Source organism: Sulfobacillus harzensis, assembly GCF_012933365.1.
In the GTDB taxonomy this organism is placed as follows: domain Bacteria; phylum Bacillota; class Sulfobacillia; order Sulfobacillales; family Sulfobacillaceae; genus Sulfobacillus_B; species Sulfobacillus_B harzensis.
Genome location: NZ_JABBVZ010000003.1, coordinates 1 through 97945 on the forward strand (window position 1 = coordinate 1; position 97945 = coordinate 97945).

General features: G+C 57.8%; 106 protein-coding genes and 2 riboswitches. Of the genes, 28 read left to right on the plus strand and 78 right to left on the minus strand.

The features are described 5' to 3' along the window. Positions 1–102: 102 nt before the first annotated feature. The 5 genes from HIJ39_RS01235 to rbsK all read right to left on the minus strand — a co-directional run bounded on the left by HIJ39_RS01235 (position 103) and on the right by rbsK (position 4480). Entirely contained in the window at positions 103–834 is a 732-nt protein-coding gene (locus HIJ39_RS01235) for an SDR family NAD(P)-dependent oxidoreductase (RefSeq protein WP_169095870.1), read from the minus strand. Positions 835–836: 2 nt separating this feature from the next. Continuing rightward, a complete protein-coding gene (locus tag HIJ39_RS01240; RefSeq protein WP_169095872.1) occupies positions 837–2234 on the minus strand; it encodes an aspartate ammonia-lyase in 1398 nt (465 codons plus the stop codon). A gap of 181 nt (positions 2235–2415) precedes the next feature. Further along, positions 2416–2589, minus strand: coding sequence for a hypothetical protein (locus tag HIJ39_RS01245; protein WP_169095874.1), 174 nt, complete (start codon positions 2587–2589; stop codon positions 2416–2418). A gap of 72 nt (positions 2590–2661) precedes the next feature. Beyond that, the gene (locus HIJ39_RS01250; protein ID WP_169095876.1) at positions 2662–3546 is read right to left on the minus strand and encodes a nucleoside hydrolase; all 885 of its coding nucleotides are present in this window, start codon (positions 3544–3546) and stop codon (positions 2662–2664) included. 22 nt (positions 3547–3568) lie between these two features. Beyond that, positions 3569–4480, minus strand: a complete 912-nt coding sequence (gene rbsK, locus HIJ39_RS01255; protein ID WP_169095878.1) for a ribokinase — start codon at positions 4478–4480, stop codon at positions 3569–3571. A gap of 101 nt (positions 4481–4581) precedes the next feature. Between rbsK and HIJ39_RS01260 the strand changes: the two genes are divergently transcribed. Then, on the plus strand, positions 4582–5361 hold the full coding sequence (locus HIJ39_RS01260; protein WP_169095880.1) for a serine hydrolase: 780 nt from the start codon (positions 4582–4584) through the stop codon (positions 5359–5361). Here the strand turns inward: HIJ39_RS01260 and HIJ39_RS01265 are convergent. Next, a complete protein-coding gene (locus HIJ39_RS01265; protein WP_169095882.1) occupies positions 5358–5816 on the minus strand; it encodes a CBS domain-containing protein in 459 nt (152 codons plus the stop codon). The two genes, HIJ39_RS01260 and HIJ39_RS01265, sit on opposite strands and share 4 nt — an antisense overlap. A gap of 114 nt (positions 5817–5930) precedes the next feature. Here HIJ39_RS01265 and HIJ39_RS01270 point away from each other — a divergent pair, with 114 nt between their 5' ends. Further along, positions 5931–7097, plus strand: coding sequence for an MDR family MFS transporter (locus HIJ39_RS01270; RefSeq protein ID WP_338055042.1), 1167 nt, complete (start codon positions 5931–5933; stop codon positions 7095–7097). A gap of 44 nt (positions 7098–7141) precedes the next feature. On the opposite strand, the gene HIJ39_RS01275 is transcribed toward HIJ39_RS01270, so the two are convergent. The 39 genes from HIJ39_RS01275 to HIJ39_RS01465 all read right to left on the minus strand — a co-directional run bounded on the left by HIJ39_RS01275 (position 7142) and on the right by HIJ39_RS01465 (position 42409). After that, positions 7142–7990 carry a YitT family protein gene (locus HIJ39_RS01275; RefSeq protein ID WP_169095884.1) on the minus strand — a complete coding sequence of 283 codons (849 nt, stop codon included), beginning with the start codon at positions 7988–7990 and terminating at the stop codon, positions 7142–7144. Positions 7991–7999: 9 nt separating this feature from the next. Further along, a complete protein-coding gene (locus HIJ39_RS01280; protein WP_169095886.1) occupies positions 8000–8668 on the minus strand; it encodes an LmeA family phospholipid-binding protein in 669 nt (222 codons plus the stop codon). Continuing rightward, positions 8665–9796 (minus strand): peptide chain release factor 2 gene (gene prfB / locus HIJ39_RS01285; RefSeq protein ID WP_169095888.1). Its coding sequence is split into 2 segments (ribosomal slippage): positions 8665–9723 and positions 9725–9796, totalling 1131 coding nucleotides; the frame shifts between segments, so codons are not numbered across the junction. The genes HIJ39_RS01280 and prfB overlap by 4 nt, the downstream gene beginning before the upstream one ends. A gap of 43 nt (positions 9797–9839) precedes the next feature. Then, complete coding sequence (secA, locus tag HIJ39_RS01290) at positions 9840–12290, minus strand: preprotein translocase subunit SecA (protein WP_169095890.1); 2451 nt, start codon at positions 12288–12290, stop codon at positions 9840–9842. 207 nt (positions 12291–12497) lie between these two features. Continuing rightward, positions 12498–13877 (minus strand): HD domain-containing phosphohydrolase, encoded by a 1380-nt coding sequence (locus HIJ39_RS24865; protein WP_338055043.1) that lies wholly within the window; start codon positions 13875–13877, stop codon positions 12498–12500. A 228-nt stretch (positions 13878–14105) separates the two neighbouring features. Beyond that, complete coding sequence (locus HIJ39_RS01300) at positions 14106–14723, minus strand: hypothetical protein (protein WP_169095892.1); 618 nt, start codon at positions 14721–14723, stop codon at positions 14106–14108. A gap of 117 nt (positions 14724–14840) precedes the next feature. After that, positions 14841–15350 carry a ribosome hibernation-promoting factor, HPF/YfiA family gene (gene hpf / locus HIJ39_RS01305; RefSeq protein ID WP_169095894.1) on the minus strand — a complete coding sequence of 170 codons (510 nt, stop codon included), beginning with the start codon at positions 15348–15350 and terminating at the stop codon, positions 14841–14843. A gap of 133 nt (positions 15351–15483) precedes the next feature. Further along, positions 15484–15681, minus strand: coding sequence for a cold shock domain-containing protein (locus tag HIJ39_RS01310; protein WP_169095896.1), 198 nt, complete (start codon positions 15679–15681; stop codon positions 15484–15486). Positions 15682–15791: 110 nt separating this feature from the next. Next, positions 15792–17015: an MFS transporter gene (locus HIJ39_RS01315; RefSeq protein WP_169095898.1), complete on the minus strand. Its 1224-nt coding sequence runs from the start codon at positions 17013–17015 to the stop codon at positions 15792–15794. A 257-nt stretch (positions 17016–17272) separates the two neighbouring features. Next, on the minus strand, positions 17273–18928 hold the full coding sequence (locus HIJ39_RS01320) for a GGDEF domain-containing protein (RefSeq protein WP_169095900.1): 1656 nt from the start codon (positions 18926–18928) through the stop codon (positions 17273–17275). Positions 18929–19032: 104 nt separating this feature from the next. Further along, positions 19033–19476 (minus strand): glycosyltransferase family protein, encoded by a 444-nt coding sequence (locus HIJ39_RS01325; protein WP_169095902.1) that lies wholly within the window; start codon positions 19474–19476, stop codon positions 19033–19035. Positions 19477–19538: 62 nt separating this feature from the next. Continuing rightward, the gene (metK, locus tag HIJ39_RS01330) at positions 19539–20735 is read right to left on the minus strand and encodes a methionine adenosyltransferase (RefSeq protein ID WP_243239256.1); all 1197 of its coding nucleotides are present in this window, start codon (positions 20733–20735) and stop codon (positions 19539–19541) included. Between the two features lie 59 nt (positions 20736–20794). After that, positions 20795–20891: riboswitch (SAM riboswitch) on the minus strand. A gap of 134 nt (positions 20892–21025) precedes the next feature. Beyond that, positions 21026–21283, minus strand: coding sequence for a sporulation transcriptional regulator SpoIIID (spoIIID, locus tag HIJ39_RS01335; RefSeq protein WP_169095906.1), 258 nt, complete (start codon positions 21281–21283; stop codon positions 21026–21028). Between the two features lie 101 nt (positions 21284–21384). Then, positions 21385–21966, minus strand: coding sequence for a M23 family metallopeptidase (locus tag HIJ39_RS01340; protein WP_169095908.1), 582 nt, complete (start codon positions 21964–21966; stop codon positions 21385–21387). A 76-nt stretch (positions 21967–22042) separates the two neighbouring features. Then, positions 22043–22744, minus strand: a complete 702-nt coding sequence (locus HIJ39_RS01345; protein WP_169095910.1) for a YwmB family TATA-box binding protein — start codon at positions 22742–22744, stop codon at positions 22043–22045. A gap of 463 nt (positions 22745–23207) precedes the next feature. After that, the gene (atpC, locus tag HIJ39_RS01350; protein WP_169095911.1) at positions 23208–23651 is read right to left on the minus strand and encodes an ATP synthase F1 subunit epsilon; all 444 of its coding nucleotides are present in this window, start codon (positions 23649–23651) and stop codon (positions 23208–23210) included. Positions 23652–23663: 12 nt separating this feature from the next. Beyond that, the gene (gene atpD / locus HIJ39_RS01355) at positions 23664–25097 is read right to left on the minus strand and encodes a F0F1 ATP synthase subunit beta (protein ID WP_169096058.1); all 1434 of its coding nucleotides are present in this window, start codon (positions 25095–25097) and stop codon (positions 23664–23666) included. Between the two features lie 17 nt (positions 25098–25114). Next, positions 25115–25981, minus strand: coding sequence for an ATP synthase F1 subunit gamma (gene atpG, locus HIJ39_RS01360; protein WP_169095913.1), 867 nt, complete (start codon positions 25979–25981; stop codon positions 25115–25117). Continuing rightward, positions 25982–27490, minus strand: coding sequence for a F0F1 ATP synthase subunit alpha (atpA, locus tag HIJ39_RS01365; RefSeq protein WP_169095915.1), 1509 nt, complete (start codon positions 27488–27490; stop codon positions 25982–25984). Beyond that, positions 27480–28043, minus strand: a complete 564-nt coding sequence (gene atpH / locus HIJ39_RS01370; protein ID WP_169095917.1) for an ATP synthase F1 subunit delta — start codon at positions 28041–28043, stop codon at positions 27480–27482. The genes atpA and atpH overlap by 11 nt, the downstream gene beginning before the upstream one ends. Beyond that, positions 28040–28534: a F0F1 ATP synthase subunit B gene (gene atpF / locus HIJ39_RS01375; RefSeq protein ID WP_169095919.1), complete on the minus strand. Its 495-nt coding sequence runs from the start codon at positions 28532–28534 to the stop codon at positions 28040–28042. Before atpF ends, atpH begins: the two co-directional genes overlap by 4 nt. A 29-nt stretch (positions 28535–28563) precedes the next feature. Further along, positions 28564–28794, minus strand: a complete 231-nt coding sequence (gene atpE, locus HIJ39_RS01380; protein ID WP_169095921.1) for an ATP synthase F0 subunit C — start codon at positions 28792–28794, stop codon at positions 28564–28566. 28 nt (positions 28795–28822) lie between these two features. After that, positions 28823–29515 (minus strand): F0F1 ATP synthase subunit A, encoded by a 693-nt coding sequence (gene atpB, locus HIJ39_RS01385; protein WP_169095923.1) that lies wholly within the window; start codon positions 29513–29515, stop codon positions 28823–28825. Further along, a complete protein-coding gene (locus tag HIJ39_RS01390; protein WP_169095925.1) occupies positions 29512–29889 on the minus strand; it encodes a hypothetical protein in 378 nt (125 codons plus the stop codon). Before HIJ39_RS01390 ends, atpB begins: the two co-directional genes overlap by 4 nt. Beyond that, a complete protein-coding gene (locus HIJ39_RS01395) occupies positions 29886–30110 on the minus strand; it encodes an AtpZ/AtpI family protein (protein WP_338055046.1) in 225 nt (74 codons plus the stop codon). The genes HIJ39_RS01390 and HIJ39_RS01395 overlap by 4 nt, the downstream gene beginning before the upstream one ends. 213 nt (positions 30111–30323) lie before the next feature. Further along, the gene (upp, locus tag HIJ39_RS01400) at positions 30324–30941 is read right to left on the minus strand and encodes a uracil phosphoribosyltransferase (protein ID WP_169095927.1); all 618 of its coding nucleotides are present in this window, start codon (positions 30939–30941) and stop codon (positions 30324–30326) included. A gap of 22 nt (positions 30942–30963) precedes the next feature. Beyond that, entirely contained in the window at positions 30964–31416 is a 453-nt protein-coding gene (rpiB, locus tag HIJ39_RS01405) for a ribose 5-phosphate isomerase B (RefSeq protein WP_169095929.1), read from the minus strand. Positions 31417–31441: 25 nt separating this feature from the next. Beyond that, a complete protein-coding gene (locus HIJ39_RS01410) occupies positions 31442–31888 on the minus strand; it encodes an arsenate reductase/protein-tyrosine-phosphatase family protein (RefSeq protein ID WP_169095931.1) in 447 nt (148 codons plus the stop codon). Further along, positions 31885–32877 carry an L-threonylcarbamoyladenylate synthase gene (locus HIJ39_RS01415; protein WP_169095933.1) on the minus strand — a complete coding sequence of 331 codons (993 nt, stop codon included), beginning with the start codon at positions 32875–32877 and terminating at the stop codon, positions 31885–31887. The genes HIJ39_RS01410 and HIJ39_RS01415 overlap by 4 nt, the downstream gene beginning before the upstream one ends. A gap of 8 nt (positions 32878–32885) precedes the next feature. Next, complete coding sequence (locus HIJ39_RS01420) at positions 32886–34136, minus strand: ArsB/NhaD family transporter (RefSeq protein WP_169095935.1); 1251 nt, start codon at positions 34134–34136, stop codon at positions 32886–32888. Between the two features lie 23 nt (positions 34137–34159). Then, the gene (locus tag HIJ39_RS01425; protein ID WP_169095937.1) at positions 34160–34483 is read right to left on the minus strand and encodes a rhodanese-like domain-containing protein; all 324 of its coding nucleotides are present in this window, start codon (positions 34481–34483) and stop codon (positions 34160–34162) included. A gap of 2 nt (positions 34484–34485) precedes the next feature. Next, complete coding sequence (gene prmC / locus HIJ39_RS01430; RefSeq protein WP_169095939.1) at positions 34486–35319, minus strand: peptide chain release factor N(5)-glutamine methyltransferase; 834 nt, start codon at positions 35317–35319, stop codon at positions 34486–34488. Next, positions 35319–36392 (minus strand): peptide chain release factor 1, encoded by a 1074-nt coding sequence (gene prfA / locus HIJ39_RS01435; protein ID WP_207711397.1) that lies wholly within the window; start codon positions 36390–36392, stop codon positions 35319–35321. Before prfA ends, prmC begins: the two co-directional genes overlap by 1 nt. A 61-nt stretch (positions 36393–36453) precedes the next feature. Beyond that, entirely contained in the window at positions 36454–36654 is a 201-nt protein-coding gene (gene rpmE / locus HIJ39_RS01440) for a 50S ribosomal protein L31 (RefSeq protein WP_169095941.1), read from the minus strand. A gap of 87 nt (positions 36655–36741) precedes the next feature. Continuing rightward, positions 36742–38190, minus strand: coding sequence for a sensor histidine kinase (locus HIJ39_RS01445; protein ID WP_169095943.1), 1449 nt, complete (start codon positions 38188–38190; stop codon positions 36742–36744). Then, entirely contained in the window at positions 38190–38894 is a 705-nt protein-coding gene (locus HIJ39_RS01450; protein WP_169095945.1) for a response regulator transcription factor, read from the minus strand. The genes HIJ39_RS01445 and HIJ39_RS01450 overlap by 1 nt, the downstream gene beginning before the upstream one ends. Further along, positions 38895–40901, minus strand: a complete 2007-nt coding sequence (rho, locus tag HIJ39_RS01455; RefSeq protein WP_169095947.1) for a transcription termination factor Rho — start codon at positions 40899–40901, stop codon at positions 38895–38897. A gap of 4 nt (positions 40902–40905) precedes the next feature. Then, the gene (gene glpX / locus HIJ39_RS01460; RefSeq protein WP_169095949.1) at positions 40906–41895 is read right to left on the minus strand and encodes a class II fructose-bisphosphatase; all 990 of its coding nucleotides are present in this window, start codon (positions 41893–41895) and stop codon (positions 40906–40908) included. A gap of 181 nt (positions 41896–42076) precedes the next feature. After that, on the minus strand, positions 42077–42409 hold the full coding sequence (locus HIJ39_RS01465) for a DNA-binding transcriptional response regulator (protein ID WP_169095951.1): 333 nt from the start codon (positions 42407–42409) through the stop codon (positions 42077–42079). Between the two features lie 127 nt (positions 42410–42536). On the opposite strand from HIJ39_RS01465, the gene HIJ39_RS01470 reads away from it, so the two are divergent. Together HIJ39_RS01470 and HIJ39_RS01475 are read left to right on the plus strand one after the other, a co-directional pair. Then, positions 42537–43745 (plus strand): S1C family serine protease, encoded by a 1209-nt coding sequence (locus HIJ39_RS01470; protein WP_169095953.1) that lies wholly within the window; start codon positions 42537–42539, stop codon positions 43743–43745. A gap of 136 nt (positions 43746–43881) precedes the next feature. Continuing rightward, the gene (locus tag HIJ39_RS01475; RefSeq protein WP_169095955.1) at positions 43882–44460 is read left to right on the plus strand and encodes a GNAT family N-acetyltransferase; all 579 of its coding nucleotides are present in this window, start codon (positions 43882–43884) and stop codon (positions 44458–44460) included. Here HIJ39_RS01475 and HIJ39_RS01480 read toward each other — a convergent pair. Beyond that, complete coding sequence (locus HIJ39_RS01480; RefSeq protein WP_169095957.1) at positions 44429–44878, minus strand: GNAT family N-acetyltransferase; 450 nt, start codon at positions 44876–44878, stop codon at positions 44429–44431. The two genes, HIJ39_RS01475 and HIJ39_RS01480, sit on opposite strands and share 32 nt — an antisense overlap. A gap of 104 nt (positions 44879–44982) precedes the next feature. Beyond that, complete coding sequence (locus HIJ39_RS01485; protein WP_169095959.1) at positions 44983–46359, minus strand: purine-cytosine permease family protein; 1377 nt, start codon at positions 46357–46359, stop codon at positions 44983–44985. 183 nt (positions 46360–46542) lie between these two features. On the opposite strand from HIJ39_RS01485, the gene HIJ39_RS01490 reads away from it, so the two are divergent. The 4 genes from HIJ39_RS01490 to HIJ39_RS01505 all read left to right on the plus strand — a co-directional run bounded on the left by HIJ39_RS01490 (position 46543) and on the right by HIJ39_RS01505 (position 50154). Continuing rightward, entirely contained in the window at positions 46543–47931 is a 1389-nt protein-coding gene (locus HIJ39_RS01490; protein WP_169095961.1) for a phosphohexomutase domain-containing protein, read from the plus strand. A gap of 403 nt (positions 47932–48334) precedes the next feature. Next, complete coding sequence (locus HIJ39_RS01495; protein WP_169095963.1) at positions 48335–48943, plus strand: cytochrome b N-terminal domain-containing protein; 609 nt, start codon at positions 48335–48337, stop codon at positions 48941–48943. Positions 48944–48947: 4 nt separating this feature from the next. Further along, positions 48948–49916, plus strand: a complete 969-nt coding sequence (locus HIJ39_RS01500) for a cytochrome B6 (RefSeq protein WP_169095965.1) — start codon at positions 48948–48950, stop codon at positions 49914–49916. Next, positions 49906–50154 (plus strand): hypothetical protein, encoded by a 249-nt coding sequence (locus HIJ39_RS01505; RefSeq protein WP_207711398.1) that lies wholly within the window; start codon positions 49906–49908, stop codon positions 50152–50154. The genes HIJ39_RS01500 and HIJ39_RS01505 overlap by 11 nt, the downstream gene beginning before the upstream one ends. A gap of 114 nt (positions 50155–50268) precedes the next feature. Here the strand turns inward: HIJ39_RS01505 and HIJ39_RS01510 are convergent, their stop codons facing one another. Next, positions 50269–51648 carry a purine-cytosine permease family protein gene (locus HIJ39_RS01510; RefSeq protein WP_169095967.1) on the minus strand — a complete coding sequence of 460 codons (1380 nt, stop codon included), beginning with the start codon at positions 51646–51648 and terminating at the stop codon, positions 50269–50271. Between the two features lie 144 nt (positions 51649–51792). Between HIJ39_RS01510 and HIJ39_RS01515 the strand changes: the two genes are divergently transcribed. Beyond that, a complete protein-coding gene (locus HIJ39_RS01515; protein WP_169095969.1) occupies positions 51793–53259 on the plus strand; it encodes a type IV secretory system conjugative DNA transfer family protein in 1467 nt (488 codons plus the stop codon). After that, complete coding sequence (locus tag HIJ39_RS01520) at positions 53252–54004, plus strand: replication-relaxation family protein (protein WP_169095971.1); 753 nt, start codon at positions 53252–53254, stop codon at positions 54002–54004. The genes HIJ39_RS01515 and HIJ39_RS01520 overlap by 8 nt, the downstream gene beginning before the upstream one ends. On the opposite strand, the gene HIJ39_RS01525 is transcribed toward HIJ39_RS01520, so the two are convergent. Then, positions 54001–54906, minus strand: coding sequence for a 3D domain-containing protein (locus HIJ39_RS01525; protein WP_338055047.1), 906 nt, complete (start codon positions 54904–54906; stop codon positions 54001–54003). The two genes, HIJ39_RS01520 and HIJ39_RS01525, sit on opposite strands and share 4 nt — an antisense overlap. An 11-nt stretch (positions 54907–54917) precedes the next feature. Next, positions 54918–55050: riboswitch (cyclic di-AMP (ydaO/yuaA leader) on the minus strand. A gap of 440 nt (positions 55051–55490) precedes the next feature. On the opposite strand from HIJ39_RS01525, the gene HIJ39_RS01530 reads away from it, so the two are divergent. After that, complete coding sequence (locus tag HIJ39_RS01530; protein WP_169095973.1) at positions 55491–56168, plus strand: septum site-determining protein MinC; 678 nt, start codon at positions 55491–55493, stop codon at positions 56166–56168. Here HIJ39_RS01530 and HIJ39_RS01535 read toward each other — a convergent pair. Then, positions 56113–56637, minus strand: a complete 525-nt coding sequence (locus tag HIJ39_RS01535) for an NUDIX domain-containing protein (protein ID WP_169095975.1) — start codon at positions 56635–56637, stop codon at positions 56113–56115. The genes HIJ39_RS01530 and HIJ39_RS01535 overlap by 56 nt on opposite strands. 58 nt (positions 56638–56695) lie before the next feature. On the opposite strand from HIJ39_RS01535, the gene HIJ39_RS01540 reads away from it, so the two are divergent. Further along, on the plus strand, positions 56696–57037 hold the full coding sequence (locus tag HIJ39_RS01540; protein WP_169095977.1) for a DUF2103 domain-containing protein: 342 nt from the start codon (positions 56696–56698) through the stop codon (positions 57035–57037). A 184-nt stretch (positions 57038–57221) separates the two neighbouring features. Here the strand turns inward: HIJ39_RS01540 and HIJ39_RS01545 are convergent, their stop codons facing one another. The 7 genes from HIJ39_RS01545 to HIJ39_RS01575 form a co-directional block, all read right to left on the minus strand. Continuing rightward, the gene (locus HIJ39_RS01545) at positions 57222–57650 is read right to left on the minus strand and encodes a threonine/serine exporter family protein (protein WP_207711399.1); all 429 of its coding nucleotides are present in this window, start codon (positions 57648–57650) and stop codon (positions 57222–57224) included. After that, positions 57647–58432: a threonine/serine exporter family protein gene (locus HIJ39_RS01550; RefSeq protein WP_169095979.1), complete on the minus strand. Its 786-nt coding sequence runs from the start codon at positions 58430–58432 to the stop codon at positions 57647–57649. Before HIJ39_RS01550 ends, HIJ39_RS01545 begins: the two co-directional genes overlap by 4 nt. Continuing rightward, entirely contained in the window at positions 58371–58814 is a 444-nt protein-coding gene (locus HIJ39_RS01555) for a GtrA family protein (RefSeq protein WP_169095981.1), read from the minus strand. The genes HIJ39_RS01550 and HIJ39_RS01555 overlap by 62 nt, the downstream gene beginning before the upstream one ends. Beyond that, the gene (locus tag HIJ39_RS01560; protein ID WP_169095983.1) at positions 58815–59564 is read right to left on the minus strand and encodes a glycosyltransferase; all 750 of its coding nucleotides are present in this window, start codon (positions 59562–59564) and stop codon (positions 58815–58817) included. It abuts the gene before it with no gap. A gap of 372 nt (positions 59565–59936) precedes the next feature. Beyond that, positions 59937–60809, minus strand: coding sequence for a GNAT family N-acetyltransferase (locus tag HIJ39_RS01565; protein WP_169095985.1), 873 nt, complete (start codon positions 60807–60809; stop codon positions 59937–59939). A 41-nt stretch (positions 60810–60850) separates the two neighbouring features. Then, on the minus strand, positions 60851–61240 hold the full coding sequence (locus HIJ39_RS01570; RefSeq protein ID WP_169095987.1) for a c-type cytochrome: 390 nt from the start codon (positions 61238–61240) through the stop codon (positions 60851–60853). Beyond that, a complete protein-coding gene (locus HIJ39_RS01575; RefSeq protein ID WP_169095989.1) occupies positions 61240–62943 on the minus strand; it encodes an outer membrane protein assembly factor BamB family protein in 1704 nt (567 codons plus the stop codon). Before HIJ39_RS01575 ends, HIJ39_RS01570 begins: the two co-directional genes overlap by 1 nt. A gap of 142 nt (positions 62944–63085) precedes the next feature. Here HIJ39_RS01575 and HIJ39_RS01580 point away from each other — a divergent pair, with 142 nt between their 5' ends. Then, on the plus strand, positions 63086–63544 hold the full coding sequence (locus HIJ39_RS01580) for a hypothetical protein (protein ID WP_169095991.1): 459 nt from the start codon (positions 63086–63088) through the stop codon (positions 63542–63544). A 2-nt stretch (positions 63545–63546) separates the two neighbouring features. On the opposite strand, the gene HIJ39_RS01585 is transcribed toward HIJ39_RS01580, so the two are convergent. Continuing rightward, positions 63547–63945: a hypothetical protein gene (locus tag HIJ39_RS01585; protein ID WP_169095993.1), complete on the minus strand. Its 399-nt coding sequence runs from the start codon at positions 63943–63945 to the stop codon at positions 63547–63549. A gap of 253 nt (positions 63946–64198) precedes the next feature. On the opposite strand from HIJ39_RS01585, the gene HIJ39_RS01590 reads away from it, so the two are divergent. Together HIJ39_RS01590 and HIJ39_RS01595 are read left to right on the plus strand one after the other, a co-directional pair. Continuing rightward, entirely contained in the window at positions 64199–64498 is a 300-nt protein-coding gene (locus HIJ39_RS01590; protein ID WP_169095995.1) for a metal-sulfur cluster assembly factor, read from the plus strand. A gap of 19 nt (positions 64499–64517) precedes the next feature. Further along, on the plus strand, positions 64518–65639 hold the full coding sequence (locus tag HIJ39_RS01595; protein WP_169095997.1) for a P-loop NTPase: 1122 nt from the start codon (positions 64518–64520) through the stop codon (positions 65637–65639). A gap of 18 nt (positions 65640–65657) precedes the next feature. Here the strand turns inward: HIJ39_RS01595 and HIJ39_RS01600 are convergent, their stop codons facing one another. Further along, positions 65658–65999 (minus strand): cupin domain-containing protein, encoded by a 342-nt coding sequence (locus tag HIJ39_RS01600; RefSeq protein WP_169095999.1) that lies wholly within the window; start codon positions 65997–65999, stop codon positions 65658–65660. A 117-nt stretch (positions 66000–66116) separates the two neighbouring features. Here HIJ39_RS01600 and HIJ39_RS01610 point away from each other — a divergent pair, with 117 nt between their 5' ends. Further along, positions 66117–66590 (plus strand): peroxiredoxin, encoded by a 474-nt coding sequence (locus HIJ39_RS01610; RefSeq protein ID WP_243239257.1) that lies wholly within the window; start codon positions 66117–66119, stop codon positions 66588–66590. A gap of 415 nt (positions 66591–67005) precedes the next feature. Here HIJ39_RS01610 and HIJ39_RS01615 read toward each other — a convergent pair whose 3' ends face one another. Then, the gene (locus HIJ39_RS01615) at positions 67006–68199 is read right to left on the minus strand and encodes an NAD-dependent epimerase/dehydratase family protein (protein ID WP_169096005.1); all 1194 of its coding nucleotides are present in this window, start codon (positions 68197–68199) and stop codon (positions 67006–67008) included. Positions 68200–68497: 298 nt separating this feature from the next. On the opposite strand from HIJ39_RS01615, the gene HIJ39_RS01620 reads away from it, so the two are divergent. Together HIJ39_RS01620 and HIJ39_RS01625 are read left to right on the plus strand one after the other, a co-directional pair. Further along, entirely contained in the window at positions 68498–69388 is an 891-nt protein-coding gene (locus HIJ39_RS01620; protein ID WP_169096007.1) for a cation diffusion facilitator family transporter, read from the plus strand. A 75-nt stretch (positions 69389–69463) separates the two neighbouring features. Continuing rightward, complete coding sequence (locus HIJ39_RS01625) at positions 69464–70432, plus strand: D-alanyl-D-alanine carboxypeptidase family protein (RefSeq protein ID WP_338055048.1); 969 nt, start codon at positions 69464–69466, stop codon at positions 70430–70432. Here HIJ39_RS01625 and HIJ39_RS01630 read toward each other — a convergent pair. Then, positions 70404–71588, minus strand: a complete 1185-nt coding sequence (locus tag HIJ39_RS01630) for a D-alanyl-D-alanine carboxypeptidase family protein (RefSeq protein ID WP_169096009.1) — start codon at positions 71586–71588, stop codon at positions 70404–70406. The two genes, HIJ39_RS01625 and HIJ39_RS01630, sit on opposite strands and share 29 nt — an antisense overlap. A gap of 97 nt (positions 71589–71685) precedes the next feature. Here HIJ39_RS01630 and HIJ39_RS01635 point away from each other — a divergent pair, with 97 nt between their 5' ends. Beyond that, positions 71686–72408 (plus strand): phosphoadenylyl-sulfate reductase, encoded by a 723-nt coding sequence (locus tag HIJ39_RS01635; RefSeq protein ID WP_338055050.1) that lies wholly within the window; start codon positions 71686–71688, stop codon positions 72406–72408. Next, a complete protein-coding gene (gene sat / locus HIJ39_RS01640) occupies positions 72390–73550 on the plus strand; it encodes a sulfate adenylyltransferase (protein ID WP_169096013.1) in 1161 nt (386 codons plus the stop codon). Before HIJ39_RS01635 ends, sat begins: the two co-directional genes overlap by 19 nt. Before the next feature lie 48 nt (positions 73551–73598). Here sat and HIJ39_RS01645 read toward each other — a convergent pair whose 3' ends face one another. Both HIJ39_RS01645 and HIJ39_RS01650 read right to left on the minus strand, forming a co-directional pair. Beyond that, positions 73599–73781: a Spo0E family sporulation regulatory protein-aspartic acid phosphatase gene (locus HIJ39_RS01645; RefSeq protein ID WP_169096015.1), complete on the minus strand. Its 183-nt coding sequence runs from the start codon at positions 73779–73781 to the stop codon at positions 73599–73601. 55 nt (positions 73782–73836) lie between these two features. Further along, complete coding sequence (locus HIJ39_RS01650) at positions 73837–74448, minus strand: alpha/beta hydrolase (RefSeq protein WP_169096017.1); 612 nt, start codon at positions 74446–74448, stop codon at positions 73837–73839. A 120-nt stretch (positions 74449–74568) separates the two neighbouring features. Between HIJ39_RS01650 and HIJ39_RS01655 the strand changes: the two genes are divergently transcribed. The 3 genes from HIJ39_RS01655 (at position 74569) to folE (ending at position 77855) form a co-directional block, all read left to right on the plus strand. Continuing rightward, on the plus strand, positions 74569–76098 hold the full coding sequence (locus HIJ39_RS01655) for a class I adenylate-forming enzyme family protein (protein ID WP_169096019.1): 1530 nt from the start codon (positions 74569–74571) through the stop codon (positions 76096–76098). A 64-nt stretch (positions 76099–76162) separates the two neighbouring features. Further along, positions 76163–77179, plus strand: a complete 1017-nt coding sequence (moaA, locus tag HIJ39_RS01660; protein ID WP_169096021.1) for a GTP 3',8-cyclase MoaA — start codon at positions 76163–76165, stop codon at positions 77177–77179. 88 nt (positions 77180–77267) lie between these two features. Beyond that, the gene (folE, locus tag HIJ39_RS01665) at positions 77268–77855 is read left to right on the plus strand and encodes a GTP cyclohydrolase I FolE (RefSeq protein WP_207711416.1); all 588 of its coding nucleotides are present in this window, start codon (positions 77268–77270) and stop codon (positions 77853–77855) included. A gap of 4 nt (positions 77856–77859) precedes the next feature. Here the strand turns inward: folE and HIJ39_RS01670 are convergent, their stop codons facing one another. Next, positions 77860–78372, minus strand: coding sequence for a tetratricopeptide repeat protein (locus tag HIJ39_RS01670; protein WP_243239258.1), 513 nt, complete (start codon positions 78370–78372; stop codon positions 77860–77862). 115 nt (positions 78373–78487) lie between these two features. Between HIJ39_RS01670 and HIJ39_RS01675 the strand changes: the two genes are divergently transcribed. After that, positions 78488–78760 carry a hypothetical protein gene (locus HIJ39_RS01675; protein ID WP_169096025.1) on the plus strand — a complete coding sequence of 91 codons (273 nt, stop codon included), beginning with the start codon at positions 78488–78490 and terminating at the stop codon, positions 78758–78760. Here the strand turns inward: HIJ39_RS01675 and asnB are convergent. The 4 genes from asnB to HIJ39_RS01695 all read right to left on the minus strand — a co-directional run bounded on the left by asnB (position 78720) and on the right by HIJ39_RS01695 (position 84889). After that, the gene (gene asnB, locus HIJ39_RS01680) at positions 78720–80681 is read right to left on the minus strand and encodes an asparagine synthase (glutamine-hydrolyzing) (protein WP_243239259.1); all 1962 of its coding nucleotides are present in this window, start codon (positions 80679–80681) and stop codon (positions 78720–78722) included. The two genes, HIJ39_RS01675 and asnB, sit on opposite strands and share 41 nt — an antisense overlap. A gap of 51 nt (positions 80682–80732) precedes the next feature. Next, a complete protein-coding gene (rpoD, locus tag HIJ39_RS01685; protein WP_169096027.1) occupies positions 80733–81848 on the minus strand; it encodes an RNA polymerase sigma factor RpoD in 1116 nt (371 codons plus the stop codon). Between the two features lie 2 nt (positions 81849–81850). Then, entirely contained in the window at positions 81851–83593 is a 1743-nt protein-coding gene (gene dnaG / locus HIJ39_RS01690) for a DNA primase (RefSeq protein WP_169096029.1), read from the minus strand. An 84-nt stretch (positions 83594–83677) separates the two neighbouring features. After that, positions 83678–84889, minus strand: coding sequence for an MFS transporter (locus HIJ39_RS01695; protein WP_169096031.1), 1212 nt, complete (start codon positions 84887–84889; stop codon positions 83678–83680). Between the two features lie 192 nt (positions 84890–85081). Here HIJ39_RS01695 and HIJ39_RS25065 point away from each other — a divergent pair, with 192 nt between their 5' ends. Beyond that, positions 85082–85330 carry an ATP-binding protein gene (locus HIJ39_RS25065; protein WP_420824555.1) on the plus strand — a complete coding sequence of 83 codons (249 nt, stop codon included), beginning with the start codon at positions 85082–85084 and terminating at the stop codon, positions 85328–85330. Between the two features lie 284 nt (positions 85331–85614). Here the strand turns inward: HIJ39_RS25065 and HIJ39_RS01705 are convergent, their stop codons facing one another. Genes HIJ39_RS01705 through fni form a run of 9 tightly spaced genes read right to left on the minus strand, consistent with a single transcriptional unit; the run spans position 85615 to position 95470 of the window. Then, on the minus strand, positions 85615–86733 hold the full coding sequence (locus tag HIJ39_RS01705; RefSeq protein ID WP_169096033.1) for an MGDG synthase family glycosyltransferase: 1119 nt from the start codon (positions 86731–86733) through the stop codon (positions 85615–85617). Continuing rightward, a complete protein-coding gene (gene hpnE / locus HIJ39_RS01710; RefSeq protein ID WP_169096035.1) occupies positions 86730–88058 on the minus strand; it encodes a hydroxysqualene dehydroxylase HpnE in 1329 nt (442 codons plus the stop codon). The genes HIJ39_RS01705 and hpnE overlap by 4 nt, the downstream gene beginning before the upstream one ends. Next, positions 88040–88972 (minus strand): squalene/phytoene synthase family protein, encoded by a 933-nt coding sequence (locus HIJ39_RS01715; protein WP_207711402.1) that lies wholly within the window; start codon positions 88970–88972, stop codon positions 88040–88042. Before HIJ39_RS01715 ends, hpnE begins: the two co-directional genes overlap by 19 nt. After that, positions 88956–89837: a squalene synthase HpnC gene (gene hpnC / locus HIJ39_RS01720; protein ID WP_169096037.1), complete on the minus strand. Its 882-nt coding sequence runs from the start codon at positions 89835–89837 to the stop codon at positions 88956–88958. Before hpnC ends, HIJ39_RS01715 begins: the two co-directional genes overlap by 17 nt. Further along, positions 89837–91738 (minus strand): squalene--hopene cyclase, encoded by a 1902-nt coding sequence (shc, locus tag HIJ39_RS01725; RefSeq protein ID WP_207711403.1) that lies wholly within the window; start codon positions 91736–91738, stop codon positions 89837–89839. The genes hpnC and shc overlap by 1 nt, the downstream gene beginning before the upstream one ends. Next, entirely contained in the window at positions 91707–92741 is a 1035-nt protein-coding gene (hpnA, locus tag HIJ39_RS01730; RefSeq protein WP_169096039.1) for a hopanoid-associated sugar epimerase, read from the minus strand. Before hpnA ends, shc begins: the two co-directional genes overlap by 32 nt. Then, positions 92726–93319 carry a phosphorylase family protein gene (locus HIJ39_RS01735; protein ID WP_169096041.1) on the minus strand — a complete coding sequence of 198 codons (594 nt, stop codon included), beginning with the start codon at positions 93317–93319 and terminating at the stop codon, positions 92726–92728. The genes hpnA and HIJ39_RS01735 overlap by 16 nt, the downstream gene beginning before the upstream one ends. An 8-nt stretch (positions 93320–93327) precedes the next feature. Next, the gene (gene hpnH / locus HIJ39_RS01740; RefSeq protein WP_169096043.1) at positions 93328–94338 is read right to left on the minus strand and encodes an adenosyl-hopene transferase HpnH; all 1011 of its coding nucleotides are present in this window, start codon (positions 94336–94338) and stop codon (positions 93328–93330) included. A 49-nt stretch (positions 94339–94387) separates the two neighbouring features. Next, entirely contained in the window at positions 94388–95470 is a 1083-nt protein-coding gene (gene fni / locus HIJ39_RS01745) for a type 2 isopentenyl-diphosphate Delta-isomerase (RefSeq protein ID WP_169096045.1), read from the minus strand. Positions 95471–95590: 120 nt separating this feature from the next. Between fni and HIJ39_RS01750 the strand changes: the two genes are divergently transcribed. The 3 genes from HIJ39_RS01750 to HIJ39_RS01760 all read left to right on the plus strand — a co-directional run bounded on the left by HIJ39_RS01750 (position 95591) and on the right by HIJ39_RS01760 (position 97424). Then, positions 95591–95881, plus strand: coding sequence for a hypothetical protein (locus tag HIJ39_RS01750; RefSeq protein ID WP_169096047.1), 291 nt, complete (start codon positions 95591–95593; stop codon positions 95879–95881). Positions 95882–96148: 267 nt separating this feature from the next. Further along, positions 96149–96922 (plus strand): hypothetical protein, encoded by a 774-nt coding sequence (locus tag HIJ39_RS01755; protein WP_169096049.1) that lies wholly within the window; start codon positions 96149–96151, stop codon positions 96920–96922. 10 nt (positions 96923–96932) lie between these two features. Further along, positions 96933–97424: a hypothetical protein gene (locus tag HIJ39_RS01760; protein ID WP_169096052.1), complete on the plus strand. Its 492-nt coding sequence runs from the start codon at positions 96933–96935 to the stop codon at positions 97422–97424. 110 nt (positions 97425–97534) lie between these two features. On the opposite strand, the gene HIJ39_RS01765 is transcribed toward HIJ39_RS01760, so the two are convergent. Beyond that, positions 97535–97945: transposase (locus HIJ39_RS01765; RefSeq protein ID WP_207711404.1), on the minus strand; the 411-nt coding region annotated here is incomplete at its 5' end.

Below are 97945 nucleotides of genomic sequence, written 5' to 3' on the forward strand. Positions count from 1 at the left end.
TCCGCCGCTGGGCTCAGCGGCAGGCCGTTTAAGATCAGTAACCCACTCGGAACCGCCAGGCGGATCCTTGCGAGCTACCTGTCCTCTTGACATAAGACTTTTTCAGCAAGCTCTAGCTAAAAAGCCCACGACCGGAACAATATCCTCGGGCTGCCCCAGGCGGCCAAGCGGAATGCCTTGGCGCGTACGCTCCACCACGTCCGGATCGCCGGTCTGAAGCATCTCCGCCTCAAACCCGGGCGTCACAATTAGTCCAGGGCCTACGGCATTGACACGAATATTGTACGGTCCCCACTCACGGGCCACGGTGCGCATATAGCCCACCACCCCGGCCCGAGCCGCAACCGTATGCGCCACGCCGGGAATGCCGCGTTCCAACGCACTAATGACGATGTTAATAATGGCGCCACCGCCGTGAACCGCCATATGGCGCGCTACCGCCTGGCTCATATTAATGGTTCCGTAGAGATTGGTGCGGATTACCGCATCCAACCCCCGCGGGCTAATCTCCATCGCCGGCTTGGGGAACTGCCCGCCGGCATTGTTGATGAGAATATCGATCCGCCCCCAGGTCTCCTCGACCCGGTCGACGAAGGCATTGACCGCATCGACGTCACGGATGTCGCAGGAGGCCGCCAAACAAGAAGTGCCGTTTTCGCCAAGCTCTTGCGCCGTTCTCTCCAAAACCTCCGCACGCCGCCCTAAAATGGCCAGGCGGGCGCCATGGCGACCAAAAAACTCCGCCATCGCCCGTCCGAGGCCCGTTCCACCCCCAGTGACAATCACCACCTGATTGTCGAAGACTCCCGGCTGGAAGAGACCCGCTTCCCCCATGATTACTGCTCCGGATGAGTCATGCGCTCGAGGTCCAACGCCTCATTCAATGTGGCCTCATCAAGCAGACCCTGCTCGCGCACCACCTGGCGGACGGTCTTCCCTTCCGCATAAGCTGTCTTCGCCACGACGGCAGCCCGGTCGTATCCGATGTAAGGGTTCAGGGCCGTGGCGATCGCGGTGCTCATTTCCACATAGCCCGTCACGCGCTCGCGATCAGCTTCCAGACCTTCCAGTGCTTGACGGTGGAACGCCAAAAGCCCCGTCGACAGAATCTGAATCTCATGCAGCAGATTGAAAGCCACCACCGGCATCATCACGTTCAACTCAAGCTGGGCGCCGCTTACAGCCGCCTGCACGGTGGCGTCGCAGCCGATCACCTGATAGCAAATCATGTTCATCATTTCTGCCATCACCGGATTCACCTTGCCCGGCATGATTGAGGATCCCGGCTGGACGGCGGGGAGCTTCAACTCGGCCAGACCAGTGCGAGGACCGGAACTCAACAGCCGGATGTCGTTCATAATCTTCCCCACCGCCGTGGCGAGCCCACGAACCTGTCCGGAGACCTCAAGCACTGCATCCATATTTTGGATAAACGTGAACATGTTGGCCGGTAAAGCGAAGGGAAGGCTGGTCTTTTCGCCGACCGCCGCCACGGCCTCCCGCTTGTAGTCGGGATGGGCGTTGATGCCGGTTCCCACGGCATTGCCGCCAAGGCCAATCGCGTAGAGCTTCTTCACCGATTCCGCCAAGCTCTCGCGCCAATAAGTCAAGGCGCCCGCCCAGCCTCCAACCTCCTGGCCAAGACGCATGGGCACGGCATCCTGCAGGTGAGTACGTCCCGACTTGACGATATCCATCCACTGCTCAGCCTTCTTTTTCAATTCCCGCTCCACGGTTTCAATCGCGGGAATCAAATCGTGAACAACCGCCTCAGCGCCAGCGATGTGGATGGCCACGTGAATCGTGTCGTTGGTCGATTGGGCCATATTGACATGATCGTTGGGGTGAACTAGAGAGACATCGCCGCGCTTGCCACCCAAAATCTCCTGCGCGCGATTGGCAATCACTTCGTTGGCGTTCATATTCTGCGAAGTGCCGGCTCCGGCCTGATACACGTCAACAACAAACTGGCTGTCCCAGCGCCCGTCAATCACCTCATCAGCAGCCTGCATAATCGCATCGGCCACCTTCGGGTCCAGTTCTCCCAGCTTACCGTTGGCTTTGGCCGCAGCCCATTTGATAATACCTTGGGCGCGAATAAACCGACGCGGCAGACGCAAACCGCTAATAGGAAAGTTGTCGATTGCCCGCTGCGTCTGGGCTCCCCAGAGCGCCTCCTCCGGAACCCGTACTTCGCCTAACGAGTCTTTGCTGACGCGATAATTCTGTTCCACCTCTCGTCCGCCTCCTGAGCGTTTGGTCAACGTACAACCGTTATGTTCATCAATCCCATCTCATTGTACACAATCCTAAAGTGCCCGTTTAACATCTCAAGAGGAAGCCCCGGCGCGGATCCCATCGCCGTTTGCACAAAAAAGGCTCCCCGGAATCCGGAGAGCCGCTGGGACGATTAAATTAGTGCGTTTCCGCCGTGACCGGCTGGTGTTCGGACAATGCTTGCTGCAAAATGGTCCGCATCACCTCAGAGGGCGGCGTCTGAGTTTCGCGGGAAATTCGCTGAACCGCTTTGATTTGCCAGGTATACAAATAATAGTCGGCGCGTTTTTGATCCTGAAGACGCTTTGGCATTGTCTGTCTTAGCCCCCTTTGTCTTGTATAACGCAAGGACGCCTCAAGAGGTTACGCCTTTTTTTTAAAGTTTTACTGAAGGCGGGACAAACTCTCCCAAATGAAATCCATCACTTTCACGCTGTCCACATCGGTGGCCACCTCCACCAAGGGCCGCCCGGCGCTAGATGGCATCCGCACGACGGTTCCCCTAAGGTCTCCCTCACACAACACCGCCAACTTATGGCGCTCCCACTGGAAGAACTCCGGGTGGACGTGTGCTGCGACCGCGACCGCATCATGGACGGCCAGACCGGCGGGATGCCGCTCGACATGGCTTCCATACCAGGACAGGAGATCATAGAGAATCTGTCCCAGAGGTCCCATCTGCACCAAGGCTTCCACCCGCGGCCACGGCATGCGCGCCTTGTGGGTCACGTCCAGTCCCACCATTTTGACGGGAACGGGCGCCTGCATTACGGCATCGGCCGCCTCCGGATCAACATAGAAGTTGAATTCTGCAGTCGGAGTGACATTGCCGCGCTCCAGCCCACCGCCCATAAGAGTAATGCCAGCCAGCGGGGGTTGAGCTGTTGGCAGGCACCACAAGAGTTTGGCCAGATTGGTGAGCGGACCGGTGGCAATGATACGCGGCGCCCGCTCCGCTCGCAAAAGAGGCGGCCAGGCCAGCCACGGCGGATCCTCGAGACCGAAAGGCCGTTCCAACGGCGGCAATTCCCAGCCATCCAGACCGCTCGTCCCATGTACGTGAGGTGCGGTGTGCAGCGCCCGCGAGAAGGGAGCTCGGCTTCCCGGCCATACGGGAATGTCCGGACGCCCGGCCGCCTGCAACAGGATTTGGCTGTTTCGGAAGGTCTTTTCCTGTTCCACATTTCCGGCCACAGCTGCCAGGCCGGCCACTCTCAAGGAACCCAGCGCCACATAGAGTGCCAACGCATCATCGATGCCAGGATCCATGTCTAAATAGACGGGAGTTTGATCAATTGGATAAATACTGACGCACCTCTTCCCACCGCGCAAAAGATGGCTGAGCGCCGCGTTTGGTCGTGGACAGCGCGGCCGCGTGATTCGCAATGCGGATGGCATCGGCCAAGGCGTCGCCGGCATCCAGCCGGGCTGCCAATGCTCCGAAAAATGCGTCTCCGGCCCCCACGGCGTCAATCGCCTTGACTGGCTCACCAGGAAGATAGAAAAGGCCGCGGGCCGTCGCCCACACGACACCCATCTCCCCCAGCTTCACAATCGCCACTTCCACGCCGCGGCTGCGCAACTGGCGGGCGGCGGCCTTGGCGGTCCGCACGTCGGTAATTTGCGCTCCTATTAGCGTCTCCGCCTCAACCTGATTGGGCGCAATAATGTCGACCCGGTACAGGGATTTTGGCAAGTTGGCCACCGCCGGGGCGGGGTCCAGCATCACGCGCGCCTTAATGTGGCGGGCAATGGCTATCGCGTCCTCCACCACATCCAGGGGCACTTCCAATTGCAAAACCAAGATATCCTTTGACGTCAACCGGGCTTCCAAGTCGGCCAACACATCTTGCCCGATGACCCCGTTGGCTCCAGGCACCACGGTAATCGCATTTTGCCCTGATGCCTCAACGACAATCATCGCGAGTCCGGTCGATTTTTCCCGGCTCACCCCAATGCGGCTCAAATCGACGTCTTCTTGACGCAAAAACTTGAGGGCCTGAACGGCAAAGGCGTCCTCGCCGACCATTCCCAAGAGGGCTGTTTCGGCACCCATGCGGCGCGCGGCCAGCGCCTGATTCGCGCCCTTGCCTCCGGGACTGGTCATAAAGTTCTCGGCCAATCCTGTCTCCCCCGCTTTGGGCACGCTTTTAATTTGGGCTATCAAATCCAGGTTGATGCTGCCCAAAACCACTACCGCCACATTGTCCCCCCCATTTCCCCTGTAAGCTTCGCGACGTTTCGGCCATTTCCCTTTTCAAGGCTCGAGTGTATCATGGACGCACATACGCAAGGGGGAATACCATGTCCATCGAATCATTGATTCACAAATTGGATGGAGAGTACAGCCTTTACGCCAAAAATCTCAAAACAGGAAAAGCCATATCATGGCGCGAACACGAGGTGATGCCATCGGCGAGCCTTATTAAAGTGCCCATTATGGCCGAGATCTTCCGCCGAGTGGAAGAAGAACATCTCGACCTGGATGATACACTAACCATGAAAAGAGAAGATCAGGTGTCAGGGTCCGGGGTTCTGATGGACCTAACCCCGGGATTGAAGCTCTCCGTTCGCGATCTAACGACACTGATGATTACCGTGTCCGACAATACGGCTACCAATCTCCTCATTGATTGGGTCGGAGTTGATGCCGTCAATCACGTGATACGCCGTCTCGGCCTCACCCATACCGCCTTGGAACGGCGCTTGCAACGCGTCCCCACTGAACGCGCCCGTATCAACCGCACCACCGCCTATGACATGAGTCTCTTGATGGAGCTGTTGGCCCGCGGCGAAGCCATTTCTGCCGCTGTCTCGGAGCAAATGGTCGGTATCTTGCAACGCTGCCAAGCCCCTATCTCGATCGCCCCGGCCATGCCGCCATCGGAAGTTCCGGCTACCCTGCCACGCCTTAAAGTGGCCCACAAGACCGGCAGCTTGGCGTCGGCCCGCCATGACAGCGGCATTGTCTCGATGACTAATGGCGCTTACGTCGCCACTATCATGAGCCAGGGAGCTCCCGAATCTGTCTTGCTGCGGAATATCACGCGGCTCGGACGCGAACTCTATCGCGCTTTGCGTTAAGGCTCGATATGGGAGACTAAATACCGCACGATGTCGTTTCGGGTAATCACGCCCAGCAGCCGATCGCGCTCGCAGACAAATACCCGACGAACATTCTGCCTTAACATGATATCCGTTATCTCCCCGATGGGGGTTTCTGGCCCCACCGTGACCGCCCCACGGCTCATCATCTTCTGTACGGGCAGAGCAAGCAATTGGTCGCGATCCCGATCGAAAACGGCATTGTCGGTCATCACGTGCGTCGAGCCAATGAGGCTGTGATAGACTTTGTGGGCTCGCTGCTGAAAGGCCCGCAGAACATCGCCACCGGTGATGGCGCCGATCAGCCGCCCATTCTTGTCCACGACCGGAAGTCCGCTAATGGTGTGGCGGCGGAGAAGTTTGACCGCCTCGCCAATGCTGGCGGTGGACTCAATCTTGATGACATCGGTGGTCATCATCTCTTGGGCAATCACCCCAGATCCTCCTCCAATCCTGAGAAAGTCAATCCTTCCCATTCCCAGTGTACTCTGACTTTGCTAAACTGAGAGGGTTTATCAACGTTTTTTTCCTTGAGGTAGGGGGAGCTTGTGCGCCGCTGGAGCCGCTGGCGGGATCCGGAGATCCCGGAAGCTTTTTACATATTAATGCTTGGCCGATTCGTCAATCTGGTGGGCAATTCCTTGGTTTTTCCCTTTATGACCATCTACTTGGCCGACCGGCTGCATGCCTCCATGACCATTGTCGGTCTGGTGATGGCGCTCTATGGGCTTTCGCAAGTGGTCGCGCAATTAATTGGCGGCGTCTTAAGCGACTCATGGGGGCGGCGGCCGGTCATGATGGTATCGCTCACGCTGGGTGCCTTATGCACGCTCGCCGTCGGATTGGCTCCCACCCCGCTCTTGTTGATTTTCGCTCTGGTGCTCATGGGACTTTCGGTACCGCTGTTTCAGCCCGCATCCATGGCCATGGTCGGCGACCTGGTCCCGAGCGCCAAACTGACCCAAGCTTACAGTCTCATGCGCATGGCTTCGAATGCCGGCATCATCATCGGCCCGATGATTGGGGGATTTCTAGCCGACCATTCATTTTTGGCAGTGTTTGGCCTGGACGCCCTATCGATGGCCATTTATGCCATCATCATTCTCGTTGGCATCCCCTATCGCCGGCCGCGTCCCGTGGCCACCGGGCTTAAGCCCGGGAGCATCAAAGACGTGGTCCAGGACCTGCCATTTGTGCACTTCGCCATCTTGTGGGGATTGACGGGAATGGTGTATGCCCAACTGTATCAGGTGGTGCCCGCCTATTTGCATCTCGACTTGCACGATCCGGTATCCACCTTTGGGTATCTGGCCGCGGAAAACGCGCTCTTGGTGTTAGCCTTGCAATGGCCCATCGCCCGTATCGCTACCCGATTTCGGCCGCCCGTGCTCATGGCGGCGGGAAGCTTCTGCTACGGTCTCGGGTTTCTGACCATGCTGGCCGGCCGTTCCTTTGCCGTCTTTGCGCTCGCTGTGCTCATCATCACCATTGGGGAAAACATTATCAACCCAGCCGCTTCCACCTGGGTAGCCCAACGGGCGCCGGAGGACCTGCGTGGACGCTACATGGGACTTTTCGGGCTGGCCAGCCGCACGGGATCGGCGCTTGGCCCGACGGTCGGCGGGAGCCTTCTCACGCTGGGATCGGGCATTTGGCTTAGCGTCGTGGCGCTGGGGGCAGGCGGGGTGTCCACTGGCTTTTTCCGTTTTGGGTAAAAAGAAGCGCAGGTCCCGGAAACCTCAGCCGCCTCCTGATGCCGCTATTCTTCAACCGGCGGGCTTCGGAATCCTTCCCCGATGACCTCATGGACGTTGGCGACGACCACAAAGGCGTCCGGGTCAACCTCGTAGACCAAAGACTTCACCCGCGTCACCTCGGATCGCAACACCACCACATAGAGCATGCTGCGCGCCTCTCCGGTATAGGCGCCGCGTCCCCCCATGCGCGTTACCCCGCGGCCAATCTCCAGCATAATGCGGCTGGCAACATCGTTAGGATGCGCGGTAATAATGGTAAAGGCACGAGCGAAGTCAGTACCCTCCTGCACCACGTCAATGGCACGCGAGGAAATAAAGAGGGCGATCAGCGAGTACATGGCCTTGGTGGGATCAAATGTCACCCCGAATCCGGCGATGACAAAGAAGTCAATCACCATCATAGCCTGGCCCATACTTATGGGGAAAATGTGGGAAAAAAAGCGGGCCACCACGTCGGTTCCCCCGGTGGTGCCGCGCGCCCGAAAGACCAGTCCCAGGCCCACCCCGGAGAGCATGCCGCCATAAATGGCGGCCAACAATACGTTGTGGCTAAAGGGGTGCCAGTGCAGCACGCCGACCCACACAGACAGCAGCACCGTGCCAACCAGCGTTCGAACACCCACCCGGCCTCCCCAGAGCCTATGGCTTAACCACAGCAAGGGCAGGTTAATCACGGCAAGCGTCAGCCAAATGGGTACATGCAAAAGATATTGCAAAATGATGCCGATACCCGACACACCGCCATCGGCAATGTGATTGGGTGCATAAAAGCCATTAATCCCAGAGGCGGTGATCGCGGTGCCCACCGTAATCTGGAGGTACTCGATGACCTGCCTCCGGGTAATTTTCATCGCCGACTCCTAATTCCCCACAGTTAACACGAGGCGCTGATTCTCCAACTGCACATGCTCAATTTTGAGACTCATGGGCAACGCCTTCATCGTCGCCAAATTTAATAGCTGAATGTCGGTCAACACCGGCAAGTTCAACCCGTCGATGCTGGTCGGGTGAAAAATCAACTGCTGCCGGCTCGATGACACACTTAAAGAACCCTTGGTGTCCAACGGAACATACGAGCCTCCCAACAGCAGTCGGCCAGACAACGCCACCCCGCTCGGGGAAATGCTCACCGTGGGATGGGCGATCGTTCCCTCGTGCGCTAAGAAAGTTGAGAGTTCCGCTGCCGTCAACTCAATGCTCATGGTGGCGTGCCCAGGGTTCGTCACCTTGAGCTTTCCCTTTTCCAGGCTGCCTAACGACACCGTGCCATTTTGCCAATTCAGTTGGGCATGCTGGACCGTAAGAGCGGAGGACAACTCGAGATCGTGCGCGTTGATGTAAATGTCCTGAAAGTGGCCGCCGAACAAATCCCAAAAGGGCACGGCGGAAACAGCCACCTGGGGTTTGGGTCCATGGTCATAGCGGCCAATTTCGCGGGTAAGGAGCGACCCCGTCCAGCGTGGAACAAACCATTGCAAAAGGCCGACGACCACCACCAAGACCACTAGTCCCTTGATGAGCCGACTCACGAATCCGCCTCCTCGGGCGTTAGTGAACCGCGTGCCTCGCCTTGTAGATATGCCTCGATGAAACCGTCAATCTCCCCGTCCATCACCGCTTGCACGTTCCCTACCTCGAAGCGGGTCCGATGGTCACGAACGACCGTGTACGGCTGAAACACGTACGACCGAATCTGCGACCCCCAGCCGATGTCGGTTTGAATGCCTCTCACCTCCGCCATCTTCTGCTCCCATTCACGTTCCTTGAGTTCCGCGAGCTTGCCGAGAAGCATCTTCATGGCGGTCTCACGATTGGAATGCTGTGAGCGCTCACTCTGACAGGAGACCACGATGCCCGTCGGCAGATGGGTAATCCGTACTGCGGACTCGGTTTTGTTAATATGCTGTCCGCCAGCACCCGATGCCCGATACGTGTCTACCCGCAGATCTTCGGGGCGAATTTCGATGCTCTCATCATCTTCGATATCTGGAACAACCTCGACCGACGCGAATGAGGTGTGCCGCCGGCCGGAGGCATCAAACGGAGAAATGCGCACCAAGCGGTGAACCCCGCGCTCAGCCCTTAAAAACCCAAAGGCATTTTCACCCTTGACCTCGACGGAAACACTCTTTAACCCAGCTTCTTCTCCCGGGAGCTCATCGATGATGCGGGTCTGAAAGCCGCGGTGCTCAGCCCACCGCAAATACATGCGCAACAACATCTCCACCCAATCTTGAGCTTCGGTGCCGCCGGCTCCCGCGTGAAGCGTCAACAACGCGGACTCATGGTCATAGGGTCCTTGAAGAATGAGCGTGAGCTCCAACGAACGCAACTCCGAGAGGATGGCTTCCGCCTCTTTCACCTGGTTCCGGAGCAATTCCGCGTCGCCTTCTTGAAGCGCCAATTGGCCAAGCTCAACCCAGTCTTCAACCTTAGCCGACAGGCGATCAAATTGCTCCAGCGGCCCCGAGACTACCCGCAACTGCTTGGTGATGCGCTCCGCTCGGGCCGTATCCGACCAAAAGTCCGGTTCAGCCATGAGATGTTCCAAATGCTCTCTTTCTACGATGCGATTGGCTGGGTCAAAGAGACCCCCTTATGCGGTCAATGAGTTCCGCCATGCTTTCGCGATATTGCAAAATGTCGTCTTGTATCATCACGAACCCCCCCCAAAATTATTCGGCGCCGGCCAAGTCCATGCTACGACTCGGTCTTGCCGCGCCCTCCTGCAATCACTTGGAAGGGCCGCGGTTGATCGCCATCATTCGGGGGCTCCGGCGTTCCGCCCATCTCCTCATCGGGCGGCGCCACCTGCAGGTGGAACATGATACGGATGACTTCCTCGCGAATCGCCCCCACCATGTTCTGGTACATATCGTAGGCTTCGGTCTTATACTCCACCAAGGGATCGCGCTGGCCATAGGCCCGCAGGCCCACGCCCTCACGCAAATTGTCCATGGCATCCAAGTGCTCCATCCACTTGGCGTCGACAACCCGCAACATAATCATGCGTTCCAGCTCCCGCATGGTCTCGGAGCCGATCTCCTCTTCACGTTGAGCATAAAGGCGGGTTCCGTACCCCACCAACGTTTCCACCAACTCTTCGTGCGACATCCCCTGGATCTCCTCCAAAGGCACCAGACCCGGGGGCAGGAAAAGCTCCGCCAAGCTGGCCAACAGCGCCTCCAAATCCCATTCCTCTCGGTGCATCTGTGCCGGGCAATGCTGGGTCACGGCATCCTCCACAACCCCCGAGAGCATATGCATGACATCATCATAGAGGCTCTCCTTCGTGAGGATGTCGCGCCGCTGTTTGTACACCACTTCGCGCTGCAAATTCATGACGTCGTCATATTGCAGCACGTGTTTACGGGTATCAAAGTTGCGCGCCTCGACCTTCTTTTGTGCCCCTTCAATAGCGCGGGTGAGCGCCGGACTTTCGATCGGTTCGTCCTCATCAACGCCTAATCGGTCCATCAACGCGGACAGTGTCGGGGCAGCAAATAGCCGCAGGAAGTCATCTTCCAGGGAGAGATAGAATCGGGAGGAACCAGGGTCGCCTTGGCGGCCAGCACGGCCGCGCAGCTGATTGTCAATCCGCCGCGATTCATGGCGCTCGGTGCCAATGATGTGCAAGCCGCCCATCTCCGCCACGCCTTCACCCAGAACAATGTCCGTTCCGCGGCCAGCCATGTTGGTGGCGATGGTGACCGCCCCCGGCTGTCCCGCCTTGGCGATAATCTCCGCCTCCTGCTCGTGGAACTTGGCGTTCAGCACATTATGGGGAATGCCCTTCTCTTTGAGCATCTCCGAGATGCGTTCCGACTTGTCAATCGACACGGTCCCTACCAACACCGGCCGACGGGTTTCATACAGTTGTTCAATCTCCCGCACCACCGCCCGGAACTTGGCCGCCTCGGTCTTGTAAACAACATCGGGGTAGTCCTTACGGACCATGGGGCGATGGGTCGGCACCACAATGACGTCCAGACCATAAATCTTCCGGAATTCTTCCTCCTCGGTGATAGCGGTCCCGGTCATCCCGGAGAGTTTGTCGTACATCCGGAAATAGTTCTGGAAGGTGATGGTGGCGAGCGTCTGCGTCTCGTCCTCAATTTTCACGCCTTCTTTGGCCTCGATTGCCTGATGCAGGCCATCAGAGTAACGGCGCCCAAACATCAAACGTCCGGTGAATTCATCTACAATAATCACTTCACCGTCTTTAACCACATAGTCCCGATCCCGCTTCATGAGCGCCTTGGCCCGTAGCGCGCCGTTAAGGTAATGAGCGTAATCCATGTGGGCATCATCGTACAAATTGGATACGCCCAACATGCGCTCCACCTTGGCAATGCCTGCCTCCGTGGGCGCCACCGCCTTCATCTTCTCGTCAACCGTATAGTCGCGGTCTTCCTTCAAATTCTTGGCAATGCGGGCGAACGTGTAGTACAAATCGGTGGAGCGGTCCGCTTGGCCGGAAATAATGAGCGGCGTGCGCGCCTCATCAATGAGGATGCTGTCGACCTCGTCCACAATGGCGTAATTGAGCCCGCGCTGCACCATCTCATCCATGGTGAGGACCATGTTGTCACGCAAATAGTCAAAACCAAATTCGTTGTTCGTTCCGTAGGTGATGTCCGCAGCATACGCCTGGCGCCGATCCGGCGGCTCCATGTCATGCTGGATGAGGCCCGTGGTCAGGCCAAGAAATTGATACAGCTGCCCCATCCACTGCGAGTCGCGGCGAGCCAGGTAGTCGTTGACGGTGACGACATGCACCCCTTTTCCGGGGATGGCATTCAAATAGGCGGCTAACGTCGCCACCAATGTTTTTCCTTCACCTGTTTTCATTTCAGCGATACGGCCATCATTGAGAACCATACCGCCGATAAGCTGAACATCAAAGTGGCGCATACCCAACACCCGCTTTGACGCTTCACGGACAACCGCAAATGCCTCCGGCAGTAGATCTTGCAATGACTCGCCGTCGTGCCAACGCTGACGAAACTCCTCCGTCTTCTTTGTCAGTTCGGCGTCCGTCAAAGCCTCGACTTTGGGTTCCAAGGCGTTTACTTGCGCGACAACGTTCCTGTATCGCCGTACTTCTTTTTCGCTAAAACGGTTGACCCAGCTCGAGAGCACCTTCAGCATAAAGCGACTTCCTCCAATCAGCGGCTCGTGCAGAAAACCTCATACATAATCCATGACGCCATTCTTCTAGGTTCATCACCCAGCGTTCCCATTTCTTCCGCCAACGCGGGCGCAGGACAAAAAGGAACCTCTTATAGGTTCCCGTCACGTAGACCTATCAATTAAGTGTAGCATGGACCCTAAGTGACATCAACCGGCGTCAAAGAGCTACTCGGTGAGGTGCTGACGTGAAAGATATTCCTGGAGTTCGCGTTCATACTCCGCTTGCAATTCTTCAATGGGAATATTGGGGGTGCGATCCCATCCGTGGCCAGCCCCTTCTTCAGCCGCCAAATTCACCTCAGAGCAGAGATTTATGAACTGCTCAACTACAATGGGATCAAACTGCGTCCCCGACTCCTCCAGAATCTCGGCCACTGCCGCCTCATGCGACATCGCCTTACGGTACGGCCGGTCTGACGTCATAGCGTCGTAGGCATCAACGATGGACACAATGCGCGTTTCCAGCGGTATCTCCTCGCCCACCATGCCGTCTGGGTAGCCCGTCCCATCCCAACGCTCGTGATGGTGCAAAACCCAATCGCGGGCGCACCCGCCGATTTGCACTTGGGTCAGCATCGAGCTTCCCAACACCGGATGGCGTTGAATGGTATACGTCTCGCGAATAGTGAGGCGCCCCCGCTTGTTGAGCACATTGTCGGGAATAGCCATTTTGCCGATATCGTGCAGCATCCCGGCGTGACGAATTTGCTCGACCACATCTTCGGGAAGCTTCATGTACCGGGCCAATACCGCACCGTACTGTCCCACCCGCATGGAATGGCCGAAGGTATACGGATCTTTGGCATCCAATCCGACCAGCAAAACTCGGATAGTATGGTTGTACATGTCCCGAAGCCGCTTGACCAACACCATCCACGCCCGCACACCGATCAGCGGCAACAGGAAAATGAGTTCGGGCCACGGGCCGGAAACACGATACACAGCCGCCATGAGGTAGCCAATCGGCAACATCACAAAGAAGCTCGGCAGCATCCACTTGAAGTACACACGGGTAATCTCTGCGAGGGGGCGACCTTCCCGCAACGCCACGGGCATGATAACAAATATCAAATTCAATACGAAGGCCACAATTGACGCGACCAAAAGTGGACCACTAGCTCGGGCTATCGACAAATGAGCAGAACTACCGCCCAGAACACGAAAAGCCTCGACCGAAGCCCATGCAGTAATACCGAATTGTGCCCTATTAAACAAGACTGAAGGCCAACGAATTTGTCCCGAAAGTTCACGCCAGGTGAGCGAACCGATGGCGCCAATCCAAAGCCCCGCCCCTGGACCAAGAGCAATTCCTGCCGCCAAAATAACCGGAAGATCGATAGAAACTTGTCCGTTTCCCCGCATCATCTCAATGGCAAACACAGCTCCCAGAAAGACGGCCAACCCGAAGATTCCCATAGCCATGGTGGGGTGAATAATTGGCTGACGATACCAGACCATAAGCGCCAATGCGACGGCGCCCACACTAGCCATATAAATACGCAGCCGCTTGGGATATGTCATCGTTTCGCGTGGCTGTTGAGTCACTAATTACCACCTCAAGATTTATCGACCAAACGCCGTACTCTTAGCTAAACCGCACTCCGAACCCACCGTTGACAACAGCATTTTTGACACCGGCAACGAGGCTCTTAACGAAACCCTTCATGTTTGGCAATTACTCCATTCGTAATAGCCGACGGGGTGACTCGCTCTTGTCACAATCCCGCCATGAATTCGCTTGGGTTTTCGGTCGTTGGTCGAAACTTTTGATGCTTAAACTTTTTGTCCCGTATACAGAACGAATCGCCGGTTGATGGCATCCAGCACGGCCCGCATCATGGTCTCTTCCGGCGCAGATTCCCGCCTTACCGCATTGCCGGCGGTAACGTCCTCATCATCCTTGACCAGCGCCAAAGACAAATCCACCCCGGCGACGCTCATCTGCTCAGCATGAACCAGCTTCAAGCCGCTCTTCTGGCCCAGCGCCACATTGACCGCCTGCAACGTGGCCATAGCCACGGCCTGTACACTATCCGGTGCAACACCACGGCCATGAAATTCGTGCTCACCGTGAACAAGACGACAAGTGGCCTCGTAACCTGCTTCGCCAAACGTCACCGCAAATCCGGCAATACGGAGACGTCCCAAAGCCTTCGGCTGCTCGGTGTCCTGTTGAATTTGCACCATGACGATGTCGTCAGTCTTGATGTCGTGCCAGCCCGCCGTACGCAACAACGAGACAATTTCCCGGACAACGTGCCGGGGGGACTGAGAACTATGGCTGAGCACCTGAACTCGGAGCCCGCCTGCCCCATCCTCCACAATCTCTTCCCGCTGAATATGCGGCACCCGCTCAAGAATCTCGCGGTACTGCTGATACGTTGCCGTCATGCGATCCTCCCATAGGACACCTGAAGTACTTCGACCTCAGGAAGAAGATTCCTCCTTTCAAGCAAAGAAAAACGCAGACTCTGTCGAGTCTGCGCGTTTTCTGTCGCAAAGCTCCTCTCAGCGAGGCTCCAGCAATCCGTAATGTCCGTCTTGACGACGGTACACAACATTGATGGTATCCGTTTCCGCGTTGGTAAAAGCAAAGAAGTCGTGGCCCAGGAGGTCCATTTGCATAAGCGCCTCATCTACCGTCATTGGCTTTCGCGGGAAGGTCTTGCGCCGAACCAGTTCAGTGTCGACCCGGTCCCCGTCGCCCTCGCGGGCGCCCGTGCTATGCCGGGGCTTGGTGCGAGCCTTGTACTTGGTCAACTGCCGTTCCAGCTTATCCACCACCCGATCAACCGACGCATACATGTCAGGTGTTTCCTCTTCCCCACGCAAAAGGAGACCATCCATGGGAATGGTCACCTCAATAATCTGGCTTTCTTTTTCAACACTAAGCATGGCGTGGGCGGTTATGCTCCGGTGGTGGTCGAAAAACTTTTCCATCTTGGACAGTTTCCGCGTGACATGGTCTTTGAGCGCTTCCGTAACCTCAACGTTCTTTCCTCGAACGATTACGTCCACAGCTTCTTCCCCCTTACCGGTTCTTCCCAATCCACGGACTGGTACCCACATTATAGCATCGGCGCCGGATGATACCCGCAAAAAAACATCAAGGCCGGATGACCGGCCTTGATGAGAGTCGAACCTCTGACGGTTAAAGGCGGACGACGTTGGCGGCCTGAGGACCGCGGTCACCCTCTACAACCTCAAATTCGACACGCTCGCCTTCGTTGAGCGTACGGAAACCTTCGCCATTAATGGCACTGAAATGTACAAAGACATCGCCGCCGTCTTCACGCTCAAGAAATCCGTACCCTTTTTCCGCGCTAAACCACTTTACGCGACCAGTCATCTTCAAGTTTTTCCCCTTTCACTCTAAAGGCCCGCCCCGAAAGGCGACCGCGGTCAGCATAACATTGCCTTCCAAAAAAGTCAAACTGTTTCAACCGACGCCGTTCGAGGCTAGGCTGTCTGCTTGCGCGGGGCTCCTTGACGGAACGAACGGGATGCCGCGCTCCAGACGGTGGCGGCTATCCAAACCGCGGCCGTCAGCAACACGGCTGGCTGAAGCCCTAACGAATTCGCCAGCAGGCCCCCAAGGCCGGCCCCCAGTGCTCCCCCAATCCCCATAAGGGCTCCCCGTACTGCCAGGGTGCGTCCTCGAAACAGGTCCGGTACAGCCGTTTGCACCCATAGCAGAAGAGCCGAGGAATAAAAGGAATTCCCGAACCCGACCAAGGCTAAACATAGGGCGCCGGCCCGCCAGTCGGAAACCAGCCCCACCAATCCAAAGCCGATGGCCGAGAGCAAAAAGCCTAGGGCCAACAAGAGGCGCGCGGGGTACTTTTCTAGCAGTCCGAGCCGTTCAATGAGGATTCCGGATATGAGGCTACCCAGCGCCAACGCCAACAGCAGCCATACGTAGTGTTTAGAACTGACGTGCCACAATATGCGGGACAAGGGCGCCAAGAGCGTGTTGAGTGCACCCACTCCCAGAGCCACCAGCCCTGTCATCAGCACCAAGTTGCGGACGGTGGCCGTTTGACGAAGATAGCCGATCCCCTCTCCCAGTTGCCCCCAGAAACCGCCGTCGCCGAGCTCGCCCGCCTGCCACACCGTCCCTGGCGCACGAATGGCGGCCACCAAGAGGCCCGCCCCTACAAAGGTTGCGGCATCCAAGAAGAAGGCGGGGGTAAGGCCCCATACGAAGAGCACACCCGCAGCGGCGAGATATCCTCCGATATCGGCCAAGGCGAAGTAGGTCTCTTGCCGTGCCTGGCTTTTCATATTCATCTCCGGGGTTTCGGCAATCTGCGGCTGGATGGCGCGGATAACCGGCTGATACAGCATGGCGAAGGTATACATGAAAAACACCGCCACAACAGCCCAAGTATAGTGGGCAATGACGGGAATTGAGACCACCAAGAGGGCTCGGACCCCATTGGCGATGAGCAGCACTGAGCGCTTGGGCAAGCGGTCGATGACCCCCGCCACCGCCCAGCCCAGCACCACGCGGGGTACATAGGCCATCGCCAGCACCAGCCCCAAGGCCGCAACATTGTTTCGCGTGAGGGATAAAATGAACAGCGCCAGAGCGACTTCCGTAAAGTTGTCGCCCAACTTGCTAAGCGCCTCCGACAATACCAGCTTGTGAACATTCGGGTTAAGGCGACGCGTTGGATCCATTATTCTGCCTCTTATCGTATGTCATATTTCGTTGACGATTTCTCTGGCTTACAATCCCTATGCCATATCTCTTCTACTATTAAATCATCGCCGCAAATATCCTGTCGAAACTTGACAACTATCCTTTAATAATTAATCCCCATTCTCCACAAGTCCACAAATTGCCTGGCATTCTCACTTGGGGATAGTGGGGATAAGTCTGTTGATAAAGACAGCGACGGGGAAAGCGGCTGGGGATAGAAAATCACTATCGAGAATCACTCAGATGCCACATCCTGGAATTTCCCTTTGCGTATTAGCTTATTTTTGTACATCCGTACGTCCGCGATGTTGAGCAGTTGATCCGGGGTCTGACCGTCCTCGGGATAAACAGCCCATCCCGCGCTCACCCCCAAGGCCACATCCACATCTGGCCACTCATACTCCCCAAATTGCCGTTGGATTCGGGCCAAGACTGCTGCCGCGCCAGCGCTATTCGTTGAGTCCAATAGGGCAACAAACTCGTCGCCCCCATAGCGCGCCATGACGTCACCCGGGCGAAGCTCCGAGTGTAGCATTTGGGCAAAGCGGGCCAGCGCCCGGTCACCCACCATATGTCCATATCGGTCGTTCACCATCTTAAAGTTGTCCAAATCCAAAAACACCAGCGTCATGGGGTGATTGGGCTCCCGGGCTATGCGCTCCCCCAGCAACTCGCGAAAATACCTGAAGTTATAGACTTCGGCAAGCAATGGGTCCCGTCGTGAGTTCTGCACGGCTTCCTCCTGAAGAAGCTTGCGATAGGCCATGGCGGCATGGCCCGCCAAAACTTTCGCCGTCTGGAAGTCATGGCGGCTATAGCGGTTGGGCACGTTGTGGCCCAACACAATAAAACCCCAGATTTTCCGATCGGTCATCAGCGGCAGGATGAAGCCCGATACCAGGGGATAGGCGTCATCCGGTTTTGGATTTGCACTCGGATGCTGTCGCGCGTCGCGAATGAACTCGGCGGTGCGCGTCGCAATCGCCCAGTCGGTCAGGCTTTCTCCGCCACGCACAAATACCTCCGGGTACGGCACCTGGTCGGTGGGATAGGTATACGCTTGCCGCTCCAGCAACCCCGAGACCGGATCTAGTAAATAGAGCACAAAGATGGTATAGCCGCTCACATGCAAAAACGCCTCTTGGATGTTTTTCACCAACTCCGCTTTGTCCATCGCCGCCGTGATGGCATCCGCAGCCTCAGCAGTCAGCGCGTTGAGCTGATGCGCGCTGCGGGTCTCATAATAGACGCTTAGAAGCAGCGACACGGTCGCATAAGGTAGAAGTCCCAGAAGGCCGATGACCACTTGGTGCGGATAGGCGCGGTCCAGCAGCACGAAGATGGCCACCAAAGGCAACCCCATAAGCCAGGCCAGCATGTCCCAAACCAGCGCATGAAACATCTCTTGGCGACTCTGATATCCGTCGCGAATCCAGTAGTAAAAATTAACCAAGAGATGATTAAGGATGAGAAATGCGAGAGCAAACACCAGGGCTCGAACCACCAGGTTGGGGCTTACGAGTTTCGCTAGGCTTTGTCCAGCATACAAGCCTAAAAGCATCACAGCGGCGGAAGACACCGACGAAATGCCGCGAAAGTGGCGAATCCAGGAGATCAACTGGCCGATTAAAATCGCCCAAAACGTTTCCACCGTTCCCGCCAGCAGAAATACCGAGAGATACCCGGTGCTGGCCAAACTAATGGTGCTGCCGCGCCCCACTTCTAGCGGCCAGGTCTCCGAGATGACCACAATTACAATACCGACCGACAGCGCCAAGGGATGATCGAGGCGAAGCCAGTGAACCTGGGGTTGGGTCAACCAGAGCACCGCCGTAAACGCGGTCAAAAACCATAAGAACTGCTGGGCGAGACGCGCATGTGGCCGGAACATTCTCACGCCCCCTTAGCCGGGAACGATCGATGGAACGTTTTTACGAAACCCGGTACGACAGAATTCGGGATAAAACGACGATTTCCTGCTTGTTGTCAATCCCGCTACTGCCCCGGCCGTCCCGCGCCCAACACGCGTCTGAGCCCGCTGACAAGCTGCCGTGCTTGCGCGGGCTCAGAAAGGTCAAGCCAAATAATGAAAGGATGTTGGCAGATGCTCATCACCCCATCGGCTGTGGGAGCGTCTGCCCATTTAAAGCCCGTCTGCCGGGTGAGTCGATCTAAAATGGCGTCGGTCTGATCCGTCGATCCGGGGGACCATAAAATGACCTCGAGCGCAGCCTCTTCGCCGCGGCGCTGCTGGACCCAGCTTTCCAGATCGCGAACCGCGCTCTCGACATGGCTCTCCTGATTGGTGATGCGCACCACCAGGCTGACCGCGGGCATAGGCGATCCGTGGCTGCCGACAATCTGATCGTACACCCATTCCAACAGCACCACGACGCCGTACAGCGCCAGCGCTAATCCCACGGCACCCCACCAGGTCACGGTTCTCGCCCCCCTGTCCGATATATACTAGAGGGTATGCGAGAACATGCCTGGCGCGTGACTCATGCTTGAATGGCGTGTGCCCGATCTTTTAGCTCATCGACGCGATTGAGCGCTTCCCATGGCAAATCCACATCGGTGCGGCCAAAATGGCCGTAGGCCGCTGTCGCCCGATAGATAGGCCGGCGCAGATCCAGCTCTTCAATGATGGCCAAGGGGCGCAAATCGAAGACCTGGTTCACCAGTTCCGCCAATTTGTCATCAGGAAGGCGTCCCGTCCCGAAAGAGTCCACCATCACCGAGATGGGCCGGGCCACGCCAATGGCGTAGGCAATCTGAATTTCAGCCCGATCTGCCAGTCCTGCGGCCACCAAATTTTTTGCCACCCAGCGGGCGGCATAGGATGCCGATCGGTCCACCTTGGTCGGATCCTTCCCCGAAAACGCTCCGCCGCCGTGCCGGGCGTAGCCCCCATACGTGTCTACAATAATCTTCCGTCCCGTAAGCCCAGAATCGCCGTGCGGCCCGCCAATCACAAACCGTCCGGTGGGGTTGACCAACACCCGGGTTTCCTTGCTAAGCCAGCGGTCACCCAAGACGGGAATCAGCACGGTTTCAATCACCCCGTCGCGGAGCGCCTCCGACGTGACATCGGGGTTGTGCTGCGCCGACACCAAGACCGTATCCACCGCCACCGGCTGGTCATTCTCGTAGCGCACCGTCACCTGGGTCTTCCCGTCTGGCCATAAGAAGGGCAGAACGCCTTCATTCCGCACCGTGGCCAATCGCCGCGACAAGCGATGCGCCAATGAAATAGGCAGCGGCATCAGCTCCGGTGTTTCCCGGCAGGCATACCCAAACACCATCCCCTGGTCTCCGGCCCCAATCTTTTCCCGGGGATCTCCGTGACCGACCCGTGCCTCCAACGCCTGGTCCACCCCTTGAGCAATGTCCGGCGATTGCTCATCAATAGAGGTCAGGACCGCCACGGTATCCGCGTCAAACCCCATCTTGGCGCGAGTATAGCCGATTGAGCGGATGGTCTCGCGGACAACCTTGGGGATGTCAACGTAGCAGTCTGTCGAGATTTCGCCCACCACTAAAGCCAATCCCGTGGTCACGACCGTCTCGGCGGCCACACGCGCATCGGCGTCATGAACCAGAATGTTATCCAAAATGGCGTCGGAAATCTGATCAGCCACCTTGTCCGGATGGCCTTCGGTCACCGATTCCGACGTAAATAAAAAATTCCGCCCCAATTTCGCGCCTCCCAATAAAAAATCCTCTTCTTCTGAGAGAAGAGGGCATCCTCTAATTTCTCTCATCCCTCCGATAAATCGGTCGGGTTTGGCACCTGGGCTTTGCCTGGTTGCCGGGCTTCATCGGGCCTGTCCCTCCGCCGCTCTTGATAAGAGAATATCTTGAAATTGTCGACTGAATTATATGCGATGGGTGAAACAGTGTCAAACTGGGGACGACTTGGAGGCGGAAGCGGGATGCGCGCCGGGGGCGCTTTGGCCCCCGGCCGGCCGGGCAAAGCGCATTGAAGCTACAGCGGATTCTGCGTGCGAAACTTTTGCCGTGTGGCCTCGCCGCCGCGAAGGTGTCGCTCCGCCTTGTTGACCTCAAGGACCTTTTTGACTTCATTGGCAAGATGAGCGTTGACCTTAGGCAGCCGTTCCGTAACATCCTTGTGCACTGTGCTTTTCGATACACCAAAAACTTTTGCGGTATCGCGCACTGTTGCTCCACTCTTCAGAATATAGTTGCCAATTTCCATGACGCGTTGCCAGATGTGGTCCTTCACCTCTCCGGCCCCTTTCTCCCCCCGTCGTCTGCTAGAGTATATGGCCCGAACAAAAATAAATGCCAGGGCACAGGCCCTGGCATTATGTGGCTGTCTCGGCTTTAAGATGAGGGGTGAAGGTAGTTCATGGGGTTCGTTGCGGTGGCGCCGTGGTAGACTTGGAAGTCTACGTGGGAACCAGCGTTGCGACTATATAAACTGGCGGCACCAACCGTGCCAATAACCTCACCTTGACGAACCGCTTGGCCCGCCTTTACCTCGACACGGCCAAGATGGCCGTACACCGTCTCGAAGCCGTCGCCATCGTTGATGGTGACTGTAAGTCCCATGTGCGGCTCTTTGGTCACTTGGGTTACCCGTCCCGCCCAAGCCGCCTCAACCGGCCGGCCTTTGGGAGCAGCGAAGGTAATCCCGGGATTGTAGTACCATTCGTTCAACGCACCCGAATACTGCCATCCAAAGGCACTGGCAATTTTACCTTTAACCGGCGCAGCAAGCGGCGCGGACGTGGGACCACCGGCCGCAGGGGAAGTGTTGCCACCTTGGCTGGAAGCCGGCGTCTTGGTCGACACCGGCGTTGATGTCGTAGCCGTCTGGCGATGCGTGACAACGAGCGCCGCCGCTCCCCCGACAACTACAATACCCGCCACAACGCCCAATATGGTTGTGCGACGATTTGCCATGCGAATTCCCGCTTCCTCTGCTGAAATTACCCCGAAGGGGCTATTTCCAGTTTCCCCAAATAATTCCAGCTCAAACCTAATAGGTCACGGTAATTAGCGGAGAACCCACATATACTTGGGTTTGATGCATATAACCGTTGTAGCTGACGGCGACCTGCACGTTGACCTGATGGCCGTCTAAGGCGTCGGACTGTGAAATAAAGGGACTGTGGCCGGCATCGGAAATATAGCCAGCGGTTGTAATCCCATTCAATGTTTTGGCGTCCACAGCCGACAGCGCCTGATTCACTAGCCGCTGCTGCTGGGCTGTGTTTAATCGGTTCGGGAGCACGCCCTCTAAATTGACATCCTGGTGCACCCGCCCATACCCAGCCAGGATGTGGCGAAACAGCGTCTGGCTCTCGGGAAGCCCCTGAAAGCCGTCCGGTGACGTGCGATCCAGCACCACGTAGGTGTCTCCGCTTGAGAGCCTCTCCACAATGATTTGTGTGACAATGCCCGCGACCTTTTTCGTTTCGGAAATCTTCTGGTACGACGGATTGTTGACAAAGGCTTGAGGCCCCTGCATATGAAGTTCTCCCGCCACCTGGTCAGCGAGCGCGGACAGGTTTTGAGCCTTCTGGGGCGCGACCCGTGTCCAATCGTTCAAACTGTACCCGCTAGGCTTGGCTCCCGTCGCATGAAAGGCTGTGGTCAGCGGCTTCACCACCGCCGCGTGCGCCTCCGCCCCCACCCAAATCAAGGCACCAATGCCAACCACCCACCAAATATTGCGCATCGTTCCATCCTCCTTAAAAACTGCGCTTTCAATACCAAATTGTTCCACGGAGGCGCGAACTTCATACCTGGTATGCACGACTGGAGTTGAACATTGCTTGAGGAATGGCTTGGGCAGCGGGTTCACGACCATGAAGCGGGACATCTAGCCGACGTATGCAGTCGAGGCCAACCGGGAGCGGATCGTGTCAGAGTGAGACCCTTCGGGTTTCAAGTCTTGCGCCGACCGATCGGGTGAAAGATTCTGCCGCGATGCCGTCTACGCCGGATACGGCCGTTTTAAGCAACCTACACGCATGATATGGTCCCAATCCGCTGGCCAACCTAAGGGAACGTCTTCAATCCCTGAGAAGGCGGCTTCTCCGTCTAACGTACAGAACACCACATACACATCGCGTGGCCGATGCCCTCAAATAAAAAAAGAGCCCAGCCCGAAGGCTGGACTCCTCGTACGATCCCGATGCTTAATGGGTGCTGGCGGTGGTCGCCCGACTAATGTCGCGGCCAGCCAGCTTGAGCCGGTTCTCTGCCCGAGCTAGTGCCCGCTGCGCCCGAGCCAAGTCCACCGTGGCCTGCGAGGAGCCCATGCTGATGCGCTCCACCGCTCGCTGCCGCGCCCGTTCTGCTCGGGCCACATCCACCATGTCCGCCGTTTCCGCCGAGTCTGCCAAAATGATGGTGGATGTATCCTGGACTTCCAGGAAGCCACCGCCAATAGCTAGCTGTTCGGTCTTGCCATCCGGATCATAGACCGTCATGATATGCGGAACCAAGGGCGTGATGATCTGCATGTGATGCGCCAAGATGCCGATTTCGCCTTCCGTGCTGCGGACGATCATCTCGGTCACATCCTTGTCGTACACCACCCGCTCCGGCGTCACGACGCGCAGCCGATACGTGGTCGCCATGTTCTCCCCCCTTTAAAGGGTCTTGGCCTTGGCGATTGCCTCGTCGATGGAACCGACCATGTAGAAGGCCATTTCCGGCAAATCGTCATGCTTGCCCTCAAGAATCTCCTTAAACCCACGTACGGTTTCAGCAATGGGCACGTACTTGCCCTGAATGCCGGTGAACTGTTCCGCCACAAACATCGGCTGCGACAGGAAACGCTCAATCTTTCGGGCCCGCGCCACCGTCAGTTTGTCTTCGTCGGACAGTTCATCCATACCCAAGATGGCGATGATGTCCTGCAAGTCCTTATAGCGCTGCAAAACCTGCTGTACTCCGCGTGCGACTTGATAGTGCTCCTCGCCCACAATTTGCGGGTCGAGAATACGCGACGTGGAAGTCAGGGGATCCACCGCCGGGAAAATCCCCTTGTCGGAAATGCGCCGCTCCAAGTTGGTGGTCGCATCCAAGTGCGCAAAGGTCGTGGCTGGGGCCGGGTCGGTGTAGTCGTCAGCCGGCACGTACACGGCCTGAATCGAGGTGATGGAGCCCTTCTTGGTGGAAGTGATGCGCTCCTGCAATTGACCCACGTCCGTGGCCAACACGGGCTGATAGCCCACGGCCGACGGCATGCGGCCCAACAGTGCCGATACCTCAGAGCCGGCCTGGACAAACCGGAAAATGTTGTCGATGAAGAACAGCACATCCCGGCCTTCCTGGTCGCGGAAGTACTCGGCCATGGTGAGCCCCGAGAGAGCCACCCGCATACGCACACCCGGAGGCTCGTTCATCTGACCGTATACCAGCGCGGTCTTGTCGATAACGCCGGACTCATTCATTTCCCGATAGAGGTCATTGCCCTCACGGGTGCGCTCTCCGACACCGGCGAACACCGAGTAACCCCCGTGCTCCTTGGCGATGTTGTGGATGAGCTCCATAATCAACACCGTTTTGCCGACGCCGGCGCCGCCGAATAGGCCGACCTTACCGCCTTTCGGATAGGGAGCCAATAGGTCCACAACCTTAAGGCCGGTCTCGAAAATTTCCGTGGACACCGCAAGTTCTGTGAACTCCGGCGGATCCCGGTGAATGGGCAACGTCTCAGCGTCCTTGGGCGCCTCCTTGCCGTCAATGGGCGTCCCCAACACGTTGAACATGCGGCCCAACGTGACCTCCCCGACCGGCACGGCAATCGGCTTGCCGTGGTCGATGACCCGCATGCCCCGCACAACCCCGTCGGTAGAGGCCATGGCGATGCAGCTGACGCGATTGTCCCCCAAGTGGTGCATGGCCTCCAGCGCAATGTCAATCTTGTTCTCAGACACCGAACTGTCCGGTCCCTCACCGGGAGCCCGGCGATCGTCCGAAACGATTCTGAGCTCGTTGTAGATGGCGGGCAAGTTCCCCTCGGGGAACTCCACCTGCACTACTGGCCCGAGAACCTCAACGACTCTCCCTTCGTTCAAAGCCACCCGAAACCCTCCTATTTCAACGCTTCCGCGCCGCCAACCAACTCCGCGATCTCCCGCGTAATGGCCGCCTGACGCAAGCGGTTGCGCAACAAAATCATGCGGCGAATGAGTTCCTCCGCATTCTTGCTGGCGTTGTCCATCGCCGTCATCCGCGCCCCTTGCTCTGATGCCTTGGATTCCAAGAGGGCGCCAAAAATCAACATTTCCACATAGCGTGGGAGCAGATCTTGAAACACGTCCCGCGGATCCGGTTCAAAGACATAGCCCAATTCCGGTCCCGCCTTGTCTTGGCCGGATTGCTCGGGCGGCTCAACCGGCAAGAGCCGAATGGTTCTGGGCTCATGAGACATGGCGTTTTTATATTCGGTGTAGGTCAAATACACCGCGTCCACTTCTTTAGCTAAGTAGCGGGCAATGATGATGTCGGCGACAGCTTTCGCCTGCCGATAGCTGGGATCATCACCGAGGCCCACAAACTCCTCCTCGATGGGGACGTTGCGGTACCGGAAAAAGTCGCGTCCCTTGCGCCCCACGGCATACACGCCGGTCTGACGGGCATTGAGCGCCCGCATGTCGGCCTGAGCACGCCGTAAAACGTTGGTATTGTAAGGACCCGCCAGCCCCCGGTCGGACGTCACCACCACCATGGCCACCGTCTCTTCGGGGCGCGTTTCCAGCAAGGGATGGTTATTCCCCCCCTTGGCCACCGCCCGGGCTGTGACGGCGCGGATTTCCTTGAAGTACTCGCGGGATGCCCGCGCCCGTTCCTCGGCCCGGCGAAGTTTGGCGCCCGCCACCAATTTCATGGCGCGGGTGATTTGCTCGGTGTTCTGGACGCTTCGAATACGACGCCTGAGCTCCTGCAAACCGCCTGCCATTTAAAACACCGCCGTCTTCTTAAAGTCCTCGATGGCCGCCGTCAACGCCTTGGTGGTTTCGTCCGACAGCGACTTCTCCTGCCTGATGGTCTCGAGTACATTCGCGCGTTCTTCGTGCAGGTAGCGGAGCAAGCCGCGCTCAAACTCACGGACGTTCTCCACCGCGATGTCATCCACAAAGCCCTTGGTTACGGCAAAGATCACCGCCACCTGTTCCTCAACCTTAAGCGGCTGGTACTGAGGCTGCTTCAAGAGCTCCACGGTGCGGGCACCACGGGCCAAACGCGCCTGAGTGGCCTTGTCGAGGTCTGATCCGAACTGCGAGAAGGCCGCCAGTTCCCGGTACTGCGCCAAGTCCAAGCGCATCCCGCCGGCTACCTGCCGCATTGCCTTAATCTGCGCCGATCCACCCACGCGCGAGACCGAAAGACCGACGTTCACGGCCGGACGCACCCCGGAGAAGAACAGGTCGCTCTCCAAGAAGATCTGACCGTCGGTGATAGAGATCACGTTGGTGGGAATGTACGCCGAAATGTCGCCTGCCAGCGTCTCAATGATGGGAAGCGCGGTTAAGCTGCCGCCACCCTTCTCATCCGACAGACGCGCTGCCCGCTCCAACAGGCGCGAGTGAAGGTAGAACACGTCACCCGGATAGGCTTCACGGCCAGGCGGACGGCGAAGCAAAAGCGACATAGCGCGATAGGCGACAGCGTGCTTGGACAGGTCGTCGTAGACCACCAGCACATCCTTGCCCTTGTCTCGAAACTCCTCACCCATCGCACAGCCCGCGTAAGGAGCCAAGTACTGCAAGGGAGCCGGTTCGCTGGCAGCCGCCGACACCACGATGGAGTACTCCATGGCGCCATGCTCTTCCAGTGTCCGGACGATACCCGCAATGGTCGATTCTTTCTGGCCAATGCCGACGTAAATGCAAATCACATTCTGGTCGCGTTGATTCAAAATGGTGTCAATGGCTAACGCCGTCTTGCCGGTTTGCCGGTCGCCAATGATGAGCTCGCGCTGACCCCGACCAATCGGAATCATGGCATCAATGGCTTTTAATCCTGTCTGCAGTGGCGTGTTCACCGGTTGACGGTCAATGATGCCGGGAGCCGGATATTCCACGGGGCGGCGAATCGAGGTCTCGATGGGTCCCTTGCCGTCAATCGGCACCCCGAGGGCACTCACCACGCGGCCAATCAAAGCCTCGCCGGCTGGCACCTCGACCACACGGCCGGTGCGGCGTACCCGATCGCCCTCTTTAATCCCGCGGTCATCGCCCAAAATCACGCAACCGACGTTGTCTTGCTCCAGGTTAAGCGCCATACCATAGACGCCGTTGTCAAACTCCAACAGCTCGCCGGCCATGCAATCGCCAAGACCATAGATGCGGGAAATGCCGTCTCCGACGGAGAGCACCACGCCCGATTCGGACAGCTCCGTGGTGACGCCATATTTCTCGATCTCTTCTTTTAAAATGGCACTAATTTCGTCTGGTTTAATGCTCAACGACACTACCTCCCCCGTCCCCACTGCGTAGCTTGTCGCCCAAGATTGCCAATCTGCGGATCAGGCTTCCATCCAGCACCCGGTCGCCCATGCGGATGACGAGCCCACCGAGAAGCGAGGGATCCTGCTTTAGTGTGGTCATCACCGTGTGCCCGGTAGCGCGCCCCAAAGCCTCGGCAATGGCCTCCTGCTGCTCCTGGCTTATGGGGGCGGCCGAAATCACGTCCGCATGAAGAATCCCACGACTCTCATCCCAGAGGTTCCGGTATTCTTCGTAAATTGTGGACAGCAAATCTTCCCGCTTCTTGTCCACCACCACGTCGACCAAACGCGCGGCTAGCGCATCCACGTCGCCAAACAGGCGATGCACCGTCTCTTTTTTGACGGTGGGTGAAATCTCCGGCCGACGGATAAACAGACGGAAGGCGCGATCACCATCCCATACTGCCACCATCCGGCCTAAATCCTCCGCGACGCGCTCCTCTTTGTGAGCCGACTTGGCAAGCTCAAAGAGCGCACGCGCATAGGGCCGAGCAATCACTGCCTGCTTCATTGCAGTTGCCCCGCATCCTTCAAAATCTCATCGAGGTAGCGATTTTGGTCTTCCTGGGTGAGATTGCGCTCGATGATTTTGGACGACGCCAAAAGAACCAAGTCTGCTACTTGACTGCGAATCGAGGCAAGCGCACGATCGCGCTCGTGCTCAATTTCCTCCAATGCAGCTTTCTGGCGGTAACTGGCCTCTCGCTGCGCTTGCTCGATAATCTTTTTGGCCTGCTCGTCACTTTCCCGGCGGGCTTGCGCCAACATCTGCTTGGCCTCGTCGCGCGCCTGGCTGACCAGACTTTCCGCTTCCTGGCGCAACTTTTCCGCTTCCGCCTTCAGGTTTTCCGAATCGTTGACCTGCTTGGCAATGTTGTCGCGGCGCTGCTGCATGGCACCCAAAATCTTTTTGTAGACCAGGGCCCGAAGCAAAAACAGGAGAATCAGGAACTGCAGAACCGCGGCAATGAGATTGCCTAGCGTTAACGAAGTGCTGGACACGGCAATGCTCCTTCCTTCAAACGTCTAGGCTAACCAATCTTGGTAAACACAAAGAGCACGAAGGTGATAACCGGCCACGCCTCAACCAACGCCACACCAACTAGCGCCCACGTCAAGAGGCGACCAATCGCCTCAGGCTGACGGCCGACCCCTTCTACCATGCGGCCCATGACCAAACCGTTGCCGATGCCGGCACCAATGGCGCCGCCTGCTGCAGCTAATGCTCCGATGAAGAGCATAATCTCTTTCGCCGTAAACACTTGTTAAACTCCTCCTCTTTCTCGCGCGCTAATGGTCTTTGTTTGCCTGAATACTCATGTAGGCGACCGTTAGAATGGTGAAAATCAAGGCTTGGATCATGGAAATCACCAAGCTGAACACCAGCCACAACGTGCCAATGAAGAAGGTGGTCAAAACCCCGCCCACACCGTGTGGGAGGTGCGTGGTCATACGGAGCACCAATTCTCCGGCCAAAATGTTTCCAAACAACCGGAATGCCAGACTTACCGGCATCACCAACTGTTCCAACGCGTTAATGATCAGCCCAACAACCGGAAACGGCTTCCATACCCAACCATAGACCCAGCCGCCGAAGCCTTTGTATTTGATACCGGCCCATTGGATTAGCAAAAACATCCAAATAGCCAGCCCTGCTGGGATGCTCAAAAAGGCCGTCGGCGAGTGAATCCAGTCACCCCCGAACCACGGCAACGGCAACAATCCGATGATGTTGGCCACGACCAGCATCAAGAACAGCGTCAAAGCCAGCAACGACAGATTGGGCGCTAACGCTTCCGGGGCCATCTGACCCACAAGATCTTGGAAGGTTTCAATAGCGGTTTCCATCAGGTTCTGGGTCCCCGAGGGCACCCCGGCCGTCGCGCGCCGCGCCGCCGCCAAGCCAAACACCAGCACCAGCGCCATGGTGATGAGACCCGTCCAGAACGGAGGCCATTGAAAAGCCGTCAAGGAAAAATTCATCCGTTCACCCCCTTGCCCTTATGGTGGAGGGCCGCCCACACCAGATAAATCAGGTGGGGGACAAACACGCCGCCCAGCGCCGCATCCAAATTCACCCGGGTATATCGCTGAAGCACATAAAAATAAACCCCCAAGAGCACAAGCCGCGATAAGAGTCGAAGATTCAATCCCATAACGGCTGCGCGGGGATTCAAACGGGCCCATAACGGGAGGCGAAGCCCAAGTCCCACCAAATCAATATCACCTGGCAGAATCCCGGCTGCGATACCCCACGCCACCATAGACCCGCTAATGGCGGCAATCACGACGCATACCACGCCGATTACCACGGCAAAAACCGCCGCTTGTTTCCACAGGCTCTGAAATTCTCTCACTTTGGCATAACCTTCGACAAATGAAAGAGCCCCACGAAGCCCGCCACAATTCCCGCCAAAACGCCCACAATCGTCAACCACGGCGATGTGTGCAAGAGGCCGTCCATCCAGTGACCCAACAGAAATCCCAGCACGATGGCCAAAACCAGTTGAGTCGCCATGGCTGCCGCCATACCCACTCCACGGAAGGCGGAACCGGCTGGTTTCTTGGGTTCTCCCACCTGGAGTCACCTCTTTCAACAGCGGCACCTCGCATCGCGCTTGTGACCGGCGGAACAAACTGGCGCCAGGCTTCGGCGAATTTCGAGGAAACACGGCATCTCTCGCAGTCGGGTAGGCATAACGAAACTACCCCTCACCGAGCCATAAGTATAGCGATAGGGGAAATTGAAGTCAAGTGGTGGCGATTTCGCCAAGCCTTGACGGAAGCCCGGCTAAAGGGTGCCAAACTGGCGATCACCCGCATCCCCCAACCCGGGAATAATGTAACCGTGTTCGTCCAGTCGTTTGTCCAGTGCCGCCGTGTAAACGGGCACGTCCGGGTGCGTGTTTGCCACCCGCGCCACGCCTTCCGGAGCAGCAATGATGCTCACCAGTCGAATGTCTTGGGCGCCCTCCGACTTTAAATAATCCAGCGCATCCACCGCCGATCCCCCCGTCGCCAGCATCGGATCGAGCAGGATAAATGGGTGATTCTGGCGCTCCATGGGGAAATTGGAATAGTAGCGCACCGGCTTTAAGGTCTCATGATCCCGATACATGCCCAGGTGGGAAACCACCGCCCCGGGAATGACATCGCGAAACCCCTCCACCAATCCGAGTCCCGCTCTCAGTACCGGAACTAAAATCGGCTCGCGCAGGAGTCGAACGCCCACCGTCTGAGCCATGGGCGTGGTCACCTCGATCTCCTGAGTAGCCAAATTCCCTAAAACCGGGAAGGCCATAAGCCGCGCCAGCGCCGTCAAATGCAAACGAAAGGCATCGACTGAGGTGGCCTTGTTCCGAAGCGCAGTAATATGCACCCGCACCAGCGGGTGATCGACCAAGATCATTAGTATCCCTCAACTCACAGGTTTAAAGTCCTGGTTCCCGCCGTTCGATGGTTTGAATCTTCTCCACCCGGCGCACGTGCCGTCCGCCCGCGAACTCGGTGGACAAAAACGTGAGGAGAATTTCCTCTGCCAGGGGCTGAGCCACAAATCTCCCGCCCATGGTGAGAACATTCGCGTCGTTGTGCTCACGAGCCAGACGCGCCGATACCACATCATGGGCCAACGCGGCCCGCACCCCAATAATTTTGTTGGCGGTCATGCACATTCCCTGGCCACTGCCGCACAACAACAGGCCCCGGTCGACATTGCCCCGTGCGACGGCCTCTCCGACTTTCAGGGCATAATCGGGGTAATCCACCGAGTCCGGGCTAAAGGTCCCAAAATCCTCGACATCCCAGCCATGTTCAATGAGAAATGCCACCAAGGGCTCCTTCAACGGCCACCCCGCATGATCTGCGCCCACTGCTATCCGCATCGTCCCATCTCCTTGGCTTCGTTGATTATTCCAGTTTCGTATCCAGTCGTTCTTTTAAACGGGCTAAGAGAGCATGAAGCCGATCGGCGACCGCCTGATAGGTCTCGCGATCATGACCAGCCGGATCCTGGATGTCTCCCGGTTCGCCGGCGAAGTCACCGAGGCAAAAGGTGCGATCGTTCCAATCTGGCCGCCGCTCCATCACCTGCAAACGCTGTGACTCTGTCATGGTGAGAACAAAATCCGGGTCGTCGCGAATCTCATCCAGATCGCGGGCCCGATGGCTGTCCAAGCGGCCACCATATCGTGTGACCACAAGCTGGGCAAATTCCGCAGCCGGTTGTCCCGACCAGGCCGAAACACCCGCCGACGCGCCCCGTCCTCCCATCGCCTTCCACAGCGCCTCCGCCATGGGACTACGACAAGTATTGCCAGTACAAACAAACAATATCTCCGGAACTTCCTTGCTCATGCTTTAATCCTAACCCCGGCCGCCTTTTCGATCCGGTTTCGAATGGCTAAGCCCAAGCCATGGTCCGATTCCCACACTACCACAATAGCTCCGGGATTGCCCGCATCTAACGCGCGGATAGCCCCGAACAGCCGGTGTGCGGCTGACACGTCGTCCTCCCCCAGGCTTGCCCACGGGCCTCGGGCGATGGAAGAGAACGACTCCGGCGCGATGAGGGCCAATGCCCCATAGCGGTCCTTTAGCTCAGGCAGGAGTGCTTGGACACGAGCGGGGCTGGCGCTCTGCACCCAAACCACCGGAGCGTTGGGCGCATAATGGCGATACTTCATCCCCGGTGCCCGAGCCGGACCGTGACCGTCCGGTAACGCGACCTCGCCCACCACGCTCGCCACCATTTCCAAGGAGACTCCGCCCGGCCGCAGCAACACGACGGGGGTGACGGTGCAGTCTACCACCGTCGACTCCAAACCAACCCGTGTGGGTCCGCCATCGATGATGTAGCCGACCCGCCCCTGCAAATCCGCCCAAACCGCCGAAGCACTAGTCGGGCTGGGCCGACCGCTTAAATTGGCGCTGGGTGCGGCAATGGGGTTATTCAGGCCAGCAATCAGAGCACGCGCCACGGGATGGTCGGGTGCCCGCACCGCCACCGTATCAAGTCCTCCCCGTACCACCGCCGGAATTTTCGGGTGAGCCCGAACCACCACCGTCAAGGGTCCCGGCCAGAAGGCCTCCACCAACTGAACGGCCGAAGACGGCAACGGACCCAAAGCCAGTGCTTCCAAATCTTCCGGATTCTTCACATGCAAAATTAACGGGTTGTCTTGGGGACGGCCCTTGGCACGAAATATTTTGGCGGCAGCCTCGCCGTTCAATCCGTCCGCCCCGAGTCCATAAACTGTCTCAGTGGGAAAGGCCACCAGTTCCCCGGCCTTCAACGCCTCGACCGCCGGATTCAACATGTCCGGCTTGAGAATTACGGTCTCCACAAGTCCCCCTAAAATCGAATGGCCAGATAGGCCAAGCCCAACAAGGCGGTGAACCCCGCCGTTTTGAGTCCAAAACGGGCATATCGGGCAAAGCTTAATGGGTAGCCCCGCTCAAGCGCCAACCCTTGCGCGACCACATTGGCCGAAGCACCAATAACCGTCGCGTTTCCTCCAAGAGCCGCCCCCATAGCGACGGCCACCCATAATTCTACCCCAAAATGTGGATCCTGAGCGACCATGTGGGCCAGCACGGGAATCAAGGCCGCCACCAAAGGGACGTTGTCCAACAGCGCGGAAAAAATTGCGCTGCCCAAAAAGAGCAGAAACGGCAACCAGGGGCCGAGGCCCGGAATGAGCAGCCAGCCCGCCACATAATGAATCAGCCCCGATGACTCCAGGGCACCCACCAGCACAAAAACGCCGATGAAGAAGCCCAGCGTTCCGTAGTCGACGCGACGCCACCAATGGCGCCCGAGACTTCCAGCAATGACGGTCGCAACCAGTGCCCCGAAGAGGGCAATGTAGCCGACCGGCACCCCCAGTTGCCGCTGCAGCACAAACCCGGCCAACATCAGCACCAACACGCCCAACAACGCCAGCAGCCGGCGTCGGGCAATCGGACGGGCATCATCAGCGTCATCTCGAGACTGGATAGGAGCGGCCGGCGCCATTTTCACGTAGCGGGGCAATAGCAGCGCCAACAGCACCAGAATCCCCACCGCGGCCGGTCCCAAAAAGGTTGTAAACTCGGTAAAGGAAAGATTAGCGGCTGTTCCAATCAAAATGTTGGGCGGATCGCCAATCAAGGTGCCCATGCCGCCAATGTTGGAAGCGACGACTTCCACCATCAGCAAGGGGACCGGATCCACGCCCATTTCCTCGGCCGCTTGTATGAGAATCGGCGAGAGAAGCAAGATCGTGGTGACGTTGTCCAAAAACGCGGAAACCACTGCGGTAATGACATAGAAAACCCCTAATAGCCTCCAGGGCTTGCCCCGTGCATAGCTCTTCGCCCAGCGCCCCAACAGCACAAACAGCCCCGCATCCCCTAAATAGGCCACAAAAATCATCATGCCGGCAAGGAGAAAAATGGTATTCCAATCAATGCTGTGAAAGGCCGTGGCGGGCGATACGGTTTGACTTAACACCAGCGCCAAGGCCAGTCCCAACGCCACCCAGGCACGATGGAACCAATCCCCTAGCAACAGAACGTAAAGCACCACGATGGCAATTAGCGCCACCCACTGCGGACCCGACATGCTAACCCCCCGCCTTCGGGGGATTATACGCCATCCCCCCGCTTCATAAGACTAGACAAGTAGGCATTCCAACCATCCATACCGCCCACCAGCTTATAGATATGGCGAAATCCCTGCTCTTCCAGAACTTCGGCTGCATATTCGCTGGCGCCCTTGCCGAACTGACAAAACACCACAATCTCCCGATCTCGATCCCAATCTTGGGGCGAATCCTCCAAGTCCAGCACGGGAACGTGCACCGCTCCGGGGATTTGCCCGATTTGCCCAATGCGAACATCTACGACTAGGGGCGGGGTCGGCCCCGCTAATCGCGTGACCAACTCGCTCGGTTTGATATACTCGGCCATCCCTATCCCTCCGACCTCACCTGTGCGGCGACCACCCGGGGAATCCCCGCCAAATCCGAAAATGCCTTGATCGCATCAAAGCCATTTGCGCGAAGATAGTCGCCCAGTGTCTTAGCTTGCCCTATGCCGCATTCTAAAAATATCCAACCCCACGGCGAAAGTTTCAAGCGGGCTTGCCCGATCAACGCTCGGATGGCAGAAAGACCGTCGGGGCCGCCATAAAGAGCTTCAGGCGGTTCATGGGACAGTTCCTCATCGCCCCGATATCCGTCCGGAACGTAGGGAAGATTGGCCACCACCACATCGAAGGGGCCACTTGCCTCCCTCAACAAGTCAGAGCGAAAAAACCGGACGGATAGGTTCAGCGCGCGCGCATTGTCCTTGGCGATACGAAGCGCATCAGCGCTTCGATCCACACCATACACCGTCCAAGCAGGCTTGTTTGCCTTAAGGGCTAAAGCCACCGCACCTGAACCGGTTCCCACGTCCACCACCCGGACTTGGCTCTGATGAATCATATCCAGCACGGCCTGGACCAGCCCTTCGGTTTCCGGACGGGGAATCAGAACGGCTGGCGTCACCCGAAGCATCAAGCCATAAAATTCGCGCTGCCCGGTAATATAGGCTAGCGGTTCCCTCTCACTGCGGCGTCTCAGCGCCACACCGAACCGGGCATCTAACGTGTCATCCCAGGCGCCGCCATGCGCCACCCAATCCGCCAGCGTGCGGCCGCTTGCCCATTCGAGAAGATACCGAGCTTCCCGCTCTGCCCTATCAATACCTGCCGCTCGCAACTGCTCCGCTGCTTCCTGCAAATGCTGCCGCCAAGCGTCCATTAAGCCTCTTTGAGCCGCTCTTCCTCGTCTTGCGCGACAAGGGCGTTGATGAGCTCGTCCAGATCGCCGTCCATGATGCCGTCAATACGGTGCAAGGTGAGACCAATGCGGTGATCGGTCACGCGCCCTTGCGGGAAATTATAGGTGCGAATGCGTTCCGAACGGTCGCCGGTGCCAACCTGCGAGCGACGCTCTTCCTGCACGGCGTTGTGAGCTTGCGAATCATATAAGTCCTTAAGACGTGCCCGCAAAACGCGCATGGCCTTTTCCCGGTTTTTGAGCTGCGACTTCTCGTCTTGGCAATACACCACAATGTTGGTCGGCAAATGCGTGATGCGAACGGCCGACTCCGTTTTGTTCACGTGCTGTCCGCCCGCCCCCGACGCCCGCATGGTGTCAATCCGCAAATCATCCGGATTAATGGTGAGTTCCGTCTCTTCCGCTTCCGGCAACACGGCCACGGTCACTGTCGAGGTATGAATCCGTCCTTGCGCTTCCGTGACCGGAACTCGCTGCACCCGATGCACGCCGCTTTCGTACTTTAAGCGACTATAGGCCCCCCTGCCCTCAATCATAAAAATGACTTCTTTATAGCCGCCAATATCCGTAGGACTGGATGACAGCACCTCGGTTCGCCATCCTTGCCGTTCTGCATAGCGTACGTACATCCGAAACAGCGAGGCGGCGAACAAGGCTGCTTCCTCCCCGCCAGCGCCACCTCGAATCTCCATGATGACGTTTTTTTGGTCATTGGGATCGGTGGGTGTCATGAGACGCGTCAAGTGCGCCTCCAATCGCTCGGCCTCGCCCTTCAAGCGGTCTGCCTCCGCCAGCGCCCATTCGCGCGTTTCCGCATCGTCATCCCGGGCAAGCTCGCGGGCGGTATCCAATTCCTCCAAGGCTTCGTGCCACCGGTCATAGGAGGAGACAATCTCTTCCCACTCCGCCAACTCCTGACCGTACTTTTTAGCCAGCTCAGGATTGGAGAGAACGGCCGGATTGGCCATTTCCTCCTGCAGCTCGAAATATCGCTTTTTTGCCGATTCCAAGCGGCCCAATATACTTTCGTCCATCTCCGCCACCCTTACCCATGGTGAAAGAAAAAACAGAGCTCCGGGGCTCTGTTTTCGTACCCTATTTCATCCCGTAGCGCTTCTTGAATCGCTCAACCCGCCCGCCGGAGTCCACGATCCGTTGCTGTCCGGTATACAAAGGATGGCACTTCCCGCAGATTTCGATCTTCAAGTTCTCGCGGGTGGAGCCGATGTGATAGACGGCACCGCAGGAACAAGTCACCGTTGTGCGATGATACTGAGGATGAATGTCGGCCTTCATGAAATCACCTTCTTCCCGCTCATTAAGCATCAACGGCTATTTTATCAAACAACCCTGGGGCGCGCAAGCGTCGGGTTTGTGCCGATCTTATCCCGTAGCACAGGGAAGCCACAATTCCACCGTCGTCCCTTCACCAGGTGTGGAGTGGATGTCGACACCTCCGCGGTGATGGCGCATCACCTCATCAACAATAAAGAGCCCCAACCCGTTTGAGCTCTGTCGGGACGCATCGCCTGTGACAAAACGCTCAAAAACACGCGGCAACAGTTCTTCCGGAATGCCGGGTCCTTGATCCGACACCCGCACCACCGCCCGACTTGTTTCCCTAATTGTCTCTATCGTGATGGTGCCGCCCTCAGGCGACCATTTGACGGCATTGTCCACCACGTTCACTAGGGCCTCCACCAAATAGTCCTCATTGGCCAAGACGGTCGCGTCCTCCTGCGTCGACCAGACCAGTTTCAAGTCTTTTTCGTCCATGACCGGCTTGACCCGTTCCATGGTCTTACCCACAATTTGATGAAGCGAGAGCGGCACCATCGTCCCGCTCTCGCTTCGGATGCGGGTAGCCCTAAGGAGCCGGTTCACCAAGCGCTGCAAACGGAGCGTTTCCTCCCACGCGACCTGCACCGCTCGATCCCCGGCATCGCCTGTGGCCACGCCGTCCTTCACAGCCTCCAAAAAACCCCGAATGGACGTCAGCGGCGTTCTTAAATCATGGGCGACGTGTGCCAACAGGGCGTCTCGGGCCTCCGCCTCGCGCTTCAATTGCCCGACTTGGGCCTGAATGCGATCCTCCAGTCGGTTAAACTCCCGAGCCAGCTCCTGGACTTCCAACGGCCCCTGATCTTCGGCCGCCGGCACTCGCGGCGCATCATCCGCCCGTCCCGTACCCGCTACCACTCGGCGCAACTCCTGGAGCGGCCGCGACAGGCGCCAGCTAATCGCATAGGCAAGTGCGCCCACCATAATGACGGCCACCAATTCGCCCAAGAGCAATAGTCGAGTGAGCGTGTTGGCCGTTCCTTGGGATATGGAAAGCGGGGACTCCACAAAGACGGCCCCCAGAATGTTGGGTCCATAGGACGGCCCCAAATAGCTGGGGCCCGCTTTGACCGGCACCCCCACAATGGCCACATTGTCCACAATGCCGCGATACACCTGACCTTGCTCCGCCACACGGGCCAGCGCGGACTCTGGAATACCCACCGCCTGAAACTGAATGTTTCCAGTAGGCGGCAATTCTACCTGGCCTGTGTCGCTCACCAAGGTAACTTGGGCTTTCAATGCCCCCTGCAAAATATGAATGTAATCCTTGGCCACATAATCAGGCATGGTGCCGGAGAAATATTGCGGCCCGACATTGCGAGCGATGACCTGCCCCTGTTCGGAGAGTTGGGTTAACTGCGTTACGGCTAAATAATGGCGGAACGTGAGTTGCGCAACTCCCAGAGCGAAGGCTAGCACCACCACCGCTACAAAGACGTGACTCAAAACGAGTTGACCGGAGAGACGCTTCAGCCAGCCAAAACGCATCAGGTTGACCTCGGTTTGGGTTGAAATCGATAGCCCTGGCCCCACACCGTGTCCAGATATTCGTACGGGGTGGACGTGGCCAAAAGTTTCTGTCTGAGACGCGTCACGTGGACATCCACGGTGCGGCTGTCGCCTTCAAATTCAAATCCCCAGACTCGATCCAAGAGAACGTCGCGGCTAAAAATTTGGCGCGGATTGCTGGCCAAAAAAGCGAGCAAATCGAACTCCCGGGGAGTGAGGGAGAGGGCCTCCTGCCCGGCGTGAGCCGTTCGCTTTTCTACATCAATCATGAGACCGGGATGACGAATGACGGTTGATGGGCGAGCCGGCGGCTCGGCGGTGGCCCGGCGCAATACCGCCTTCACCCGGGCCACCAGCTCTTTGGGACTGAACGGCTTAATGACATAATCATCGGCCCCCATGTCCAGCCCCAAAATCCGGTCCTCTTCGTCACCCATGGCGGTCAGCATGACCACCGGGAGCCATTGGTCGCGTTGGCGCACCTCGCTCAGCACATCAAAGCCATCCACCTGCGGCATCATTAAATCCAGCACCACCAGGTCATAAGCGTTGCCGTTGATGGCATCGAGGGCCTCTTGCCCGTCCACTGCCTCGTCCACCACGAAACCGTCATGGGTCAGGTAGAGGCGGCAGAGTTCGCGGATATGCGCGTCGTCATCAACCACCAATACCCGACTAGCCATTTATCCTTGACCTCCCTGACTGGCCATAAACAACTTAAAGAACTCGGCATTGGAGCGGGTGCGCTTCAAGTTTTGCAAAAGCAACTCGGTCGCTTCCTGATTGCCAAGGTTGTGAATGGCCTTTCTTACCTGCCAGACCACATCCAGTTCTTCCGGCGACATGAGCAAATCTTCACGGCGGGTTCCGGATCGCTTGATGTCCAAAGCGGGGAAGGTGCGCCGCTCCGCGAGTTTCCGATCCAGGTGAAGCTCCATGTTGCCGGTTCCCTTGAACTCTTCATAAATAACGTCATCCATGCGCGAGCCGGTGTCAACCAAGGCGGTGGCCAAAATTGTCAGGCTCCCGCCGTTCTCCACCTTGCGGGCCGCCCCAAAGAAGCGTTTCGGCTTATGCAAGGCGGCCGGATCCATTCCACCGGAGAGCGTACGGCCCGAAGCGGGAATGGTCAAGTTGTAGGCGCGCGCCAGGCGGGTAATGGAGTCCAACAGGATGACCACATCCAACCCCATCTCGACCAACCGCTTGGCCCGTTCCAAGACCATCTCGGCCACCCGAATATGATCTTCCGGAGGCTCATCAAAGGTAGAACTCGCCACTTCCCCACGCACCGAGCGCTCCATGTCCGTGACCTCTTCCGGACGTTCGTCAATCAGCAGCACCATGAGACGCGTTTCCGGGCTGTTTTGGGCGATGGCGTTGGCCAGCTTTTTCAATAGCACAGTTTTTCCGGCTTTTGGAGGTGCCACGATGAGGCCGCGCTGACCGCGGCCGATGGGAGCAATAATATCCACCACCCGACAGGCCAAATCCTCTCGCGAGGTTTCCAATCGAAACCGGGAATTGGGGAAAATGGGCGTCAGTCCATCAAAATCGGGACGTTCCGCCGACTTTTCGGGAGAGAGGCCATTCACCGCCTCTACCCGCAATAGGGCGAAATACCGTTCCCCATCTTTGGGCGGACGGGCCTGCCCTGACACCTGGTCGCCGGCGCGCAGATCAAAACGCCGAATCTGGGAGGCCGAGACATAGACATCCTCGCGGCTTCGCTGAAAGTCCGTGGGGCGCAAAAACCCATAATCGCCCACAATATCCAAGAGTCCCTGAACAAACACAAACCCATCTTTATGGGTCCGGGCGCGGAGAATTTCCCAAATGAGTTCGCCCTTCTTGTACTGGCGGAAATTATCAATGTTGAACTGGCGAGCCAATTTATACAGTTCCAATAGCGTCATGGACTCCAATTGCGCCATAGTCAACTGCGGTTCCCGTTGACGCGGAAGGTCGCGGCGCCCGGGTCCCGCCGGTCCACGGTCGCGATGGTCCGGCCGCCGGTTGTCCCGCGGACGGCCCGCATAGGAGCCATTGGCTTCGGCCGCCTCGGAAGGTCGAGGAGACACCCGTGCAGGTGCGGGAACCGCGGATGCAGAAGGAATGGGCGTTGCGGGGGACACCGCCGGCTCGGTCTCAAGCGGTTTGGGAACCGGCACGGGAAACGGCATGGGCGATGCAACGTCCACTTCCACGGGGGTTGCGGTAGAGGACTCCGACACCGATTGAGCCTCCGCTGGCTTGGCCTCGGGTTTCACGTCTTCCTTGGAATGGGGATTTTCCTCTGCTGCCTTGGCCGATTCATTCTTGTCGGCGGATGGCTGGGACTCGACGACTGATTCGATCGGGGCAGATTCTGTTTTGCGCGGCCGTCGGCGGCGCGTGGGCTTCTGCTTCTTTTCGGGTACCGTTTCGCCCTCGGGCACGTGGGAAGCTGGTGGCTCAGGTACCGGGTCGGGATAGGGCATGGGCGATGCCACATCCACCTGCTCGGTCGCAGGTTCCGGCGCTGCCTCGCTCTTTTTCTTGCGTCCGCGCCGCTTCGGAGCCGCCGTGGATTCTGCGTTGGCTTGCGGTTCCGACGGACTCTCGGCTGCCCTGGATTTGGTGCGTGTGCGCCGGGTGCGCTTGGGAGTCTCTTCCGCGGTCTCAGCCGCTTTGTTTAAATCGTCTGCCATAAAACTAGTTTTTCCTCCTCAGTTGCGTCACTGGCCGCCCTTGGGGCCACTTGCGGTTTAGCTGGTGGTCAGCCCGCACGAAACGGACCGTACCACTCTTGGACCTAAGCACCACAGAATGGGTCGAACAATAAAGGGGGCCATAGTGAACGCCATCAAGCAGATCCGTGTCGGTAATGGCCGTGGCCACGTAGAGCACGTCGTCGCCCCGCACCAGATCATCCAAGGTTAAAAGCTGACGGGGATTCTCGAGTCCCATGGCGCGTACCCGCTCTTCTTGGGCCGCATCCTCGGGCAAGAGGCGCGCCTGCATTTCGCCGCCGAGGCACTTGACCGCGGCCGCGGCAATGACCCCTTCGGGGGCGCCGCCCGAACCCACTACCAAATCAATGCCGGAATCGGGTACCGATGCGGCGACCGCCGGGGACACGTCGCCGTCGGAAATCAGGCGAATCCGCGCCCCCACCCGACGAATACGGTCGATAAGCTCTTGATGTCGCGGACGGTCTAAAATAACGGCTGTAAGGTCGGCGACCGGCTTCTCTAAGCGTTCTGCTAATTTCTCCAAATTTTCCTCGATGGGGGCATCCAACGCGATGACACCGCGTCCAGCGGGGCCAGTAACAATCTTCTGCATGTACATGTCGGGCGCATGCAACAAGCAGCCTTTGGGCGCAACGGCCATGACCGCAATCGCCCCGGGCAAACCTTTGGCTACCAAATTGGTCCCTTCAACGGGATCCACGGCAATATCAACCCGATCTCCTTGACCGTCGCCAATCTCCTCGCCGATGTAGAGCATCGGCGCTTCGTCCATTTCTCCTTCGCCGATGACCACCGTCCCGCGGATGTCGACCGTGTCGAGCATCGCCCGCATGGCATCGACGGCCAATTTATCCGCGCCGTTCTTGTCCCCGCGGCCCATCAACCGTCCCGCTTGGATGGCAGCGGCTTCGGTCACTCGGACAAACTCCAGCGCTAGTTCGCGCTCCATGTAAGGCCTCCAGAAATTGAGAGATTTGGGATATCATGTAGAAAACACGGCAACAATCGGGGGTGTCTCTAATCTACCCGAAGTCTCCGATTTTTAACCGCATGCTTTCGCTGTGAAGTAATCGCGCGTAGGTGTTCCAGAATTCCCCTGAATGGTAGCACAAGAGGTCACGGGACGCAAGCTAGCGCTCCGCCATGACCATCCGGTTTAACTCGGACAACCGAAAGGGTTTCGCAAGCCATTGAATATCCTTCGGAAGCCCCTCCTCCGCCGCAGGGTTTCCCGACATGACGACAAATCGCGTATCCGGCATCAAGGGTTTGACGCGAAGCACGGGGCCGTCCTTCAAAGTCCAGTCTGCAAAGCATACATCGGGTTGTGGCGCTCCCCCTTCGATGGCCCGAAGTGCCTCCTCGACCGACCCGAAACCCGAGACATGGGCGCCCCACCCGGAAAGCGCGGTCGACAGCAAGGTCCTGAGTGCCGCATCGTCATCAATAATCCATACCTGCATGGGCATTCCTCTTCGTTTGCTTCATATCCCCTGAACAGGAGAAATCGGTTGTGTATAGACATCGTAACGTATTTGTAACAACTACGGGATACACTAACAAAAAAATTCCGCGGTAAGGAGGCAGGTTATGGCAAGCATTCAGCGAACCGTGGCCGCCGCGATTGTCGGATTTGCGGTGGGCGCCGGGGCGATGGGTGGAGGTTTTTGGGCCTATAACGACCTTAACCCTGGGGCACAGGCGCAAGCCAACGCCTCCGCCAACATCCGGCAGTATGCGACCGTGGCCTCAGCACCGGCAACACTGCCTTTGGGTCCCGATACGGTGTCCAACGTCGTCAAGCGCGTTAGCCCGGCCATCGTGAAAATCGTGGCCACGGTCAAGCAAAACGTCAACGTCAATAATTCACCGTTCTTCAATCCGTTCTTTGGGTCGTTGTTCGGCAACCAGCCGATCACACCTCAGACTGCAGTTCAGACCGATATTGGCACCGGCTTCTTTTTCAATAAAGATGGCTACATCGTCACCAATGATCACGTAATCAACGGGGCCAGCAACATCAAGGTCTATGTCAAGGGTTACTCCAAGCCGTTTACCGCCACGGTTGTGGGGTCCGACTACCAAACTGACTTGGCGGTGCTGAAGATTAACGCGCCCAAACCCATGCCGACGTTGATTCTGGGCAACTCCAACAACACGCCGGTAGGCGCTTGGGTGATTGCTATCGGCAACCCCTATGATTTGAACGATACCGTTACCGTAGGCGTGATTAGCGCCAAGGGCCGACCCCTGACCATTGGCTCGCGCAATTACACCAACTTGCTGCAAACCTCGGCAGCCATTAATCCCGGCAACAGCGGTGGCCCGTTGCTGAACTTGGCTGGCCAGGTTGTGGGCATCAATACGGCGGTATCCACCCAGGGGCAAGGGATTGGGTTTGCCATCCCCACCTCGACGCTTGATCAGATTGTGCCCCAGTTGATGAAGACCGGCCACGTCTCTCGGCCTTGGCTGGGGGTGTTCATTTCCACCGACAACAAATCCATCGCAAAGCAATATAGTCTTGGCACGGCATCCGGCGTCCTAGTGGATTACGTTGAACCCAACAGCCCCGCGAGCCGGGCCGGACTCACGGCCGGTGAAGTCATCACCCAGGTAAACGGGCATGCCGTCACTACCGCCTCCGCTCTCGAAAGTCAGATCAAAAAAGAGTCGGTGGGAAGCCGTGTCTCCTTGACGGCGGTGACGTTGCACGGAAAGACGGTCACCGTCTCGGCAACATTGGGACAAGAGCCCAATCAGGCGATAACCATGCCCTCAACCGCTCAATTACCCTAAGCATTGCCCGAAAAAGGCCGCTGCTGGCGGCCTTTTTCCCTTTCTGCCCATGGCTCCAAGCGGGAACGCACGCCCTTCTCAAGCTGATCACCCAACCGACGCGCTGTCGAACTCTTGACTATGCGATAATAAGCACATGGATGAAAAGGCTCCATTCCCCATTGAATCAGACGGTCTGAGTTTTCGACCGATGACCATGGCTGATGTGGACGATACGAGCGCCTGGCTCACCACCCCGGAGGTACTAGCGTACTATGAGGGCCGCGACCGTCCGCAGTCTCCCGACTTGGTGCGGCAACGCTATCTCCCGAAGCAGGGAGAACCGGTGCAGGCGCTAATCGTTTGGTGGAAAGGGCGCCGGATAGGCTACGTACAAGTATATCCCCTCGATGACAAAGCGGCCGCCCAATACCAGGAACCTGCGGATGACACCTGGGGCATGGACCTCTTCATTGGGGAACCAGCGCTGTGGGGCCAAGGCCTGGGGACCCGCCTTGTTAACGCGATAACGGATAGTCTATTTCATCACATGGGAGCCCGACGGATTCTCATTGATCCGCGGGTCAACAACCCTCGAGCCCTGCACGTATATCAAAAATGCGGATTTCGGATTCTTAAGCGCCTTCCTTCGCATGAATTCCACGAGGGTATATGGCAAGATTGCGTTCTCATGGAAAAAGCCGCTATATCGGCCGCTCCATCTCGTAACGGGTGACATCATAACCCATACCGCGGTATAAGTTGACGGCATCGTGGTTTTCTCGCGTCACATAAAGCCTTGCCGTCGCCAGACCTTGTTTCTTTATGAAGTCCTCAGCCGCCTGCATAAGCCATTTTCCATAGCCTTGGCGACGATACTCGGGCTTTAGATACACCTGATCGATCGAGCCGTAGGCGCCTTGCAGATCCATGCGGACCGCCACCCAGACAAACCCGGCCACAGTGCCCTGATCATCCAACACAAAAATGCCATTCTCCAATGGACGCCGCCCTGCTACCCTAAGCCGCTGGGCCTGATCGGCCAAGAAGGCGGGCGTACACACAAAGCGTGGAAAATTCAACTGATACAAATCGCATTGCGCATCCAACAGGGCGCGAAAATCTTGGTGGGGACGGTATGGTCGAATCTGCAACCGACTTCCTCCTGTTCTCTCCCGCCATTTTACACCGTCATCAAGCGGTTGGCATACACAAAAGCCAGCCTCCGCTATGGAAGGCTGGCTTTTCGTTCAACGGGCTAGGCGGTTTGCTTTTTGCCGAAAATCCAGTACACCACACCCGCCACGACAAAGCTGACGTAATAGGAGATGTCGCCCCAGTGGCCATGGGCGTTGGCAAACGCCCCCACGTACAACGATTGGTTGAAGAAAGGCACCGATACGATAATGGCGATAGCCCAAGCCCAAAGCCCGCGATTGATGACGCGCTTCGGGTTGTAAAAGATGGACTCGGGATAGCTTCCCTTATGAATCAGGAAGAAGTCAACCAGTACCACCGCAGCCCAGGGAGCAATCCAATAGGCCAAGAGGAACAGGAAGTTTTCGAAGTCTACGTAATAAGCGGTGTGTCCAATATAGGCAACCACCGCACCCACAACCCCCACGGCCACGGCCGCGACCCAGCGCTTGATGGGAACGTTGATAACTAGGGCCGAGAGCGATCCGGAATAGATGTTGAGCACGTTGGCCGTAATGGTTCCGAAGACCACCGCCAAAAGGGCCAAGTCAACCAGCCAAGCCGGATGAATTCCCGTTATGAGAGCAATCGGGTTGCCGTTGGCGGCTTTCGGGAAAATACCCGCCAAGGCCACGCCCACCAATTCCAGCCATACCGCGGCAATAAAGTTGGAGGAGAACACATTGCCGAAAATTGCCGACGGCTTGGTGGTCTTGGGCAAGTAACGCGTGTAGTCGGATCCGAACACCGTCCAACCAAATAGATACGACACCGCCAAGCCCACCGCCTCAATGATGCCCCCCGTAATGCCCGAATACTGCCCGAGGATGGAGTGGGGATTGAAAGGTGCACTGTAATGGGCGTGGGAGAATGCAAAAATGGATACGCCAATGAAGACCAACGTGAGTAGGCCCGCCATCACCCGCTCCACCGCATGAATCATGTTGTAGCCGTACACAGCAATAATGACCTGCAGGACTACCATAATAATCAAGCCGACCAAAAAGCCGGTATGCAACAGAGCCGTAAAGGCGAAAGTGCCCAACACGGTGTTAACAGCGAACCATAATGCGCCCGCCACCAAGTTAAATGCCCCAGGCAAGAAATTGCCGAAAAAGCCAAAGGCCGATCGTGAGTGCACCAACTGGGGCACACCCAACCGAGGACCAAACGTAGAAACCAGCGCTAACACGACGGCGCCGATGATATTTCCAATCACCAGCCCAATGGCGGCCTGCCAAAAAGAGAGACCAAACAACCCTACGGCGGCCACTCCCGTGGTCAAGGTCGCCAGCTCGACGTTGGCGCCAAACCACAAAGTAAAGACCGATGAGACCTTGCCGTGGCGCTCCGATTCTTTGATATGCTCGATACCAATAGGTTCGATGCGGGCGACTTCCTCGCCGTAGCGGGGTTCCGCACTGTTTGATGCCGCCATGTCGTCCTCCTCAGATAATCTATGCGGTAATGAAATCCCGAACATTCAACGACATTATATCTCACTTCGTTCGGAAAAGCTATTTTTTTCCGTACGAAAATTCATGGGATTGGTATCGCATCCGGAAAAAGCGGTATCATTTGCGACATAAGGAAAGCTTAGTGGAGGAAAGGACGGATTCCGGTGAATTCCAGCGTGTTCCGGGAGTACGACATTCGCGGTCTTGTGGATGTGGATATGACGGTCGAGGATGTGCAGCGCCTCGGTCGTGCTTTTGGCACCTATCTGGCGGAGCGCAAGGTAGAAGAAGCGCTCTTAGGATGGGACAGCCGTGCGTCGTCCCCGGCGTATCGCGATGCCATGACGGAAGGGCTGATGGCATCGGGCATTCATGTAATTGATATCGGCCAGGTGACCACCCCCATTTTCTATTTCGCCCGGGTTCATTACAACCGCGAAGCCGGTGTCATGATTACCGCCAGTCATAATCCCGCGGAATATAACGGATTTAAACTTGCCTACGGCAAGTCCACTATTTATGGTGATGAAATTCAGGAAGTCCGCCGCATAATGGAGCGGGGAGAATTCGCCGAAGGCCGCGGCTCACGGGCCGAAGCCAATCCCGTCCCTGCCTATCTCGCCATGCTTAAAGAAAAAATTCGATTAGGGCCCCGCCGCTTAAAGGTGGTTGTGGATTGCGGGAACGGCACGCCCAGTCTCTTCGCGGAAGACGTGATGAAGGCGTTTGGGGTAGATGCCATCCCTCTCTTCTGCACTCCTGATCCCACCTTCCCCCATCACCACCCCGACCCGGTGGTGGCCAAAAATCTGGTTGATGTGATTCGTACGGTCAAGGAGGAAAGGGCCGATTTAGGCGTCGCCTTCGACGGCGACGGCGATCGCATCGGAGTTGTGGACGAGAAGGGCAACATCATTTGGGGCGACCGCTTGATGATTCTTTATTGGCGCGAGATCGCAGCCAAATATCCCGGAACGCCCGCGATCGTCGAGGTAAAGTGCTCACAAACCCTGTACGATGAGTTGGAGAAGTTGGGAGCCAAACCGGAATTCTACAAAACCGGCCATTCGCTCATCAAGGCGAAGATGCGGGAATTAAATGCCGTGTTTACCGGAGAAATGTCAGGCCACATGTTTTTTGCCGACGAATACTACGGTTATGACGACGCATTTTACGCGGCCGGACGTCTCTTTCGCATCCTATCCAACACCGACAAGCCGCTTTCCGCGCTGCTCGAGAACGTGCCTAATCTGCCCTCGACTCCGGAAATTCGCATCGATTGCCCGGATAACAAGAAGGCCGACGTGGTCAACGCGCTCAAGCAACATTTCCAAGCCGACGCGTCCGTTGAGGTGATAGACATTGACGGTGTTCGGGTGGTCTTCCCCCACGGATGGGGGTTGGTGCGTGCCTCGAATACCCAGCCAGCGTTGGTCGCTCGGGCTGAGGCGGATACGCCCGAACACCTGACGGCCATCACGTCCGCTATGCAAGAAGCATTGGCACCCTTTTCGTTTCTCGCCCCCATCGACTGGTCGGGTAACTCCATGTAGGACTGGTTTATTTCCCAGCAATATTGCAATGGCTCGAAGAACCGCCGGGTACTGCGACTCGGCGGTTCTTTTTGATGCCCGAAGGCACCTCCGGCTAATTCATGGCTCGATCATGGCGAAGCCGCCAGTCGTCCGGTAACTTCGCGTGCTCTCGCCCTGTATATAAAAACCATTTTTTCACGGCAGCGGTTGAGGGCAAATCCTTGATTTACCGGCATTCATGGCGGCTAATGCGACACACTACAACTTATCACCGCAAAGGAGGAGGCTCTCATGACGCCCGGATCAGGAAATTACATCGTGGAAGTACTATTCTTGCTGACTTTTGTCGTCGGGATACTTTTGCCTTCACGCCGCGATCATTAACCACGCACCACATGTCGTTTCGAAAGGAGGGATGATTATGGCCAATTGGACAGCCGCATCCAAGCGCATGATGGAACGAACACTTTCGGCTGAAACCTGGTTGCCTACAGAAATGCCCGAGTACGCCCAGGGCTTTATGTATATGCTTGGTTCGCTAACCGCATCCAGTTTTGTGGTGCTGGTGATAACCGGCGTACTTATGGCAATGAACGGACCGGACACCTGGTCGTACAACGGAACCATGCGATTTGTCGCCGCGACCCACTTTTGGGCCGTCCAGGCATTTTTCTTCTTCATGATGCTGCATCTCTGGCGAGTGTTCTTTACCGGCGCTTGGCGAGGAGGTCGCGGACTGACCTGGCTCATCGGAGCCATCGCCATGTTGATTGCCATTCCCACCGCGTTTACCGGGTTCTTGATTAACGGTGATTTGTATGCCCAATGGAACGCCGTGCAGGCGAAAGACGGCTTAAATGCGTTGGGTCTCAGCTGGGTTAACCTCACCAACGGTGGTCAGATGTTCGGTATGCACGTGGTGGTGCTTCCCCTGGTATTGAGCGCCGTTGTCGGGGCCCATATCGTACGGGTGCGCTTAAAGAGCGTCGTGCCCCCCTACCCCAACGTGAAAGTGAGAAAGGAGCGATAGTCCCATGCGAGTACAGGATGATGTCGTCAAAGACTACCGTCTGGTGCCTGAGGACTTCGTCAAGCATCTCTTTTCGACGCTCGCCGTGGTGATTGTCGTGGTCTTGTTGGCGTCCCTGCTGTTCGGGGTGCCGGAAGCAACTCCGCTCACCATTAAAAGCTATGCGTCCAAAAACCCCGTGGCGTTCGAGCAAATGGCGCTGCGCGCCCTGGACGGCCAAGGACGTATTGCCAGCTACGGGCCTCCCTATAACCATGGCAATGCCAGCGTGCAGACGTCCATCCAAAGTGCCGTCGGTGTGATTCATCCCGTCAACGCGGCCACCGACTTCATTTTAAAGCCGCTGGCGATGGCCTCCATAATCAATCCCGCCATTGGCCGAACACTCGGGAACTTTAATGCGGCATCGCCCGCTCAACAAAAATCTTGGGAAACCGCCTACACCACCGCCTTAAGTCACGGGGTCTACCGCCATGGTGCGGTGGTCACGCCCAAGGGCAACTTCGGACCTCTGCCCGCGTTGATGAATGATGTCCTGCTACTGGGAAAGAGCGGACTGATGTCAGGGGCATTAATTCGAAACGGATCCATCGTGACCCGGTTCGACAACCAAAACTACCTCTTATTCCTCCAAGGGACGCCGATGCACCAGATTGCGAAGCCGCTGGCACTGACGGGAGAGCAATGGGGCATCATTCACCCTGCCGTTCCTGGATATCCTGGGGCTTGGTGGATGACCATCCCCACGTGGGTTTACCAGTGGTCCTTTGTCGCCAACAACGCGGCTGCCGACGCGATGGCGCTCAGCATTGGCTTTCTCTTCTGGCTTGCGCTGGCCCTCGTTCCGTGGATCCCAGGATTAAATCGGTTGCCTCGGTACTTGGGCGTGCATCGGCTCATTTGGAAAGAATATTACCGCAGCCACAGCGAACCGCCCGCATCGGACGAGGAAGGTCGGAAACATGCGTCATAACCGCGTGGCATCAACGGTACGGATGGCATTGGGAAGCGCCATTGGGGTGATGGGATTTGCTCGTCTTAGCCTTGGCTTTGTCCACCTGAACGGACCCGAGATGCTGATGGGCATCGTCCAAATCCTAGTCGGGACCTTCCTGACGATCGGGGTTATGGCGCCGCTTCGGCATGCACGCCGCCAAAGCAAGGGTCCCGATGAGCCGAGGACTGGGAAGCCAGACTCGGGCACGCCATAAACCATCGCGTAAATTTGTCGTGAAGCCGAAAGCCGTTTCTGCACATGCGAGACGGCTTTCGTTTATCTCTAGAGCATCAGAAAACCGCCATAGAGCCTCCTGAGATTTACGCGCTCACTCAGTTTCAGGCCTTTTGGCGATAATCGCATATAAAGCCCCCGCCACAATAAAGCTGATGTAATAGGAAATGTCGCCGAGATGGCCAAATCGGGCGGCGATCGGACCGATGTACAGGCTTTGATTGAAAAAGGGGATCGAGACAATGATGGCTGTCAGCCATGCCCAAAACCCTCGAGATAGACGGCGACGCGGGTTATAAAAGAAAGGTACGGAATACTGGCCATGGTGAACGAGGAAGAAATCCACCAACACAACGGCCGCCCAGGGGGCTAGCCAATAACCCAGGAGAAACAGGAAGTTCTGAAAGCTGACATAAAAGCTGGTGTGTCCGATATAGGCAACAATGGCGCCGACGATGCCAACGCCCATGGCTGCCATCCAGCGCTTCAGGGGTACATTAATGACTAACGCCGACAGCGATCCGGAATAGATGTTGAGGACATTCGCAGTCACCGTTCCCACCATCACGGCCAACAGCGCCAAGTCAATCAACCAACGCGGATGGATGCCTGTTAAGAGCGCAATTGGGTTGATGCCCAGGGCCGCTTTGGGAAAAATGCCGGCGAGCGCTGCGCCCAAAAGCTCCAGCCACAGTCCAGCTATGAAGTTCGCCGAGGCCGCGGTTCGAAAGACCGCAGCAGAGCGGGTGCTTTCCGGCAAATAACGCGTGTAATCGGAGGCATAGACGGTCCAGCCGAGAAGATATGAAAACGCCAACCCCATAGCCTCGATCATACCCCCGCTAATCCCCGAATAGCGGCCCAAAGGGGAATGCGGATTGAAGGGCGCCCCATAGTGCGCGTGGGAAAATGCAAAAATCGACACGGCAATGAAAACCAGGGTTAAAAGGCCCGCCATGAGCCGTTCGACGGCGTGAATCATGTTGTGCCCGTAAATGGCCAGTATCACTTGGGCCACCACCATGACAATCAGGCCCAATGCAAAACTGGTATGAAGCAACGTGGTAAAGGCAAAGGTTCCCAGTACCGTGTTGACGGCAAACCAGAGCGCCCCATCAATGAGATTTAACACGCCGGGCGCAAAATTGCCGAAAAATCCAAAAGGAGCCCGCGAGTGCACCATCTGAGGAACCCCTAAACGGGGTCCAAATGTCGATACGGCCCCCTGAACGGAAGCCCCCATCAGGTTTCCCAGAAGAAAGCCAAAGGCGGCCTGCCAAAAACTTAGTCCGAAAAGCGATACGGCGGTGACACCCGTGGTGATCGTGGCCAATTCCACGTTGGCTCCAAACCACAGGGTAAAAATAGACCCCACCTTGCCATGACGCTCGGATTTATCTATATGCTCAATGCCAATCGGCTCGACTTGACCAACTTGCTCGCCATAGCGCGGTTCTTTGGTTGGCTCTTCCATACGCGCCCCATCCCTTCGTCGATATTGCCCATAGTGTCGGCCAACCAGCCGGCTTCCATGCCTTGGGACCACCCGACACGAGAAGCTTCTTCCTAAAAGAGGATTATTGTCGAATTGCGCGAATACTCCCGCGAGGCGAGTCGCATGCGTAAATACGCCACCAAATGGGTCAATTGGGCTACCCTTATCGTTCTCGGATATGGCGTCCTGTTTTGCTGGATGGACGCCCTCATCCGCGTTTGGGTGGCGAGCCCCTCGCCCATCACAATATCGTTGGCGGCCGTCGTTCTTCTCGCGGCATCTCTTCGCATTGCAACAAATCCCAGCCGATTCTCGTGGACTCTCTCCTTAATGGCCGCCTCGGGTTTGGCCGTCGACTGGCATGTCTGGCTTTTGAGTCTCGCCGCCCTGCCCAGCCTCCTCCTGGTGTGGGGTCTCGCCAAATCCCGAGCAAACACCCGCGTGGGTTGGCACCGAATTATTCCCTTGCCCGTCACCCTCACCACCAGCGAACGTTTTTTGCACCTTCATGTGCTCGGCCCTACCGGCTCAGGAAAGTCTTCTTCCGTATTGATGCCATTAATCGGCCAGGACATCCGTCAACAATTGGGGGTCGTGGTTATGGATCCGAAAGGCGATTTGGCCAGCACCGCCATTGCCGTCGCGATCCGCCATGGCCGCTCCATCATTCGCTTTAACCCATTGGACGAAGACTGCCCCCACTTCAACCCGTTGGCGGGTCCGGCCGAAAGTGCCGCTGAAGGGCTTGCTTGGACCCTCAACCAGATTAGCGACGGAGGCCATCCCTATTATGCGGTGGCTGCCCGCGTGCAACTGCTGTACGCCGTCCGGGCAGTGAAAGAGGCCTATGGCGAGTCGGCCGACATTGGCTCGGTTCTGCAGTTCTTTCGCGATGAAGCTCACCAGCGACAGATCGTGCGCGCTGCCGAAGATGAAGCGACGCGAGCCTTCTTCACCGAACAATGGGCGCGAAAGCCGGGCCAAGGGCGGGAAGATCGCCAAGGATTGCTTAATCGCCTCGAATTGCTCTGGGCCAATCCGATTGTGCGTCGGGTATTGTCCGCCCCGACGGATTTTACCTGGGACGAGGTTCTCGAGGGGCGCTGGGTGATGGCCGCCACGCTTTCTCTGGCAAATCTGGGACAATCAGCGCAGGCACTGGGCAATCTCTTATGGCATGGACTTGCCCAAGCCGCATACCGCCGCGACCCGGCCAAGCCCCACCCTCCCTGCTATCTCTACCTGGACGAATTTCATCAATGGGTTTCCGAAGACTTGAGCGACTTTCTCGCACTGGCTCGTGGCTACTCCATCGGATTAATTCTCGCCCATCAGGACATGGGTCAGCTCAGCCCGGCCCTGCAAGAAGCGGTAATGGCCAACGCCCGGCAACGCCTCATTCTCCCTGGCAGCGCCGCCGCCGATATCACGCGCTTCCAAAAGGCCGCCGATCCCTTCAGTCTAGATGTGCCCCTGCGATATCTCGAGCGAGGATTGGCCATGGCCCACTTGACCACCCACGGAACTCTACAAAAGCCGCGCATCGTTCGATTGAGCCATCATGCGCTGGGGGAGTCGGGTCATGGATAACGATTGGCGGAATGTGTTAGAGACAACAGGATACCTTTCTCTCGAACAACTGTCGCACTGGTATGGGCTTAAACCAGAGCACATCATGCTGGAGCCTTGGATGCTGCTCTACAAAAACGCGCTGTGGGATGCCCGCCGGTTTCATGGCGGACGCCAAATTGCCCACTGGGCACTTCGCACCCGGATTTTCTATGCCTTGGCGCCGCACCTCACCGACTGGCAGGCCGAAGTTCCAGACAATGGCGTACGCCCCGACGCTCTCCTCCAAATGGCTCAACGAACCGAGCTGATCGCCTTGGAAGTCGACACGGGAAAGGAAAACCAACAGCAGTGGCGAGAAAAGCTGGCCCGATATCACAGTGCCCCGTCGGACTGGCATCTTTGGGTTGTAGCCCAAGGCGGCCGTTTGCGGCTGACGCGCCTGAGAACTTGGCTCGGGGAATGGGCGCCTCTTGCATGGGCGCTTTCGCCCATGACCGAGTTGACATCGCCACTCGCTCTCATCTTTCAGCCACCACGCGCTTACAACAGGATGCCCTCAACCATAAGGCCACGGATGCGCCGATATTTTCTTCAGCAGCACGAGCTATTGCCGGAGCGGGCGGCATGGGAACTCAGTCAGGGCACGCTGGAACTCGCCTGGATAGACCGGCGTCATGAAGCCGACTGGTGGCATCTCAGGGCCCCTGCGCAGAAAAAGGGGGCTCGCTGGAAGGCGACACCCCCTTATGATATGGAAACTTAATTGCCGAGAACGTATAGGGTTACTTGCTGGACGCCAAAGTCGTTAATGACTTGCTCCGGTGCGTTGATGAAGATATCGACCCGGTCGCCCTTAATGGCGCCGCCGGTATCCATAGCCTCACCAAGAAATCCGCCTTTGGGCAGGTAGTTGTCCTGATAGCCGGTCACGTAGACAACCGAATGCAGCGGCACAACGCTGGGATCGACGGCAACCATACCGTCTTGCAGCGGTTGGCCAAATGCATCGGTCGGTCCGTAGGGATAGTTGTCGGCCAGGCTTGGTCCATACGAGGTGGCCACCATGTGGTAAGCCTTTAATACCGGTCGCCCGTCAATGGTCTTAACGGTGGGAGCAAACTGCCCTTTAATGCCGGCCGAGGTCCCCGAAAGCGACGGCTCCGGCGTTGGCGTGCCACCTTGGGGGAATTGGGCGGGGAGTACGTGACTCACCGGACTTCCGATGGTGGTCGCGATGCCATTTTGCGCCGGTGCCTTGGTGCTGTTGGTCTTCGAGGGAGAAATCAATCTCGGTGTTGAATGGCCGGCTGGCGCAGGAACCAAGTGAAAACCGGCCAACATATCCTGCCAGACGACCGGCGAGGTGACACCGTTCACGGCGAACCCCTGCTTGGCTTGAAACGCCTTAACGCCTGCTTCGGTCTTAGGTCCAAAGATTCCATCTACAGGTCCCACTTGCGGGAATCCCAAATCTTGCAAATCCGCTTGCAACGTGGCCACCCAGTGGTTCCGGGATCCGTAGTGCAATACTTGCCGCATGGCTGGATGGTGCACTGCCAATTGGGCGGTAGACGGCACCGAGTACGCCAGCGCGCTTCCGCTTCCCATGAGAAGCGCCAGGATGCCAGCACCCGCCAAGGATGCGTATTTCATCGACAAATTCACGAGGTCAAAGCCCCTCTCATAAGTAGTGCCTCCGGAGTTAGCTGACGGGTTCGGGCAGGAGAGGAAAGGCCCTACGAGATTTCGATTCACCCCACTAACGGTTCCCCCGGTTGTCAGTGAATGACAATTTGGCCTGCTCATGGTATGAAATGTGGACAATCGTGTCAGATCAGGAATCCGCCCCTAGCCGCCGGCCTCACGAAAATGGCCCGCGGATGCGGCTTATGCGTTCTGCGGGCGAAGAATTGAGGGCTTGTCCCAAAATTCGGTGCAGTTGGTGAGGGATGGTCATGCCCAATTTCCCTGTTGGGACGGAGCGCCCATGCTTAAGCCGAGGAGAGAACAAGACAATCTTCGCCACTCGACGCACAGGCCATTCCGCATAAAAGCGCATGACAACACGCATTTTGGGCGGCCCGCCGAGGGTATTGCGCTACCCCGCGAAAACGTGGGATGCTATGGGTAATGCTGAGTTACACGGCACAACCGTGTCGAAACATTTTCGTCGAATCGGCAGGAATTCCCATGGCCGGTCGCGAATTTCTGGGGATATTGTCGGCACTTAGAATGGGACGGTGTACAAGATGGAGATTAAGGGTGACCGCCGGGGGCTTCGCCTCATCGCAAAGCATTTTTCCACAAACGACGACTTCGTCAAGGAACTGAAAGCGACGCTGCACGCTAAGGAAGAATTTCTTGGCCGCGCCAGTCTGCTCATCGAAGTTCCGAAGGACGCCCTCAATCCCGAACTCTTTGAGCGCATTACCGAGGCGTTTCAGGCGTTCCCCAATCTAAGCCTTCGAGGGATTCAGGAGAACGAATCTCCGGGGGTGATTGCGCCTCTCGCGGATCGGCCTGCGGAACTCATGGCCCCGCCCAAGGTTGTGCGCCACACCATTCGGTCTGGCCAGCGTCTCTCGCATCCTGGCGATCTCATCATTGTTGGCGATGTTAACCCTGGGGCTACTGTCACTGCCGGGGGCGATGTGATGGTATTTGGCTGGCTCCGGGGCTCTGTGTATGCGGGACAGCCGGAAGACCCCTCACGGGTCATTTACGCGCTCCGCTTCGATCCGAGCCAGGTTCGCATTGCCTCGGTGCTCGCCTTGGGAAACCCGGAAGGGAGCGGCAACCCGGAAAAAGCTCTGGTGGAACACGGCCAACTGGTCGTCAGGCCTTGGCATGACGTGCGCCTGCCTGAGGCGATTACTCAGGACAAGAGCCATTGGCAAGATCGCTTTTCCTCGGCGACACCTTCCTAACCCAGTCGGCCAGCGCTTGACGGGTGATGTCAAAATACACTGCGCTCCAGGGAATGTCCCTTAGCGCGAAAAGTTTGACCTCCAAGGTTTCAAGACCGGGTCGCGCCCGGGAAAAATCGCCATCAATGGCGTATACGGCCGTTAATATGCGGGTGTCAGGGGATGAGTAGACGCCTTGAAGGCAAGGTGTCCCCAATTGCATGTCCACCTCCTCCAAGGTTTCTCGCACCGCAGCGGCCTCTAAACTCTCTCCCGCTTCCACATATCCGCCTGGCACAACCCACTGGCCGAAGCCGGGAGCGATGGCACGGCGCACTAACACCACCTGCTCGTGATGACGGTGGACAATCGCTGACACGGAGGCTATCATGTCGGGGTACCGGACCGCCTTGCAAGCGATGCACACCTGCCGGCGTTTGCCTTCTAGGATGCGCTGGGCCATGGGACTCCCGCAGCGGTCACAATACACATTTTCCCCTCCCCTTCGTCATGGCGTAAAATGGGAATGCCGGAAGGGAGCGAACGCCATGGCCAAGTATCGTCGCAGCAAAGTGAAGCGCCAGCACCATGTGGTGGCGGCGCTGGAAGATGGCCTCAAACTCATCGGATCGCTCCCGGAGGTGGATGGCATTATTCCCGGCATCATCAAACCCAAAAGCGGCGGAGCCATGGGCTTTACCTTTCAATATCTAACCCAAAGCGGATTCAAACTCATCGGCCGCTCCAGCGGCGCCGCCCAAGAAGTGTTCGTCATTACCCAGCATCCGCAAGGGGTGCTTGAGGCCCTGCAAACACAAGGCCTTATTCGAATGCCGGAGGCGTCTCAGCCGTCGCCACCTCCAGACCAAAATTCGCAGCGATCTCCTTAAAAGCCTCCACATAGTCGTCGGAAACCTCAATTGCGGTCCCGTCGCCCATGCGAATCCAACCCCGCCTGGCCGCCGGATTGGAGGCCATGTAGCGCAAAAAACGCTCGGTGGTGTCGCCGCTACCTAACACCTGCAGATCCATGTAAATCCCTCCCGTATGGGTAGTATCCACCCACACGGGTTCTTAAATGCGGGAGCGACGAATGAGGGGACGGATTACGGCAGTGGCCAAAGCGAGTCCTAGACTAATGGCGCCCGCCGAAAATAATGCGCTGAGCCCCGACTGGAGTCCCGCCTCAAATTGCGACTTTAAGAAGGCCACCATGCTTTGATAGACGAGATCGCCGGGAACAAAAGCAATAATAGCGGGCACCACAAAAACCAGCACCGGTTCATGACGGACATAGGCGGCAATTTCTGAAAGCCCCCCGACAATCAAGGCCCCCACGAAATCCCCTAAAAAGCCGGCACCGGGCAGATGCCCCAACAGGGTGGCGAAGGCCCAGGAGACGGCGCCCACAATGCCCCCCACAACCAGGGTCCACCCGGACACCTGATATAAGAGGCCGAAGGCGACGGCCGTGACACCGGACAATAAGGCGGCCACAATCATACCCAACGCCCCCCCATGGCCAGATATACATATAGCGGCAGACTTGCACCAGCCGCAATTGCCGCCCCGGACAAGAGCGCTTCCAAAATGCGGGCCGCGGCTGACAATAAATCGCCCTGGATGCCATCGCGCACGGCCGTCGTGATCAGAAGGCCCGGCGTCAGGACCATGATTCCCCCTACGAGCACGGCCCCGGGATGCGGTTGATGAAGGACGCCCGCGACAAATAAAGCGGGCAACACAGCCGTCATGGCAGACACCATGTCAGCCACCCCACCTGCAACCCCGGTGTGGCGCAAGGTTTGCCGCACCCATTGGGTCAACGCTCCCGCGATAAAGGCGGGAAGAAAATTTACGGCCGTTCCGCCCATCAAGTGGCTGATGGCGGCAGCCCCCACCCCCGCAAACAAGAGATTGGCCTCAGGACGATAGCGGGCGGCATGCCGCGCCTCTTGCAAGCACCGTTCCAACTCCTCAGCGGGCACCGGATTTTGACTGATGTCGCGGGAGACTTGGTTAATCTGCGCCACCACTGCCAAATTGACCGACCGGGCGCGGATGCGGCGAATTACGGTATCAAAATTGGCGGCGTTAATAAAAAGGGCGGTGGGAAGCACAATCACTTCCACCGCCTCAAACCCATATGCGGTGGCGAGCCGCTGCATGGTATCCTCAACCCGGGAAACCTCGGCGCCGCTGGCCAGAAGTGCCATCCCGGCGTCAGCTATGACCTTCAGTACCTTGGGGCTGGGGTTCCGCCCCCGGTTTTCGGTCAGGTTCATGCGATTCGCCTCGCTTCCTGAAAACCCAAATGGATGAGAACAAAAAGCCAAAACCGGTCCCAAAGGGAATAGCCACCAAGTCGGCAATGCGGTAGTGCCATCCAAAATGGCGCATCAGAAAAGTGTAGATGGCCGTTTGAATAAGGGCACCTGCAGCCGATACCAGGTTGAACTGACCGGCCCCCCGCCAGGACAGCGGGTTGTGGAAGGTAAAACGCGCGTTAAGAAGATAGTTCGAAATGATGGAGGCCTCAACCGCAAAAAGATAAGTGATGGGATTTGGCCAGTGAGGCAACAACCGATGAACCGCGGTCAGCACCACAAGGTTCACCAGGATGCCACTGGCACCCACCATCAGATAGAAAACAAGCCGGCGAATCATCTAAGGACGGAGACGCTCCCATTCGGCGTTCTGCTCTGCGGTTTGATGTTCGGCGCGCATTTTCGCCACCATCCAAAACGCCTCCATAAAAATCGCGGGAGACATCTTGCTCTGCCCCTCGCGGCGCTCTTCAAAAATGATTGGCATTTCGACCACTTTGAATCCGGCTTGAACGGCTCGGTAGGTGAGCTCAATCTGAAACCCATAGCCGCTCGCTTGGATCGACTCTAAATTCATTGATTCTAAAACTTGTGCCCGGAAGCACTTAAATCCGCCTGTCAAGTCACGGACCGGGATACCCAGCATCTTTGAGGCATACAACGAGCCGCCTCGCGAAATTAAGCGCCGATACCAGGGCCACTTGGTGGCTCCGCCTCCTGCCACGTAGCGCGATCCCAAAACCAAGTCGGCACCGGTGCTGCGCATGGTCTCGATAAACTGGGGAAGATAAGCGGGATTGTGGGAGAAATCCGCGTCCATTTCGAAAAGGAAATCGTATCCGCGCTGCATCCCAAAGCGGAAGCCGGTCAAATACGCTGTCGCCAAACCCAACTTGCCCTGCCGGTGAATGACCTCCACCCGGCCGGGATGGGTTTTCTTTAAATGATCCGCCAAAATACCCGTGCCGTCAGGCGAACCGTCATCAATGACTAAGACGTCAAACATGTCTCCCTGGGCCAAGATAGCGTCCACCATGGGAGCCAGGTTTCCGATTTCGTTGTATGTTGGCAGTATCACTAAGGCCTGCACGTTCACGAGCCTCCTCCGTTTGCTAGGTGATCCCGTGCGGCGGAAAAGCGCCGTCGCCATCGTTCACAGTATGTTCCGCGATGCAATCTCATGCGGCCACCGCATCTGAGCCACCTGAGCTTGGGCTGCGCCATGCGTCAACCCTATGCCCATGTCGGCAACACCATCCCTATCATAATGGGATTTGCACGTCCTTTCAATGGACCGCCCTGAAAGTTTGACCCTAAAATCCACTTTTTTCCACGCGCGGCCTACACGCCTCTCTTGAGAGGAACGGAAACTCATCATAGTATTCGCGTCTACGAGGGAAAAATGTGCCCCCTCGGAAATGCATCCTTGACCGGGAAAAGAAGGCATCTTTCTCAGTAGCGGTTACGCCGATGACGAGGTGGTCAGGACTACATGCTTTTCCAGTACGATGCCGTGCCATTCGCGGTTCATGGTCAGGCCGCTAGCTTCCACCAGCTTGTCGGCCGCATGCCGGGGCAAGCCAAATTCCAGCGTTTTGACACCCCAGGCTCGGGACTCCACCCATAAATATTGCAGCAGCGCCTTCAAGTGTTTGCCCATGGAGCGAAGATACTGCAAATGCATGCGATCGTCCTGAATGTGAAAGATTGCCAGGGTATCGAGAGCCTCCCCGCTCGTTTGCGGCGCTAAAGCCGTGCTCCCCAACTCCACACTATGCCACACGTCATCAAAACTGATCGACGCCGGCTGCCAGGCGCCATCGCGAGACCACAGGTCTTCACCATGTTGATTCATGAACGCCAGAAGCCGGTCCCGGTCGACAGCCCAGGCAGGCCCGGCCACTTCGTCGGGATATTCAGGCGCCGAGAATCCTTCCAAACTTCCTGCCACCCACTCGTCAACGACATGAAATCCGAGTTTCGTTTGGAAAAGATGTTGAGAGGCCTCATTGCCCCGGCTAATCAATGCACGCACTACTTGGGCTCCCAAGCGACGCGCTTCCTGTACCTGAAACTCCGCCATCTCCTCGGCTAAGGACGTGTCCTGCATATCCGGACGCAGCCGGACTGCTCCCAAGAATGCCTCGTGAGGCTTTCCCAGTGCCACAACCCCCGTGGCCGCCAACTGATTGTCGTCATCGAGGGCGAGATACAGGCCCCCGGTCTCGCTGGCCAGATAGCTTTCGATCTGGTCGCGCGCGTAGTCATCTACAAATTGCGATAAAAAACTTTCAATCCGCGCCTGATCCTCCGCGGTGGCTCGGACATACCTCACCCAAGGCCCTCCCTTTCCCACACTGGACACATTGTACCGTCTCAGGGAAGCAACTTCAACTTAGCCACATTTTGGTTGGGACGAGAACTGAGGGAATCGATCCAAAGGGCCAAATCTTGGGCTTGACGGGCCGTGAGGGAGTGCGGATCGGACGCCGGCATCCGCGTCTGAATGAAATGCGCCAACGCCTGTGTGGTCGGATACTTGGACACCACTTCACCGTTGGTGAGATCAGGCGCGCCCCCCGATCCATCTCCAGCAGGACCATGACAGGTTTCGCATAGTGATTGAAAGAGTTGCTGACCCGCTTCAACTTGTAGGGCTTGGCGCGCCTGAACCTCCTCATGGTGGAGGTTGGCCCATATGCCTGCCGCCGCGCCGCCGACCAAGATGGCCATGATCCCCGCCGTGACTAGCCCGCGCCGTGTCATTAGCACCCACCGCCTTTCCCGCCCGCGGGACCAGAATGTCCCCCGAGATTGTCCCGCCAACCACTCGACAGCCAGTGCAAATAGAGATTGAGGTCTGCCAAGCGAGGATCTTGTGATGCCAGTTTTTGTCCGCCAGCGTGGGCCAGGCATCGGTTAATCTGATCGTCCAAGGTAATCAGTTGATGTCCCTTGGCGCGTGGGAAACCCGAAGCCACCCCCAACAACGTCGGCATGACCGCCCCCTTCTGCACCGTGGTGACCGAACCTCCAGCTAGGTGGCAGCTCGCGCAGGAACGTCCCGTTAAACCCTGCCCATAAAACAAGGCTTCCCCTTGTAAGATCTGTTGCCCGATTTGCCCCGCTGGAAGGGGAATCGCGGGCACCTGGCGGCGCTGATAACTGGCAAGCAAGCGCTCGCGAGGCATCGCTAACAAGAGCCCATTTTCGTCCGGTTGAATCAAGGTGCCGCCCACCACCAAAGGATAATCGGCAGCCAGGCTCCCTCCGATGTAAAGACTTCCGCGCTCCTGCCCAGTCTCTGGGTTGAGGGCATAGAGGAAACCCGCCCCGTCCCCGACGTAGAGGGTTCTTCGGGTCACAGCTGCCGATTCCGACACGGGCCCTACGGCCTGAAACTGCCACACCACCCGGCCATTCGTGGAGGACAGGGCGTATTCCCGGTGAGTAATGGGACTTCCGACATAAATGCGATGATGGGCTACTACCGGAGCGGACACTTCGATGTCCTGCGGAAGTGGGCCCTGTCCCAGCCGACGGGACCAGCGGATGCGGCCACTTTGGGCGCTCAACGCAAAAACGGCGGAGGACGGGTGCCGCCACCCGCCTGTGGTTCCCTCGAGATATAAGGTGTCATGCGCGAGTGCCGGCGAACTGTCGTCAGATCCGGCAAAAACCTTAGGCAGCGACCGGGACCACTGAATGCGGTGTGTGTGGGTGTTGATCGCGTAGACCCGATACGGATGCGCCCCGGAGACGTACAAGAGACCCGAAGACGACAGCGTCGGGGAAGCCATGCTGACATACGATCCGATAGGAACAGACCAGAGTACCGCTCCCGTGGAAGGTTGCAGCGCATACACGCGCCCTTGCCCGTTGGCTACATAAAGGGCTCTGCGGGTGGCCACAAAGCTCGGCATATCCTCCCCCCGCGTCTTATCCTTCCACACCACGCGCCCATTGGCAGGGTCCAGGGCATAAATGGCGCTGGCACCTGTTCCCCTTACAATCCCTGTCGAGGGCAAAACGCCTTCCTCGACCACATTCCGGCCCCGAAACTGCTGGGTCCCGGACCCTACATAGACGCGGTTGCCCAGGACCACCGGAGTGGTCATGGACATGTTGTCAAGCCGGGTGCTCCATAAGAGGTGGCCCGTCTTGGCATCCACTGCGTAAATGCGGTGGTCCTGACCGCCGGCCATATCGCCGTCCCCGGATGCGTAAATGACCCCATGTGCAATGGACGCCTGCTGTAGCGGTTCTTTGGCGGAGAATGTCCAATCGCCTCGAAAACGGTCGGCGGCGACCACCGGATTATTGCTTGAATTCTCTCCGTACTTGACGAAGGCGGCCGGGCCAACAACACTGGTCGGACGCCTTGGCGGAGATGCGGCCGCCGCCATTCCCACGCCCACTGCGAGACCCGCGACTACCGGCAACAGCCATCCCCAACGCACCCGCAACATCGTCTCCTACACCTGCCCCTGGCCTTCTAATCCTTCCTACCTTTCCACCATTTCTCATTGGCTATGTTGCCCAGGGCTGAATCTTTGCTGAAGGCAGAAGCGACTTTTGTCGTATAATATCGGGAAGGACGGAGGGAATTGGATGAAACGCTTTTTGGCGATGATGCTCATGGCCGGGGTTGCTTGGTTGGCTATACCGTCAATCACTCAAGCGGCAACGCTGCCGGGCAAACTCATGGCACTCCCCAACCCTCCTGGGGCACCCCAATTAGACGCTTTTGTCGTCACCCTGCCCCATTCCCACGAGGTGCCCGCCCGAGCTGTGTTCACCTTCACGGGACAGGGTCATCACACCCAAGCGACCGCCCGCTTCAAGAAGCTAAACCAGTACCAGTATCGCGCCTATTGGCGAGCGGCAAACCAAGGAACGGTACGTGTCCAGGCGTATACGGCCGGCAACCATCTGGTAGCGGCCGCATCCTTTCCGGTCACCAAAGCGCACACCAACGTGGTCGGCCGGGTGATTTTAGGGGTGGTGCTGGTGGGCGGATCGCTGTGGCTATGGTACCGCCAGCAGAAAATGTTCCGCCCCCGCAACTAGACTTAGCCTCCCGTGTTGCCCCAACTTTCCGCGGCGTCGCTCGGCGTCGAATGAGCCACATCATTGAGCCACGTCCAGGCCAAATACGCCGCCACCACCGCCTTGCCGTTGGTTTTGCCCAATAGCCGGACCAGCCATGTCAGACGAGTCTTCAGCCGCCCCGGCAACAGGGGATAGCGCACCAGCGACCGGGACGCTAACGCAGCCCCCAGCCACACGGCGCGCACAATCGCCAACTCTGTGCCAGTTTGCGCATTTGGCATGACAAACCGCCAGCGCAAACTCAGTGTGTCCCAGATCTTTTGTCGAAACCGCCGTCGGCTTGTCTTGTTGCGCGCCCAAGCCAGGCGCACACTCCACCAAATGAGCCCCACCAGGCTCGCTCGCCCAGTCTCCTGCATCGTCTCTCGTCTCCTCCATCGGGTCGTCGGGATGCCTCGGTATAACGGAAGATGAAACCGGTGGAGAGCGCCTATTGCTGGTTCGACAGTACCTTCTATGGAGATATTCGTATGAACAGACGATGTTTGGATCGGTCTTAGTGTGCCCCAGGGGATTAAATTACTATCCCTAACGGCACCCTATTACAGAAACTTTTTCCCCAGAGTATAATACTGAGTATCTCGCTCAGATTTTCCACGGGAGGTGTAAAAAATGCCCACACAGGATGACGTGTTGAACGTGCTGAAGGAAGTGGAAGATCCGGAAATCGGCGTTAATGTTGTAGACTTAGGTCTGGTCTATACGGTTGACGTCCAAGGTGATGGCGGCGTGAACGTGGAGATGACGCTTACGGCTCCCGGCTGCCCCATGCATGACACCATCGCCCGTGCGGCCGAAATGGCCATTGAAACGTTGCCGGACGTCAAGGAAGCCCATGTGAAGATGGTCTGGAATCCCCCTTGGACTCCCGACCGCCTGACCGACGAGGGACGTCGTCTACTCGGATTCTAACACTAAAGCAGGTGAACGCATGGTTAACCACGGTATGGTGTTGAGCGCCTTGGGCGCCGTCACCGACCCGGAATTGCATTATGACATTGTCACGTTGAACATGGTGCGCAACATCGCTATTCAAGGCGGTGAGGTCACCGTCGACGTCGCCCTGACGGTAGCCGGTTGCCCATTGCACCAGCGCATCGAACAGGATGTGACCCAGGCCGTCGAGAAGCTGCCGGGCGTCTCTTCCGTCCAAGTACGGCTCGACGTCATGAATGACGAAGAGCGCCGCAACGCTTTTGCCCGAGCCTTTCAAAAGAGCCAAGGGCAAAAAGCATCGGCTCCTGAGGCTCAACGTCCGCCGGGCCGTGAGGGGAACCTCTGGTCCCCAATGTTAGGAGAGAGCAGTGAAACGGTTGTGCTGGGCATTGCCAGCGGCAAAGGCGGCGTAGGCAAGTCTACCGTGACCGCGAATTTAGCCGTGGCGCTGGAGCGGTTGGGTTTTCGCGTCGGTGTCATGGACATGGACATCTATGGCTATTCTCAAGGCCGCATGCTGGGTGCCCACGGTCAAGCCAGAGCCAATCAGGAGCAAAAGATTATTCCCTGGAATGCCCAGGGTGTCCATGTGGTGTCCATGGGGATGTTTGTCCCGGACAATCAGGCCGTGGTGTGGCGCGGCCCGATGCTCGGAAAAATGATGCAACAGTTCTTTACCGATGTGGCCTGGCCGGAATTAGATTATCTACTCATCGATTTGCCGCCGGGTACCGGCGACGTGGCCTTAGATGTGGCTCAGCGCCTGCCCAAGGCTTCCTTGGTTATTGTCACCACACCACAAGTGGTGGCGCGGGAAGTCGCCATGCGCACCGCCGACGTGGCTCAGCGAGCGCAGCAGCGCGTGCTTGGCATCATCGAAAACATGAGTTATATCCCCATGGGTGGGGGCGAGCGGATGGAGGTCTTCGGTCGGGGCGGCGGTGAGGAACTGTCAAAACAGTTGGATGTTCCCCTCTTAGGGCAAATTCCGTTGGAATCGTCGGTCCGCGAAGGCGGAGACCGCGGAACACCGGTGTTGCTGAGTGCGCCCGACTCGGAGGCAGCGATCACCTTTTTGCAAGTAGCCCAGAAAATCCACGCGGCGGCCCATGCTTAAGGCCGCCGCTGGTTCTTTTTAGGGGTTCGACGTACCCTCACGTCCATAGCGATCTTCCAATCGCACGACATCGTCCAATTCTGGAGTCGACACCTCAATCACATCGATATCGGTCACCGCGGTAACACGGTGCTTGGTCGGCGGTGGGATGACAATCGCCTCACCGGGGTGAAAAGCACGGGTTTCGCCGTCAAGCAGAATCTCGGCCTGGCCGCTAATGAGGTACATGCTTTCATGCTTTTTCACATGGTACTGCAGACTGAGCGAATGGCCTTGATTGACATGAATCAACTTTCCTACGTACTTGTCGGTTACAGCCCACCACAGTTCATAGCCCCAGGGCTTCTCTACGCGTCGCAAGGCAAAACCTCCATTTTCATGCTATGCGGATCATATCATGTTTGGACAAGCGCCGAACACCTCGCCAAAAATTGGGTACAATAGGGCTGTCCCTCATCCGGGACTGAAGGAGGCAACATGAGCGACAAGACACAAACTCTCAAAGTGGGCGACACCGCCCCAGATTTTACCTTGCCAAGCCATGACGGCAAAGTGAGCTTGAGTGACTATCGCGGCAAAAAGAACGTGGTTCTGGTCTCCTATCCCCTGGCCTGGACCCCTGTCTGAACGAAGGAAATGCCGGCGTTCAACCGGGCCTTGCCCGAGTTTAACCGGCTGAATGCCCAGGTGCTGGGCATTAGTGTGGATTCGGAACCGACCAACACCGCCTGGATGGAATCCTTGGGCGGGTTGGACTATCCTCTTTTGTCCGACTTCTGGCCTCATGGTGAGGTTTTGAAGAAGTACGGACTCTTGCGTTCAGAGGGCTACGCGGAGCGGGCGGTCATCGTGATTGACAAAGAAGGCGTGATCCGCTACATCGATGTTCACAACATCGCCGAGGCGCCCGATCCCCAAGAAGCCATCAAGGCGCTTGAAGGTCTCGCCTAAGCCAAACAATTACTACACAATGTGGTCCTCGCTCCTCGTGAGTGAGGGCCCCTTACTTTAGCCGGCTGTCAGACGCGCCGTGATCGAAGCTTGCAATCTATCACCTACGCTCGCCTACACCTCATCACTCGTTGCCGTAGTTTCCCGGCGGTGCCGCGATTGGGATCTGCTCCCACATGTGACCGGGATTCGGAAGGTATGACTCCATCCGGAAATCTCATCCTAAGCGTGAAGGGAAGGGGCATCGTGCCAACCTATGACGCAATCGACCATAGCGGCGCTGGCACTCGCCTTGTGGGTGCACTAGCCAGCTTTCGAAAAGTGAAAGAGGGCTGCTCCACCTGAAAAGCCGGGGCGACAGCCTTTTGCTCTCGCCCCGGCTTGAGTTGACGTAAGCGGTCAAGACTCGTCCGTACTAGGACTCGGACCGCTTGGTACGCCACTGGCTCGTAGCCGGAATCTTGGTGAGGTCGGCCCGATCGGCATAACGTTCCGCGATCTGCTTGACCTCCATCAACAGCCCTTCGTTAAGGAATGTGGGCTTAAGCCCCTTGGATAGGAACAAGTCGTTTTTGACGTGCAACTCGTTTTCGTCCGCTTCCTTTCGCGGGTTAGGCAGATATTCAATCTCCGCACCCGTCAAACGGCTGACCAATTGGGCCAGGTCGCGTACACGATGGGTCTCCGTCATCTGGTTGAAGATCTGCACCCGATCACCCGGTTGAGGCGGATTTGCAATCGCCAACTCCAAGCACCGGACGGTATCCTGGATATGAATGAAGGCACGGGTTTGTCCACCAGTTCCATGAACAGTCAACGGATGGTGAACGGCCGCCTGCATCAAAAAGCGATTCAACACCGTGCCGTAGTCGCCGTCATAGTCAAACCGATTGATGAGGCGCTCATCCGCCATGGTTTCCTTGGTGTTGGTGCCCCACACGATCCCCTGATGCAGATCCGTCACGCGCACACCGTCATTTTTGTTGTAAAACTGGAAGAACAATTGATCCTGGGTTTTGGTCATGTGGTAGATCGAACCGGGATCGGGCGGATACAGAATTTGCTTGGAAATCCGCTCGCCATCGTCCGTGGTCACCTCAATATTGAGATACCCTTCCGGAATTTTCATGCCAGCCGTGCCGTAGCCGTACACCCCCATGGTGCCTAGATGCACCAGGTGAATGTCCAGCCCAGACTCCACAATCGCTGCCAACACATTGTTGGTGGCATTGAGATTATTGTCCACCGTGTATCGCTTGTGGCTCGGGGATTTCATCGAATAGGGGGCGGAGCGCTGCTCCGCAAAATGCACGATGGCATCCGGACGCTCATTGGCAATGGCCTGAAGCAGTTTGTCATAGTCACGCGCCACGTTAAAGTTATAAAACTGAATGTCACGGCCCGATACCTCTTTCCACGCCTTAAGCCGTGTTCCTATGGGACGAATCGGGGTTAACGACCCCGCCTCAAGCTCGTTGTCAATGTTGCGCCGCGACAGGTTGTCGACGATAACAACCTCATGGCCTAGGTTGGACAAGTGCAGACTGGTTGGCCACCCGCAGAAACCATCGCCGCCCAGCACCATAACTTTGTTCTTCCGCAATATCATCTCTGCCCTTCGCCAAAAAATATGACTCCACCAAAAAACCGCCACGGTACCGCGCAAGACTTGTCCACTGACAAAATTCGCGCCCTCACCGCGTTGGCTGTCCAAAACGGAGCCGAAAAACTTTGAGTACTGAGCCCCGACTCACTTTCGGGTTCAATTCTAACATGCTTGCCTCATCATCGCACCCCGCTCCTGGCGGTATCTTTTGGCACGCAATCGGAGTCTCCGACATTGTCCGACATCACCGTTTCACCCCGCCCAAGCCGCGTTGCTATAATTTGAAAAAGGGGGCGAAGGTGTGCACACGCATGATGGTCCCACGCGTCAACTCATTTGGGCGCTCCTGTTGACGGGCGCGATCTTTGTGCTGCAACTTGTGGGGGCACTGATGTCCCAATCGCTCTCTCTCTTATCCAACGCCGGCCACTTATTTACTGATCTGGGTTCCATCGGGTTGGCCCTTTATGCCGCCAAAGTTGGCCAACACCGCCCCACCCAAGAATTGAGCTACGGATACAGCCGGAGCGGTATCGTGGCTGCCTTCGTCAACGGGCTGATTTTGGCCGCCATTGCGATAGCCTTGATGATCTCCAGCATCTATCGATTCATTCGGCCTGCCCCCGTCAATGCCAGCGTCATGTTAGTTGTGACGATCATTACCTTGGGATTGAATTTGGCCACCTCCTGGGTCTTGCATCCGCCGCAAAAAAGCCGGGACATCAACCGGTGGGGCGTCTATTGGCATGCGTTGGGCGACGCCTTTAGCTCGTTGGGCATTTTACTGGCCGCCCTGTTAATTGATGAGACCGGCTGGAACGGGTGGGACCCGGTGGCCGCTTTGGCCGTGGGCCTCTTCATTCTTTGGGCCAGCTGGAAGACGGCTCGGCCTAGCCTGCGCATCCTCATGGAGGCAACCCCCGAAGGGACGCGCCTCGATGAGATTCGTCAAACCTTTTTGAGCCATCCCGACGTCAATGACGTCCACCATCTGCATGTGTGGTCCATCTCCCCCGAATTGCACGCGCTGTCGGCCCATATCCGCCTTGGCACGACCTCCATTCGCGATGGGCAGCGCGTCATTGAGCAGTTGAACCACGATTTGGCGGCCCATCATGACATTCACCACGTGACCCTGCAAATCGAGGCGGAACAGCATGACGACCCGGACGACGGAATCCCCACAAATTGACACGCTTCGACCTTCCCTGACAAACCCCATCTTTGATACTATGAATATTGTGATTACCTCGGAGGAGGATACCCTGTGCTGCCCGCCCCCAAAACCCGTGCGCCCAAGCGCAAGAGAGCCCCTTGGGCTCTGTTGGCTGTTATTGCCGCCCTGGTAGCGGCTGCCAGTGTGCATCATAAAGCCCATCAGCGTCAAGTTAAGGTGGACCAGTATTGGAGCACCCCAGCCAAGTTGTCAGCGCCGCCGTTAGTGGTGCTGCCGAAAACGCCCGTGGTCACACGCCTTCCCTTTCCCATCGGAGAAAACTCCGGGGTGCTATGGAACCTCAACAACGGCCAACTGTTGTGGGCCATGGATCCCCACCTGCGGGAGCCTTACGCATCGACCACCAAATTAATGACCATATATTTAGCGCTTCACCAATTGCCGCTGAGTCAGGTGGTCAGCATTTCGCCAAGGGCCGCTGCCACACCCGGGTCTGACATCAAGATGGCCGTCGGCAACCGCTTTACGGTCAAGCAGCTTCTCTATGCCTTGATGCTGCGTTCGGCCAATGATTCCGCCGTCGCACTGGCGCAAGCTGACCAGGGGCATGTGGCTAAATTTGTTGCGGAAATGAATCAAACCGCCCAATCGCTGGGCATGCAGGGAACCACCTATGGCGATCCGGATGGGCTGAACCCCCACTCGGCGGGTACGGCGTGGGATCTGAGCATCATCGCCCGACAAGACATGCAAAACCCGCTTTTTCGGCAAATTGTCCGTACCAAAAGCACCAGTCTTCCCTACAACCCGGTCGTCACCAATCTGAACGGCCTCTTGTACTTGGATCCCACCGTCATCGGCGTCAAGACTGGATGGACGGGAGCAGCCGGATTCAATCTGGTCTTTGCTGCGACCCGGCAAGTCAATGGCCAGCCGGTGACGCTTCTAGGCGTCATCATGCACGGACAGCATGGGTTCCCGCCCGAATATCAAGATGCCGAGAAAATTCTAAACTGGGGCTTCAAGACGGTTAAAGGCGCTCCCACCACCGCACCGTAACGCTTTTCCCGGCTACCACTGGCACCCATACGGCAAGACCATGAGACCCAGTCTCCAGCCGCGCCTCCCCCACTACCTGGCCTCTTTCGATGCGCGTTGAAGCCAGTGGGTACCAACGAACCTGCAAGACGCCTTGGGAGACATCGGCGAATGCGCCGAGCGGTTTTTTCACCAGCAGCGGAACGGACTCCGATCGCAAGAGCCAGCCTCGTTTAACTGGAAGCACCCCGATCTCGCGTCCAGCGGGCACGACCGTTCGCCAGGGCACATCACGAAACCCCGTGTTGAGGAGTTGGGTGACATCTCTAAACATGGGACTCAACGATGTTGACGGTTCTCCCAGCACGACCCCGTAGAGCGTCAACGAATTTCCCGCTTGGGCCCGCGTAGCTGCAAACGCCAGACAGGTCCCCGCATAGGGCGTCCAACCGGTTTTAATCCCGATAGCGCCCGGATAGCTCCATAACAATTGGTTCAAATTGGTCAGATCGCCAAACGGTGTTTGAGCCGTTTTGGTCGACACCAGGGTCCGAAACTCCGGGATAGCCATGTCCCGCATGATTAATTTCATCAAATCCCGAGTGGTGGAATACCCATGATGGTTCACGCCGTCGGGGTCCACATAATGGGTCTGATGCATGCCGAGTTGCTGGGCGCGCCGATTCATCTCGGCGATGAACGCACTGGCGCCGCCAGGGTAATTGTCGGCCAACACCCAGGCACTGTCATCGGCCGACGGCAGCATCAATGCCCAGAGCAAATCTTTCACGGTCACCCTTTCGCCGGCAGACAAGGGCACCTCGCTGTCCGCTTTTCTCAATCCGTTGCGATAGTTGGCTACCTCATCGGGGGTGATGGTCACCATCCGGTTTAAGGGATAAATCCGCGGGTGGGTGAGAACCACATTGGCGGTCATTATTTTGGTCACACTGGCAATAGGGCGCTCCGCGTCCCCATGATATTGAAAGAGGGTCGGACCTCCCGCGACCGCGAGTTCGGCACTTCCGGCGGCGGTGCTAAAGCGAGGCTTGGGGGGATGAAGGGCATAATGAGACGCCGCTGTCTCGCGGGGAGCTTCCACCGTTGCGCGAAGCCCAACCCCGCCAATTAAGCCCAGCACCAACACAAATAGAACGGCAATGGAAAATTTCTTCATGCGTCCTCCAAGGCACCGCTCATGGGGGTGCTTCGTATTGTGTAACGATTCAAGCACGACCAGCCATCACTTTACCATTTCCGAAGGAGGAACCGGCGTGAATCCTGAAATCAGGATACTCGATGACGAAGACACCCGCCTAGCCGAGGCCTGGGCAACACTTTCACCTCAATTGGAGGCTCTCGGGCCTCAAGCGGTGCTGGCCTGGGCGACGAAGCAGTTCCCCGAAGGTCTAGTGCTGGCCTCCAGTTTTGGTGCCGAGGACATGGTGCTCATCGACATGCTGACACGGGTCACCGATCACCCGGTGGTGTTCTATTTGGATACGGGACTGCTCTTCCCGGAGACCTACACCCTCATCCGCCAGGTCGAAGCGCGCTACCCGTTGCGACTGGTGCGAGTCGCACCCGCTTTGTCCATCGAGGAGCAAGGCGAGCGCTTGGGTCCCGCGCTCTGGTCCCGGAACCCCGATCAGTGCTGTGCCATCCGCAAGGTCGAGCCACTCCAGCGCTATCTTGCCGATAAGCGCGCCTGGATCACCGGCATTCGCCGTGACCAGACCCCCTTTCGCAAAAACGCCCCGGTAGTAGGATTCGACGAGCGCCACGGGCTGGTAAAAATTAACCCCTTGGCCCCCTGGAGCCAAAAAGATGTGTTTCGTTACTTGGTGAAAAATCAGGTGCCCTACAACCCGCTGCACGACCACGGATACCCCAGCATCGGATGCGTGCCCTGCACCCGTCCGGTCAATCCTGGGGACGATCCGCGTGCCGGGCGCTGGGCAGGACAGGAGAAGACAGAATGCGGACTCCATCTCTAATCGAGCCTCATGGCGGTCTCTTGGTGGAGCAGGAGCTCCCCTTGGCGATCGCCAAGGAACTGGTGCAGACGCTAAGCCACGTGCCCCAAGTCCCTTTGGATCGCTTCCACTACGACGACGTCATCTGCCTGGCTACGGGCGTTTTCAGCCCTCTGCGAGGATTTCAGGACCGCCATCAGGTCCGCTCCGTTCTCGAGACGATGCGGCTTCCCGATGGCCAGGTGTGGCCCATTCCCATCACCCTACCGGCAGTCAGCGACGTGTCAGCCCGCATTCAAAAATCACGGCTGGTACGACTGACCTTAGAGAGCCACACGGTAGCGATCATGCATGTAGATGACATCTTTTGGCAGGACCCCGAAGAAGAAGCGCGGCTCGTCTATGGCACCACCGATCCGGCGCATCCCGGCGTCCGCCGCATGCTGTCGGAAAGCCCGATTCGTCTTGCCGGCCCCGTCACCTTGACCGAGGAGCCTATCTTCGAGGAGAATCCGGTGCTAACCCCCCGGGAAATGCGCGCTCTCATCCGCGAGCGGGGTTGGACCACGGTGGCTGCTTTTCAGACCCGAAACCCACTTCACCGAGCACACGAGTACATTCAAAAGGTGGTGCTGGAAACTGTGGATGGTCTTGTGGTCCACCCCTTGATCGGGACCACCAAGAGCGACGATGTGCCCGCCCGAGTGCGCTGGCAAGTCTATCAGACGCTGCTCGGTGAATATTATCCGAAGTCCCGAACCTATCTGTCGGGATTTCCCGCAGCGATGCGCTACGGTGGCCCCCGGGAAGCGCTTTTGCACGCGCTGGCCCGGAAAAACTATGGCTTTACCCACTTCATTGTGGGCCGCGATCACGCCGGCGTCGGAGCGTTCTATCACCCGTTGGCCAGCCAACAGATTTTCCATCGGTTTTCCCCAGAGGAAATCGGCATTACCATCGTTCCGGCGGAACCGGCCTTTTTTTGCCGCAAGTGTCAGCAGATGGCCACCGCCCGCACCTGCCCGCACGACGCCAGCCAACATGAAAAGCTGTCCGGCACCCGAGTTCGGACCACCCTCAAACAAGGCAACTTTTTGCCACCCGAGACCATTCGCCCGGAAGTGGAGGCGATCTTGCACGCCTACTATCGCGATTTGAGCTGAGAGAACACGGGGACAAAACAACGGAGCGGGATGCCCGCTCCGTTGTTTCTAGTTCCCGGAAGAATCGCTTCGGCACTCCTCTTGTTGGAAATAGGCCAAGATGGCCCGGTCCAGCAGGATGGAAATCCGCAACACCCGTTCGTGCGTGAGCGAGCCGGTTTCTTTGACAGCGCGCTCCAATTCTTGTCTTAATTGGGCCACCCGCCCGTCATGAACCCACCTGCCGCTCACGGTCTCGTCCTTTCCGCCGACTTAAGAAGCATCGTATCCTTTTCGGGTCAATATGTCAATAATTGACAAGGTTTTCCCGAATCCAACGTTGGATGTCACGGAGCTCCGTCTCGCCTATCGTATGCGAGATGGGGTAGCGATGGGCGCTGACTCGGGCACCAGCCGCCTCAAGAATTCGGAGCGTTTCTTCCCCACGCTCGGGCACCACCACCGGATCCTCTGACCCATGCCCCCAAAAGATCGGGAAATCCGCAAGCGATCCCGCCGGCGGAGGCTTAAGCAACGGGGGCGCACTAAGACTAATGATGCCCAGCAACCCTTGTTGTTGGCGATGAACGGCCAGAGCCTGGGCCATCATGCCTCCCTGACTGAAGCCCATGACCACGACCGGCAACACCGGTTCAAGCGTCTCGACCCATTGGTTCAGCGCCTCGACACTTGCTTGCCATTCCTGTACATTAGCGGCACCGTCCCGCCCAAATCCGTACCAGGCATATCCGGGCCCAAAGGCGAACGGTGCCCGCAACGAGTAAACGCGGACGGTGGGTCCAAAGACCGGAGCCAGGGGCAGCAAGTCCTCTTCGTCGCTTCCCCGGCCATGCAAGAGCAGTGCAACAATCTGGGCATCCCCGCTTGGGGCGTCAATCAGCCGCGAATACAGTTCCATGGCTCGCCTCCGTTCTTTGACAATATCCCTACTATACCAAACCGCCCTTCCAATTCCCACCAGGGAGGAGAATCGCTTGGAAAGGCGAATTGAGAAGAAATTTCATTGAGGGGTGTTCCTATGCCTATTTCTGGACCCGCATGGCCCGAGGAGATCTTTACGTTGGCCTGGCCGCAAATTCTCTCCATCGTCGAGAAGCATCCGCAAAAAGAGGCCGTGGTTGCGCCCAGCGCGCGTCTTACCTATGAAGCCATGGCGAAGGATGTCTACCGCACCCAGCGTACGCTAAAAGCCGCCGGGCTCGCGGCTGGCGACCGCCTGGCCGTCATGCTGGGCAACGATTGGCCCTATCTCGCCCTCTACCTGGCCTCGTTAGCCTCCGGCATCATTTTTGTCCCCTTGAACACCAAACTTGCCCGACCGGAAGTCGCGGAAATATTAGACCATGCCGAGCCCCAGCTGGTAATTAGCGACGATGCTCTGAGTGCCCAAATTCCGGAACCCTTTGCCGAAGCCCTGGTGGTGCTCTCACAATGGCAGCGCCGATGGCATAACGCCAGCGACAGCCCGGTGGCTCCCCATCCTGTCCAGACCGACGACGTCGCCTTGATTCTCTACACGTCAGGAACCACGGGGCGTTCCAAGGGAGTCATGCTCACCCATGGCAACATTGCCGCCCAGTTCTATCAAAGTGCCAGTGCCCTGATCGGCATTCGCGAGCCAGATCGGGTCGTCTCTCTTTATCCCCTCTTTCATAGCGCTCAGCATGTCTTCTTGCAGCCGCCGTTGACGGTTGGGGCCACCACCATCATTGATGACTTCTCTCCGCGACGGGTCCATGATTTGATTCACCGAGAGCGGGTCAGCGTCTTTTTTGGGGTGCCTGCCATGTACCATATCTTGCTGCAAGATCCCGAATTTCGGTCCGAGTCATTTCCTGACATCCGAATTCTCACCTATGGAGCCAGCATCACGCCGGTCGAGACCATCCAAACGCTGAAGCGCCGGTTTCCCGACGCCGGTATCAAAAATCTCTATGGCCAGACCGAGAATAGTCCTGCCGTGTCGGGTCTTGATGACCGTTACGCCTTGACCAAACTCGGATCGGTGGGGCTCCCCGTTCCCGGCATGACCTTGGCAATTGTTGACGAGCACGATCAGGAAGTCGCCCCGGGCGTCGTAGGTGAAGTCGTCACCCGTGGGGTCAATCTCATGAAAGGGTATTACAAAAACCCCGAGGCGACGCGCCAAGTATTGGACAACGGTTGGTACCATACCGGCGATTTGGGCTACATGGATGACGAGGGATTTCTGTATGTCATCGATCGCAAAAAGGACATGATTATTCGCGGCGGACAAAATGTCTACCCCGCCGAGGTAGAAAATGTGCTCTATGCCCATCCAGACGTGGTGGAATGTGCGGTGATTGGCGTGCCCCACAAAATCTACGGGGAAGAGGTGGCCGCCGTAGTCGTCAAGAAGCCCGATTCTCATCTCTCAAGCGACGATCTCGCCTGGTTTGTTAAAGATCGGATTGCCGCCTATAAAGTGCCGGTCCGCTATTATTTTGTGGATGAACTACCCCACAACGCCAGTGGCAAGATACTGAAGCGTGAACTGCGGGAGTTGGCCCACCAAGGGGTTCTCTAGTCCACGATATGTAACAGTGCGGCGTGATACAATAGAAAAAAGTGAGTAGAAAGGAGGGCGAACCGTGGGAGTTGCCATTGTCGATGCGCTGGGACGTCCATTGGAAGATTTGCGCATCTCCGTGACCGACCGGTGCAATTTTCGCTGCGTGTACTGCATGCCCAAAGAGGTGTTTGGCCCCTCGTTCGCCTTCTTGCCGCGTTCGGATCTGTTAAGCTTTGAGGAGATTACCCGGGTGGCCCAGCTATTCGCGAGCCTCGGGGTTAAGAAGCTTCGCATCACTGGCGGCGAGCCGCTGGTGCGAAAGAATCTGGAGCAGCTCATCGGAAATTTGGCGGACATTCCCGGCATCGAGGACATCGCCATGACCACCAACGGGTCGCTGTTGGACCGGGGCCGGGCTCAACGCCTCAAAGATGCTGGCTTAAAGCGGATCACGATTAGCCTCGATTCCCTGGACAATGCCCGCTTTCAAGCCATCAATGAGGTCGGTTTTCCTGTCGAGCGGGTGTTGGCGGCCATCGACAATGCGGTGGCGGTCGGCTTGTCCCCCGTCAAAGTGAATATGGTGGTCAAGCGGGGTGTGAATGAGGAAGACATCCTGCCCATGGCTGCCTACTTTCGAGGACGCAATGTCACCCTCCGTTTCATCGAATTCATGGATGTGGGAACGGCCAATGGTTGGCGGCTTGACGACGTGGTGACAGCCGACGAGATTTTGTCCCGGGTCGGGAACCAGTGGCCGCTGGAGCCTGTCCCGCCGTCAAAGCCGGGCGAGGTAGCGCGGCGCTTTCGATATCGGGATGGCCAGGGAGAAATTGGTGTCATCAATTCCGTCAGCCAGCCTTTTTGCCACAACTGCTCGCGAGCCCGTCTCTCGCCCGATGGCCAGCTGTATTTATGTCTTTTCGGCCAACAAGGCGCCGATGTGCGCGCTTGGCTCCGCGATGGCCTCAGCGACCAGGAGATTCAATCACGCTTGCAAGCGGTTTGGTCCGGGCGTCGGGTACGCTACTCGGAGGAACGCAGCCAAGCCACGTCCAAGCTGCCGCGGGTGGAAATGTTTCGCATCGGCGGATAAGGCACCATGATACAGAGAGAAGGAACACAGCATGAGCAATCGTAAATTGCCCGACCAACTGGGGCCCATGGACTCTGAGTGGACCACCATGTCCACCAGTATCCTGCCGCCTCCGACTCCTGTCGATCAGGAGAAAATCCGCCAAGCGGTCGCCATGATCCTCGAAGCCGTCGGCGAAGACCCGGAGCGCGAAGGGTTGAAGGACACCCCTGATCGGGTGGCACGTATGTATGTGGAAATTTTTTCGGGCTTGAGGCAAGATCCCCGGGAGGCTTTGGCCACCCGCTTCCATGTGGATCATGACGAGGTGGTGGTGGTGAAGAACATCCCCTTTTATTCCGCCTGTGAGCATCACCTCTTGCCCTTTTATGGCGTGGCCCATGTGGCCTATCTGCCCAGCGGCGGGGAGGTGACGGGGCTTTCGAAGCTGGCGCGGCTGGTTGAAGCCTATGCACGGCGTCCCCAGGTTCAGGAACGCCTGACCAATCAAATTGCAGACACCCTGGAGCAGGAGTTGGCCGCCCAAGGGGTGCTGATCATGATGGAAGCTGAGCACCTCTGCATGACCATGCGGGGTATCCAGAAGCCGGGCAGCCGTACCGTTACTGTGGCGTCGCGCGGCATCTACCGCGACCAAGCCGACCGGCGCAACGAAGTGTTGCAACTGATGCGCTGACGCGTTATTCCTTTTTATTGCGGCTACTGCGAAAGTCATGGCGATGGTCGCGATAGTAGCGAATGGCCGGACGATAGACGTCCAATGATTCTTCGCGGCCGGTTTCAGCAATCACTTGCAATAGGGTCGAGATGGCCTCTCCGTAGTTTCCCATCTGCTCTAAGGTCAAGGCGTAGAACACGGCCAGCGCCATATGGTGCGGGTATTCGTGATGCGCCTTCTCCAACACTTGGTAGGATTCCAACACCCGACCCACGACTCTAAGGCTTGAACCCAACCCAATCATCGCATCGATGCGATGGGCCCCATCCAAATCGCCGTCCAGCGCGGATTGATAAAAGTCGATGGCTTCCGCCTCGCGCCCCTGGTTATCCAATATCACGGCCATTTCAAACACGAGGCGCGGATTCTCCGGATCCTCATCCAGCCAAATTCTCAGTTGTCTCTCCGCTTCCTCATACCGCCCCTTCGCCTTTAAATGCCGCACCAGCGACAAGTCGGGAACCCGCTCCGCCAACCCCGCCACCTCCATTTTTTCTCATTGTATCAGAATCATTTGGGAATTTCTGTAATATTTCCGACAACTGCCGCATAGGATGAAGTGTGTCGACCATTTTAGGGGGGGATTCCTCATGGCTTCTCAGGCAGTTATGAACCCGTGGCGGGAGGCGCTCGACCAAGCTCTGGACGAACTGGCCCAGGCGGAGCATTCATTTGAATGGGCAGACCCTGATTTTTGCGATTACTACATCTACCGCATCCAGGCGGCTAAGGAGAAAGTGGCGCTCATCCTGCGCCAGGCGCGTGTTGCCTACGGCATCCAGCGCCCCGCCATGCTAACCGGCACAGCGGAGCGCCGAGCCATTAGCGCATCCCCGGAAGACGCCTCGTCGTCGGGTGCATAAGTGGTTCCCTGGTGAGTCTTGAACCGCCCTTTTCGACCAATTCTTCCGCCCACAGTTCCAACATCATCAACGCATAGACCTTTCGGGCAGCTGCGGGAGACTGACCGTTCAGCTGCCCCAACAAGGCTTCCACTGTTGGGACCTGAAACCAGCCGCGCGAGCGGAAACGACTGGAGGTCAAGGTGTCATACGCCAAGTCGTATAGCGGACCAGACATGAGACTGGTCAGCGGCGTGGGAAATCCACTTTTAGGGCGGTAGACCACCTGGCTCGGCAGATAGCGTTCTCCCACGCGGCGCAGAACGCGCTTGTCAAACGATCCTTGGCGGCGGAGCGCAAAAGGAATCTGAAGTGCCAACTCCACGACCTGGTGATCGCAATAAGGCACGCGCACCTCAAGATTGTGGTGCATCCCAATCCGATCGGCTTTCAAGAGAACATCGTCGGGCAAAAACCATCGCACATCAAATCCCTGCATGGCTTGGAGCTCCATGAGATGCGCGTGTTCGTGCCAATAGCCGGCTACCTCCGACGACCGATCCGGGTGGACCAGTTCCGGCACCAACAGTGCCGATTGCTCCTCCGGCGAAAAGGTAAACCCGACGCCGCGATAACGGTGATGGACCGGCACCAGGCTTCGCCTGAACGCCCCAGACCCCGGCAGCCCGGCTTGAGCCCACAGGCGCCGTATCCCGGCCGGGATACGCCGGAGCGGCGCCAGACTGGCCACCTCGCCATACCCGGCGTAGCCCCCGAAGATCTCATCCGCTCCCTCACCCGACAACATCACCGTGTGACGTTCCGACGCTCGCCGAGCCAATCCATCCAGCGGCAGCACCGTAGGATCGGCCATCGGTTCGTCCAGAACATAGGCCAGCTCCCGCACCCGCTCCGGGGTGATGATCCAGTCCACGGGTACCGTTCTTAGCTTGACTCCTACATGATTAGCCACTTTCTCCGCCCAGGCGCTCTCATCATAGCCGGGATAGTTGGCGGGAAAAGTCGCCGCCCAGGCCTCAAGCGGCCCGTCTGCGGCGCGACTCGCTAATGCCGCCAGCACACTGGAATCAAGCCCGCCGGACAGAAAGACCCCTAGTGGCACGTCAGACACCAAATGCGTGCGGGCAACCTCTTTCAACACCGCGTCCAAGCGGTCGGCCCAGTCATCGAGATTTCCCGTCAGCGAAGGGTTGATAAGTTGAGGCTGCCAATACCGCCACCGCCGTTTGCGTCCATCAGTTCCCATTAAGAGAGCCTGACCTGGCTCCAATTTGGTGATACCCTGCAATAACGTTCCCGGAGCGGGCACAAAACGATGGCCCAGGTATTCGGCCAAGGCTTCTTCATCTAGCGATGGCTGAAATTCCGGCACACCAAAGAACGCCTTGATTTCGGAGGCAAAGGCCATCGTCCGACCCATATCCCAAATGTAAAGCGGTTTTTGTCCGAGCGGGTCGCGTGCCAACAGCAGCTCTCCTCGCCGCCTGTCCCAGATGGCCAACGCATACATGCCGGTTAGGCGAGACAAAAAATCTGGCCCTTCCTCCTCATATAGATGTACCAACACCTCACCATCGGCATCACTTCTTAGCCGGTGGCCACGTGCCGCAACCCAGGATCGAAGCGCTTGATCGTTGTAAATCTCGCCATTATAAACCGCCACCACCTGGCCATCTTCAGAGACATAGGGCTGTGCGCCATGAGCGAGATCGCGAATTGCCAGCCTCCGCATACCCAGCCCAAGCCCACGGTCGATAAAGACACCCTCACCATCCGGGCCGCGATGTTTCAGCGCTTGCAGCATCTGCTGTATTTCCTCAGGAGTCGTGTACCAATTTTGTCGCCAAATCCCCGCTATTCCGCAGATGGTTCTCACCTCAATCGTTGGATTGTCTTTAGTATGCCTCAACCACGGAAACAAAAGAAGGCGCCCCCTTTTTTGAAACGAAAGGGGGACGCCAATTGCAACCGTTTAGTCGAGGTAGTCCTTGAGCTTTTTACTGCGTGTGGGATGCCGGAGCTTCCGGAGCGCCTTGGCCTCGATCTGGCGAATACGCTCACGCGTCACGCCAAAAACCTGCCCAACCTCCTCCAGCGTCCGAGCGCGACCATCGGTCAGGCCAAAGCGCAGTCTCAGCACTTTCTCTTCTCGGTTGGTGAGCGTATCCAGAACCTCTTCCAGCTGCTCTTTTAGGAGCTGATACCCAGCCGCTTCCGCGGGCGCCGGGGCGTCCTCATCCTCAATGAAATCACCTAGATGCGAGTCCTCTTCCTCGCCAATCGGGGTCTCTAGGGAGACCGGCTCTTGCGCCACCTTCAAAATCTCCCGCACCCGCTCGACGGTGATGCCCATCTCTTTGGCAATCTCTTCCGGCAATGGCTCACGCCCATACTCTTGCAACAACTGGCGCTGGACGCGAATCAGCTTATTAATGGTCTCGACCATGTGCACGGGAATGCGGATGGTGCGAGCCTGGTCCGCAATCGCACGGGTAATGGCCTGCCGAATCCACCAGGTCGCATAGGTGCTGAACTTATACCCTTTGCGGTAGTCAAATTTTTCCACCGCCTTGATGAGTCCGAGATTGCCTTCTTGTATCAAGTCCAAAAAGAGCATCCCGCGTCCCACATAGCGTTTCGCGATCGACACCACCAAACGCAAGTTGGCCTCCGCCAACGCCCGTTTGGCCTCTTCGTCACCGGCTTCGATGCGCTTAGCCAACTCGACCTCTTCTTCCGCGGTCAAGAGTGGAACCCGCCCGATCTCCTTAAGATACATCCGAACCGGATCGTCAATGGCTACCCCATCCGGAACCGAGACTTCGCGCTCGGGCTCCTCCTCGGCCTCCGGCTCCACGTCATCGGGCTGCGGACCGTGTTCCGCCTCCAGCGGCACCTGTTCTCCCACCAGCTCGATGCCCAGTTCCCCAAACATCTCATAAATATTGTCTATCTGATCCGGAGGAAGGTCGACCGACTGCAGGGTGTCGACAATTTCTCCATACGACAGTTTTCCGCGTTCCTGACCACGGCGAATAAGCGCCTTGACCTCGTCAATCTCCGGAACGCTGTTCTTCCCCTGAGCCAATGCTATCCCTCCTTTCGCACCTGCATCTGGGCAATACGGCCGCTTAACCGCCGAATTTCCTCCATCAACTCGGGACTGGTATCGCCTTGCCGAGCTCGCTCTTGGAGCCCTTGCCACCGGCGTTCGGTTTCCCGCCGCTCGAACGCCTCGACTAAATCATCGATGGCTGGAATCCCTCCGTCTGGTTCGTGATATTGCCCCATTGCGACCCATAACGACTCGGCGCGCGAGTCGGCGCGATCCCACGCCACACCCTCGGCATCACCAGCCTGCAACACCGCTAACAAAAACTGAATCGCGGGGTCCTGGGCCCACTCGGGCAACGCCCGCTTGACCCGTTCAATCTGGTCCGGATGGTTCTTCAGCGCTAGCAGCAGCCGCACCTCCAATGGCGGTACGGACCGCTTGACAAACGCCGTCACCTCCATATTATGCCTATTTTTTCCGATTGTATGCTGGACCTCTTGCACAACACCTAAACTTTGTGATAGGATTCTTGGTTGTACACGAAGCGTCCTTGCGATTAGTTCGACATACCCCGCTTGCTCCACCGGATCTTTCACCGCTTGCACCAACGGCTTCAACCCTTTCACGGCTTCCGCCCTACCACGGGGACTCATCAACCCGGGCATTCGACCGATCCGCTGAATCTCCGCCTCAACATACGGCACCTTTTGTTGATATGCTTCCAAGAGTGCCTTGCTGCCACCCCGCACGATGAATTCGCCGGGATCTTTGACGCCGTCCGGCAAAACAATTCGGTTCACCCGAAGTCCCGCCCCAGCCAAGATTAGATATGCCCGCCGCATGGCCTCCTGGCCGGCGGCGTCCCCATCCAGCAACAAGTCCACCTCGTCACAATACCGCGCCAGATACCGGGCGTGGACATCGGTCAGCGCCGTTCCCAAGGCCGCCACGGCTTGTCCCAGTCCCGCTTGGTGACAAGCCAACACGTCGAAGTACCCCTCGACAATCAGCGCCGCCTTACCCTTCCGCCAAAGAGGACGTGCCAAATGTCCAGCATATAACAGTTGCCCCTTATGAAACAACGGTGTCTCGGGCGAATTTAAGTATTTCGGTTGCTGGCCTTCTCCCAAAGCCCGGCCTCCGAAAGCCACCACCCGACCTTCGTTATCCCAAATAGGGAACATCAGTCGGCCGCGCCACCGATCGTAGGCTCCGCCTTGATCACGGCTGACAGCCACACCCGCTTCCACCATCTCATCGAGCCCGACCCCACGGCGCTTTAGCCGGTCAATCAATCCCTGCCAGCCGTCGGGCGCATAACCCAACTGAAACTTTTCCACCGACGCGGCGTCTGTTCCCCGCTGCTGCAAATACGGCTTGACGACGTTCGCATGGCGGCCGAAGTTTTCCCGGAAGTACTCCTGAGTCCACTCCAGAACCGCCCTTAGGCGTTGGTACGGATCGCGCGGCGCCTGACCGTCACTGGGAATGGGAATGCCGGCTTCCTCGGCCAACGATTCCACCACGTGACGAAACTCACGTCCTTCAACGTGCATGAGAAACGTAAAGACCGTTCCGCCCTGGTGGCAACCAAAGCAATAATAGAGTTGTTGCTCGGCATCCACACTGAAGGACGGCGTCTTCTCCGCATGAAACGGACAGAGTCCCCACCAATGTCGGCCCTTTTTTTTGAGACTGACGTGCCGGCCCACCACCGCCACTATGTCGACGGCCTGGCGCACGCTGTCAATCCATGCTTGTCGGCTCTCATAGGGCATGGGAATCACTCCCGTTCGTACCGATCAAAATTCGTCACGAATCGTAAATCTCCTGCTGATGGCGAAAACTTCGCCTGGCCATATTCAGGCCCTGCGCTGGCCCGGCTCCTCCACGTTGCGAAATGACCACCAATAGGCGACGAGATTCAAACTCATAAAGAACACGGCGCCGAAAACGGGGGTATCCAATATCGTATCCATCATGGCTCCGCCCACGGCCGGGGTAATCATGGAGGTCACTTGGGAGGGCAGCGAGCTAAAGGCCGACACCCGGCTCCGATATCGGCTTTCACTTACGCCCATCACAAACGACTGTCGGGCTGGCATGCCGAGCGAATTGAATACCATGCGTAGGAGATAGAATCCTCCGGCCAGCCAGAAGCTCGGCATGAACACCATCATCAACATCAGACCGAGGCCGATGCCCCGCGTCACGGTGACGGTCTTGACCGCGCCCAGACGCCGCGCCAATCGGGAAGACCATAGATACGGAAAGGCCGCCGCCAAGTTAATGGCCGTGTACAAAATGCCAATTTCCGATGGCCCCACCCCAAAACGGCGGTAGAACCAGTAGGTCAACAGCGGACCGAGGAAGCCAAACCCTAATCCGTTTAAGGCATTGGTGAGTCCCAGCCGCCCCATTAGCGTGCGCAATGGGATCGGCGGTGGCGCCTCCTGTCCCGCCTGCTGGGGCGGTGCTTCTTGGATAGGCAGTGCACTCAGCGCCATCAGCAGCGATAAGCCGGCCGCCACGAAAAACAGCAGACGATAACCGGAAACCCAGCTCCACCCCGCACCATGAAGCCAATCAGGAACACCGGCCACGATGGACCCGGCAGCGCCCGCCAACACGCCAATGAAGGAAATGCGCCCAAATGCGGCGGTTCGATTGGGAGCGGGAACCGACTCGGCCACCAACGGCTGCTCGGCCGGAAATACCGGTCCCCAAGATCCGCCGCTACCGGCCCCGCCGCCTCGGCCCACACCGCCGAGACCACTGGCTAACACCGCCCAAAGAAACACGTGGCTGAAGCCCATCACCGCGCCGCCAATGGCCGAAAACAAGGCCAATCCGATGATGGCGCGGCGCCGTCCGTACAGATCGGCAAACAACCCCACCGCCGCCACCAAGAGCACGGTAATGGCACCCGAAAGCGCGACCACCAATCCAATGCGGCTTGCGCTGTACCCAACCTTGGCCAGATATAAGGGAAAAATTACGGTCAAAAATGCGGTGATAAAGCTTCGGAGCGCTCGGCCAGCATATATCCATTGCAAATTCCGGTTCGGTTGCATGCGCTCGCCTCGACAATAGTATACCACACCTATCCAGCGACCATTAAAAGAGGATTCCCGCCGCCAAACGCGAAGCTTTCTCCATAAGTCACAGGGAGGCAACAGGATGCCATCTTGGTCGGAATTTGTTCCCGACTCATCACGTATTCCCGAGTTGTTCGAAAAAATCCCCTTGATGACCAAATACGCTTGGTGGCAGACATTTCCCGTGAAGACAATGGTCCTGGCGTTCCGACCGAAAGCCGAAACGGGTATTTGATCCCCCCCTTCACCACCAAGTCCAACGGACATGGTCTCGGACTCTCGGCTGTCCACGCCAATGTCCGCCAGCATGGAGGCAGCATTTGGGTCAGTTCGGCGCCGGGGCCATGTTTCATATGTTTTGCCCGTCACGTCCGAAGCCGAACCCCAAACGACGGGAAACATCCTGCTGGTGGATGATGATCCTGCCGTCGCGAGGACCTTTGACGGCACGACCCGCTTGAAGCCATCGCCTGGCTTCAAAAGCATCCTGCAGACGTGGTAATGGTCCGTTGGCATCCAACCTTTCATCCCTTGCTGACGTATCTGATATCCGAAAAGCCGCACCTTCCCCTCATCGTGCTCCGCGGGGCCAATGATCAGTCCCGTCCGGAATCCTTACCCGTCATGTCAAAGCCCTTGGGAACGCATTGCCGACGCCTTGGACACGCTCGGGCCATCCCGATAGACCGCAGCACCACCCCCTATCGTCGCTCCCTGCGCGACAGGGTCAACGTGACGGTAGCGACAGCGTGAGCGGCCTCGATGCGTGCCAAGCGACGCTGAGCCGTCCGCATTCTTTGGCGGAGCGCTCGGTCGCGAAGAATCTGGTCAATCGCCTGCCGGAGCTCCATTGGGGTGTCAGCAGCGAGCGCTGCGCCCTCCCGTTCCACCAAACGGGCGTTGCCCCGCTCCTGCCCGGGCAAGGCGCGGAATATCACTAAGGGGCGGCCTAAGGCCAAAACCTCGGACAGGGTGAGCGCGCCGGCCTTGCTCACCACCACATCGGCGGCCTGCATCCACAATGCCACCTGCTCTTGAAATGGCAGCAGCGTGACGCGATTTCGTATAGAAAGCCGCTGGGATGCCCGCTGAAGCGCCTGGTCCGCGTTGATGATGAGAGTGAGGACCTCTTTGGGCAAATCCCCCAGGTGGTTCATCAGGGCAGCGGCCATCCCTTTCCGAAAGCCTTGGGAGGTGCCCATGATGAGAACTCGGGGTCTCGCATCCCAGTCCAACAGTTGGCGCGCCTCCTCCGGAGCTGCGGCGTTGGCGAAGGCCGGGTCAATTGGGATGCCGGTCACCTTCAGCCGCCGATCGGCTACCCCCCGCCGACGAAAGGCGTCCCGAGCCGCCTCGGTGGGAAGACAATAGCGATCGATGCCATAGTGCACCCAACTAGGGTGGACAACAAAGTCGGTCATCACCTCAACGACCGGATTGTGCCAGCGCCCCGTGCGCTTCAGGGCTCCGAGCACCATGAGCGGCATGGGGTGAACCGCCACCACTACCTCGGGTCTCGTCTCTAACAGCAAGGCCCGAAAAGCCTCGAGCCCGGAACGTTCTTCCATCCGCCGCCACCATCCATAGCGGGACAGCCACCCGGTGAAATCGTACATTGCCCCATATCCGGCGGGAAAGTCGCGCGCCAAGCGCCCATGCACGCCCAAAAGCGCCTGCGTGAGCCGAGGCGGCAGCACGTCTAAAAAATCGTGGATAACCACCGATACGTCCGGGTCTTGAGCTTCCAAAGCAATTTTGAGAGCCCGGGCGGCACGATGATGTCCGAATCCAAAACCGGCAGATGCAATTAATATCCTCATAACGCCAGCATTTCTTGGGCCGCCGCCTGCCCGCTCAAGACAGCGCTCTCCAACGTCGCCGGCCACCCTGTGCGTGTCCAATCGCCGGCTAAATACACCCCATTGATGGCGGTGCGAGGCTCGGGCCGATGGGCTTCGATTCCCGGGCGGGACCGGAACGTGGCGTGCGGCTGCCATACGATCCGGGTGCGCGTCGGAAGCGGGATCCCGAGCCGGGCGGCCACGCGACGGGCAATCGCCCCCCCTAAGTCGGCGCTGAGATGGCGCCGAAGAGCGTCCGCAGCCGAAATGGACACCGCCAGCACCGCCCCGTGCCCTTGTCCCAAAATCTCTCTGCGGTTGAACACCATCGCGGCCGGCTCCTCGTCCAGCAAAAGCGCCACCTCCTCCGGCCACACCGGACGGTCATAGAAGAGATAGGCGTTGACAATGGGGCTGAACGTCATGGCGGGAACCGCCAATTGCCCATCCAGCCCACTTTGAGACACCAGCGCCGCCAGTCGATCCGGCGGCACAGCCAAGACGACCTGATCCACCAGCCAGGTTCCCTTGGGCCCCAAAACGCCCACTACCCGCCCATTTTCCACCCGAATGCGCGACACCCCATGGGACAGCAGGATCTGGACCCCCAGAGCGCGGGCGTAATCGGCCAACTGTTCCGACACCTGAGAGAGCGGCCGGATGAAGAAGCCGAGTCGCGCTCCTGAAAAGCCACGCTGCAGCAACAGCGAAAAAGTAGCCAGCCCCAAGGCCGCACCCGCTTCATCGCTTGGGGCATTCATCACTTCCCTGCCAATCGCATCCCAAAAGTACTGCCGCGATCGTCGCGTCTGCCCATGCTCAGCCAGCCACTCGCCCCAGGTTTTGGTATCCTCAGCCAATGAGTTTTGCGGGCTGCCCCCGGCGATGGCCAAGCCGGCCTTCAGCACACCCAGGCGCTCCCGACCACTGAGCGCCCGATAGCGAAGAACCGCCGGAACCAAATGGAGCGGTCCCGGCCAGCGTTGAGATCCCAGCCAATGGCGGCCCGCGGAGGACACAACCGGGACGCTTAAGAGACGCTGAAATCGGATGGCCGTCTCCTGTCCGCTTTCCCCCAGTAGTGCGACGGCGGCCTCGCAGAGCCCCAACAGCACGTGTTGGCCGTTATCCAACCAGACTCCACTCTCGGTATCCTGAAAGGAAAAGGCGCGGCCTCCGGGACGCGGCGCCTGCTCCAGGACCGTGACCTGAACCCCGCGTTGCTGCAGCCGGATAGCGGCCGTAAGCCCCGCCCATCCGGCCCCGACCACCACCGCGCGGGACGCTATGCGTTGGCCCGCCAAAAGGTCCCCCCCACAATATGCAATATCTCGCGCCGGGAGACCCCGATGCGCTGCTCCCAGACATTAAAGCCGGACTGCTTGATCTTTTGCAGGACCAAATAATAGACGCCGTACAACATACGCAGGCACCGTACCGAATCGGCTTCCACCATAGAAAACAACTCAGCTGCCTCACGATAATATTGTTCTGCCCGCGCCGCCTGCACGGCCAGAACGTGCGCCAATTGCGGGGAAAATCGACCTAGCGGCAAATCTTCGGGGGTCATCCCGGCATTTTCAAAATCCTCGGCGGGAAGATACCGTCGACCGCGGCCCGCATCCTCTTTCAAATCGCGGATGATGTTGGTTAATTGCAAGGCGACCCCCAATTTTGCCGCTAGCCGCCGAGCGCGCACGTCGGTGGCCCCGAAAACCTCCACGCAAAGCACGCCGACCGACCCCGCCACATAGAGGCAATAGGTCTCCAATTCCTGGTAGGTCCGGTAGGTCAAGGCCTCAAGATCCATGCGCATTCCCCGCAATAGCGCACGAAACGGCTCATCGCTCAGGCGAAAGCGCCGGATGGCATCGCCCAGCGCCACCGCGACCGGTTCCGAAGCCTCCTGCCACGCCTCGCTGCGAGCCGCGAGATAGACTTCTTCAACCCGCTCCAACTGATCCCACGCCTCGTCTTCCTGATAATCGTCGACCGCATCGTCGCACATGCGGCTCCACGCATAAATAGCATAAATGGCCGAGCGCTTTTCCGGCGGGAGTAGCCGCATGCCGTAATAGAAACTGGACCCGGCCATTTTCACGCGCTCGGCCGCAACGCGATGCGCCTCATCAATTCGCCCCATAGTCTCGCGGCTCCATCCTCGCAGGAGGATGACCCGCTCGCCCCCTTCCGCCTGGTTGCTAATGCCAAAGTCCACCTGCCGCCACGGCACCCATAATGCTGAGCTTTTGGCCCACCGTCACCACGGGACGGCCGAGAAATGGATTAAACGCTTGGCGCCGCAGCGCCTCCACCACCGCTTGGCCGCCAAGCCGATATAATTTCAACTGCAGTCCGAGACGTTTAGGCACCATGTGCTCAAGTCTCGCCCCGCGCTGAAACAGCCGCTGTATTCGGTCCGCCTGATAACGGCCGAACGCAGAGATTGCCTCCGAATCCAAGGTCCCCCCCACTCCGGCCGCCTGCGCCAACGCCCGGCGCGACAAGCCAAATTGCGCCAACTCCTCTTCGGGCCAATAGTTTCGACCACGCTTGAGGTCCCCGGCGGTGTCTTGAAGAAAGTTGGCCAACTGCAATGCTGTACAGGTGGCATCGGAAAGCCTCCAACGTTCCTCATCGCGAATCCCGAACAGCCCCAATACCAACCGCCCCACCGGATTGGCAGAGTGGCGGCAATAATCCATGACCTCCTCGACGGTCTGATAGTCCTTCGCCTGTTGATCCATTTCATTCGCCCGAATGAGCCGATCGAATTCCTCAAAGGGCAGCTGAAACTCCTCAACGGTGCGTTCGAGTGCCCGAAACGCGGGCTGCTCTGCACGGCCTTGATAAGCGCGTATGAGCTCCTCGCGCCACCCCTGCAAGGCCTCGCGGCGATCGCCGGGGAATTCATCGCCTAAATCGTCGACGCCCCGGCAAAAGGCATAAATGGCGGCGAAATGCGGGCGGAGTTGGGCAGGAATAAACACCGACAGTACCGAGAAGTTCTCGTAATGAGTGCGCGCCAGGCGCTCGCAATAGCGAAAGTCCTCCCGAATCCGTGACGCTTCCGCCGCCGCCATCAGCGTTGTCCTCCGCGAAGCGCTTTCTGATACCGCGCTAAGGCGAGCACGGGGAAGATGTCGCGGTACAGGGCGTAGTTAATATAAAAGTCCTTGGGAAAGCCCGTACCGGTATATTGCGGCTCGTCCCATCCGCCATCTCCCTTTTGCTGCGCCACCAGATAAGCCACGCCGCGCTGTACGCTGTATTGCTGATGTCGTCCGCCGGCAATGAGCGCCATGGTTGCCCACGCGGTCTGGGATGCGGTGCTCGGTCCGGTTCCACGGAGGCTCGAATCAACATAGGAATCGCAAACCTCACCCCATCCGCCATCATCATTCTGGTGCGCCTCAACCCAATCCAAGCATTTTTGCACCCACGGCTCGCTAAGGTCGTACTGAATGGCTTGCAGCCCCGGCAACACGGCGCCCGCACCATAGATGTAATTGACCCCCCATCGACCAAAGAAGGCTCCGTCCGGTTCCTGCCGCTCCTTGAGGAACTTGACCGCACGGTCGATTACGGGCCAGGCATCGTCGTAGCCAAACTGGCCCAACGACTCCAGCACATGTCCGGTGACATCCTCGGTGGGCGGATCGTTAACCCAGCCGAAATCGCTAAACGGAATTTCCGACACCCAGGTCTTGACATTGTCCGCATCAAACGCGCCCCAGCCGCCGTTTTGGCTCTGCAATCCCACCATCCAGCGGAATCCCTTGGTAAGGGCTCGCTTGCGCCGGGCGTCATCCGGCAAATCCAGCTGATTCAACGCCATCAGCACGATAGCAGTGTCGTCAATGTCGGGATAGGTGTCATTGGCAAACTCGAACGGCCATCCGCCCGGCTTAACTTTCGGCCGACGCACGGCCCAGTCGCCTCGAACCTCTAAGACCTGCTGATCGAGCAGCCATTGCCCCGCTTGGACCAACGCGGGATGGCTGGCCGGGACTCCCGCTGCGCGAAGAGCCAGCACCGCCAATCCCGTGTCCCACGTGGGCGATACGCAGGCTTGAAACCACCAGCGTCCGTCGTCCGACACCCCGAACCCTTCCAGCCCCTCAAACCCTTTTTTGAAGGCGGGATGATCCGTGCGGTTTAAGACCTTGAAGACAATCAGAGAATAAAACCACGGGGGTTGAATGCCGCCCCAACTGCCATCTCTCTCCTGACGGTCAACCAGCCATTGAAAGGCGCTCTCCACCGCCCGTTCACGCCCCGGGTGCCAACCGCGACGGTGATACCAATGAAGCCACCGATCGAGGCGATAATAGAAACTCGCCGGTCCTTCTATGCGGGGCTCCGGCCGGACCCCGCGCTCCAATTCGATCACCCGCTGCTCCGGCGGGAGGGGAAACACGGGCCGTTTGGCCATGAGAATGGCCAGCGCCACCACCGTAGGCCGTGCCCAGCTGCCAAAATCCCAAATGCTCCGCTTGGCTTTGGGCGAGAACCACATAATTTCTGGCGGCAAGATGGGCAAGTCCTCCCAATCATATTGCCCCAACAACGCCAGCCAAAAGCGCGTGAATACCCGGCTTTTCTCAATCCCCCCCTGTTCCCGAATGTAGTTGCGGGCCTTTGTCATGGGTTCGGACTCGGGATCTTGACCGGTCATCTTGAGCGCTTGATAGGCTTCAATCGTCGCGTTCAGGTCCCCGCCCTGACCCCAGTAAATCGACCATGATCCATTGTCGTTCTGCGTGCTCAATATATAGCGCCGAACCTGCTCCTCCCGTTCCGGCCACCTCTTCTCCAAAATGTGCAGTAGCATCACATACTCCGCTTCCATGCACACATTGGTGATGAGGTCGCCCCACCAATAACCTTCCTCCCGTTGCAATCTTAAGAGGTGATCTTTCGCCGCTTCGAGCGCGCGGGACACGCGATCTTCAACTACAGCTCCCGTTATGCTCATGCTCATCCGACCTTTCATCCTGGCTTTTCGGGAAACTCCTAAACCAATCGATCGCCTCCCGGAGAGCCTCGTCAATAGGGGTTTGGGGCAACCCCAGCTCCTGGACGGCACGTCCCGCCGTGTAAAACATGGGACGCCGCGCCAATTCGACACCGGCAATGGGCGCACGGGGCGCATGTCCGGTTATTTTCGACCAGCCTAGTTCGTCAACATAAGCAAAGGCCATTGCCACGCCGAGCGGCAGGCGGATCCGCGGAGCGGGCACACCAGCCAATGTCTCGATGCGGCCCAACAACTCGCGGAAAGTGAGATTAACATGCCCGAGAATATAGCGCTCACCGGTTTGGCCTCTCTCCCATGCCAAAATATGCCCGATGGCAACATCGTTAACCGACACCCAATTAAGCCCTGTATCCACGTAGGCCGGCATCCGTCCCCGAGCCGCCTCCCAAATCAGTTGTCCAGTGGGTGTGGGCTTAATGTCTCGGGTTCCCACTGGCGTCGAGGGATTGACGATGACCGCATCCAACCCCTGGCGGCAGGCCTCCCGAACCACCTCCTCGGCCAATACTTTGCTGCGTTTGTATCCGTCCGGCACCTGGTTCGGATCCACCAAACGGGTTTCATCAGCCGGCAACCCATCGTCTCGGAGTCCCACCGCCGCCGTGCTGGACGTATAGACCATCCGCTCAATGCGCGGATGACGGCCGACGGCCTCAATCAGGCGCCGAGTCCCCCCCACGTTGGTTTCGTACATTTCGCGGGCGTGCCGTCGCTCCAAGGAATAGCGAGCCGCCACGTGAAACACTCCCTGGACATCATTCAGAGCATCGTCCAACCCCATCCCGGTGGCCAAATCGCCGTACGCCACCTCAACCGCCAAATTTCCCAACGCCCGTTTGGCCGCCTGGCTTCGGACCAAGGCCCGGACCGTCATGCCCTGAGCCAAGAGCGCCCGGGTCACATGCCAGCCAATGAAGCCGCTGGCACCGGTTACGAGAACCCGCATAACGCATCCCTCACTTGCCGGGTCAGTACACGCTGGGCTACCCACGATCGCCAGGGCAACCCCACCGCAGCTGGCCAACTCGTGATTCGCCGCCAAGTCGGCATCCAACTTGCCGGCCCGTCAACCACCACTCGGATGACGGTTAGAGGAATATTTCCCTGACGCGCCACCTGGGCCCAGGCGTAGGTCTCCATGTCTACCCAGTCTGCCTGAAAGCGATCGCGCAATTGCGCCTTGGCGGCTGGATTAGCCGCCAATTGATGGACCGTCACGAGACCTCCCCTAGGGCGATGACCGGGCCAGGGGTTCAAAGGGATGGGCCGATCGCCGGGATTCTCGCCGACAACCCAAGCGGGCTCGCCCGATTCGCCAGTGCGAGCGTTGGGATGTAGCCCTCCGGACAGTCCGACCGCTAGGATCCGTTGGGGGCATCGGTGCTCAACCGCTTGCTGCAGTCCGTGGCGTGCTCGTTCTCGTCCCATCCCCGTAACCAAGACTGGGATTTCTCGATCACGGCAGAGCGCGAGAATGCCGGATACTTCGAATCTCAGCGCCGCGACCACCAGAACTTTGTCCACGCGCGAGATTAGCTAGCAAACATCCAGCGAATAACGCGGAAAGCGTCGACCGGGGAAATCGTCGACACGCCGCTTGCCTCATAGCCGCTGTGCATCATGCAGCTGGCGCAGCGCGGATTGTCCCCGTATCCAAACTCATCCCAATCCGTGTTCTCCATCATGTCGGAAAACTTCTCGTAGTGGGCGTCTGTCAAGAGATAGCAGGGACCCTTCCAGCCCAACGGATCGCGTGTCGGGTTGCCCCAGGGGGTGCAATGCATGTTCCGCTTGCCCATCAGAAAGTCAAAGAACATGGGCGTGTCATAGTAGCGGATTTTGGGCCCGGCCGCTTCCACCACCCGCCGGAAGGTTTCGGTGGCCTCACGGCGACGCATGAAAATACGGCTGTCCAGCGCCGAACCGACTTCCTCATAGGTAAAGGCCGGCGACACAATGCAGTTGTCGACCCCCAACTCCATCAGGAGCTGTAAGACCTTGCCGACCCCTTCCGGATCCACCCCCTTATACAAGGTAGTATTGGTGGTCACCCGAAAGCCTCGTTCTTTCGCTTTCTTGATACCCTCAATGACAATGTCGTACACGCCTTTACGCTCCACCATCAGGTCATGGTGCTCACGCGGCCCGTCGAGGTGGAATACGAAGCTGAACCGAGGATCTGGCTCCAGCTTCTTCAACGCCCGATTAATTAAAATGCCGTTTGTGCACAACAACGTTAGCTTATTGCGCGCCAACATTCCCTTCACAATCACATCAAACTCAGGATGCGTCAGTGGCTCTCCGCCGGCGATAGACACCACCGGCGCCCCGCATTCGTCAATGGCCTGAAAGCATTCTTCAGCACTCAGACGCTTGCCATGAATCTCCTCGGCTTGGCGAATTTTTCCACATCCTGTGCAGGTAAGATTGCACAACTCCGTAGGTTCCAACATCAGCACCAATGGATAGTGCTTGTTGCCCCGGATTCTCTGCGTCATCACATACTTGGCCATGTTCACTGTCAATCCAAGCGGCATTCCCATGGTCACCCCTCCCTTCTTCGAAGTTCGCCGACAGCGGCTTCTTCGTTTGCTAATGATTCGCGCGTTGCGCGAGCTTCAGGCGATAGGGACGATACCCGCGCAAATCAAGCCACTCACCCACGCGACCCATGACCAATATCGGCTGGTCTGCGAGATCGGCCGGCTGCCGAGCCCCCATCAGCACGAGAATCGTCCTCATGGTCCAATGTATGCCATCAACCCAGGCATCTAGGCCCCGATCCGGATCAGATCCGGTTGCGATCCGCATTAGGGGCCCCGCCACGCCCACCGCCCGGGCTCCCATCGCCAACGCCTTAGCCACATCATGACCGGATCGAATGCCCCCGGATGCAATGATGGGGACAACGTCCTGCAGTTCCGCCGCAACCTCGCCCAGACTGGCTGCCGTCGGCACACCCCAACCGAGCCATTCTTGATCGATGCCCGCCCCGCGCCGCCAAGCTTCCACGGCAATGAAGTTGGTTCCCCCAACGCCGCCAATGTCGACCGCATCGGCGCCAGCCTCCACAAATCGCCTGGCCGCAGGACCGGTCATTCCCTGCCCGACCTCTTTGGCAATAACGGGCACGTCAACCGCCGCCTTCACCTCGGCCAATCGCTCCAGCAGTTGACGAAAGTGCCGGTCGCCTTCCGCCATAAAAAGCTCTTGGGCCACGTTCCAGTGGATTTGCAGAAAATCAGCCCCGACCAGCTGCACGGCCCTCTTGGCTGCGTCCACACCGGCTCCCATCCCTACATTGGCGATGATGACCCCATCGGGGTTGAGTTCTCGCACTACCGCATAGGAGCGGGCTGCCTCAGGCGATCGAAGCCCAGCCGTCTCTGATCCGACAGCCATGGCCAGCCCTTGGCGCTTGGCAAATCGCGCCAGGCGTGCGTTAATCTGGCCTGACTCTTCGGTGCCGCCAGTCATAGCGTTGACAATAATGGGGGACGAAAGAGATCGGCCCAGCAATTCGGTGGCCAGCGTGGCGTCGGCCACATCCATCTGGGGAGCGCTGACAGGGAGCAAGCGAACGTCCTCGAATCCGCTTCCGCCAACGTCGGGTAGTGTTTGGACCGCTTCAATATGTTCGTGCTTTCTGCGCTCGCGGTCTTCGACCTCGCCCATCTTCGCCCCTCTTTCTGTCCTTTTGTCGAGTATTCTGTGAAATTTCCCACTGAGGAAATCTTTGGAGACAAAGGACTATACTTATATTAGCACTGCAGTTTAATTTTCCAATGAGGAAATATGACCATTACATTGAAGCAACCTTCACCGCGATTGTCGTTTCGGCCACGAAGGGACTGGTCCCCAGTCCTGGTGGCAGCTGTAGCCGCCATTCTTAAGAGCTATAGTCTATTTCACCAGCGTGTTGGCTTCCTCGGCAAACCGGATCCGGGGCCATTGGTGATTGTAGCCAACCATGGACACGACGCCGACAGCGTGGTGCTCCCCGTGAGTCTGGCGCTCATGCGCGGCATCGCCCATCCCCTCATCTCCTCGGGGTCAGAACGGCTGAGGTTGTCCCAGGCTTCGTAGATTTTGATTCCATACAATTACGCCATTTGCCTTGGGCTTTTGCCTCGACCTCCTAAGATCTACCTACCCAGCTCCCATGTCTGGCTCATCCCGAGGTCAAACCGAAGTAATGATGTCAACCTGATTCGTCACTCTCCATGGTTTTTCAACGGGAACCGTGGTTTCTATTTGGTGGGTTTCCCTATGCTACAACAAGTGTATCCCAAAAAAAGGAATCGGCTTGAGTGTGTTGAAGTCAACCACCAGTACCTGAAAGGGTGGTGCAAAATGCGCTTTCGAGCAGCTTTTCTAGGTGTTGTGTCAACTCTTTTGCTCATGGCCAGCACCTCCATGGTGTCTTGGCCCACGGTCTCCGCGGCGTCCCGAGCGCCTTCCGCGAGCGAGCAGCAAGAGGTTTTGGTTGGCAAGGATATCACACAGCCGTCTGATACGATTACGTATCAAGTCTTTGACCGCGAGGGAAAGTTAATCTCGACTCAAACTGAACCGGTCGCCCCGGCCACCTACATCGAAACGAGTGTCGAACCCTTGTCCGACGCGGTGTCCCAGGGCGTACCGTACGTTCCCTTGCCCTCATCGCCATCCCAGTGGCCACAAGCCGAGGCCCAGTTACACACGCTCATTGCTCAACAAGAAGGGGTTTCGGGACAGCAAGCCGCCGACCCGACAATCGGCTGCAACCAATCGATTCGTGCGACCGGTGCTTACCAGTTTCCGGACGCGAGTACGACGGTTAATTACGCGGTCACCTACAACACCTATAATGGCGCCTGCGGCATCGCCATCACAGACTACGCCGCAAACTTGAATCCCTCGACCAGTTCTTCCGTCTATCAATGTACATTATCGTGGCAAGATGGTGGGTACAGTGAGACCCCGGACGTCCGCATCCCCAACTACTATCCCAACGATGATTGGTATAATGCCGGCGATCTCGGTTGGACCGGTGGGGGCGGATACAACTTCTACACCTATGCGGGTCTGAATGGCTGCTCCGTATACGACCACCAGGCTTATGGCTATATGACCCTAAACAACTGAATGTCGTTCAATGGTAGACTGGGTGTATACGTTGGATGGGGGTGAAACAGTGTCTCGATTAGTGATAGCGACAGGGGTAGCCGCGGGAATTGCGGTCGGCTTTGAACCTGTCTGGGCTGGGCGATGGCTCGATCTGGCGTTTCCCTCGTGGCCAATACCCGTTGGGGTGGCGATCCTCGTTGCGTTAGCCGCTGCCTTATGGCGTGGAACGCGGCAGATCGATTCCGCTAAGGGCCCGACGGTAACCATGATGGCGGTTCTATCCATCGTCGCGGGTGGCATTGTGGGTTTTGGAGCCACGGTGGTAGCACTCGGTTATTTTGTGGTGCCTCCGATGCCCGGCCACATTGGATACCTCCCTGGTTGGCCATGGCAGGCCGTCAGCTGGGAGTTAATGCACCGTCTTATGCCTGCCGTGGTGGGACTGGGCATATGGGTAGCCCTCGTGTGCGCCGTGGAGACGCGCCTGACGGCTTTGGCGCCACCCACCGCCCGTCAATAAGGTAACCCGCCGGTATGGGGGCGCGCTTCTGAAGCGAACGCCCCCCTTTTTCCATTTCCCACTGCCCCTCTATGTGGGCCCAACGTCAATCGACAAAGGGCGGCCGTCTCTCACTGCGCCACCATTTGCGGCGCTACATACGGTCGAAGCGCCGCTTGCAATTGCCCGAGGTCACGATATCCCGCTAGGCGCTGGAAACGGTCCTCGAGAACGAGACTGGCGCTGGCCAGCCAGCGTAGAACCTGTATGCCGTTGGTCCAGCGCTTTACGTTTTGGGCATGGGTCCGAAACTGGCTATTGACGGACTCGAGGGGATTGGTCGTGGCCAGTGAACGCCGCAGCGTGCCAGACAACCCGAGCCGATGGACGGTAAGCGTTTCGTCCAGGCCTTCCCGCAAGCTATGGGCCGCTTGAGGGTAGTCCCGTTCGAGCTCTGCCGCCAGTTTCTGCAACGCCTTGAAGGCCTTCGTGGCATCTGCCTCTTGGTAGGCCTTGCGCAACCGCGACCGCACGGTCGCTTG

What these genes read in the sequence shown, in the direction of transcription:
- HIJ39_RS01235 (WP_169095870.1), bottom strand. Translation starts at nt 834, where the DNA reads ATGGGGGAAGCGGGTCTCTTCCAGCCGGGAGTCTTCGACAATCAGGTG.
- HIJ39_RS01245 (WP_169095874.1), bottom strand. Translation starts at nt 2,589, where the DNA reads ATGCCAAAGCGTCTTCAGGATCAAAAACGCGCCGACTATTATTTGTAT.
- HIJ39_RS01250 (WP_169095876.1), bottom strand. Translation starts at nt 3,546, where the DNA reads ATGGATCCTGGCATCGATGATGCGTTGGCACTCTATGTGGCGCTGGGT.
- HIJ39_RS01260 (WP_169095880.1), top strand. Translation starts at nt 4,582, where the DNA reads ATGTCCATCGAATCATTGATTCACAAATTGGATGGAGAGTACAGCCTT.
- HIJ39_RS01275 (WP_169095884.1), bottom strand. Translation starts at nt 7,990, where the DNA reads ATGAAAATTACCCGGAGGCAGGTCATCGAGTACCTCCAGATTACGGTG.
- secA (WP_169095890.1), bottom strand. Translation starts at nt 12,290, where the DNA reads ATGCTGAAGGTGCTCTCGAGCTGGGTCAACCGTTTTAGCGAAAAAGAA.
- HIJ39_RS01300 (WP_169095892.1), bottom strand. Translation starts at nt 14,723, where the DNA reads ATGACGGCAACGTATCAGCAGTACCGCGAGATTCTTGAGCGGGTGCCG.
- HIJ39_RS01310 (WP_169095896.1), bottom strand. Translation starts at nt 15,681, where the DNA reads ATGACTGGTCGCGTAAAGTGGTTTAGCGCGGAAAAAGGGTACGGATTT.
- HIJ39_RS01315 (WP_169095898.1), bottom strand. Translation starts at nt 17,015, where the DNA reads ATGGATCCAACGCGTCGCCTTAACCCGAATGTTCACAAGCTGGTATTG.
- HIJ39_RS01320 (WP_169095900.1), bottom strand. Translation starts at nt 18,928, where the DNA reads ATGTTCCGGCCACATGCGCGTCTCGCCCAGCAGTTCTTATGGTTTTTG.
- HIJ39_RS01340 (WP_169095908.1), bottom strand. Translation starts at nt 21,966, where the DNA reads ATGGCAAATCGTCGCACAACCATATTGGGCGTTGTGGCGGGTATTGTA.
- HIJ39_RS01345 (WP_169095910.1), bottom strand. Translation starts at nt 22,744, where the DNA reads ATGCGCAATATTTGGTGGGTGGTTGGCATTGGTGCCTTGATTTGGGTG.
- atpC (WP_169095911.1), bottom strand. Translation starts at nt 23,651, where the DNA reads ATGGCGACCACGTATCGGCTGCGCGTCGTGACGCCGGAGCGGGTGGTG.
- atpG (WP_169095913.1), bottom strand. Translation starts at nt 25,981, where the DNA reads ATGGCAGGCGGTTTGCAGGAGCTCAGGCGTCGTATTCGAAGCGTCCAG.
- atpH (WP_169095917.1), bottom strand. Translation starts at nt 28,043, where the DNA reads ATGAAGCAGGCAGTGATTGCTCGGCCCTATGCGCGTGCGCTCTTTGAG.
- atpB (WP_169095923.1), bottom strand. Translation starts at nt 29,515, where the DNA reads ATGAATTTTTCCTTGACGGCTTTTCAATGGCCTCCGTTCTGGACGGGT.
- upp (WP_169095927.1), bottom strand. Translation starts at nt 30,941, where the DNA reads ATGATCTTGGTCGATCACCCGCTGGTGCGGGTGCATATTACTGCGCTT.
- rpiB (WP_169095929.1), bottom strand. Translation starts at nt 31,416, where the DNA reads ATGCGGATAGCAGTGGGCGCAGATCATGCGGGGTGGCCGTTGAAGGAG.
- HIJ39_RS01410 (WP_169095931.1), bottom strand. Translation starts at nt 31,888, where the DNA reads ATGAGCAAGGAAGTTCCGGAGATATTGTTTGTTTGTACTGGCAATACT.
- HIJ39_RS01420 (WP_169095935.1), bottom strand. Translation starts at nt 34,136, where the DNA reads ATGTCGGGTCCGCAGTGGGTGGCGCTAATTGCCATCGTGGTGCTTTAC.
- HIJ39_RS01425 (WP_169095937.1), bottom strand. Translation starts at nt 34,483, where the DNA reads ATGGCCGAGTATATCAAACCGAGCGAGTTGGTCACGCGATTAGCGGGG.
- prmC (WP_169095939.1), bottom strand. Translation starts at nt 35,319, where the DNA reads ATGGACGCTTGGCGGCAGCATTTGCAGGAAGCAGCGGAGCAGTTGCGA.
- prfA (WP_207711397.1), bottom strand. Translation starts at nt 36,392, where the DNA reads ATGGACGAAAGTATATTGGGCCGCTTGGAATCGGCAAAAAAGCGATAT.
- rpmE (WP_169095941.1), bottom strand. Translation starts at nt 36,654, where the DNA reads ATGAAGGCCGACATTCATCCTCAGTATCATCGCACAACGGTGACTTGT.
- HIJ39_RS01445 (WP_169095943.1), bottom strand. Translation starts at nt 38,190, where the DNA reads ATGCGTTTTGGCTGGCTGAAGCGTCTCTCCGGTCAACTCGTTTTGAGT.
- HIJ39_RS01450 (WP_169095945.1), bottom strand. Translation starts at nt 38,894, where the DNA reads ATGGCTAGTCGGGTATTGGTGGTTGATGACGACGCGCATATCCGCGAA.
- rho (WP_169095947.1), bottom strand. Translation starts at nt 40,901, where the DNA reads ATGGCAGACGATTTAAACAAAGCGGCTGAGACCGCGGAAGAGACTCCC.
- glpX (WP_169095949.1), bottom strand. Translation starts at nt 41,895, where the DNA reads ATGGAGCGCGAACTAGCGCTGGAGTTTGTCCGAGTGACCGAAGCCGCT.
- HIJ39_RS01465 (WP_169095951.1), bottom strand. Translation starts at nt 42,409, where the DNA reads ATGCAGGTATGGATTATTGATGACGATGCGGCACTCAGGACCTTGCTG.
- HIJ39_RS01470 (WP_169095953.1), top strand. Translation starts at nt 42,537, where the DNA reads ATGGCAAGCATTCAGCGAACCGTGGCCGCCGCGATTGTCGGATTTGCG.
- HIJ39_RS01475 (WP_169095955.1), top strand. Translation starts at nt 43,882, where the DNA reads ATGGATGAAAAGGCTCCATTCCCCATTGAATCAGACGGTCTGAGTTTT.
- HIJ39_RS01485 (WP_169095959.1), bottom strand. Translation starts at nt 46,359, where the DNA reads ATGGCGGCATCAAACAGTGCGGAACCCCGCTACGGCGAGGAAGTCGCC.
- HIJ39_RS01495 (WP_169095963.1), top strand. Translation starts at nt 48,335, where the DNA reads ATGGCCAATTGGACAGCCGCATCCAAGCGCATGATGGAACGAACACTT.
- HIJ39_RS01500 (WP_169095965.1), top strand. Translation starts at nt 48,948, where the DNA reads ATGCGAGTACAGGATGATGTCGTCAAAGACTACCGTCTGGTGCCTGAG.
- HIJ39_RS01505 (WP_207711398.1), top strand. Translation starts at nt 49,906, where the DNA reads ATGCGTCATAACCGCGTGGCATCAACGGTACGGATGGCATTGGGAAGC.
- HIJ39_RS01510 (WP_169095967.1), bottom strand. Translation starts at nt 51,648, where the DNA reads ATGGAAGAGCCAACCAAAGAACCGCGCTATGGCGAGCAAGTTGGTCAA.
- HIJ39_RS01515 (WP_169095969.1), top strand. Translation starts at nt 51,793, where the DNA reads ATGCGTAAATACGCCACCAAATGGGTCAATTGGGCTACCCTTATCGTT.
- HIJ39_RS01520 (WP_169095971.1), top strand. Translation starts at nt 53,252, where the DNA reads ATGGATAACGATTGGCGGAATGTGTTAGAGACAACAGGATACCTTTCT.
- HIJ39_RS01530 (WP_169095973.1), top strand. Translation starts at nt 55,491, where the DNA reads ATGGAGATTAAGGGTGACCGCCGGGGGCTTCGCCTCATCGCAAAGCAT.
- HIJ39_RS01540 (WP_169095977.1), top strand. Translation starts at nt 56,696, where the DNA reads ATGGCCAAGTATCGTCGCAGCAAAGTGAAGCGCCAGCACCATGTGGTG.
- HIJ39_RS01545 (WP_207711399.1), bottom strand. Translation starts at nt 57,650, where the DNA reads ATGATTGTGGCCGCCTTATTGTCCGGTGTCACGGCCGTCGCCTTCGGC.
- HIJ39_RS01550 (WP_169095979.1), bottom strand. Translation starts at nt 58,432, where the DNA reads ATGAACCTGACCGAAAACCGGGGGCGGAACCCCAGCCCCAAGGTACTG.
- HIJ39_RS01555 (WP_169095981.1), bottom strand. Translation starts at nt 58,814, where the DNA reads ATGATTCGCCGGCTTGTTTTCTATCTGATGGTGGGTGCCAGTGGCATC.
- HIJ39_RS01570 (WP_169095987.1), bottom strand. Translation starts at nt 61,240, where the DNA reads ATGACACGGCGCGGGCTAGTCACGGCGGGGATCATGGCCATCTTGGTC.
- HIJ39_RS01575 (WP_169095989.1), bottom strand. Translation starts at nt 62,943, where the DNA reads ATGTTGCGGGTGCGTTGGGGATGGCTGTTGCCGGTAGTCGCGGGTCTC.
- HIJ39_RS01580 (WP_169095991.1), top strand. Translation starts at nt 63,086, where the DNA reads ATGAAACGCTTTTTGGCGATGATGCTCATGGCCGGGGTTGCTTGGTTG.
- HIJ39_RS01585 (WP_169095993.1), bottom strand. Translation starts at nt 63,945, where the DNA reads ATGCAGGAGACTGGGCGAGCGAGCCTGGTGGGGCTCATTTGGTGGAGT.
- HIJ39_RS01590 (WP_169095995.1), top strand. Translation starts at nt 64,199, where the DNA reads ATGCCCACACAGGATGACGTGTTGAACGTGCTGAAGGAAGTGGAAGAT.
- HIJ39_RS01595 (WP_169095997.1), top strand. Translation starts at nt 64,518, where the DNA reads ATGGTTAACCACGGTATGGTGTTGAGCGCCTTGGGCGCCGTCACCGAC.
- HIJ39_RS01615 (WP_169096005.1), bottom strand. Translation starts at nt 68,199, where the DNA reads ATGATATTGCGGAAGAACAAAGTTATGGTGCTGGGCGGCGATGGTTTC.
- HIJ39_RS01630 (WP_169096009.1), bottom strand. Translation starts at nt 71,588, where the DNA reads ATGAAGAAATTTTCCATTGCCGTTCTATTTGTGTTGGTGCTGGGCTTA.
- sat (WP_169096013.1), top strand. Translation starts at nt 72,390, where the DNA reads ATGCGGACTCCATCTCTAATCGAGCCTCATGGCGGTCTCTTGGTGGAG.
- HIJ39_RS01650 (WP_169096017.1), bottom strand. Translation starts at nt 74,448, where the DNA reads ATGGAACTGTATTCGCGGCTGATTGACGCCCCAAGCGGGGATGCCCAG.
- HIJ39_RS01655 (WP_169096019.1), top strand. Translation starts at nt 74,569, where the DNA reads ATGCCTATTTCTGGACCCGCATGGCCCGAGGAGATCTTTACGTTGGCC.
- folE (WP_207711416.1), top strand. Translation starts at nt 77,268, where the DNA reads ATGTCCACCAGTATCCTGCCGCCTCCGACTCCTGTCGATCAGGAGAAA.
- HIJ39_RS01675 (WP_169096025.1), top strand. Translation starts at nt 78,488, where the DNA reads ATGGCTTCTCAGGCAGTTATGAACCCGTGGCGGGAGGCGCTCGACCAA.
- dnaG (WP_169096029.1), bottom strand. Translation starts at nt 83,593, where the DNA reads ATGCCCTATGAGAGCCGACAAGCATGGATTGACAGCGTGCGCCAGGCC.
- HIJ39_RS01695 (WP_169096031.1), bottom strand. Translation starts at nt 84,889, where the DNA reads ATGCAACCGAACCGGAATTTGCAATGGATATATGCTGGCCGAGCGCTC.
- HIJ39_RS01705 (WP_169096033.1), bottom strand. Translation starts at nt 86,733, where the DNA reads ATGAGGATATTAATTGCATCTGCCGGTTTTGGATTCGGACATCATCGT.
- hpnC (WP_169096037.1), bottom strand. Translation starts at nt 89,837, where the DNA reads ATGGCGGCGGCGGAAGCGTCACGGATTCGGGAGGACTTTCGCTATTGC.
- shc (WP_207711403.1), bottom strand. Translation starts at nt 91,738, where the DNA reads ATGAGCATGAGCATAACGGGAGCTGTAGTTGAAGATCGCGTGTCCCGC.
- hpnA (WP_169096039.1), bottom strand. Translation starts at nt 92,741, where the DNA reads ATGCGGGTTCTCGTAACCGGTGCCAGCGGCTTCATTGGCTGGCATGTG.
- hpnH (WP_169096043.1), bottom strand. Translation starts at nt 94,338, where the DNA reads ATGGGAATGCCGCTTGGATTGACAGTGAACATGGCCAAGTATGTGATG.
- fni (WP_169096045.1), bottom strand. Translation starts at nt 95,470, where the DNA reads ATGGGCGAGGTCGAAGACCGCGAGCGCAGAAAGCACGAACATATTGAA.
- HIJ39_RS01750 (WP_169096047.1), top strand. Translation starts at nt 95,591, where the DNA reads ATGACCATTACATTGAAGCAACCTTCACCGCGATTGTCGTTTCGGCCA.
- HIJ39_RS01755 (WP_169096049.1), top strand. Translation starts at nt 96,149, where the DNA reads ATGCGCTTTCGAGCAGCTTTTCTAGGTGTTGTGTCAACTCTTTTGCTC.
- HIJ39_RS01760 (WP_169096052.1), top strand. Translation starts at nt 96,933, where the DNA reads ATGGTAGACTGGGTGTATACGTTGGATGGGGGTGAAACAGTGTCTCGA.